Consider the following 81,162-nt stretch of genomic DNA (forward strand, 5'->3'; position numbering starts at 1 on the left):
GGCTGGGGGTGGGGCTGGGGGTGTTGCTCATGGCAGGTGTGATCCTTAATGGTCGACGCCGTCCCGAACCGGGACGTAGAGTACCCCTAGGGGTATTTTTCGAGGAGTGGTCGTGGAACTGGAGCTCGAGGGTGCGGACCTGAAGGCCGTACTGAACCGCCTGCGCCGCGCGCAGGGTCAGATCTCCGGCGTGATCCGGATGATCGAGGAGGGCCGGGACTGCGAGGATGTCGTCACCCAGCTCGCCGCCGCCTCCCGCGCGCTCGACCGGGCCGGTTTCGCGATCATCGCGACCGGCTTGCAGCAGTGCATCGCGGACGTCGAGTCCGGCCGCCGGAACGGCGAGGACACCGAGCAGATGCGCGCCCGACTGGAGAAGCTGTTCCTGTCCCTGGCGTAGGGCTCGCCCGGGCCTGCGGGTTCCGGTGCATCACACCACCGAGTCGATCAGCATGAAGGCACCCACGGCCAGCAGCATCAGAGCGAAGATCCGCTGAAGCGTGCGTCCGGAGACCTTCCCGGCCAGCCGCTTGCCGTCCCATGCACCGAGGATGGCCGCCCCGACGAACGGGCCGACGACCGACCAGTCCAGACCGTCGACCGTTCCGGCGCGCGCCGCCAGCGCGGCCAGGGAGTTGACGGTGATGACCAGCAGGCTGGTACCCACCGCGTTCCGCATCCGCATGCCGAGGACGTTCACCAGGGCCGGTACGGCGAGGAAGCCGCCGCCGACACCCAGGACGCCGGTGACCGCGCCGAGTCCGGCACCGGCCCCCGCCGCCCGCACCGGCCGCACCGTCACGGCGCCCTCCGCACCCGGCCGGAACCGCAGCATGCGCAGGGCGGCCGCTCCCGCGACCACGGCGAAGGCCGCCGTCAGCACCGCCGCCGGAACACGGGCGGCGAGCGCGCCGCCCAGCATCGCGGGGCCGATTCCGGCCGCCGCGAACAGCAGCCCCGTACGCCACCGCACGTGTCCGTCGCGGGCATGCGCGGCCAGCGCGGTGGCCGAGGTGAGCGCGACGATGACCAGACTCGCGGTCGTCGCCCCGACCGGAGTGAAGTCGAGCAGGTAGATCAGGGCGGGGACGGCCAGCACACTGCCGCCGCCCCCGAGCGCGCCGAGCGCCAGGCCGATCACGGCCCCGGCGGCCAGGGCGAGTATGAGAGCGCTCACGCGACGGTGCCGTTCCCGCCGCGCGTGTCCACCACCGGCAGCCCCGCTCCCGCCCAGTCACTCATGCCGCCGATCACGTCCACGACCTCCGCTCCCCGGGCGGCCAGCAGCTCGGCGGCCCGCAGGGAGCGGTTGCCGGAACGGCAGATCACGACCAGGGGCCGTGCCTGGGCCTGCGCGGGCAGCCCGGCCCCGGAGGCCAGCGCCGACAGCGGCAGGTGTACGGCTCGGGGGGCGTGTCCGGCCTGCCATTCGTGGGTTTCGCGGACATCCAGCAGCACGGCATCGCCGCCGCTCTCGGCGTTCCCTCGGCCGGTGAGCGCGGCCGCCTCCTGGACGGTCACGCGGCCCGGGCCGCTCCGGCCTCGTCGGAAGATGCTCATCACGGTTTCCCGCTCCTGTTTCGCATGTCGGTACGGAAGGTCGGCCGGGCCTCTGGCGGCACCCGGCACCGTCAGGGGTTCCGGACGGTGAGTCCGGCCTTCTCGGCCGCCTCGAAGGAGTCGTCCACCGCGATGACGTCGCGGCCGGCGGCGTCGAGCAGGGAAGCGGCGATGGCGGCGCGCATGCCGCCCGCGCAGTGCACCCACACCTCGCCGTCGGGGATCTCGCTCAGGCGACGGTGCAGGGTGTGGACCGGGATGTGGACCGAGCCCTCGACGTACCCGCCCGCCCGCTCCGAGCCCCGCCGGACATCGAGGACGACGACGCCCTCCGCCCGCCGCCGACCCGCGAGGTCGGCGAACGTACTGCGGCGGAAGGAGACCGGCGCCTCGCCCTCGGGCACCCAGTCGGCCGGCTCACCGGTCGCCGCGGCGGCCGGACGGTCGATACCCACCCGGACCAACTCGCGCTGGGCGGCGCGGAGTTGCTCGGGCGACTCGGCGAGCAACGTGACCGGCTTGCCCCACGGAATCAGCCAGCCCAGATAGGTCGCGAGCTGCCCCTCGGCCTCGAAGTTGAACGAGCCGGACACGTGCCCGGCGGCGAACGCGACACGATTGCGCAGGTCCACCACCCACTCCCCCGCCGCCAGCCGGGCGGCGATCTCCTCGGCGTCGGCCACCGCGGGCGGGGTGAGGTCGATCGGAGCGGGTCCGGCGGCATTGGCCGGGCCCATGTGCGTGTAGTACGCGGGGATGTCGTCCAGGCCGGCCAGCAGGTCGGCGACGAAGGCGTCCACGTCCCGCGTGAGGGCCTCGTTGGAGGCCTTCTCCTTGCCGATGGTCGTGGCACTGCCCTCCGCCTGGGAGGACGAGCAGAAGCTGCCGAATCCGTGCGTCGGGAGCACCGCCGTCTCCTCGGGGAGCTCGGCGGCCAGCCGGTGTGCGGAGGCGTGCTGCGCCCGGGCGAGGTGCTCCGTCAGCCGCGGCTCGACAAGGTCCGGGCGGCCGACGGTGCCGATCAGGAGCGAGCCGCCGGTGAACACCGCGACCGCCGTGCCGTTCTCCTCCAGCACATAGGAGGTGTGGTGCGGAGTGTGGCCCGGTGTGGCCAGCGCTCGCAGGGCCAGGCCGGCGTGGGGGTCGATCTCCGTGCGGTCGCCGTCGTGCACCGGCACCCGCGCGAAGGAGACGCGGGCCCCGGCGGGAAGGAGGTAGGCGGCTCCGACGGTGCGGGCCAGCTCCAGGCCGCCGGTGACGTAGTCGTTGTGGACGTGCGTCTCGACGACATGCGAGATCCGCACCCCGCGCCGCACGGCCGCCGCGATCACCCGGTCGATGTCGCGCGGCGGGTCGACCGCCACCGCGGTCCGCTCACCGCCCGCGAGATAGCTGCGGTTGCCGAGCCCCGACACCTCGATCGTGTCGATGAAGAACACGAGGTACTCCCTTCAGTCAAGAATTACCCCGGGGGGTATGTCTCCGACGGTAGCATGAGTACCCCGGGGGGTATTCTCAAGGGCGAGGGAAGCCCCAGGGGAAGCACCTCACGAGACCTCGCACACGGCCGGACACCCGTCCCGCGCCACGCGAGCCGACGAGAAAGGCCCGTGCCATGCGCTACGCACACACAGTCCACGTCGATGCCGACTTCGCCACCACCGTCGCCCGCACCCGCGCCGCCCTCGCGGAGCAGGGGTTCGGCATCCTCACCGAGATCGACGTGACGGCCACCCTGAAGGCCAAACTCGACCAGGACATGGAGGACTACGTCATCCTGGGCGCCTGCAACCCGCCCCTGGCACACCGTGCCCTGGAGACCGACCGCACCATCGGCCTGCTGCTGCCCTGCAACGTCGTCGTCCGCCGCGACGGAGACCGCACCGCCGTGCAGGCCCTCGACCCGAACACGATGGTCACGCTCACCGAACTCGACCCACTGCGCCCGGTCGCCGAGGAGGCCACGCGCCGCCTCGACGCCGCCCTCGCCTCACTGACCACACCCGACCCCGCCGCCTGACACCGCAGGCCCGCCCCACCGAGGGGCCCACGCCCGAGTACGTGAGACGTGCGGTCGCCACGCGGGCCAGGCCACCGCCGCCATGACCGAACACGCCGGACTGCACCCCGAGCCAGTCCTCCTCGGCGCCGCCCACCTGGTCCCGGCCCTGGGCCTGTCGACCTGTGCCGTCCGCGAAACCCATGACCACGCCGGCCGCCAACATCTGATCCCGGACGGCATGCTGCTGCAGGAACCGAAGATGGGGTCACCCCGGTGGGATGACCCCGAACCGCGCGACGACCCGACTAGCCGAGCACTGCGCCGAGGGTCGTCGTCCGGGCGGTGTCGGTGACCGACCCCGCCGTGTCCAGCACGGCGCCCGGAAGGGTCTTCGCCTCCTCGACGGGCGCGACCGGCTCGGGAGCGCCGTCGGTGGTGTCGGTGCCGGCCTGAGCCATCCGCTTGTCGAACTGCGGCGGCGGGACCACCGGGTCGCTCTGCGGAGCCTCGGGAACCTTGTGCAGCGGATCCGCGTCGGGCGACGGCGAGGTGGCCGGCGAGCCCGCCGTGCCGGGACTGCCGTCCCGCGCCCCGCCCCGCTCCTCAGCACCGCCCGAGGCACCGCTCGCGGGTTCCAGCACCCACCGCTGCCCGGCCGATCCGTCCCGCTCGGCGACGACCACGGACTTCCCGGGGCCGGGCGCGACGAGCAGGCCCTCGCCCCGGCGCAGCAGCAGTTCGCCGCGGACCGTGAGGTCGTAGCGGACCTCACCGGCGTGCACCACGCAGTCGGCCAGGACGACCGAGCCCTCGTCGGCGTCGGCGTCGAGGCAGAGGGTGGGATCGACGGCGCTGCGCAGCAGACCGTCGCCCTGGTACGACCACACCTGGGATCCGGCCGCCGAGCACGCCGTCAGCACGGTCCCGGCGCCGCCCTCGGTCCTGCCTCCGCGCACGTCGAGGCAGAGTCCGGCGACGAGGTTGCGGAGGCGGCCGTGTCCCACCTCGACGGGGTTGCCCACGGAGGCGGCGGACGGGGACCCGCCGGACGACGCGTCGCCCACGGCGCCCGGGGAGACGGAGTTGCCGCTGGGTGCGCCCCAGGTGGCGCGGGGCGCGGGGACACCGCCCTCGTCCGACCAGCCCTTGGCGACGAGCACCGTCGCGAGCAGGGCGAGCGAGGTCAGGCCGGCGCCCACGAGCACCGCCTTCGTGTGCCTGCGGGGCGCGGCGAGGAGGCCGGCCGATGCGGGGCGGTGCCGGCCGCCGGGCCTCGGCCGTAGGGCGAGACGCGCGGCCGGCGCGGCCCGGGCGTCCCCTCGGCCGGGCCGGGAGTCGAGGTAGCGGCGGGCACCCCAGCCCAGGACGGTCTCGGAGAGCAGCTCTTCCAGTCCACCCTCGAAATGGCTGAGCTGCTCGGCCGCGTGCCGGCAGTACCGGCACGCCATCAGATGCTGTTGGACATCGGGCAGCAGGCCGCCTCCCCGGCGAATGGGGACGTCGAGGAGACGGTTGTAGAAGCGGCATTCCCTGGTCGGTGCGAGTTCCCGGTGGGCCCGTACACAGCCCGCCCGGAATTGCTCCCGCGCCTGCTCCAGACCGGCCGAGGCCCGGGCCGGGTCCACCCCCAGCAGTCCGGCCGGTACGGATATGGGCTCGGCTTCGACCTCGGTGTGCCACAGGAGGCATTGCGAGGCTCCCGGAAGAGCCTGGAATGCGCGCTCGGCGAGCTGTCGCCTTTCGGGGGTGACCGACCTCGCGGCGCGCAGTCCGCGACCGCCGGTCGGTTTGCGGACTTCCGGCAGTGCGGCGGAAATGCCGTCGTCCGCGGCCCACTCCTTGACGGTCTCCCGAACCGCCCGCAGGAGTTGCGGTCGTACGGCACCGCCACCCGCCCTTCCCAGCACCCGATGGAACGCTGCGGCGGCCGCCATCGACGCCGAACCCTCCGTGGAGACCAGGCAGATGACCGCGTAGTCGTAGGTCGCCCGCCAGTGCCGGGCCATCAGCAGCGCGACGGCGTGGGCGTCCGCGCCGGCCGCGTCGAGCCGGGCCATGAGATCCCGGTCGGATTCCCCGGCGCTGGATCCGGGCCGGGGCGGGTACGGGGGCCGTGGGGGGTATGGGGATTGCACTGGACCATTTCCTTCCAAGCCGCAGGACGGCAGGCCAAATGCGCGTCCGTAGGAAAGCAGGTGCCTGATTGGTGCATACCTATGCCACGTCAGGTACGAGTGGGTTTTGAGTTGGTCGATCAAGGGGCCGCTCACTTTCGCACAAGCGCCTCATACGAAACAAGAAGTTCGAGTGACCCACGTTCAAAAAGCGGCGAGTTCAGAAAAGTTACCGACGGTATCCGCACCCGCATTCGAAAATTGCCGGAAGGCGCCCGTCAAGTTGTGTGCGTGGAAGGCCGGTTGGCACACGGAATCTCCAAGTTCCCGCCCCGCCCCCACAGCGGGCTGAGAGGTTTCTCTCGGGGTTCTCTCATCCCCGTACGCCAGCATGAGCCGCATGATCGTCCCCCACACGACAGCCACCCCCGCCCCTGCCCGCCCCGTCCGCAAGGCGGTCGTCCCGGCGGCCGGCCTCGGCACACGGTTCCTGCCCGCGACCAAGGCGACACCGAAGGAGATGCTGCCGGTCGTCGACAAGCCGGCCATCCAGTACGTCGTCGAGGAGGCCGCCGCGGCCGGTCTCGACGACGTCCTGATGGTCACCGGTCGCCACAAGAGGGCCATCGAGGACCACTTCGACAACGCCTTCGAGCTGGAGCAGGCACTCGCCGCCAAGGGCGACGCGGTACGCCTGGACGCCGTGCGCGACCCGGCCCGCCTGGCCAGCATCCACCACATCCGCCAGGGCGAGCCCCTCGGCCTCGGCCACGCGGTGCTCTGCGCCCGCCGCCACGTCGGCGACCAGCCGTTCGCCGTCCTGCTCGGCGACGACCTCATCGACCCGCGCGAGACCCTCCTCAGCCGGATGCTCGACGTCCGTGACCAGTACGCCGGGAGCGTGGTCGCCCTCATGGAGGTGCCCCGCGAACAGATCCACCTCTACGGCTGCGCGGCCGTCGAGCCGACCGGCGAGAGGGACGTGGTCCGCGTCACCGGCCTGGTCGAGAAGCCGTCACCGCAGGACGCCCCCAGCGCCTACGCGGTCATCGGCCGCTACGTCCTCGACCCCGCCGTCTTCGACACCCTGGAGCGCACCCCGCCCGGGCGCGGCGGCGAGATTCAGTTGACCGACGCCCTCCAGGACCTCGCCTCGGGCGGCACCGTGCACGGGGTCGTCTTCGACGGACTGCGCTACGACACCGGCGACAAGGCCGACTATCTGCGCACGGTGGTCCGACTGGCCTGCGACCGGCCCGACCTCGGGCCCGAGTTCACGGCCTGGCTCAAGGAGTTCGTCGCGGGCCTGGAGGGCGCGGAAGCGACCGAACGCGAGCGGTTCGCGGCCTGATCGCGGGCCGAGGGCGGAGGGCGCCGACCGGGTCGTACGCGAAGGGTTCCGGTCGTTGCCTCGGACCGTGCGCCCTGGTCGGCGCCCCTCCTGCGCGCCGAAGCTCAGCCGTTGGGCCGGAGCGTCCAGACCACGGTCATCTCCGTCGTCACCGCTCCGTCCTCGCGCTGAATGGCGACGGTCACCGGGAACTCCGGGCGCTTGCCCTCGTCGAGTTCGGCGACGACGTCGGCGGCGGGGCGGCCGAGCGTCGCGGTGGCCGTGACCGGACCCAGGGCGATCTTCTTGAACGCGATCTCGGCGGTGACCGGAAGCGGCACGGCGCGCGAGAGCTGGTCCCCGAAGGCGGCAAGGACGATCGCACCGCTGGCCGACTCCCCCAGCGTGAACATCGCGCCGGCGTGCGGCCCGCCGACGTGGTTGCGGTACTCGCTCTGGTCCGGAAGGACCAGGACGGCCTTCTCCGGAGTGGTCTCCAGGTACTCCAGGTTCAGCGTGCGAACCATCGGCACCGTGGCGGCGAGCAACTCGCCGATGGACATCTGATCTGCGCTCATGCCGACATGTTACCCACGAGTAGCCCCGTGGGGCCAGAGCCGTGGTGTGATCGCCGTATCCTTACGGCCCATGTGGCCAGGAGAGCAGCCGCCGGGGGGCGGGCAGAACCCGCAGCAGAACCCGGCTGAGGGAAACCCGTACCAGCAGCCCGGATACCGGCAGCCGAATCCGTACGCCCGGCAGCAGCCACCGTGGGACGCGCCCCCCGCGCCCCCTGGGCCGCCGGACGGCGGGCGTCGTACGAAGGTGGTCGCGATCAGCGTGGCGGCGGCCGTGGTCGTGGCCTCCGCCGTGACCGGGGCGGTACTGCTCGGCGGCGGCACGGACGAGGAGGCCGGCCCCGGCCCGACCACGTCCTCGGCCTCGTCCTCCGCATCGGAGAACCCCCGCGGCACCGACGCCATGAAGCCCACCGTGGCCGGCTGGAAGGTCGTGGTGAACCCCGACCTGGGCGTCGCCTTCGACGTACCGTCCGACTGGGCGCTGCAGTCGACGAGTTGGGTCTCGTGGGTCTCGGAGAACGACGACCCGGCGGACAAACCCCTCGTCGCCATGAAGGCCCCCGCGGTCTTCAAGGAGAAGTGGTGCGGGTCGGACGACGACAAGGACGGCGCGACGGACTACACGCCGCTGGCCAGCGTGGGCAGCAGGGGCAACAACGGGGCCAAGAGCACCGAAGAGATCGCCCGTGCCGACTCCTCGACCTGGGTCTACGGCGGGTACACCCAGCCGGACCGGAAGAAGGTCACGACCGGTCCGGTCACCTCCTTCACCACCGCCTCCGGTCTCACCGGCAGTGTCGCCACCTCCCAGTCCTCAGGGGTCGCCAAGAAGGGCAAGTGCGACACCGAAGGCAAGGCGACGACCTTCGCCTTCAAGGACTCCGACGGCGACTTCGCGTCCTGGTCACTCTTCGGCGTCGCGGGTGTCGGTGACGAGGTTCCGGACGCCACGGTGAAGAAGATCATGGAGACCGTACGGCTCTACACGTCCGACGAAGAGCGCTGATTTGCTACGTCCCTGACAAGGGGCAGTGACCGAATCGTGTCCCTGGCAGGGCTAGGGTGGCTGCCCATGTGGCCAGGACAGCAGCCGCCCGGGGGCGAGCAGAACCCGCAGCAGCAGAACAACCCGTACCAGCAGCCGGGGTACCAGCAGCCGAATCCGTACCAGCAGCCCGGATTCCAGCAGCCCAACCCCTATGCGCAGCAACCGCAGTGGGACACTCCGGCGCCGGCGGGCCCGCCCGGGCCGCCGCCCGGTGGTGGCGGCAACCGGACGAAGGTCGTCGCGATCGTGGCGGCGCTGGCCGTGGTCGTGGCCGCCGGTGTGACCGGATTCCTGGTCCTGAGTGGCGACGACAAGGACGACGTGGCGGACGGCAAGGACGTGAAGCCGTCCGCGACCGCCTCCGAGCCGAGCGCCTCCGCCTCCGCCTCCGCCTCCGAGGACAACCCTCGCGGCGGTGACGCCGAGCAGGCGACCATCAAGGGCTGGAAGATCGTCGTCAACCCGAAGTGGGGCACGGCCTTCGACGTGCCGGCGGACTGGGAGGTGCAGTCCCCGACCTCGGCCGTCGCCTTCGAGGAGGACAACTCGGACGATCTGAAGCCGATCATCACGATGTCGGCGCCGGCGATCCTCAAGTCCAACTGGTGCGAGTCCGACGACGACAAGGACGGCCAGACCGACACCATGTCCCTGGCCGCGACGGGCACCAAGGGCGCCAACGGTGCCAAGGACACCGACGAGATCGCGATCAACACCCCGGCCTGGTGGGTCTACGGCGGCTACACCCAGCCGGACAAGAAGAGCATCACGCTCGACAAGAAGGCCACGCCCTACACCACCACGTCCGGGATCAAGGGCAGTTACGCCTGGGCGTCGTCGAAGGACACGCCCGCGACCGGCAAGTGCGTGACCGACGGCAAGGCCATCACCTTCGGCTTCAAGAACTCGACCGGTGACTTCGTGTCGTGGAACTTCTACGGGGCCAAGGGCGTCAAGGAAGAGGTTTCCAAGGAGACCATCATGAAGATCCTCAGCACGGTACGGCTGCACGGGGATCCGACGGGCTGAGAACTGCCTGTTCGTCCCGGCCCCGACCGGCGCCGGGACGAACAGGCCGGCCGGAACCGCTCGTTGGCAAGCCCTGACCCCGGCGGCGACGGTCGCCCGCCGACTCCCCCGCCGCGTTCGCGGTGCTCGACGCGGGCGGCGACAGCGGTGACGTGGGTCTGGTGGCCGCCTCCCGGACGCTGCCCCTGGTCGTGTTCTTGCTTCAATGACCCCAATTCGACCGGAAGCCGGGGCTGTTTCCTTGCCCAGACCTGTTGCGAGGCAGTGCACGAAGCGCGCCAACCCTCGTTCCTCAGCTGTGAACTCTGGGAACTCGACGGACCGTTGAAGCGTCGGTGTCTGAGTGACGACGCCTTCACTCAGCCCAGAACCACCAGTGTGGCCACACTGCGGGCACGGGGCTCAGCCTGTGACGGATCCCGTGGGCTGTCTCGGAATCCACGTGCCTGGCCACGCGGCGTGCCTGGCTCACCTGGGCGAGGACGATCGCGCTGCTTACCTGGCGGCTTTGTCCCCCGGCGCCGACATCGACCACCGCGGCACTCCCTTCACCGGGCCGCTCTTCTACTCACTTCTTCGCGCCCTTCATGACCCCGCCACCGGACAACCCCACTTCGGCGCCGCCTGGTTCGACAGGGCGCACTTCTCCGGTGACGCCTGGTTCGCTCAGGCACAGTTCTCTGGCGTTGCGGGGTTCACGCACGCGCACTTCTCCGGCGACGCGGGGTTCGACCACGCGCAGTTCTTGGATGCCGCGCGGTTCGAGGGAGCGCAGTTCTCCGGCATCGTGGGATTCACCCACGCGCAGTTCTCCGGCGACGCCCGATTCGACAGAGCGCAGTTCTGCGGCGATGCCCCGTTCTCACAGGCACTGTTCTCCAGCACCGCGGGGTTCGGTGGGGCTCAGTTCTTGGGCGACGCCCGATTCGACGGGGGGCAGTTCTCCGGTGATGCGTGGTTCACGCAAGCACAGTTTGCAGGTGCTTGGTTCGACAAGACGCAGTTCTCTGGTGAGACCTGGTTCATGCGGGCGCAGTTCTCTCGAACCGTGCGGTTCGTCAACGCCGAGTTCTCTGGCAACACTTGGTTCGATGGCGCTCAATTCGCCGGCATCACCCGGTTCACCGGGGCGAGGTTTGACGTGATGTCATGGTTCGGGCCCGTGGTGTGTGCGAAGGAAGTCGACCTCTCCGGTGTGCTGTTCAAGGTGCCGGTGACGCTGGAAATCGCGGCACGCGAGGTGCGTTGCCTGAGGACTCAATGGGAATCGACGGCGACACTGTTACTCCGGCATGCCAGAGCCGACCTCAGCCACACGGTCCTCTCCTTTCCCGTAGCGGTCGCTGCCCACCCCGCTCCATTTGTCAGTGGTGGCCGGGCTGTGGACGAGAGCCTGCTGGCAGACTGCGACAACAGGGTGCGGGTGGTCTCGGTGAGCGGCGCGGACGCTGCAAATCTGGTCCTGACCGACATCGACTTGAGCGATTGCATGTTCTCCGGGGCTTTCCACCTGGACCAGATCCGCCTGGAAGGACGCTGCATCTTCGCCCCCACGCCCACCGGCCTCCATCGCCGCCACGGAATATGGCGCGTCTGGTGGACGCGGCGGCGGACCCTGGCCGAAGAACACCACTGGCGCGCGCAGACCGCCGGCCAGCCCGCCTCGCACCATGGCGGGGGCGCGTCCTCCCGTCACTGGCGCACCGGGCCGCATCATCCCGACCCCGGCTTCACCCCCGACCCTGATGATGTGGCTGCGCTGTACCGCCAAATGCGCAAGGCCTTCGAGGACGGCAAGAACGAGCCCGGCGCGGCCGATTTCTACTACGGCGAGATGGAGATGCGCCGCCACAACCGCACTGGTACGCCGTTTGGGGAGCGCGCCCTGCTCACTGCGTACTGGCTGCTGTCCGGCTACGGAATGCGTGCCTCGCGAGCCCTCGGCTGGCTTGCCCTCGCGATGATGACCACCATCCTGCTGATGATGGGCTTCGGTCTGCCGAACGAGTCCCCCAAGCAGGAAGCGACCGGCATCGTCCCACCCGGTGGCGGCAAGATAACGCTCCAGATCGACAAGGACGACCCGAAGAATCCGACGGGGAACCGGTTCACCGGTGAGCGGTTCGAGAAGGCGCTGAACGTCACCCTCAACTCGGTCGTGTTCCGTTCCAGCGGCCATGACCTCACTACCGCAGGCACGTACGTCGAGATGGCGTCACGCTTCTCGGAGCCGGTGCTGCTCGGTCTCGGGGCGCTCGCCATCCGGGGCCGGGTGAAGCGGTGACGTGGCCGCCGCTGCCGGAAGGGAGGCGGAGGCGGCGTTCGGGCGGACGGAAACGCTGTGGGGTGCGCGGCACTGGTCGTCGTGGTCACGGCTGCCGTGCTGTGCGTGCCGGACGTACGGAATCTGCGCGTACCGGCAAGCGGGCATCGTGCAGGGCGCGCCGGAGGCCGGCAACGGGTCAGCCGATGCCGAACGCCCCGTCGGGGGGCACGGGTGACGGTACGGCGTCCGCGTCCCGCACCGGCTGCGCTCCGCCGATGAACTCCCGCAGGGCGGGCCCGTGTTCGACCCGGGCCGGGAAGGCGTCGGAGGCGGTGAGCCGGGCCAGGACGGCCGTGTCGATCGGGTGGTGCGCGGCGACGAGCACCGCGTTGCCGAAGCGGCGCCCGCGCAGCACGGCCGGCTCGGCGATCAGCACCAGCTCCTTGAACACCGTGGCGAAGGTGGCGAGTTGGGAACGCAGGAAGGCAAAGGGCGCGCCGTCGGCGAGGTTGGCCAGGTAGACGCCCTCGCCGCGCAGCACCCGCGCGGCCTCCTGGGCGTAGGCGACGGACGTCAGGTGCGCGGGCACCCTGGAGCCGCCGAAGACGTCGGCGACGAGGACGTCGGCGGATTCCGCAGGGGCTGATTCCAGCCAGGCGCGGGCATCGGCAGCGTGCAGCGCGATCCCCGCGTCCTCGTCCGGCGGAAGGTGCTCGACCACGAACTCCAGCAGAGCCCGGTCGGCCTCGACGACGTCCTGCCGCGAGCCCGGCCGGGTCACCGCCAGGTACCGGGGCAGGGTGAGAGCACCCCCGCCGAGGTGCAGGACGTCCAGCGGACGCCCTGCCTCCGAGGCGGTGTCCAGAACATGCCCGAGTCGGCGCGCGTACTCGAACTCCAGATACTCCGGCTCGTCCAGATCGACGTACGACTGGGGCGCCCCGTCGACGGTCAGCAGCCACGCCCGCTCCCGGTCCACGTCGGGCATCAGCTTGGCGACCCCGTGATCGACGGTCCGGGTGACGGGTATGGGCTCGTTCACCCCCTCATTGTGCCTGTGTGAAGCACCCCAAGGGGCGCGGGGCTGTGACCCCATGCGGCTCCGCCACGCGGGCGCGACCAGCCACAACGGCCCCACAGCCCCCCGGCCACGGCAACACTCCTCACACGACGGCTGTCACGGTCCCGGCGCCGACGGTCCGACCGCCCTCACGGATGGCGAACCCGAGCCCCGGCTCGAGCGGCACCTCCCGCCCCAGCTCGACGGCCATGGCAACCGTCTCACCGGGCCGCGCGACCGCCATCTCCCCGAGATCCACGGACCCGACCACATCCGCGGTACGGATGTAGAACTGCGGCCGATACCCGGTCACGACCGGCGTCGTACGACCGCCCTCCCGCGCCGAAAGGACGTACACCTGCGCCGTGAAACGCCTCCCTGGCACCACGCTCCCCGGCGCCGCGACCACCTGCCCCCGCCGCACCGCCTCCCGCGCAACACCCCGCAGCAGCAACGCCACGTTGTCCCCGGCCTGCGCCTCATCCATCGGCTTGCCGAAGGTCTCCACCCCCGTGACCACCGTCTCGACAAGAGCCCCGAGCACTTCGACCCGGTCCCCGACCCGCACAGTGCCCCGCTCGACGGCGCCCGTGACGACCGTCCCGCGGCCGGTGATCGTGAGCACGTTCTCCACGGGCATCAGGAACGGCGCGTCCAGATACCGCTCGGGCATCGGCACATACGTGTCCACCGCGTCGAGCAGCGCCTCGATCGAGGCCGTCCATCGCGGGTCCCCCTCAAGAGCCTTCAGCCCCGAGACCCGTACGACCGGCACCGAGTCGCCGCCGTAGCCGTGCGCGGTGAGCAGGTCGCGCACCTCCAGCTCGACCAGGTCGATGAGTTCCTCGTCGCCCGCGTCGGCCTTGTTCAGGGCGACGACGACGTGATTGACGCCCACCTGCCGGGCGAGCAGCACGTGCTCGGCGGTCTGCGGCATGATCCCGTCCAGCGCGGAGACGACGAGGATGGCCCCGTCCAGCTGCGCGGCGCCGGTGACCATGTTCTTGACGTAGTCGGCGTGGCCGGGCATGTCCACGTGCGCGTAGTGCCGGGTGTCGGTCTCGTACTCGACGTGCGCGATGTTGATGGTGATACCCCGCGCCGCCTCCTCCGGCGCCCGGTCGATGCGGTCGAACGGCACGAACGTGCCGGAACCGCGCTCGGCGAGCACCTTGGTGATGGCGGCCGTCAGGGTGGTCTTGCCGTGGTCGACGTGACCCATGGTGCCGATGTTGAGATGCGGTTTGGTGCGGACGTATGCCGTCTTGGACATGGCGATACCTCGAAGCCTCTTCGTAGGCAGATCTCTTCGCAGGAGATGGGGACCCCGAGGACTCGCCGACCCTCCCCCTGCGGGGTCCGCCGGACGATCCGGAGAGGGTCAGCTTCGGGCGCCGTCGGCAGCGGCCGGGAAGAAGAAGGGAACGGCAGCCTTCGGCGCATCCGCGACTGCGGATGCTGCGAGGAGGAAGGCGTACCGGAACATGACGCAGATCATTGCCGACGCGTTGTCCCACGTCGAATGGTTTTTCGCGGCGCCGGACCGCACAACGGACAGGATCCATACGCCGATCACACATGTCCGTCGGTTACCGTCACTGGATGCTCGATGCCACCACCCGCTCTGGGGGCACCGCCACGGCCACTCCCCGGGCCGCCGCCACGGAGCTCGCCGTCGCCGTCCCCGCTCCGGAGCTCGCCGTACCCGCTCCGGTGGGCCTCGCCGCGCGCTGCACGAGAGTGTTGCTCTCTCCCTGGTCGCGCCTGTCCCTGCTCATCGCCCTGCTCGCGGGCGCCGCCTCGGCCGTACTGCTCTTCGAACCGCAGAGACTGATGGCGGACGGGTGGCCGCCGCAGCTCGGCGGAGCCGCGGCGGCGCTGGTGTTCGCGGTGGCCTACGGGCTGTGCACGGTCGCCTTCGTACCGCGCCCGCTGCTGAACCTCGGGGCGGGCGCGCTCTTCGGCTCCCAACTCGGCGTCGGTTCGGCGATCGTGGGCACGGTGCTCGGCGCCGGACTCGCCTTCGGCCTCGGCCGGATCCTCGGGCAGGATGCGCTGCGCCCGCTGCTGCGCGGCCGGTGGCTGAAGGCCGCGGACGGTCAGCTCAGCCGGCACGGCTTCCGTTCGATGCTGGCGGCGAGGCTGTTCCCCGGGGTGCCGTTCTGGGCCGCGAACTACTGCGCGGCCGTCTCCCGCATGGGCTACGTCCCGTTCCTCGTGGCGACGGCCCTCGGCTCGATCCCGAACACCGCCGCGTACGTCGTCGCGGGCGCCCGAGCCTCCGCGCCGACCTCGCCGGCCTTTCTGATCGCGATGGCGGCCATCGCGCTGCCGGCGCTGGTGGGCGCGGTGCTGGCCTGGCGCAAGCGCCACCACCTGCGCGGCCGACAGCCCTGACTCACACGCTTGCCGAGCGCCCTCACACGCTTTCGAGAATCATCGCGTTGGCGAGTCCGCCCGCTTCGCACATCGTCTGCAGGGCGTAGCGGGCGCCGCGCTCGCGCATCGCGTGCACGAGGGTGGTCGTCAGCCGGGTGCCGCTCGCGCCGAGCGGGTGCCCGAGAGCGATCGCGCCTCCGTGCACGTTGACCTTGGCGAGGTCGGCGCCCGTCTCCTGCTGCCAGGCCAGGACCACGCTGGAGAACGCCTCGTTGACCTCGAACAGGTCGATGTCGTCGAGGGACAGCTGCGCCCTGCGCAACACCTTCTCCGTCGCCGGTATGACGCCGGTGAGCATCAGGACGGGGTCGGAGCCGGTGACGGCGAAGCTGTGCAGCCGGGCGAGCGGGCGCAGGCCGAGGCGGGCCGCGGTCTCGCCGGACATGATGAGAACGGCGGACGCCCCGTCGTTGACCGGGCTGGCGTTGCCCGCGGTGACGTTCCACTCGATCTGCGGGAAGCGCTCGGCGAAGGCCGGGTCGTGGTAGGCGGGCTTCAGGCCGGCCAGGATCTCGGTGGTGCTGCCCGGCCGTACGCACTCGTCGCGTGAGACGCCCTCCAGGGGCGCGACCTCGGCGTCGAACAGGCCCGCTTCCCAGGCCGTGGCGGCCTTGTGGTGCGAGGAGACCGCGAAGGCGTCCATCTGCTCACGCGTGATCGACCACTTGGCGGCGATCAGTTCGGCGCTGATGCCCTGCGGGACGAGGCCCTCCTGGTAGCGCTCGGCGACTCCGGGGCCGAAGGGGTCCTTGCCGGCCGGCACGTTGGACCACATCGGGACCCGGCTCATCGACTCGACACCGCAGGCGACGACGATGTCGTACGCGCCGGAGATGACGCCCTGCGCGGCGAAGTGCACGGCCTGCTGGGAGGAGCCGCACTGGCGGTCGACGGTGGTCGCGGGGACGGTCTCCGGGAAGCCCGCCGACAGGACGGCGTAGCGGGTGGTGTTCATGGCCTGCTCGCCGACCTGGTCGACGGTGCCGCCGATGACGTCGTCGACCAGCGCCGGGTCGACGCCGGAGCGCTCGACGAGGGTGCGCAGGGTGTGGGCGAGGAGTTCGACGGGGTGCACGTGCGCGAGGGCGCCGTTCGGCTTGCCCTTGCCCACGGGAGTGCGTACGGCTTCGACGATGACTGCGTCGCGCATGGTGCGGCCTCCACGGTGACTGCCGGCGACTACCGGCGAGTAGGAAATCCGAACTCACCATAGCCCTGGGGGTTGGAAATTCAAACCCTCTTTCGGTCAGGCAGGGTTGGACGATCAAACCCTCCCCTAGACTGAGCAGCATGGCCGCCACCAAGGACCCGCGCCCCTGCTCCATCGCCGACACCCTCGCACTCGTCGGCGAGAAGTACTCCCTGCTGGTCCTGCGCGAGGCGTGCCTCGGCAACGGCCGCTTCGACCAGCTGGTGCGCAACATCGGCGCCCCCCGCGACATCCTCGCCACCCGGCTGCGCCGGCTCGTGGACGCCGGGATCCTCACGAAGAAGGCGTACAGCGAGCGGCCGCAGCGCTTCGAGTACCGGCCGACGCAGGCCGGACTCGAACTGGAGCCGGTCCTCATGACCCTGATGGCGTGGGGCGACCGCCATCTGCACAAGGACGACGACCGCCCGATGGCGGTCGAGCACTCCTGCGGCAACGACCTCGACCCGGTCGTCACCTGCCGGGCCTGCGGCGACACGGTCCGGCACGAGGACCTGAAGGCCCACCCCCAGGCCGCGGGCTGGACAGTGGCGGGGCCGACGGCCGCCTAGCCCCGCGCCACCGCTTCGAAACCCCTGTGCAGGGCCCGTCACTTCAGGACGCTACGCTGCCCCTCGACACACCTGATCACCGCACCCGGCGGCTCGGTGTGCCCGTCGCTCCTCACCACGATCAGCGCTTGGACTCCGTAACTTCATGTCTTGGTTTGAATCCCTCATCCTCGGACTCGTCCAGGGGCTGACCGAGTTCCTCCCCGTCTCCTCCAGCGCGCACCTGCGTCTGACGGCGGCCTTCTCGGGCTGGGAGGACCCGGGCGCGGCCTTCACGGCGATCACTCAGATCGGCACCGAAGCGGCCGTCCTGATCTACTTCCGCAAGGACATCGGGCGGATCATCTCGGCCTGGACGCGTTCGCTCGCGAACAAGGAGATGCGCAGCGACCACGACGCACAGATGGGCTGGCTGGTCATCGTCGGCTCGATCCCGATCGGTGTGCTCGGCGTGACACTCAAGGACCAGATCGAGGGGCCGTTCCGCGATCTGCGGATCACCGCGACGATGCTGATCGTCGTCGGCGTGATCATCGGCATCGCCGACCGGCTGGCCGCACGCGACGAGAGCGGCGGCCGGCACCGCGCGGCCAAGCAGCGCAAGACCCTCGAGGACCTGAGCGTCAAGGACGGCCTGATCTACGGCCTCTGCCAGGCCTGCGCCCTCATCCCGGGCGTCTCCCGCTCCGGCGCCACCATCAGCGGCGGCCTCTTCATGGGCTACCAGCGCGAGTCGGCGGCCCGCTACTCCTTCCTCCTGGCCATCCCCGCGGTACTCGCCTCCGGCCTGTTCGAACTCAAGGACGCGATGGAGAGCGACCATGTCTCCTGGGGGCCGACGATCTTCGCGACGGTGATCGCCTTCGCGGTCGGATATGCCGTCATCGCCTGGTTCATGAAGTTCATCTCGACCAAGAGCTTCATGCCGTTCGTGTACTACCGCATCGCCCTCGGTGTACTGGTGATTGTGCTGGTCAGTGTGGGTGCGTTGAGTCCTCACGCGGCCGAATCGACGGGGTGAGGCGGGCTCCAAGCGCGCGTTTGTGAGTGCCTAATTGCGTGCCTTGTTGCGTAGTTACTTGCAGGAACGCGTCGCCAATTGCAGCGAATTGCAGCCCGATTCTCCCACCGTTCTCCCAGGGGGAGGGTAGAGAATCGAACACCGCCCTCCGGACCGCCCACTTGGGAGGTGGGCCTGGCGATCCGGAGGGCGGTTTCATCGCCCGCGGCTGAGCGTCGCCGCGGGCCGTTCAAGGGCGGGCACCACCGAGTGGGTAGCTCGTGCCGGATGGCTGCCGGTCCCCGCGCCTCAGGCCCTGCCTTCGGGCTGGCTGGACTGCCTCCTCTCGATGTGGCTGGAACTCCCCGATGCCCTTGATCCCCGGCGGGAAGCACTCGGTCGATCCCGTTCACTCGAAGGTGTGAACACATGTTCTAGTCCAGCGCAGCACTTCCGGCTCTGCGGCACTGCTCCCGTCGCAGAGCTTGGGGTGGGCCACTCGACGGCCGCGGCCACCTGAATGCCGCGGGCGCCGAATCCTCTGTTCAGTTGCTGGCGACGCCAGCTGGGGACTGGGCTGGATATATCCAGTCTCTCAGCCGCCTCATAGCGTCGGACTCCACGTCATGATCGTCGGCAGGGGTTTCGATGCCAGAGGGCGCGCGCTACAGGCGCATCGCTGCTGACATCCAGCGCCGCATCGCCGCCGGCGAGTGGCAGCCGGGCCAAGACCTGCCTTCGCGTGCCGAGCTAGCTGCCGAACTCGGCGTACACCCTCAGACGGTTCGCCTCGCCTATGTCCACCTGCGCCGCACGGGCGTTTTGGAGGGCGAGGAGCGCCGGGCCGTGTATGTGGCGCATCCTCCTGCTATGCGTACTCTCACGGACGCGGACGCTGACTGGCCGTATTCCTCCGAGACCACCGACACCCGCCCGCGCCCCGCCACGGTGGAGCTTGCGGAGCGGCTTGGTGTCCACGTGGGTGCGATGTTGCGGCACGAGACGGTGGAGTGCCTGGACCCGGGCGGCAGGTCGGCGATGCTCGTGTCGTCGTGGTGGCGCGGTCAGCGCCGGCCGCACGCGTCCTATGTGGCGGAGCTCGGTTGTGTGGAGCTGACGGAGGAGCAGGCGCATGCGCTGGGGCTGCTGGTGGACATGCCGGCTTTCCGTGTGGTGCGCACTCGTTTCGACGTTCACCGCCGCCCCCTGGAGACTGCTGATCTGATCCTGCCGATGGATCGCTGGCTGATTCGACTTGCGCCCATGCGGTAGCAGAAGGCGCTTTCTGTCCTGGCGTGTGGGGCGCCGGAGTCACGAGTAAAGCCGAGTTTCAGTCGTGGGGGAAGGTGTGCCCTGCGTATTCTTTGACTTTCAGTCGACAACCCATATCTGTCCGTAACCACAGGTGGGGCGTTGGCCAAACGTTCCTGCAGGTAACCCGAAGCCGCCGCGGCGGCGAGCCGTCGGCGGTGGCCGGGGGTCAGCGGGTGCTGTCGCCTATCTGGTCGCAGGCGTGGCCGCTCACGGTCCGGTAGTTGCGCCACAGTTCCTCGGCGACGCCGCAGGACCGGTCGATGTCCCGGCAGTCGTCACAGCGGAGGGAGTGGCGGGTGTAGGCGCTGTACGCCTGCTGCACAGGAGTGAGTTGACCGACGCCGGCGGCTAGGACTGCGGCAGCCGCGGCTGCCCGGACGGTTCCGTCGTCGGGGTTTGGGTCTCTACGCTCGTCCACGTCGACGTCGCTCCGTTCGTCGGCCATGCCCCCGGGCCGGTTGCGCGGTCGCGGGGGTCTCGACTACTCCATTGGACCTTACTACCCCATACCACCCCCGGGGGTAGCTATGGCGGGCCAGGGGTGGCGGGCTAGCGTCCGAACGTGATCATCGACCGGGAGGGGCCCGTACCTCCGTACCGCCAGATCGCCGACCATCTCCGGCGGCAGATCGAGGACGGCACGATCCCTCCAGGTCGGCGGATCCCCTCCACCGTCGAGATGGAGCAGGAATACGAGGTCGCCCGTGACACTCTCCGCAAAGCCACGCAGGTACTGAAGGACGAGGGCCTCATCGAGTCCGTCCGGGGCATGGGCCTGTACGTAGTTGACCGGAGCGCTGACGCATAGCCCGCTGTCCGACCCCGCCGATAGACTCGGGATCATGTCCCCCACCCTCCCGCCGGACGGCTGCGAGCTGTCTGCCGATGACCTGAACGAGCGGATCCGCGCGTTCTGGATTGATGGGCGCGGGCATCCTGCGGTGGCGCTGACGGATGTGCAGCGGGCCGAGTATCAGCGGCTGCTGGCCGCGCTCCGGGCTGTCGAGCGCGGGGACGTCGCCGAAGCGGCGTGACGAAGCCCCGCACGGTGGCGGGGCTTCCAGTGCGGCTCGGCTCTAGTCGAGGTTCTCGTTCGGGTCGTCCAGCTCGGCGCGGTCGCGGACGCTGACCCCATCGACCGGCAGCATCATCGTGATCGCGTCCAGGATTGAGTCCATCATCTCTGCCGCATTCGACCGGCCCCACGCTTTGGCGGTCACGAGCGAGTTCTCCGGCTCCGAGGCTTCCGCCTGCGCGTAGGCGTCACGTGCTTCCTGCTTCGGCAGGGCGTCCCGCATCTGGCCCAGCAGGGTTCGCAGCTCATGGATGGTGGAGGAGTACGCCTCGGCTTGGAAGGTGCGCTCTTCGAGGGGGTATTCGGCATTGAGGGCCCACTCTCGCCGACCAGCCAGATCCGCGTCCAGGTCGCCCATCGCCTCCTGCAGTTCCGGCTTGCGCTGGAGGGTCTGGTGCGGGAGGGCGGCAGCGGCGGCTTCGCGGAGCCACTGGGCGCGGCTCATGTGCTGACGGTTGGCGTCTGCGTCAACTTCGGCGAGGAGGCTTTCGGGGTAGGCCACGCTGATGGCGGGGCCGATCGCGGGTCGGCCGCCGGGGTTGGTGGGCTGGCTCATGAGGTTCCCCCTTCAAGGTTTTCGATATGGGAAACCCTAGTGGATCCATCGCAGGTTTTCAATATGGAGAACCATGCCGCGTGCAGTCACATAAGATCCCGCCCGTGGCAACCATCGACTTCCCCGAGGATCTGATCGCGCTGGAACGTTCCGCCTGGGAGGAGATCCAAGCCGGACGACTGACCGTGGCGACCGCGACCGCCGTACAGGCGCGGCTCACCCAGTTCGCGGCCGAAGCGGGCGTCGACCGGTACACGGTTGAGATGAGGCTCAAGCGGGCCGTCCGGCACGCGGAGACGGTCGAGGGCTAGGCGCGCAGGATCTCCGCCTCGGAGATCTGGAAGCCGTGACCGCACGGGCCGAAGTCGATGAACGTCGGCACATCGGGCCGACCGAACCTCAGCTCGGACTGGCGGGTGTCGATGCGCTCCGGTGCGATACCGCAGGCCGGACACTCCGGAAGCGGTGGATAGTCAGGCTGCTGGAGCACGCCCAGGACGATCGCGTTCTCGCGCTCCATCAACGCCTGCCGCGTGTCGCGCAACCAGTCACCTGTCAGCGAAGGACGGTCACCATTCACGGCTGCCTCCCCTGGTTGATGCGGTCGATGAGCTCCGGCGGGAAGCGGTCCTCGGCGCCCGGCGGAAGCTGTACCCGGCCCGGCGACAGGATGACCCGCTGCTCACCTGGGCGGGACCGGTACGACGGCATCGACCCGCCACGGCGGAAACGAGCGAGCAGGCGGCGCAGCATCAGTCCTCCCTAGAGCAGCGCCCCCGCCGGGGTTCTACGTCGGCGGGGGCGGCAGCAGCAAACCCGACTTGCTAGACAGCTGTCGGATGGTCCGATCAGCTTAAGCGCCGCCACTGACAACGCCAGGGCGCCGCATCGACAGGACGTAGATGCCCGCCCCGTAGCCCTGCTCGGCAGCCTGCTCCGTGCCCTCGCGCAGTCGGTCGAAGCTGTCCGCCATCGGCCGCAGACACTCCGGCATCTGGAGCACGGGCGGCCCCTGGTAGTCACGGTCGAGCTGGCGCAGAGCACGGTCAGCATTCGGGTACAGGCGGTGGTTCACAGCTGCCCCCTGTAGAGGATGTCCAGCTCGTCGTCGAGGTCCGTGAGTTCGGGGTGGCCACCGAAGACCATGATGTCCTGGATCTGTTGGGCAACCGCCACGATCTGCTGCTGCACGGCTTGCAGATCCCTCAGCCGCTCGGCCATCTCCGACATTCGCTGGCTCAGCTCGGAACGCTCCATGCCGCCAGGATGGCAGACGATCACGCCTCGCCCGGCCAGGTCGTCAACACGGTGCCGGTCTCCTCGTCGACGAGGGTGACGCGGGCGCCGGGCCCCTTACTGAGGCCGATCCACTCGGTGACCTTGCCGCGGGCTGTGGACTCGGAGTCCCACCAGCCGTGCATGGTCGGGCGGCCGACGGAGGTGAGGGTGACGTGGAAGCGGTCAGGGTTCACGTCAGCCGGATCCCGCGCGGCCGGCCCGGCGTCCGGCTGATCGCGCCTTTCGACTCCAGTTCCCGCAGCTGGTAGTGGACGGTGCTGGCGGCCAGGCCGACGTGGGCGGCGAGTTCGGCCACGGTTGGGGCGTCGCCGTCGTCGAGGATGGCCTGCCGGATGCGGGCGAGGATGCGTTCCTGGGTGGCGGTGAGGTAGTCGACGCGGTTCTGTGCCATACCTCAATAGAGCACGTGTTCGAATTTTGGTGCAAGCTGGAGGAGTGACCGACCTCCCGCCCGACCTGCCCAGACTCCGCACCCTGGAGACCTGGCTCGCCCTCACCCTCGACCAAGTGCGGGCAGCGATCGCGGCAGCCGAGCAGCGGGACGCCGAACGACAGCACGGCGAGCAAACCCGGCCGCCCGCACCCGACTGGCTCCTCGAACTCGGCCTCAACCGCGACAGCCCTCCCGTCCAGGTCCACGCCGGCGGCTGCTGGAACGCAGGCAAGCGATCGCGCGGCATAGCCCGGGAGGAGGCACTGCGGGCACTCGCCGACGGGGTGAAAGCCTGCGGAGCCTGCCGGCCAGACACGGAGCTCGGGTTCCTTGGCTGAGGGCATGCGCCGATCCTCCCGCGGGGAGGACCGGGAGGAGCGGCGGGCCCCGCCATCCTGAGGACGGCAGGGCCCAAACGGGGGCCTCACCTGGGGGTGGCGGATCCCGCGCGATCAACGATGCACCACAAACCAGCCATGGCGATAGAGGCGTGACCGGAAGTAGTTCACGGGCGATGTCAGTACCGGCAGCAATGATGAGCGCATGACGATCACGATGCAGAACTACGGGCTCACCTGGACCGACCCGGACGGGATACCGCGGGCCTCCGCCGTCGCCTACGACCAGGCGAGCGCCGAACGACAGAAGGCGAAGCTGGAGGGCGACGGCTGTACGGACATCGAGCTCGTCGAGGTCAAGCCCGGCCAGCTGCCCGACGCTAAGGGCTAGGGTCTGCCGTCATGACCGGAGCCCCGTTCCCCTTTGCTGCAGCCCCGAATGGGTGGCGAGTAGCGATCGAGTGTCCCGACGACCGTCTGATCATGGTGATGCCGATCGTCGGCTGGGCCACCCCCGTCGATGGGATGCGGCGAACCGACGACAACCTGGCCGTCGAGCCCGTCATCCTCTTCGACAACGTCGACGATCCGATCATCACACTCCTCTCGGACATTCTCCACGAGTGGACCGATGGCGAAACACTGCACCAGATCATGGCTCCAGGCTTCGAGGTCCGTGAGGTGCCAGACGGCTGGTCAGTGCGCGAATACGGCGACTGAACACGCGAACGCCCGCCCCAACTCGGGGCGGGCGCAAGGCGAACGCCGGCTAGTTAGACCAGCATCCGGCCGTCAGTGGAGTCCGCGACGGTGAGCCTCCCGGCGGATCCACGCCGCTTGATGGCCGGCGCGCTCCGCTCGCTCCCGTGCCTCGCCTGTCAGATACTCCGGGACCGGCCTCGGATCGCCGTCCGGCTCCAGCAGCAGATCGGCTTTGAGGGTCAGCGGCAGCATGTTCGCGCTGTCGTAGCAATCAGTCCAGCTGATGCGGTGGCCCGACGGCGGGCACACCCGGTCAGCGTGGACCGTGGCCATCAGGTGGTGGGCGGGCTCGCCGCCGAGATCCGTCTCGTGCGGTTCGGGCAGAAGGCGAGCGATGAACTTGGCGGCATTGACGCGGCCTATGGGCACGAGTCCTCCCAGACTCTTGCAGCGGTCGTACCCCGACCGCAACAGGCCCCGCGCCTAAGAGAAGTATGCGCCACGCCACTGACAGAGACCGATACGAGAGAGCACCCGACGTCCCAGAGGTGCGCGTCACCGCTCCCCTGCTACCCGGGCATGTGATCCCACGTGCCCGGAGTCGCATACCGGCCGTTGTCGATACGCAAGCCCGCCAAGATGCTTGCCTTGCTCAGGCTGTGGTTCGACACCATGTCCACGCCGCACGCTTCAGCGAACTCGCAGGGGTCAAAGTTCGGGTCCTCGTAGCCCAGTACCTGGGCTACCACCCACATCACGTTGGTCTGCACGTAGTCCGTCTGACGCGCACTCAGTGGCTCAGGCGGGGCTTTCGGGTCCCTACTGCGATTGTGACCTGCGCGGTCACGGCGGTACGGGGCGTCGGACCAGTCGTGGTTATTGATCTCGGCGGCGAACTCGCTCGCCAAACGGCTCAGCGCCATGGTGCCTCCACTCATGAGAACACCGCCGCGAGTCGGCGTCTCTCCACGCTACGACACCACCAGAAGGCCCGCCACGACGGGGGATGCGTGGCGGGCCAGCGGCCAGTGTGGCACGCGGTGCTGACAGGACGGGCGCCTTCCACCTACCGTGGTTGGGCGGCCACCTGAGTTCGCAGCCACCTTCGGGTGGAGTCCTTCGGGGCGCGCAGTGGCCGCACCTGCACGCAGGAGGCGCGATGAGCGACACCGCCTGGGGCTGAGCCCGACGGCAGAACGCCCCCGCAGCCGTGTGTGGCTGCGGGGGCGTTCATGCGTCGCCTAGTTGGCGGAGGTAGCCGTGACGGGCCTGGACGTCCCGCGTTGGGGTCGTGTGGACTTCACCGAAGCGGAACACCGGATCGCCGAGGGCGAGGACATTCACGCCCTCTACCTCACCACCACGGAAGCCAGCCGGGCCCTCCCCGCCCTCAAGGCGACCGACGGTCTCGCAGCGGCTGCCGCGCGGCTGAGAAAGCTCCTGGAAGGCCCGGCCTCCAGTGCCGAGCTACGCAGCTGAGGGCGCGAGGATCTCGAAGGAGACCGTGATCCTCGGCTGGCCCGCCCTGGGCTCCAACTCGGAGTACTGCCACCTGTACAGCGACTCGTGCTCCAGCCGGCCAGCACTCGTCACGAAGACAGGCTCAACCTGGCTCCTGACACTGCCATCCCGGTAGCGGCAGGCGACAACAGCCCACCCCACCACGGGAAACACGTCTTCCTCCTCCACCCAGCGCTCACTGGTTCCCGGCTTGTGAGCGTTGATCACAGCGCGGACTGTCCAGCCCGGCTGGGCGGTTGTCATGGAGAGGATCTCGTTCTCGAAGCGGTCGTCATCTGTCATCAGGGGCTACTTTCGTCGGCAGACGCCCAGGGCGGGTGCTCACGACCCGATGTCCTCTGAGGCGGCATCGGTCCACTTGTCGGCCTCCCGAATGTAGCCCCAGAAGGCGGGGCTACCGGGCGTGGGAAGTTCTACACGCCCAGGGCGAAAGGCTCGATGCCTGCTGGTAGCGGCCTCGTTCCCGCCATGGTGCCGATGCGGGCCAAGTCGAGCAGGAGGCAGATCTCCTTGTCCTCGTAGGCCCACCGCGCGACTGCACCTTCCGTAATTAGGTGCGCCATCGTCCGGCTGGGGAGTGTGTACCCGACCTCCAAAGGCACGTTCCACGGTCGGACCTCGAAGGGCGCGTGCAGGGAGCCGTAGAGGCCCGCCTGATGAAGCATGCGGACGCCGAGTGCCCGCCAAAGGTTGACCGGGCTTTCCCACGAGAGCGTCCCGTCGCAGTCTGCTCCGTTCTGCGCCATGTCCAGATGCGCGCGGAACGGGGCGTCGAGGTTTCGCAACCGCGCCGCGTTCCCCTCCCGGTCTGCGTCCGGGCCGGGCAACTCTCCCACGCGAACGCGTCGGCGAACGATGCGACCGTGGGCCAGGCCGTCGAGGACGTCGGTGAGAGCCGCAACCTGATGGGCCGGCCAGTAGGCGGGATCGCGTTGCGTTTGGCCCACCCACGCGATGAGTTGGCGGTTGTACGCGCCGTCGCGAAGCGAGGCGTGCATCTTGGCCAGCTTCGATGCGCTCTCGGGGTCGGCCTGGCACTCCTCCAGTAGCAGCTGGGCTGCATCCTCGTGAACGGTCACTTTTCCTCCAGGCGGAATCGGTCGGTGATCCCGGCGAAGAGCGCTTCGGCTGCGTCGACGTGGGCGGCGTTGCGCTGGCCCTTCTTCGTCGCCGTCAGCGCGAGGCCGTCCCAGGCTGAGCCGTACTGTTCTTCCATGCCGAGCATCACGGCTGGCGGCCGTTGCCGGTAGGCGACGAACGACGGCGCGCTCTGCAAGCCCTCAGCCGTGTTGCAGCTGGTACAAAGCAGGCCGCGCACGAGTCCGGTTCGGTGGCAGTGGTCGACCAGTAGACGTTCCGGGCGTGAGCTACACATCGCGCACGCCCCGGCCTGCCACCGACGGAGAGCCTCCGTGGCGGACAGATGGGGCGGCACCTCTCTCTCGGGGACTCGCCAGACGTGACAGGACGGGATGCCCTGTCGGTCGAGGAGTTCGGCCTCGGCGAAGGTCGGGCGCCCCTGCGTCGTAGCGCCCAGCCATTCCCGCTCGACAGCGTTTCGGCGTCGCACTTCCTTCGCGGCCCAATCCAGTGTGCGACGATCTCCGCCCTCCTCGGCGCCCGTCACGCGCGCTCCAGATGGCGGTAGATGGTGGGCCGGCTGACGCCGAACTCCTCGGCGATCTGCTGCACGGTGTACTTGCGCTTACCGTCCGAGCCAATCTCGTCGTACATTTCCTGAGCGAGTTTGATCTGACGGGTCTTGAGTTTCGGCTTCTGTCCGCCAGTCCGGCCGCGCGCTCGGGCTGCTTCGAGTCCTTGCTTGGTCCGCTCGACCATGAGGGAGTGCTCGAACTCGGCGACGGCGCCCAGGATGTGGAAGAACATCTGCCCAACGGGGGTCGAGGTGTCGATGCCCTGATCCAGGACGACGAGCTGGACGCCACGCCCTCGGAGGTCGTCGCCGATGTCCATGAGGTTGCGGAGTGAGCGGCCGAGCCGGTCGAGCTTGGTGATGACGAGGTGGTCGCCTTCGCGGACGGCGACGAGCGCCTTGTCGAGTTCGGGCCGCGAGGCGAGCTTGCCGCTGAGCTTGTCGACGAAGATCTGATCGCATCTGGCGTCAGTGAGGGCGTCCCGCTGAGCTTCGGGGTGTTGGTCGGAGGTGGACACGCGTCCGTAGCCGATTCGCATGACTCAGTGTATCGCGAACGGGGTAGCGCGTTACATAGATGCGGACACGGGTTATGCAACAACAACGGTGCAGGATAGCGGAGTTCGCCACACATGTCTCGCAGACGTTCGTTTGCGGACACGCGCTTCAACCGACGTTATGCGCTACCCGCCATCTCCTTGAGCACGTCGATGACGGCCCGGCAGTCGTCGGCCGCGCGGTGCCCGGCGCCAGGCAGGCGCTGCCATCGGTAGTCGCCCTGCGTGTGCAGCGGCTCGTTGTCGCGCGCCTCGTAATCCCACGTCCAGTCGCCGCACCACTCCGCATATGCCTGCATGGCGCAGTCCTCCCACGATTGGGCGGCCAACCAGGCGCGGGCGGCTGGGTGTATGCGGCGCCGGCCGTTGCGGGGCTTCTCCAGGTTGACCCAGCGGGTGCGGTAGTGGTGGTGGAGTTCGATGGCGAGGCGGCGTTTGTCGAAGTCCCGGTTGTAGATGACGACCTTGCGGTTGAGGAGTGCCCCGGTGAGCGGCACGAGGAGGTCGCTGAAGGTGGGCGCAGCCTTGACCATGTCGTCGGTGATGCGGTGGATGCGGGTCGCTTCGGCCGGGATGGGTGCGCCCGGGTTGACGAGGCTGTCGAGGATGACGCTGCCGTCGACACCGAGCACGGCAATCTCGACGATGCGCGCCCCGTCATGGAGGCCGGTGGTCTCGGTGTCCAAGACCACGCTGGCCGGGGCGTCGAGGATGCGGCGCGCCCACTCGGCGGCGGCCTCCCGGTCCTGCCGCAGCATCGCGAGCATCTCCTGATCGCACCACCCCTTATGGATCCCGTCGCAGTGCGGGCAGGCGCGCTGCTTCCACCAGGCCGCCCGGCCCGTGGCGAGCGCGGCGAGTTGGGCTTCCGTGGCCTTGGGTTGCGGGCTGGTCTGCTCGAGCGTGTAGAGCGGGGCGTGGTGGTGGCGGGGCATGCAGTACAGCCACGCCCGCGGCTGGTTCTTCTGCCCGGGGCGGAGTCGACGGCCGGCGTCGCGGAGTTGAGCGCGGGTCATGAGGTGGGCGGGTGCACTGCCGGTGCTGTAGACCGGCAGATTCTGGTAGGTGGCGCTCACGGGGCGAACTCCTCGGCAGCGGTGACGGGTTGGTCTGATGCTGCCCGGTCCCTCGCATTGCTCGCAATCCCCCGCAAACCATCCGGACGCACCCCTATAGGGACGCGTGTACGTGCGGGGATCTAGCGGCCTCCTGGAGCCTCAGTAACGGGTTGGCAAAGAGTGACCTCTGCGGCCGACACAGCAATCCGCCCCCGCTCCCCCGCCGCCGTGAGGCAGCAAGGGGAACGGGGGCGTTGTCACTCAGTCTCGTCGTCGGCGGGCCAGTCGGGTTCGCGGAACGGGCGGGGCGACAGCCGGAACGGCGGGTCGCTCGTGTCGTCGTCGGCCACAGGGCCTCCTACGCGCTTGGGGTGTCCTTCTCTTTCGCCTTGAGCCACTTCTTCACGGTCTCCACGGTGGCCGCATCGAGGGAGGCGAGCGCCCGGACAGCGGTCTTGTCGCTGTCAGTGGCGGCGATGCCCGCGTCGGCGAGGGCCACGGCGAGCTCCGCCGCTTCCTGCTCGTCAGCGGGAGCCGGCGCCGGTAGTTCCGGGAGTGCCGGAATCGGCTGAGGCTCGATGCGCCCCATCCGCTCCAGCGAGCGGGCGTCGGCGGCGGTGTCGTCGCGGCGCGGGGCTCGGGGTGCGGCTTCAGGCATTGCTCTCCTACATGTACTGGCGGCGTTGTGGGTCCAGGGCCAGGTTTGGGTTGCCGCCTCCGTTGCCTGGCTGCGGGTCGGGGGCGCCGTCCTGGCGGCATACCTTGGCGTAGGGGTCATAGCTCGGAGTCTGCAGCGAGTAGCCGTCGGGGCAGGTCTGCCCGTCGCTGCCGTCCTGGCCAGCAGGTCCTGGCTCGCCTTGGGGTCCGGCTGGTCCGGGTTCGCCTTGCGGGCCTTGGGGTCCGGCGGGTCCTGCCGGGCCGGTGGCGCCGACCGTTCCTGGTTCGCCAGCGGTGCCTTCGGTTCCGTCGCTGCCGTCGTCCCCGTCAGCGCCTGGCGATCCTGAGGGCCCGGGTGGTCCGGTCGGACCTGTGGCCCCGGGGTCGCCTTTGTCGCCTTTGGGGCCGGTGATGGACTGGCCGGGCTCGCCGCGACTGCCGGGCGGTCCCGCTATGGGTTTGGCGCCCAGGCGCTGTACCTGTGAGGCGAGCGCATCCCGGGCATCGTTGGCTGTACGCAGGTCGTGGGACAGCTGCTGCATGGTGATGACGACCCACGCCAGTACGGCGAGCGCGAACAGTGATGCGAGGACGAACCAGACGTCGGCTCGGCGGCGGGCTTTGGCCGGGGAGCTGTGAGCACTCACGCGCCCGCTCCCCTCGCCGAGAGGTACACCTGCAGCAGGACGAGCAGGACGGGCACGATCAGCCCGGTGAGGATGAGGCGCTTGTCGGAGCGCCGTTGATCCTCCTGCTTCCGTCGTTCTTGTTCGGCTTCCCGTTTCTCCTGCTGGCGCTCGGTTTCGATTGCGGCGATCCGCTCCATCATCTGGACGTGGACGTCGTCCCGGTTGCGCCGCTCGATCTCGTAGCGTTCGACGGAGACTTTGGCGTCGAGTCGTCCGACGAGCTCCCGGAAGTCGTCTTTGAGGTCTATGCGCATGGCCTCAATGCGGTGGGCGAGCTCTGCGTTCGACGGCTCGTCGGCCACGTCCGGCTCCGATCAGAGGACCGGCTTCGCGGGCTGCGAGGCGGGCGCGGTCGGGCTGGCCGGGGATACCTGGCCGCGGGTGATGAACATGATGATGGCGAGGACGAGGCCGTTGATCGCGGCGGTGGTCGTGGGCGCGACGTCGTAGCCGAACGCGGCGACTGCGGAGGCGACGGTGGCGACGAGAGTGGTGAACGCCTGGGGGGCAATCGGTCGGGTGAGGGCTGCGGCGACGGCGCCGAGGATGGCGGACATGCCAGCCACGATCCATCCGGCCTGGTTCTCGGTGAGGCCGACGTTGAACGTGACGACGAGGCCGAGGATGGCGGACAGGCTGTTCAGGAACAGCACCGGGTCTCTGCCGAAGATCTTCATGATGGTCTCGTTTCTGTTCAGGCGCCGTCGGCGTCTAGGTGGATGGTGATGTTTTCGATGGCCGCCTTGAGTTCGGTGACGATGGCGGCCGGGTCGAGGTCCCCGACTCCGGCGGCGAGTTGGGCGACGGCGTCGACGAGCTTTGCGTTCGCCTCGGTGAGCGCTGCGACCTTCGTCTCGACACGGCGGACCACGACCGCAGCATTGCGGGTAATCGTCGCGAGAGAGACGTAGGGATTGTCCGGGCTGTCGGTGTCGGACTTGATGACCCCGTCCAGCTTCAGTGTCTTCTCCGCCGCCGCAGCGGCGATCTTGTCGATGTCGGCGTCGGTGAGCGCCACGTCGTCCTCCTCGTCGGGGTTCCAGCTGGGTTCGTGGGCGAGCCGCTCGTCGACGGCCTTGCGGAAGGCGTCCATGCCGAACGAAGGGTCGATCTTGCGGCGGGTGCCTTCCTTGTGGCCGATCACACTGTCCGCGGACCAGCCGTGCGCCCGGCAGATCGCCGCAGCCCACCTGACGGCCTGGCCGTACTGCACATCCGGGTACGGGTCCTTGCCGTCACCCAAGTTCTCGATCTCGATGCCGTAGGTGCGGGCGTTCGCATCCACCGGCTCCGCGGCATCCGGCCGCGGATGGACGGATGCTTCGTCACGCATCGCGTTGAAGGCGTTCTGGGCAAACGTTCCAGCATGGTTGGTGCGGCCATAGCCGACCATCGTCGCCACACCCGACTTCGCCAGATGCGTATGGCACAGCGGCCCGGGCAGTGCGTCCGTGCCCGACCAGCACAGGGCGAGGCTGTCACGGCCCGCAGTGTGATGGATGACGATGCCGTTGAGATCCGACCAGGACCCCTTGCTGTTGCGGTTGTGCGTGCGCCAACCGGAGCGCTCGGACACCTTGACGCCTTCGGCGCGGAGAGTAGCGAGGAGCCGGTCGGCACTGAGGGGTGCAGCCATGCATCCCCCTTTCTGGGCATGAAAAAGGCCCCAGTTCCGGGGCGCGGGCTGGAGTGGTGCGGCAGGTCAGGGTGCGGGTTCGACGAGGAGGGCGCCGCCGATGGTTTCGGCGGTGGAGGAGGTGCCGGAGCTGATGTTCCACTGCGGGATGATCGTGATGGTCTCGCCTGGGGTCATGCCGGTGAGCATCAGCCTGCGGGACCCGACGACTCGCACGGCCTGCGCGGACAGGCCGGTCTTGTTGAGGTCGCTGAACGTGTAGCCCATGCTGCCGGTGGCCCGCCAGGCCGCCCAGATCGTGCTGGAGTCCGTGTTGTAGTTGGAGATCCCGGCGGAGATGGTGACGTAGGCGCGGCCAGAGGGCGGCACCACGAACTGCGGTCGCGGCCACGCCCCCGACGAGTAGTCGACGGTGGTCTGCACCTGGTTGTACGGGGCGTCACTGACCTGGAAGGTCTGCACGGGAATCGGCGGCCACGCCAGCCAGCTGCCGTTGTGGTAGATCTCCAGGCGGCCCTCGGCGATCAGCCACGTCATCATGCCGTCGACGGGCGTATCGATGGCGGCGCCGCGGGCGGACGCGGAGGCGTACCGCAGCACGCTGCGCGGGATGACGCCGTCGGCGAGCGCCTTAATGGCGGCCGGGATGTCAGGTGCATCCGTCATCTGCCACAGGTCGATGCCCTGCCCGTACTCGTCGTCTGCCGGCACCAAGGCCTCCTAGATCGTGTAGCTGATGCCGTCGAGGCCCACCCATGTCGGCAGGTTCGACGACTGGAAGGTCTGGACGATTCCGGTGAGGCTGATCTCCAGGCGGCACACGGCGGGCACCACCGACGCATCCCTTACGACAGCCCACGCGCACACGGCCGCGGGCTGGATTGCTGCCGGAAGGGTGAGGAGGGTGGCGTTGTTGGCGATCGTTCCTGAGGTGGGGCCGATTCGTCCGCGCAGGTAGATGCGGCGGCCCTCGCGCAGGTAGGAGGCGGTGTAGCCGTGGCCGGGGTTTTGGAATCCGGCGGCGAGGGTGAGCGGCGTCCAGTCCGGGTCGACCGTGGTGGTGCGTCCCAGGGCGAGCCAGTTGCCGCTGCTGGACTGGGTGATGACGATGAGATCGCCGGCGCGGGGTTGGGTGTAGGTCTCCATGCAGCGGATGCCGGTGATGTCGTCGGCGGTGACGGTGCCGTCGTTGTTCTCGGCGGTGACGGTGGCGAGCCGCCAGTCGGAGCCGCGCACCGAGGGTGTCTGCTCCCCGGTGCGTTTGGCCTGGCCTTTCAGTGCTGCGGCCAGCTGCCGGTTCGCGGCGTGGGAGGAGGTTGTCACGCGTCCTCCTTGGCGCTGATAGTGGCGATGGGGAAGTCGCCGCCGAGGTCGAGGGGGACGCTGAAGCTGGCCACTTGGTGGAGTTCGCGGCTGCCGTCCTCGTGCTGCACTCGCAGCACGTCGCCCGGTTCCAGAGCGGGGTTCGGCAGGGAGCTGATGTCGCCGGTCGCGTTGGGTGCTTTGGCCTGCGCGAGTTTCAGGGTGGCCGCGTTCTGGCAGGCCGCGGTCGTTGTGAGGGTGCTGGAGCTGTAGAACATCGGCCGTCGCCCGAACGGGCCGGACCAGTAGGTCGGGCTGTTGGGGTCGGCATCGGTCGCCAAGTACTTGACCGGGGCCACGTTCTCGGCGGTGTTCTCGCCACGGGCCAGCACGCCGTTGTAGACGCCGCTGCTCGACATGCCGCGGTTGGCCTTCACGTACACGCCACCTTCGACGGCTTTGATCTCCCATACGGGGGTGGCGGTAGCGAGGTCGGGCAGGGTGGCGATGACGAACACCCCGTCTGGATTGCAGTACACCTCGGCGCCGGCCCCGGCGGCGATCTCCTGGCAGGCCGCCCACGGGTCCGCCTCGACATCGAACGTTCTCTTCCCGATGCCCTGGTCGGTGATGGTGCTGACGACGGCCGCGGTGGGGATGGAGCGCTGGATGAGGGCGGTGACGGCGCTGACGACGGTGCCTGTCGCCGTGTGGGGGGCGGTGAGCTTGTCGTCGGCGACGATCGCCGACACATCCTTGCCGATCAGGGTGACGGGTCCTTCGTTGACGTCTCCGTCGACGTCGTCGAGGCGGAATACCCCGATCGGCACTAGTTCGATGTCGTTGGCGTTGCCGTACTCGACACCGCGGGAGATCCGCAACTGCGCCCCGTAGGTGGCGAGCTGGTCGGCCGGTGTGCGCGGGATCAGGGAAGGGTCGGCGACGGTGACGGAGCAGGTGCGGCGGATCGCCTGCCCGCGGTCCACCGACACGCTGCCGCCCGTGTGCTCGAGGTCGACGGTGCGGCCATTCGTGAGGAGCAGCTGCACCGTCGTGATCGGGGTGTGGCTCTCGGCGAGACGGGCTAGGAACCGGTCGGAAACGGCGTACACGCCTCACCGCCTTCGGTCGAGCAGCAGATCCTCGCTGGTCGCGTACACGGGCAGCAGGGAGGCGCAGGTCGCGAATTCGGTGACGACGTCCTGGCAGGTGCGGCCTGCCGGCCCGCCGACGCCGACGGTGACCGGCATGTCCTGCTCGGTCAGCGGGAGTGTCCACGCCCGCATCTGTTCCTGCGCCAGGCCGCCCGTCCGGGCCTCCGGGACCTGGCCGACGGCGACGTACATGTCGTCGACGCCCATCCCGGGAACGGCCTGCCACAGCAGGGTGTTGCCGTCATCGAGGAGAAGGTGCAGGGATGTGCGCTGCTGGTCGGACAGGGTCCAGATCGGCAGGTCTCCCTCGAGGCCCTGGCGCTTACCGCTGTGTGTGATCTTGTTGCGGCGGCCCCGCACGACGAACGACGCCTGCTCGATGGGCCGGTTCCAGTCCGGGGGTCGCTGCACCGTCACTTTGAGGTTGCGCTGCGGGTTGCCGGGGTCCTTCAGCCAGATCTGGTTGATGTCGGTGAGGGTGACGGTGGCGTAGTCGGTGGTGCGGGTGGATGCGGTGAGCGAGCCGGGAGCCCGCTGTTCGATGTAGTACCTGACCGGCGTGTTCAGGGGCGCCTCATGATCCTCAATGATCATCAGGTCGGAGGCGATGACCTGGTCGTCGATCAGCCCATACGGGCCGCGGACCAGCGTGCGGGAACCATCCTGAAGCTCCCTGTACACCGACAGTTCGTAGTCAAGGATCAGCTCCCTCAGCGTCAGTTTGATATAGCCCTCGTCGGAGAACTCCTCCACCGCGGTCAGCGGCAGAACCTCCCACAGAACGGCCTGATCGACGTGCAGGACGCTCGATGTCGCCGACGCGGTCGCGACCAGTTCGATGGCACCCTGCGTGGCCCCCGCGGGTGCGACCGCATCCGACGGAATCACATACCAGGAGGTTCCGGGAAGGGCGTAACCCGTTCCCGTGCTCGCACCTAGGTCAGTGTTCGCGGCGTTGTACCAGCGGATCCGGATCAGAGCCGTAGCCCAGGTGCCAGCCGCCGGATGCGCGAGCACTTGCGCCCGCCAGTTCGTTCCCTCGGAGACCGGGAACTTCGCCGAGCGGAGTGTGGATGCTGTCGCCGTCGACGACGAGACGGCCAGAGAGTAGGCGCCGTCGAACGCGGACAGCCCCCATGGTGTCGTGCGGGCGATCGTCGCCACACCAGATGTGACCGTCCACCCGGCGATGCCCTGCTCGAACGACGAGTCGGCATACGGAAGCACCGACCCGGCCTGCAGTTTCGGCGCCACCGCAACGACGACCGTCTCCAGCCGCATCACCTGCCCGGCGCTCGCCGAATCCAGTCCTGCCGCAACGGAACACGCGGCGGCATTCGCCGGGGCAACCATGGAGGCCCGCTGCCGGTACATGCCCGTCGCCGGCGTCGGCGGCGCCAGCGTGCTGCGTTGCGCGCCGACCTGGTTGCCGTTGCTGTCGTAGAAGCGCAGTTCGATCCACACCGTTGAGGCGATCGTCGGGGGCTGCAGGTAGGCGTAAGCCAGGTACTCGACACCCGGAGTCACGCTCGGGCGTTCCACTGCCAGGATCGACGCGTTGCCGGCGGCGACCGCGGTCATCGCCAGGGTGTGGCCGCCCGCGTAGTAGTTGTCGACGGCCCACGACATCACCGGGACCTGCCGGGAGATCGTCGCGTTGACGATGGGAGTCCACCCGGACGCGTCGACCTCAGACGATTCCGTGTTGAAGGGGAGGAGGTTGCCCAGGATACGGATCGGCAGGCCCAGGTAGACGTTCTCCCAGAAATGGTTGACATTCGCGCCGGCCTCAGTCGAGCCGAGAAGTACCTGCGCGTTCGTCGCCCCCCATGGCGCCGCACCGGCCACGCTGACCCGGTGCCAGCCCGATGACGAGCCGGTCGTCAGCGCCGACCATGTGATGCCCACTTCAGCGCCGGCCCGGTTGAGCCAGCGGATCCCGATGCGCTCCGACGACACTCCGGCCGCGTCCGAGAACGTGTAGTAGACCGTGCCCGGAGTGACCGGATACGAGGTAACGGTGCGGGCCTGCATTTCGCCCGCCGCAACTGACCTGACGACGAGGCAGCCGTCCCCGTTCTGACCGCCCGTCCCCTTGCTGAGTGTGCAGTTGAGTTTGCTCGTCCACCCTGAGGTGTTCGGGTCGATGGACTCGGTGGTCGGGCTGAGGAGGTTTCCGGGGATCGCCAAGATTCCTCCTCAGCCTGCGTTGAGTACCTGAATGAGTTCGCCCTGTGCGGTGCGTACTTCGGTTCGGGCAATGTCGGTGATCTGCTCGTTCCCGACGAACACCGACACGGACAGGTCGCCGAGCTGCTGCGACGCCGACCGTGCGGCCAGCGACGTGAGCGCATTCGCCTGCGCCGTCGTGAACACCGGCTCCGGCCTGCCCGTGCCGTTGAACGCAAGGTTCATGCCGGGCTGCAGGTAGCCGCCGGAGTCGTAGGACCCCGGCTTGAACCCATACCAGCTGGTGAACAGGCTGTCGTTGTAGCCGCGAGCCCGCGAGCCCACGACGACGCCGTCGCCGCCTCTCGATTCGACCTTCGTCTTGCCGAGGGTGCCCGCCGTGTGGCCGACACCAGCAGCCGTGATGCCGACCTTGAATGCGCTGTTGCCGTTCTTGACCCATCCAGGGGGCGCCGCGTTGCCGCTGAACGCGTGCGTGCTCCACCTGCGGTGTGGCTTCTGCCCGCGAATGACGGACTCAATGGCGCTCATGAAGCCCGAGCAGTCCCACGAGGGGTTTCCGTTGCCGCCCCACTGGTACGGCAGCCCGTTCTGGGTTTTCGCCCACTTCAGCGCGGCCTGGATCTTCGGGCCGCCCACACCACCGGCGCCCTTCTTGTCGGCGTCCTTGCTGTAGCCGAACAGGGCGTCGAGGATTTTGTTGGGGATGCGGCGGATCATCGCCCCGAATCCGGTGTCCATGCCCGGGAATGACTTGAGGAGCGGGTTCACGGCCGCTTTCACGCCTGCCCGTGCCGACCCTTCCAGGGTGTCCTTCAGCCAGGACGCGCCCTTTTTGACTGCGTTCCACGCCGACGAGCCCGCGCCGGCTACGGCGTTGGCGGCCTTGCCGATCCAGCCGAAGATGCCGCCGTCCGCGAACGACTGCACGATGCCGCCGCCTGCGTAGCGCAGCGACCTGTCGGTCGGTGTGTTCGGGTCGCCGCCGAACACCGGGGCCAGGGCAGCCTTCACGCCCTGTGCGCCGCGGGACTTGGCGATCGAGTTCATCGCGCCGACGAAGCCGGAGCCGACGGCCCGGGTGAACTCGGGCCGCATGATGGCCTCGCCGCCCGACAGTTCGAGCGCCCCGCCTGTCGGGGAGACGAACCGGTGTACGTCACGGCCTGGCGTGTAGCCGGGCATGATGCCGCCGGACGCGAACTTGAACGTCTTCAGCTTCGGCGCCCCGAAGGCGTCGGCGACCTTGTTCCAGACGCCGACGATGCCCTTGTTGTAGACGGTGTCGACGACGAACTGGACGGGCGCACGTGCGACGGTCTTCAGGCGGTCCCACTGCTTCTTGATCGCGGCAACGGCGTCGGAGAACAGTCCCCCGAGCCCGCGGATGATGTTCCGCCAGCCGTCGAAGACCGGCTTGATGCCCCGGTCCCATGCCGTCCGCCCGATCGAGACGATCTGGTCGAAGGACGGCTTGATGGCCTCCTTCCACAGCCAGGTGGCCCACTTCCCGATCGTTTGCAGGCCGCCCCAAATGTTCTTGAACACGGGCCGCAGGTGTGTTTCCCACAGGGCTTTGCCTGCGGCCTTGATGTTGTCCCATGCGGGCTTGATGGCGTTGGTGTACAGCCACTTCGCCTTGTCCCCGATCCACGTGAACACCGGGGAGAAGACGCTGTTCCACAGCCACATGGCGTGTGCGGCGATCAGGTCGAAGGCTGGTTTGATCGCGTGGGTCCACAGCCACATCGCGATCGCGCCCACGATCTTGATCGTGGCGATGATCGGCAGCAGAACGAGCACGACGATCGCCGTGAGCAGGATCTTCGCCGCCGCGGCGATCAGGTCGAAGGACGGCTTGATGGCGTTCGTCCACAGCCACATCGCCCACCGGCCGACCGTCTGCAGTGCCTCCCAGATGAACGTGAACGTCGGCTTGAGGACGTTGTTCCACGCCCACAGAACCGCGGTCTGGATCGCCGACCAAACGGCCTGCACCAGATCGCGGAACCAGCCGAACTTGTTGTACGCGTAGATGACCAGTGCGATCAGGGCAAGGATCGCCAGCCCGATCAGAACCAGCGGGTTCGCCGCCAGAGCGGCGTTGAACGCCCACACGGCGATGGTCCAGATCTTCGTCGCCAGAATGATCCCGTAGATCAGCAGGATGAACCACGGCGCCTTGTCCGCGATGATGCCGATCGCTTCAGCCACGCCGCCCAGCAGCGTGAGCAGCGGGCCGGAAAGCGGCGACAGGGCTGCGCCGATACTCAGGAACGCGCCCGCGATCTTGCCGAGCGTGTCCGCCAGCAGCGGCCCGTGTTCCGACGAGTAGGCCAGGAATCGCTCGAACTCCGGCGACCCCTTCAGGCTCGTACCCCAGGTCGCGAACCGGCCCGTGATCGACTGCATCCGAGACGAGATGGAGTCCATGTGCGGCAGGAAGGCATCGATCACGCCTGCCATGCCCTTGATGACGTTACCGAAGGCGACACCCAGCCCGACGATGGCGGGCGTCACGTTCGCCTGCAGATCCCGCTTGAAGCCCTGCCAGAACGGCGACTTCACCGAAGCCGACGCCCGGTCCTGCAGCGTCCTGATGGCCGCAGCAGCGCCGAGCACAAACGGCGTCAACGTCGGCAGCGTGTTCCGCAACGACACCAGCGCCCGCGTGAAAATCGGCATCACCGCAGGCTGCAACGCCTTCGACCACTCCGAGAACGCCGACCGCAGATCAAGGAACGCGTTGAACGTCTCCCGCGCCGCCGGCGTCAGCTTCGCCAACTCAGCCCGGTACTTGGCCTGCGCAATCGCAGCCTGATCCACCCCGGCGGCCGCCGAAACCGACGCCGACTCGATCTGCCGCTGAGCCGACGCAACCGACTCCGCGCCAGCCTCCTGGGCCTGAACCACACGCTCCTGCGCCCGGGCGATCGTCTCGGCGCCCTGCCGCTGCGTCTCCGCGACGTTCCGCTGGGCGTCCGCAAGCTTCGACTGCGCCTCGGCGATCGACCGCGAGTTCTGGATCTGGGTTTTCGTGACGTTCTGCTGCGCCGACGCCAGTGCTGCCGTCTTGTCAGTGACGTCCTGCTGGGCGTTCGCCAGCTGCTCTTGCGCCGACTTGACCGTGTCGGAGCCCTCAACGCCCGCCTTGTTCGCGGCGGCCGTCTCCGTCTTGAGGCGCTTCGTCTCGGTCGTCTGCTCCTTCAGGCGCTGCACGGCCTGGTCGTACTGCAGCAGCGCCTTCTGCTTGTCGAGTTCGGTCGCTGTCTCCGACTGCAGCACCCGGTCGCGTTCGATCGTCGCTTCCTTCAGCGCGATCTCGGCGTCCCGCTGCGAGAGCTTGCTGTCCGTCAGCCGGTTATCGAGATCCTCCAGTTGCTGTGTGGCCTCCCTGCGGGCCGCCACCAAATCGAGCTGGGCCTGCCGTGCACTCTTCTGCGACTGTGCGAGATCCCGCTCGGCGCGCGACACGTCCGCGTTCGCTTGCTGCATCCGGTCCGCGGCCTGCGCGTAAGCGTCCGCGAGGGACTGGCGGGCAGACTTCACCTGCTCCGCGGCGCGCGCATTGTTCTGCGCGGCCTGCCGGACAGCATCCGACACACCCCGCTCCGCCTCGGCGACCTGCCGGGCCGCATTACGCTGCGCAGACGCCAACGCCTGCTGCGCCCCCGCCAGTTGCCGAGCCTTCGAAGCGCCCTGCCCCGCCGCCTGGCCGCCCTGATAGGTGGCGTTCGTCGCCGCATCCTGGGCCGCCTTCTGCGCCTGCAACGCCCCCGCGATCCCCTTGAATGCCGGGGCCGCCACTAGCGCGATACCGCCGATACCAGCCGCAGCGGCAACACCGGCAGCCGCGATCGCACCCAGACCAGCCGCGACCACCGGCAGAGCCGGGATGATCGCCGGGCCGAACGCGATCGCCGCCGTCGTCAGCAGGTTGAGGTTGGCTGCGGCCGACCGGGTGTCGACGTCGACGTTCGCCGTCTGCCCGTCGAGCCGGTTCACCATCACCTGAAAGGCGGTCAACTGGGCCGATGCGGCAGCAACATCTGCGCGCACCTGCACGTCCGCATCCGAAGCCGACAGGCGTTGCAGACGCTCCTGCAGTCGGGCGATCCGGGCCGTGGCCTCCGCCGCGTCGATGTCGACACCGACCTGCATGTCGCGCATCGCCAACAGCTGGGTACGGATCCGTGCGATCTCCCGCTGGGCGTCGGTACTGTCCGCGTCGATCTCAACGTCAGGGAGGTCCCTCAGAGCGGCCTCAACGCGGGTGCGGAACGCCCGCCCGAACGCCCCACCCGTATCCGAGCCGGACCGGGTCGCCGCCGGGGTCGCAGTCCGGCCGCCCGTCGTGATGCCGCTACGGACCGCCGACGCGATCTGGGTGGAGACGTGGCGGCCGATGACCCGCCCGATCTCCTCGCCCACCTCATCGGCCGCAGGGACCAGCTGCTGCTGCATCCGCCGGCGAATGCCCTGAGCGTTGGGCAGAACATCAACTTCGACGCTGCCGACAGAGATTGCGGGCACTGAGGGCCTCCCCCCAGCGCTATGCGGCGCTCCCGTTGATGATCCGGAACAGGGTGTTCGCCTGGTCGTCCGTGAGCTTCTGCTTCGCCCGCGCAGGCTTCGCGCCCGGGCGGCGAATCGGCTCCGGAGCCTGCGGCCGCTTCGACTTGTGCTCGGTGTTCACACAGATCAGCACGTACTCAAGGCGTGCCACACGGTCAGCGACGGTGGCCAGCAGCTGCTCAACCTGCGACCAGCGGCCCTTCTCCGGCTCACCCTTCTCCGCCTGCTCCGCCACCTCTTCGTCTGACATGGCATTCCGCAGCGCCGTCCACGTCGCCGACTCTGGAGGCAGGCGCTGGATCAGGACCCGAAGGCGCCGAGCCGTCATCTCGCCGCGGTGGTAGGCGTCGATCTGGTCGGCATCCCGCGGATAGTAGAAGGCGAGATCTCCCTCTACCGCCTCCGCGTGCGCCTCGACGACGGAGCGGGTCCACTGGATTTCCCCAGGCTCTCACCCGCGCGGGTCGCCGCATCATTGATCAGCTCGCCGACCTCGTCGTTCGTCGGGTCAAGATCCAGGAAGACTTCGTAGTCGTCGGGGTGGAGGACGATCTCCATGAACGCACCGACCTGCCCGTTGTTCAGCAGGTTCTGCCACGACTGCCGCCATGCCCCCGGCGGAATGATGCGAACTTCCTCACCGCACAGCATCCCGGTGACGTGCTTGTTGACGGCCTCGGACTCCTGCGCTTCCGCCTCCGTCACGTCCGGCTCGACGAAGTCGTCCTCCGGCTCCTCGATGCGGCGCTGCGCCGCCGGACGGGAAGTCGATCGAGCTGGCGTGCGCGGCTTGCGATTCGTGGCACTGGCCATGGCGCGGGCCTCCTATGTTCTGGCGCGGGACAGGAATAGTGAGGTGGGCGGGCCGGGCCCGCGCCGGCTGGCTCATCCAGCCCGCCCACCAGCTCAGGAGCCCGAGTAGGCGGGCGTCGCGGGAATCTTGTCGACGTGGTAGACCGTGTTCCCGGACGCGTCCGGGTAGGTGGTGATCGTCCACTCGTAGCCGGACATCTCGTCCTGCTTGAACGTGACGTCGGACCGGTCGTTGATCTCGCCCTCGGGGACGTAGAAGCCCTTGTAGGCGTCACCGTCGATGACGAGGAACCAGAACGCGCGACGGTCCGGAACCGGGCTGGCCGTCTCCGCGTACTTGGTGAGGCCGTCGCCGTCCGGCTCCAGATCCGCCGTGTCCAGCCGGTACTGCAGCGACTGCACCGCCACCCGGGAGGTCTCCCAGACGGTCAGGCCGAACGTGCGCACCGACTTGGTGATCTGCGTGCGGAACGGCGACGTCAGACCCCACGGAGTGAACTCCTGCGAGTCCTCATCGAACCCGTAGGTCAGACCGTCGTCCGAGATCGCACCCAGCGGCTCCCACGGAGAAGCTGGCTGAACCAGCGGCGACGCGGGCGCCGCCGTACCCACCGGCGCGACAAAGCCGCCGCCGTTCGCGCCCACCAGGGCGAGATCCGCGGCGCGGGTGATGTTGACCATGAGATGTCTCCAGACATGGAAGAGCCCGCGCACGGGCGGGAAAACGGGTCCGGCGCGGGCCCAGCCGACGGTCAGGAGACCGGATGGCAGAAGATTTCGAATGTGGCGCCGAAGCGGCGCAGGTTGGGGTTTTCATACGGACGCCATGTCGGCGCCGCGATGGTGCGGGCCGATGTGAAGACCGCCGCGGCTGTGACCGCTCCCCGCAGTTGCGTGAGGAGCAGTGAGCGTGTCTGGCTCATGAGTTGCGACGCCGCTTGCCGGGATGCCGCGTACACGTCGATGTCGACGAAGGCGCGGTCAAGGCGGAGCCCGTCATCGCCGCCGCCAGTCCTTTGGATCTGGATGACAGGCAAGACCTCGCCCAGGTCGGCCGGAAGGTCTGTCAGGACTCGCACGTCGAGTCCAGACGCCAGCCAGGCGACGAGTTCCGCCTCGATATCGACGCTGCCGACGTCCGCCATCAGTTCCGCCCGCCCAGCTGTGCGGCACGCAGCAAGACGTGGTGCGCGGTGACCCGTTCGGTGCCGTACTCCACCCAGCGGGCGTAGTGGGCGGTGTTGCGGACGTAGCCGACGGCTCGGTCTCGGCGGCGTCCGCCGCGCGGCGTGCTGTCCGTCTCCCAGGAATCTCGGTAGTGGCCCGGGTGCGGGCCTCCGGCATCGACGGGTGACAGGCCGACCGCGACGCCCTTGATGACCTCGGCGCGGCGCAGCATCTCCGCCTGCATGCCGGGCATGCGCAGCATCTGGCCGATGCCTTTACGGTTCGCCTTGAACCGTGCTGCCATAGCCCCTCCAGAAACTCGCGCAACCCAGGGGGCAGCATGGACATCCAGGTGAAAGGCGTGCTCGGCACGATCAGTTACGACGGGGAATGGGTCACCATTACGAAGGCGCCCGTTGGGCCCAAGCCCGCGCCGGTACGCATCCGTGCCGCCGACATCACCGGCACCCGCTTCAAGGCAGGCAGCCTGCTCATGCACGGCTACGTGCAGTTCGTACTCCCCGGCAGCCTCGCGGCCGGCGAGAAGTCCGGGCTCACGCACGGCGGACGGCCCCCGTATGAGGACCCGCACAGCCTGTCCATCCCAAGGAAAAGCAACGACGCCGCCGAGAAGCTGATCGCCGCCGTCGAGCAGGCCCGCAGCTAGCCAGTCACGAGTTCGAGGGCTGCCACGACCGGTCCCGTCGAGCCCGTGAACGGGGAGCGAAAACTGCCGGGCAGTCCATCCACCTCGTACAGGTCGCCGCCGACGCGGATCCGATCCGTGGCGCGGATGTCGGTGCCGTAGGGGGCGTACAGGGTGAGGCCGGTGATGACGGTGTCGCGGGCGTCGACGATCTCGTTGGCGCCCGCCCCCGTGCCGTCCCGCGGAGCGATACCGCAGCCGGGTACCGGGATCTCGGTCGGAGGTCCGGGGACGTCGTTTCCGTACACGTCACGGGACGGCGCGCCAGGCCTCAGGATCGTGACCGTGTCGCCGGCGGGGAGCTCACGCATTGGCGGCCTCCTCTACGGCTGCGCACCACGCCGCAAGGTCTTCCGAGGGATCCAGTTCCGCGCTGCGAGCCTTCGCTCGCTTGGACGCCAGGCGGTAGTCCCCGGGCGTCAGCAGCTGCCTCAGCGTGGCCTCGTAGCCGTCCACGTCGTTGCGGTCGACGTACACACCGGCGTCGGCCAGGGACTCGCACAGCCCTGGCGTGGGATGGGCCAGTACGGGGATGCCGCTGGCCATCGCCTCCACGCCGACACGCCCCCACGACTCGTAGGAGCTGGGCATGAGCAGCACCTTCGTGCGCGCGTACACCTGCGTCCGCATGTCCTCGCCCCGGACGTGCTCGAGGACTTCGACGTTCGGGAGATCCGGCAGGATCTGCTCGCCGTATGCGCCGGTCACGGCAAGGAACTGCTGCTCCGGCATACGCCGGGCCAGAGCTGCGAGAACCTCGCCACCCTTCTCCTTGCTGCAGTTGACGAGCGTCACCGCACCGCCGGGCTTCGTCGCGTACTCGGTGGCCACGACCGGCGGGCGCACGATCAGCGACTGCCTCGGGCGCACGCCCTTCGGGTACTCGGCGAAGAACAGTTCCGCCTCGTGCGCCATCCATCGGCTGTTGTAGACCGCCAGCGTCGTACCGCCGGCGGCCATGTCTCGGAAGCTGGGTCGATGCGTGTTGTGGCAGATCACGATCATCGGCTTGCCGAAGCCCCGGGCCAGCGACGCTGTCGACGGAACGGACTCCAGATGCGACAGGACGAGGTCAGCCTTGCGTACTGCACTCCCGAAATCCAGACGGGAAGCCAGAGGGATCACAGAGATCCCCTGGTACACGTAAGGCTCATGGGCGCCACCATGCTGAGACAGCCACACCTGCACGTCATGTCCGTGCTCGACGAGTGGACGCATCATTCCGACCAGCATGTGCTCGGCGCCCGCATTGTGCTCGGGAGGCATCGCATGGACGCGGACAACGACCCTCAGCGGCCGGCTCATCGGCGCCTCACCATCGACATGCCGACCTTCGGCCGATACCCGGCATCATCGAGCTCCCGGCGATCCTCGTCGGTCATTGCGACCGCGGTGCCCACGCCTGACCCGTCGGTTCGGTACGAGTAGGGGCCGATCGTCTCCCCCGTCACGCCGCCGGCGACCGTGGGCGATGTCAGAGTACGGAGAGCCATGCGGGCCACGACCGCCACCACGTCGGCGGGCACTTCAGCAGCGCCGTGGCTGTACATCACCCGGTAAGTGCCCGGGTAGGCGTCGGCATCCTCGTCGTACCAGAGCTCCGGCATGTTGATCGACGGGGTGTCGGCGGCCGTTCGGATGATGTCGAGCCCGTCCCATTGCCATCCCACCGCCGGGAGGTCTGGTGCACCGCCAGCGCCGACGGCCACCACTTCTGCGACCGCTATGACGGGCTTCTGCGGCAGCCGGATCTCGCCCTGCTGGGCGCGAAGCACCACGGTCTCGTTGTCGGTGCGCGTAAACGCCTGCTTGGTGTACGCGCGGACCTTCGCTGAGGCGTCCGACAGCAGAGACTGCGCGCGCGCTTCCTCAACTGGAGTCAGCGGCCTCCCGAGGCGGTCTGAAAGGTCCGTCACGCTAGCGAGGGGATCCACGTTTCGCCACCCCCTCCATCGCTGCCGCCCATACATCAAGTTCGGCAGCAGGGTCGAGTCCTGCAGCGCGGGCCGCGGCAGCCTTCGACGCCTGCGGGTAGACCTTCGGTGAGAACAGACGCTTCACCGCCGCCTCCCAGGCGTCCAAGTCGTCACGGTCGGCGAAAATGCCCGCCTCGCCCAGCGACTCCATGAGCCCCGCGGTCGGGTGAGCGACGACCGGGATCCCGGAGCACATCGCTTCGACCGCGACTCGCCCGTAGGACTCGTAGGAGGACGGCGCCAGGAGAACTCTGGTGCGGGCGTACACGTCCTTCGCCATGCGGTCGCCCGGCGTGTGCGGCACGATCTCCACGTTCGGAAGATCATCGCGGATGATCTGCTGCCCGTAGCCGCCGATCACTCCGAGGAACTTGCGGCGCGGCATGCGTTCCGCGAGGGCGTAGAAGACCTTCGCGCCTTTCTCCACCGTGAGGTTGATCAGGGTGATGCGGTCGCCCGGCGTGGCCTGATAGTCCTCGACGGCTACCGGCGGGTGCACGGTGATGCCCCACGGCATCGGCCGATCCCCGCGATGAACGCGCCACCACGCCTCCGCGTCCGCCTTCATCCAGGCCGTGTTGTAGACGACCAGCGATGGGGAGCCCTTCACCAGCCACGACTTCGACTTCTCGAAGGTGTTGTGCAGCAAGTGCACCACCGGTATGCGGTTCAGCTCCCCCAGTACCGACGCCCTGGCCGTGTTCTCCAGGTGCGTCACAATCGCCTGCGCTCGGCCGTCACCACGCATCCACCGCGACGGATCCGCCTTGCCCCGGTACGGGTATACGCTCACGCCGTCGATTTCGTAGGCGTCGGTCGCGGCATCCTGCTGCGACAAGAGGACGTCCACGTTGTGCCCGCGGGCCGCCAACTCCCGCAGGAGGCTGTGCGCCGCCCACTCGGCCCCCGCATTGTGGGCTGGAGGGTAGGCGTGAAGCATCGCCAAGACCCGCAACTGGAACTCCGATCCCCAGACGGCCGGCAACCCGTCGAGGCTGCCGGCCGCTCACGGTCAGGACGCGGCCGTGGTCGCCTGGACGACGGCGAACGGGCTGCGGGTCGCCGAGTTGGTGTTCAGGCGGGTCGCCGGGTTGGCCGTGGCGAACGCGACGCGCATGACGACGCGCATGGCCACCGAGTCCTGCTGCATCAGGTTGAGGATGACCTTGCCGTCGTCGTCGGAGATGACGCCCTCGGTGAACAGCTTGAAGCTGATGTCCTGCCGGACACCCACGATGGCCTTCGCCCAGTCGCCCATAAGCAGTTCGGCCTCGGACATGTCCCAGGCGCCGTTGGTGAGTTCCGACATCGGGTAGCCGTACAGCGTTCCGCCCGGCGTGCCCTGCAGGTTGGGCTGGTAGATCGGCACGCCCTGCTCGGTGCGCATCGTGTTGAGCTTCCACGTCAGGCCCGGCCGGCTGATGAAGCCGTTGACGGCGAACCCGTCCTCGGCCACCTTCCCGGCGGCCGTGGCGACGTCGACTGCGAAGTCGCCGCCGGTCCCGGAGATGACCGCGTTTCCTGCGGCGACCGCGGACTGGTAGACCGCGGTGGGCCACGTGGACGGCTTGTCGAGCCCGAAGAGGCCGGCCGCGTCCAGCTTGGCGCCGATGGCCTCCACCAGGCGGGGGCGCACCTCGTTCCAGATCGGCATCTGGGCGTCGTCCAGGTAGGCCTCGGGGATCGGAACGATCGCCGCGATCTCCTCGGCAACCAGGTCGACGTTCTTCCAGTCCTGCGCCGACGTCTGCTTCAGGCCGGTGTCGCCGCCCACGAAGTAGGCAAGCGGCAGGACGTCGAGAACCGGCTGGCGCTGAGTCTTGGACGACATCGGGACCCGGCGGGCCCGCTGCAGGAGCGCGGACGCCGCTGGCAGCTCCTCGATGATCTCCGCTGAGACGGGAGTCGGGACGAGCGGATCGTTGCTGGCGTCCCGGCTGATGAGGGAGTTGTACGTAGCCACGGGGTCTCCTTTCGGAAATGCAGCGGGCCCGGCCCCGTGGACATGGGAGATTCCGGTGCTGCGTCGAAATGCCTAGTCAGGGGGTACGGCCCGCGAGGCCGCGGATCCACTGGTCGGGGGTCACCTCCGTGCCACCCGAAGCCGTGGCGGCACCCGGCGTGAGCGACTCGACCGGCCGCTGCTGGGCCGGCGGCGCGGCAGGGGCGGACGCCTTCAGTCGCTCGGCGAGCATCTCTGCACGCGCATTGATCTCGTCTTCGCTGCCCGAACCGAGGAGGTCGATCAGGTCCGGCGGGATGTTGTGCGTCGCCGCTGCCATGAGGCGGGTGTTCGTAGCGCGCAGATCGGCGAGCTGCTGCTCGACGCCCTGTGCGCGTTCGGTCGCCCGCTGGAGTTCGGTCTTCTGGGTGTCCTCGAACTCCTGGTACTTCTGCGCGGCCTGGCGGAGCTGCTCGATCTCGTCCTTCGACTTGAAGCCGAGCGCAGCCAGGTGCTTGTTCTCGTGCTGCCGGGACAGCGCCTTCCACTTCGTCGCCTCGGACTCCCAGTCCGTGACCTCCTGCTTCGAGGCGCCCGCGCTTTGCTGAGCGGGGGCGGCCTGCCGGCCAGGCGGGTTCTGGGCCTGTGCGGGAATCTGTCCTGCGGCGACGGCTTCGGCGGGGGTGGGGACTGCCGGCGTGCCGCTGGCGGTCTCCGAGGTGTTCTCGGCCATTGATTGGGCTCCCTGTCGGGTGCGCTGCCGTGTCGGCGAACGCGGAGGTGGTTATGCAAAAGGCGCCCAGCCGTGTCGGCGGGCGCCATGGACGGCACCAGTGGTGCCGTGATCGGGAGTCAGGGGCGTGGTGCCGCGTATGCGGCGCGTCCTTCGGACTCCCACCAGCGGCGGAACGCATTGACGGCGTGCTTGCCGCCGCGGCCTCGCGTTTCCCGCAGCCAGTCGTCGTAGAGCTTCTCGGCAATGCCGATGAACGGCTCGTCATGTGTGAACGCGGGCCAGGCCTGGCACGCGCAGTGGTCGTGGTAGCGGTCACCGCCCTGCCGCGGATCACCCGCGGTCTGCGCCGACTTGTACACGGGCCCGCGGGAGGCGAGCATCGCGCACCAGGCGCACGGATCAGCGTCTGTGACCCGCGACCAGCCGGTGGCGTGGTCGTCCGCGGCGATCGACCGCTGCATGACCTGCCGACCGCCTTCCAGGGCCAGATACTGGGTTGTGCCGACCATGCGGACTGCCGCGGCGTCCATGGCCTGCTGCGGCGTCTTCCCTGCCGCGATGGCCTTCTTGAACTCGACGGGCCCCGTCACATCGAGCGAGTCCTCAAGGCGCTGCACCAGCAGCGGCAGCGGCCCCTCCGGGGCGAAGTCGTCATCGAGAATGTCGGCGTCGCTTCTGGCATCGAGGTAGCTCGAGCCGGCCAACGCGGCGGACTGCTCACGCGCCTGCCGCACGATCGGCATCAACGCGGCACGAACGGCGGGCCAGGACGCGTCGACCTTGGCGGGGTTCATCAGCTCTCGCCATACCTGCAGCACCTGCTGTGCGAGGCGGGCCGCCATCAGAGCCTGAATGGCTCGGTACTTCTGCGGCGCCTCCTGGCCGGCCATCAGAGCACCAAGTCCGCTACGGGCGCAGGTGCCGAAGGCGGCTTGAGCTGGTCCATCTGCTTCTCGATGATCCCGTTGAGGCGGTTCATCGAGTCGCCCTGCTCGGCAGTCGTCTTCCACCGCTCGACGTCAGTCTGCGTGACCCCGGGGATCTTCTCCCACAGTTCCTGTGGAGGAACGCCAAGCATGGTCACCAGCTTGCCGAGAGCGTCCACCGTCTGCGCGAGCGAGCGAGCCGACGTGTCCCGCCACACCACCTGCGCCGCCGTGTCCTCCCACGCCCTGGCGTCCCCTGCTGCGAGGCCGGCCAGCCGCAGTGTCTGCTCGTGGCCTTCCCCGCACAGCGATTCGCGTTCATCCGTCTTGCGGTCGAGGCCGTCACGGGCAGCCGCCAGGGCCTCGGCAGACAGGTTCACCATCTGCCCGAGCAAGTGGTAGGGCGGCACCTGCGACAGCGTGGCCATGTGCCGGATCGTCGACTCCCGCGAGTCGAGGTAGCCCTTCAGGTCCGTCTGGCCGAACTCGCCGAACTTGGTGTCCGCATCCTCCGCGACGAACAGGCCGTCGACACGCGACCTGAACGGCTCGATCGGGTTCCCGTCGCCGTCCAGAGGCGGCGCCATGCCGGTCACCCACCGCTGACGAAACGCCGCGTACTGCTGAGCCATCAGCAGGTTGAACGTCGTCATGTTCAGCTGGTCCTGCGAGTCGATCAGAGGCTCAACCTCGCCCACAACGCCGTCACCGTCGAGATCCTCGGTGTTGATGTAGCGGACCACCGGGCAGACCCCGAGATCGTGCCGCATCAGCCACTGATCACCATCGGGCGCCAGCTGTGAGCCGTCCTCTTGGCCAGCCAGCGTGTAGCGGGCCTGGTCGTCGTAGATGCGGACCACCCGGCGTTTACCCTTCGCCGTGTTCTCCAGGCGGTCTTCCACCGCAAAGATCGGCCACTCGTCGTTCACCGGGTCCGCGTACAGGGCGGTCATGCGCCGCGGCGAGAACGGCGTGATCACCGGAACCGGCTTGCCCGGCATCACCACCGCGTAGGCGGCCCCGTAACTGAGTACCGAGCGGTGAATGCCGTGCTGGCGGGCATCCATCCGGTTCGCCTGCCAGATTTCCCACGGCGCCGCGTTCGTATCCGAACCCGCCGGCCGGTAGCCGTCGACGTACATGTTCTGCGCGACCACTGTGACCACAAGCGGCAGGATGTTGACCTTCGCCCGCTCGATCAGCCACCGATATTCGGCCCGCGCCCCGGCCGGGACGTACACCGAGTCGTGGCGGCCACACAGATACCGCTGGATCCTGTCCAGCCGCATCTGCTCACCGTCGCGGATCTTCAGCAGACGACGCGCCGTCGACACTGCACTGTCCTTGTCCATGACCGCCACGCGTCGCTCACCTCCCCGCCATCACGCGAATCCGTGCACGCGCCCTGTGCGCTGCTTCTTCTTCTGCCGCTTCGCCCAATCCGGCGAGGCCAGCAACGCCCTGCGGGCCATATCTGCCAGCTGCATCCCGGCAAAGCCGTCGACCTTCTTCGGGGACTCACGCGACTCCTTGCCGAACGACACACCCCACTTGTTGGGGCGGCGGCGGGCGTTGCCCACATGCCGCTTCAGCATCTGGTCGCCGGTCTGCAGGATCTTCCGGTCGACGATGGCCTGCACCAGCGCCTCGGTAGCTTTCGTCAACTCCTGCTGGTGGCCGCGCATGTCGTAGCCGATCACAGACCGGGCAGACGCCTTCACCAGCAACTCATCGCGGTACGTTTCGCCCCACTCGTCGATGTACGACTCCCACAGCTTGACGTCCGCGAAGAACGCCCGGACCTGGAACCGGCCGAACGCGTTCGCCACCAGATCCGACACCTGCTTACGGTCGACCTCCCAGCCCTTTGCCAGCGGACCATCCGGGCGCTCCCACATCCCAAGCGGCTGCACGAGCCGATCAGAGATGCGCATCGCAATCAACACGGTTGCGTCGTCCGACTTGCCACCGTCAAAGCCGAGCGTGATCTCGTCGCCGTCCTGGAGCCGCTCGTCCGTCAGGCACTTCGCCCACTCCCCTGGGTCCAAGAGAGCGTCCTCGGCGGCGACCGGCTGGTTAAGCCAGTACCGGCGTGAATCCGACGGAGACGACTGGGGATCCCAGATCTCGGCAATGATGCCGTCCAGATCCATCCAGGCAGCCGCCGGCCCGTAAGCCTCCTTGAGGCCAGCCAGCAGGGCGTCACGGTCGGCAAGGTCGACGCCGTCCGTGGCCTGCCGGTGGTCGAAGAGCAGGCCCGCGGCGTCCGCGTCCCGCACCCGGCCTTCCCTGATGGCCTTGAAGTAGGTGTGTGTCGCCTCCGCCACCGAGTCCTGTCCGGGCTCGTACATCGTCGACGTCTCGAGGCACCACGGTTCGGCTTCCTTACGCTTCCGCAGGTTGCGTCGCACCGTGCCATGCATACGCCGCAGTTCGGGCAGCACATACAGGTGAGTCTCGTCGAAGACCGCAAAGGTCTCCTTGCCGCCGTCCTTCGCAGCTGACGACGCCGTCGACGGAGTGATCTCGCCCCGCTGGTGGTGCAGGATGATCCGGCTCGACGACTGCGCCGACTTGCCGATATCGATACCCGGAAAGTCGTCGCCGTGATGCTCGATCAGGTACTCGAGCATCGTTGACACGTTGTCGTAGGTGTTGCCGGACTGCCCTTCCTCCGTGGCCAGGCAGCGAATGAACGGCGACTTCACCGGCCGCCCGACCGGTTCACCGTCCGCGTCCCAGCCGTCGAAACGGACCGGGAAGAGGGCCTCCGAGCACACCAGCATCCCGGCGATCTCAGACTTGGCGCGCCCTTTCGCCCGCGACAGGAACGCCCGCCGGTACATGCGTCGACCAGTTTCCGGGTCGATCCGGTAGGCCTTGACGATGAACGCGTAGAACTCGTCGTCCAACTCGATCGGCTCGCCCACCACGTCGCCAGGACCATGGCAGAGGAACTCTTCGATGTGCTCCACGATGTGGTGACCGAGAGAAGGGAACTCGCCGTCGTACTGGGGTCCGCGCCACGGCATGGCACCCCCTACACGGCATCCTCCGACACGATCCGCAGGTTCTTCCGCCGGTCCGACGTCGACCGTGGCGTTTCAGGCTGCCCCTGCTTGTCGGCGGGAGTCTCGATCTTCAGCTTCAGGCGCATCCGGTCTTCCGGTGTCGCCCCGTATTTCGCAGCCCTCAGCCGGACTTCGGACGCAAATTCCCAACGCCCCTTGGTCCACATGACGTGGTGCAGAAGCGCCGTGTCCAAGAGGAAATCCCAGTCGGTGTCGATGAAGACCTGCGCCTGTGCCGAGCGCCGCCACGTCTCCCACCACTGCACTGTCCGCGGATGCCACGACTCCTGATCCGGCAGAACCCCCTCGGGGAGCTCCGGGCCACGGACCTCGTCATCGCCCTCCACCCGATGAAGCTCGGCATCCCGAGCCTTCGAATCCCGGGCGCGTGAACGCGTCGCCTTCGGCGCCATCCCACGACCAGCCATCAGGGGCACCCCCTCACAGCAAGTCGTCGATCACCCGCGTCAGATCGGCCAGCTTCGACGGAGCGTCCTCGAACGGCTGCCTCGTCACGGTGATGTAGCGGCCACGGTCGTACACCTCGACCGACGAGTCCCCGCGGCGGATCCGGCGCCCCCGGCCCACCGATCCGAAGCCCCAAATGTGCAGGCCCGTCCCGGACGGCGAAACCTCGATGTACGTCTCCGGCAGCCCGTCCACGATGCGCCGGGCCCACGGGCGCAACTCGCCGTCAAGCAGCGCATGGTCAAGGTCGATGCACACGAGCCGATCCGCCCAGCTGAGCACGAAACCCACGCCAACACCCGCCGATGAACGGCAGACCTTGCTGTAGCTGCTCCACGTCTCCGGATCCGTCGACGACGCAGGCCGGACCTTCGGGCCCACAACCGAGAGCGGCACCTTGCGATCGGTGTGCCGCACCCATTGCTTGCGCCGCGTCATCGCAGACGGAAGGGGATCAGCCTTGCGCCGGCCTGCACGATGGGCAGCCATGCGACAGCGGCCGGAGCAGAAACGCGCGTTGTGCGCATGCCTGGCAGCAAGGTGCTCCCGGCAGTGCTCGCAGCGCTTCGTCTTCATGCCCCCATCATAGCGGAGTGCGTGACGGCAATACCTATTCTGAGCTGCGCTGATGCAGTCTCGTGACGGTCAGACGAGCTGGCCGGCCCGCACGGCCGCCGCGCACGCCCCGCACATCGCCGCAGGTCAGAGCTTGATCATCAGATCCCCAGAGTCACGCGCACCGCGGCAAGCTAACGTGCCCGATCGCCAGGATTTAGATGATCTTGGGGGTGCCCCCAGGGTGATCTTGCCGTCGTGATCTTCGAGTCGCCCCGGTCAGTTGATCAACCCAGGGTGCGGCTCGGCCGGCCGAGCCCTGGCGGGCTTGGCGTGGGCCGCGGCCGACGCCTCGCGCCCCGTCTTCTGGTCGTGGTGCCACTGACACAGGGACCACAGGTTCTCGTCGCTGTGGTCGTCCACGCCCTGAGCGGCGCCGACCTTGTGGTCCACCTGGTTGGCTGGCTCCCCGCACGGGCCACCGGTCGAGAGCGGCCACCGGCAGCGCCACCCGTCGCGCTTCAGGATCCGGGTACGGATGCGGGCCCAGCCCTTGGGGAGCGGGGCTGCACGCCGGCCCTGGCTGGCCATCAGTTGCCCTTGGCGTGGCGCATGGCTTCCTCTCCTGGCGCGTGGCCAGGACGCGCGCCAGTCGCACGTTGGTGGAGGTTGGAGCAAAGCCCCTTCACGATTCCCGGGCCGACGTGCTTGCTCAGCTCGGTAACGCACCGGTCGAAGTCGCCCGGAACGCCCCATTGGATCTTGGCCGCCCCTGCGCCCTCGGCCCAGTAGCGCATCAGGCGCTCAGTGGCAGAGGCATCCTTGGGGCTGGCTTCTCGTCCTGCGACCATGCGGCTTCATCTCGCTTCCATTCAGCTACGAGCTTGGCGCCCTTCGCGAGGTTGCATCCCTGGCAGGCGGGGAGGACGTTGCCAATGGCGTGCCGGCCGCCGCGGGACAAGGGGACGACGTGGTCCATGTGGAGGCCGCCCTGGTTCCCGCCGCAGTAGGCGCAGCGGTGGCGGTAGTGGCGGACGAGCTTGCGCCATTCACGGCTGTCGACGCCGACGCTGTCGGGGTTGAGCTTCTCCCATGCACGCCGCGCCGCCTTGTACTGGGCGGCGATCGCTCGCCGTAGTTCCGGGTTGGCGCGGCCCCACGCAACGGCTGCGGCGACTCGCTGCGGCCGGTAGCGGGCGTAGGAGACGCGCCTGCTGCAGAGGCGGGAGCAAAACACGGAGGTGGACTGCTTGGGCGTGAAGACGGTGCCGCAGCGTTCGCATGGGCGCGGCGTGAGATCGGCGTACACGATGGCCCGCCGTGCGCGATGCCGATTGCCGCAGTCTGGGGTGCAGTACTTCTGGTCGGTGCGCCAGGCTTTGAAGGTGGCGTCGCAGCCGAAGCAGGCGCGCTCGGGTTCGGCTTCCTTCTGCCTGGCTGCGTAGAGCCTGTTGTAGCGGAGTCCGTTGCAGGAGCGTGAGCAGCAGAGGGAGTCGCGGCGCTTCGGCGTGTAGATGGTCCCGCAGATGTCGCATGGCCGTTCGGGCAAGACGCCGAGGGGCTCGCGCTTGGGGCAGGTCTTGCAGCGCCGGGCGTTGCGGTGGAGAGCGGAGATGTCGGCGCCGCAGCGGTCGCAGGCGCGTGTAGCGTTGGTCATGTCGGTCCTGTCGCTTCAGGGTCGGCCACGCCCCGGGGATGTTCGTAGCATCCGCCGGGGTCCTACTTGTTCAACGCTCCAGTCTGGTCTGCCAGTTCCTCTGGCGGGTCGATGCGTTGGATGCTCGCCCCTTGTCCGGACGGGATGGCGAGGCAGACGCCTTCGGTGTCGGCGAGGACGGCCCAGCTGCCTTGAATGGTGAGGGTGATGTCGTCGCCTTCGATGAGGACGTCGTCGCGCTTCTGTCCGCGCGGGTGGATGACGAGGTAAGCCGGCATCAGTCTCGCCTCAGCGTTTCACGGAGGACATCGCCGATTTCCAGGAGCGCCTGTACTGCGGCGATGGTGGCGGTTGCCTGCACCTTGGCAGCGTTGGCCATGACGATGTCGGTGGGGATACGGCCGGTCGGCAGTCCGTTGAGTTCGGCGGCGGCCTGGCCGAGGGTCTTCTCGGCGAGCTGCCGGTAGCTGGGTACGCCGGTCATCAGCCTTCCACCACCTTGCGGAAGGGCACGACGGGCGCGAGGAAGATGCCGTGCTCATCCCAGTAGTGGATCTCGCTGACCTCAGGCTGCCCGTCCTCGCGCCGCACCACGACTTCCATGGTCGCGGCCTGCTTTGGCGCGCCGTCCATCTGCATGTCGAGGATGGTCACGCCGTCGACTGGGCTGGGTCGACGTCCGGTCTCGCGGCCGTTGAGCTTGGGGCGGATCGCTTCGAAGTCGTCGAGGAGTTCGTTAGCGACGTGCAGTTCGACGGTAGCCATGGCGCGGGCTCCTGGGTCTAGCCGATGAGGACGTGTTCGTGGGCTGCGATCGCAGCGAGGAGGTCGGCGACGGTCGGTGTGGCGTTCTCGTCGTACTTGGGGTCCCAGTTGCCGAGTTCGTAGCCGTGGCAGCTCGGGCAGCGCAGGGAGAGGATGGCGCTGCTGCCGTCGGTGTAGGGCTCGGCGTGGAGGGTGAAGTCCTTGGGGTCCGCCGGGTGGTTCATGGCGCGGGCTCCGTGAGGTCAGGTGATGCGGTGTCCGGCGGCGTCGTAGTAGTCGATGCCACCGAGTTCGATGCGGTCGCCTGTGAGCGTGAAATAGGGGCTCATGGTGGTGGCTTCGGGCGGCGCGTCCGGTGCCAGCCAGGTGAGGATGACGTGTTCGCCGTCGCGCCGTCGGGATAGCTCGCGGCCGGGCAGTAGGTGCTGGTGCTTGTTGAAGTCGGCTTCCAGTTCTGAGTTGACCGCCAGCTCGACGCGCGTTTCGACCAGGGCCGCCTTGAACTTGTCGCTGACGGGTTCCATGGGTGCGGGCCTTCCGTGGAGATCAGGTGTCGAGTCGCTCGACGGTCGCCCCGCACATCGGATGCTCGGGCAGCCGGTCGGCGAGGAGTCCGTCGATGCTGACGGCGATGGTGCAGATGTTGATTTCGTCGGGGTGGTGGACACAGACGAAGCCGTCGGCGAACTCGGCACCGTGCCAGATGCGGCCGTCGGTGAGACGTAGGCGGAACGGGCGCGACCAGTCGTCGGGGTCAGCCACGGTTCCACCACCAGACGCCGAGCGTCGATCCGCGAAGGCTGTCGACCTGCCCGCCGAGTCCGCCAAGCACGGCGTCCATGCCGTCGGCGTCCCATTGATGCACGTGCTCTTCGTGCGGGTTGCCGTCGACTTCGCCCTGCACGCTCTCGACGATGGGCACGGAGACGAGGATGTTCCACGCTCCGGCGGCGACGATGCGTTCGAGGAGGGCGACGGCGTCCTCGCGCGGCATGTGCTCGAGAACGTCGCCCGCGATGACGAGGTCCCGGTAGAAGAGATGGTCGGCGCTCTCGCGGACGTCTTCGACGTGGATCTCGTCGTACATCGTCCGCGTCTTCGTGGACTTGAGCTTGTACTTGGTGATGTACGGCTTGTGGATCTCTACCGCTGTCCACCACACGCCCTCGTGTACGGGCCGGAAGAGTTTGGCGTAGGTGCCTTCGCCGGGCCCGACATCGGTGACCGTGTTCGGCAGGTGGCGCTTGAACCACTCGAGGGACCAGTCCTTGCCCTCGGTGTCACTGGTGGGCATGAGGTCACCTCGCGTTTTCGATGGTGTGGGGCCGGCCGCGGGTAGGGATGATGACGAGCAGGTCGTCGGCCATGGCGCGGGCCCTTCTAGTAGACGGTGAGTGTTCCGGCCCGGTAGACGGGCGCTTCGGTTCCGGCGGCCCAGGCCAGCCACACCCGGTACTCGCCTGCCTCCAGGGTGGTGGCGCCGCCGGATGGGCCGATGAGGATGCGGGCGTGCGGTGACGCCCACTCCCCTGTCATCCAGTCCGCCACCTCCGGGTTGCCGGTCACGCTGGCGGGCAGGAACGCGAACTTGGGCGGAGCTGCGGCGTTCACGGTGCTGCCGGCCGCCCGCGACGTCGCGGTGACCCGGATGTATTCGGTGCTTGAGGCGGCTATCTCCATGGCGTGCTCACCGCCCAACCGGCCGTCGGGCGGCCGACCCGGAAGTCAACGTCGGAGTGGTCCGCGCCCGCGGTGTCGGCGGTCAGGTCGGCGTCTGCGGTGAGGGCGGCGTCTGCGTGGGCCGTGAGTGTGACTGTGGCGGTGAGGCTGTTCTGCGCGGTCAGGTCTGCGGCGGTGACGGTGATTGCTGCCGCTGCTGCGGTGAGCGTGCTGTCGGAGGTGAGCGTCGCAGCCCCGTTGTAGACGGCGCCGTCGGACAGCGTGTTGACGTTGTCGTATTCGGCGTAGTCCGTGACTCCGGCGTCGCGGTAGCAGAACAGGTCGACGGCGCAGGTGTCGACGTTGGCCGCAACCCAGGCGGGTGTGGCGAGGGTGCGCCGGTTCGTCCACGTTGAGCCGTCTGGGGATGTGTCCCAGTAGATGTTGGTGCCGTCTTCGCGGATTCGCAGCCACAGGTGTTGTACGGCGTCGTAGGTGATCTCGACGGCTGCTGCGTCGTAGTAGGAGACGTTGGATTGCATGCGCAGTTTGGCGGTGACCGCGTTGTATTTGAAGCCGAGTCCAGTGCCCGCCGTCGCCGATGTGATCATGAAGTTGGCGCCGACGTCCGTGCCCGTGCTCGCCGCGGGCCGAGTGACCAGTTTCAGGTAGATGGTGGCCCCGGCCAGGGTCCACGCCCGACCCGTCTGGAAGCCGGCGTACTGCCCGGCTACCAGCGGCACCCGTGCCCGGCCGCCGGTCTCGGTGACCCCTCCGTAGGAGTCGCCCCAGTTGCCGGAGATCGTGTTGTCGTTGAAATTGTCGACCAGCGTGCTGAGGATCGGCATGCGGGCCTCCGGTCACGCCAGGGAGAACGACAGCGATCCTGCGACGATCTTCAGTTCGTCCCCTGCTGCGACGGTGCGCGGTGTTGTCAGCGCCCCGTACCAGAGCCGCACCGGGGTTCCGGCGTTGTCCCACACCTCCACGCCGACGACGGTCGCGGCGGGCATGCCCGTCCACGACAGGTCGGCGCTGTTGCTGGTGGCGCCGTTGGTGGCGGCTGCGACGGTCATGTTCTTCCGGGCGTAGGAGCCGCCCGTCACTTCGGTGCCCGCTGTCGTGTCGCTGCCGTTCGCGGTCACGAGGGCCACTTTGAGGGGCGTGGTGGGCGCCGTGGTGGCGTTGCCCATCAGCCAGTCCAGGGCCCGATTTTCGGCGGTATTCGAAAGGTTGTCCGCGATCGGACTCACCTCCTAGGCGGGCATGAGGGCCCGGATTGCTGCGGTGATCCGGCGGGACAGGTAGACGTGCCCGGCGTCGTTGGGGTGGATCGCGTCGGCGCCGATGTACGCGGCAGCGTTCGCCGTCGTGATGAACGCGCCGTGCGTGGCCACGAGCGCGCCGGACGCGTCGTAGCAGGAGCCGGTGACGGGTGAGATGAACGGGAACCCGGCCGCCGCGGCTGCGGTGCGCAGCGTCGTGTCCGTGTTGGTGATGGACGCGCCCGGTGACCCGGTCGGGGACCAGCAGCCGATGACGTACACCTCGCAGGCCGGTAGCCCGGCCTTGATGGCCGCGTACAGGGAGGCCGCTGCGGTGGCGATCGTCGTCTGGTTGCCGGTGTTGTCGTTGTAGCCCGCCCACACGATCAGCCTGGACGGCGTCCAGCCGATGACGTCCGTGTTGACCCGGTCGGCGAGCGTGGCGTAGGACCCGGCGGTGATGTAGCCGGTGCCGCCTCGGGCCTCGTCCCACACGTCGGTGGAGCCGAGGAGGCGGGCGGCACGCTGAACCCAGGTGCCGGCGCCGCCGCCGGCGTTCTGGTTGCTGCCGTCGGAGAGGCTGTCGCCGAACACCGCCAGCCGCCCGCCCTGAGCGGGGACGCCCCACAGGGTGGCGGTGGGCGGGATGTAGATCCCGCCGAACGGCACGGTGTAGAAGTCGAACCTGATGCGGCGCGGTGCCGACGTGCCAAGGTCGACGGTCATCAGGTGCGTGCTGCCCGCCGTGGTGCCGCCGACGGCCTGCATCAGATCGGTGACTTTGCGGCCGTCGATCGACAGCCGGTAGGTGCCCGCCGTCTGGTAGTTGAAGCGCAGCTGGAAGGTCTGCGCGTCGGTCCCGAACTCCAGCGACCACACAGCCTGGCTGCTGGTGAGGTTGCCGCGGGTGTTGGGGTAGCGGGAGGTCGGCAGTACATACCCGGAGTCGGGGGTGCCGGTGCCGACCTGGAAGCCGCCGGCGCCGAGGTAGGTGAACGGGCCGGTCACGTCCGTGCCGCTGAGAGCCACTCCGGCGGGCGAGTAGCGGATGTACCCGGACGTCGGCGTGCCGGTCTGCGCGACGCTGATCGTGGGCGCCGTGCCGGTGTACACGCTGTCGGCGGTGACCGGGTCCGGCAGGTCGCGGCGCCGCCACGGGTTCGCGATCCCGGGGACGCTGGTGTTGTCGATGAGGCCGACCGCATCCAGGGCGGCGAGCGCGTTCGCGAGGGCGGTTCCGTCGGCTCGGGAGCCTGGCACGGTCTGCTGGGCTACCGGCGCCGCGCCGTACAGGCCGACCGTGTTGGCGGCGCCATCCAGGACATGCCGGACCGTCCCGTACAGGGTGTCGACATGTTCGACCTTCCCTGCGATCTGCGTGTTCAGGGCGTCCGCGCTGAAGCGCAGGTAGCTCCGCTGCGTCCCGTCGAAGGCGGGGCCGGACCAGTTGGAGATCAGCAGGTCCGATCCGGTCGCCTCCAGATCGAGGGCGCCGCCGCCCCTCCGGAATCGGTAGCCCTTCCCCGTTCCCAGAACGGAGAGATCAGCTCCGTTGACCGTCACCGCACCGGTGAAGGTCGCCCCGGTCTTGTCCGCCTTGAGCGGCAGTGCGGTCTCGAGGCCGTCGATCCTCGTGTCGAGGTCGGTAACGTCCCCTTGGAGGGTGGTGACGGTTCCGGTCAGGGTGGTGACGACGGTGGTGGTCGCGAACTGGCCGTTCGCCCACGCCCGGTCGCCGTGCGGGTCCGTTGCTGTCGCGTGTGCCGTGACCTTGCCGGTGGCGTCGGAGCCGGCTGCTGCGACTGCGCCGGCTTGTGCGCTGTCGGCTTTCGCCTGGGCGCCGGACGTGGTTTCGAGTTGGGCGGTGTCCGGGATGCCGTGGACGTCTGCTGTGTCCGCCGAGTGGGCGGCGACTTTCGCGGTCGCGTCTGCGGCGGCGGTGGTCTGGGCGGTGGCGGCTGCTCCGGCGGGGTCGAATGCGTCGATCGTCGCCGGGGACAGCTGCGGGTTCGGGTAGGTGCCGGTGAGCGCACCGCCCGCGGCCCCGGTGGGGGGTGTGGAGGTGCCGCTGCCGTCGGGTTCGGAGACGGGCGCGAGTGTCGACAGGTCGACTGTGGCGCCGAGGGTGGACGGCAGGTCGATCCAGTAGATGGCGCGTGTACCGCCGGAGGGCTGCTCATCCACCCGCCACCGCCAGCCGGCGGGCTGGACGTCGGTGTCGTTGGTGCACAGCAGGGTGACGCTGAACTTGCCGTCGGCGTCGAGGGTGATGGAGCCGCCGCCGCTGTAGATCGCCTGCTGTGTGGAGTCGACGAGCCGCGCGGACGGGGTGAGGACGACACGGCCCGTGCGGGCGGTGCCTGCGACGGGGACGGGGAAGGTGCCGGTCAGCGTGATCGTGGAGGCGCCACTCGGGAAGGCCACGGCCACCTCCTCGGGGTGTCCCGCCGCCCGAGACGGGGGCGTTACGGGCGGCGGGACGTCGGGGCGTGGGACCGGGCGCCCCCCGGGGGGGGTGCGTCCGCCTGGCCCCCCACTAGGACCAGGCGGACGAGCGGGCCGAGCGCGTGGCGCTTCAAGGCCCGGCCTGCGCCTCGCCAGCGCAGGGGATCTAGGCGGCGTGGGGTGCCCGCTGAGGCATCGGCCGGTAGGAAGCGGCGCATGTCTGGACTTCAGGGAGGGCGTACATGGTCTTGTACTCGTGGCCCTGGCCGGAGTATTCGCCGGGTCGCCCCCTGAATCGGCGGATCTTCCCGCGCCGCGCCCATTGCCGGATGACAGGGCCGGGGACCCCGGTCGCAGCCACGGCCTCGTGCTCGAAAACCAGATCCTCGGGGTACAGCTCAGCGAGGTGCATCGCCCACCCCCAAGCAAGCAGAAAGCCCCCGGCGGAAGCTGGGGGCTTAAGAGGTCTGCGGACACACTTGTGTTCCGGCGAGGCCACTGTGACATACGAACGATCAACAGTGCAAGCGCTGACCCGAGCTTGGCCTACGCGGCTGCTCTCTCGGCGAGCGGCAGGTCGAGAACTTCCGTGCGCGCGTACTGAGTCGAGCAGCCGCGACACCTTGCACCGGGGGTAGAAACGGTGACCCGCAATACGGTGCCGCACGGGCAGGCGACAGCGATCGGACGCTCGGGGCGTTCACCCGTGATCTGGCGCTCGCATTGCCGGACCAGGGCGGCGACTTCCTGCGCGAACTCACCGAATGCCGGGTGCGTGCTCGCGGCTCCTTCAAGGTTGACGCGCAACGCGTGGACGGCCTCGTCGAGTTGCTGCTGCAGGCCGCCGTTCCATCGCGGGTGACGCCAGCCGAAGTGCTCGTGCCAGTCGACCTGCCAGGTTTGCAGGATGGTGACGACGCCACCGCGGGCCATGAGGCTGAGCGGTTCGAGGCGCAGCGGCAAGGGCGGGGTGCGCGATACGGACACGACCTGGCCGTCGCCGCCTCGCCCGGGGACGAGCCGGTCGGCGAGTTGGGCATACAGACCGTCGGGGCCCGGGAGTTGCCGGAGGGCGAGATCGATGCGGTCCTGGCAGAGCCGACAGGCGGTGCGCCCGAGTTCGTCATGGCGGAGTTGGCGTCCACAGGGATCGCAGGTCGGCCATTCATAGTCGAACTCTGCGGCGGGGGTGGGGTGGTCGTACACGGCAGGCTCCTCGTGCGGTGCGGGAAGCAGGTGACGCAATAGGCCAATGGTGCACCACGAGGTTGACAACGCTGGGCCATTGGCTCAGTGGTGCCGCGCACACGCCTGCGGCCCTGTCCCGGTCGGCGGGGGCAGGGCCACGGTGTTCATGCGGCTTTCTGGTTGTTGCTGGCGATGGCTTGCGCGCAGCCCCTGCAGTCGCGGATGGTTCCGAAGGTGTAGGCGTCGGTCTTGTAGCCGGTTTTCCCGCAGGCGGCGTGTAGGAGGTCCCACCAGCGGTTGTTGTCGGGCCTTCGGGTGCGGTGTCGGGTGCGGCCGTTGACGAAACGGACGCCTCGGATCGGGTACTGCTCGGCGACCGTCGGGGCGGGCGGGGCAGTCATTAGTCCTCGTCTCCGTGCGCGTGGGCCAGGAGGCGGTGCAGCGTCCAGGCAGGGTCGTTGCCGGTCTTGGCGACGGCGCCGAGGACGTCGCGGAGGGCGTGCGCCTCGACGTCGGTCAGTTCCACGGTCGTCGTGCCGTCGTTCTTTACGGTGACCATTCGCATGGCTAGTCCTCGTCTCGGTCGGTCCAGTACGCCCGGTCGTATCGGGCTGCGGTGCGGGGGTCGTCGTCCCAGTCGTGCAGCCGGGGCTCGGTCGGCAGCGGCGGGGCGGGCTCGGGCTCGGGTGGTGCGGTCATGCGGGTCCCTGTCGTACATCGCCCATCCAGATGTGACGGCCCTCTTCGTCGAGGCGGCGAGCGGTCTGACGGGCGTCAACCTCGGCGCGTTCGAAGGTGCGCCAGAACTCGGGGCCGTGCGAGGTGCCGCCGGGGCGGGTGGCATGCGTGAGTTCGTGGGTGAGAACGTGGCGGACCAGGGGCGGGTCGAGCTGGAGGGTCTGCCAGGCGATGGTGACGTCGTCGCGCCCAGGTCGACCGTCGTGCTTGCCCCACCGGGTGCGGCCGATGTTCCCGACCTTCACCGTGGGCATGGGGCGGCGGGGTGCCATGCGGGACCAGATCTGTTCAGCCTCGACCTGAATCCAGGCGGTTCCCTCGCGGATGTACCAGTCGATGAACGTCGTCGCCGCGTTCGGCACGGCGGTGGAGTCGAGTTCGAACCAGTAGCCGGTGCCGTAGCCGGAGGCGTGGCGCAGCTTCACGTCCGGGTTGTCGACCAGGCGCAGGCGAGCGGAGCGACCCAGCCACAGGAAGCCTTCACCGCCGATGAAGGTTTTAACGGGGTGGCCGGGCACGCATTTCTTGGCCTTGTTCAGCATGACGCCGATCCGGTCCCGGTTCTTTGACAAGAGCCGGAGCACTTCGCCGGGTGTGGCGTCGGCGGGGACTTGCAGGGTGATGCCGTCGTCTCCCGGGCTCATGGCCATGCCGAGGGTCTTACGCCGAGCGCTGATCTGGATATGAGTAACGTGCTTGGCGAGGCGGGGGTCGGTGGCGAGGGCTTCACGGATTGCCTCGGCCGTTACGGCGGCGGGAGCGGTCATCGTTCCCCCTTCCTGAGTCCGGGCAAGTCGGCCCATCCGATGATGAGTCCGGGATTGCACGCGGCCAGCTGCTTGTTCGCCCCGGCGATCCGCCCGTACAGCGTCTGCGCGGCTTCGTACCGGATGGCCGGGTGGCAGACGGCGTGGGTGCGGCTGGTGAGCAGCCTCCCGCACAGGGCCGCCTCCCCGACCGCCTCACGCACGTGGGGCGGGAGTTGGCGGCCGGCGAGCAGGGCCACCGCGTCCGGGACCGGGACGGTACGCGGCGGGCGGGCGATCACGACGGGTCCTCGGCGGTAACTTCCGCATGCGCGATGTCGCGGATCTGGTCCGGCGTGTAGAGGCCACCGTTGCGCCAGTCGCCGGGAAGCTGATCAACCAGGGCGTCGCGTATGGCATCCCGCAGCGCGTTGTAGTGCCCGCGGGTGCCGTCGCGGCGGGTTTGCCTCCATTCGGCCTGCCACATCGCCAGACCTTCCCTGTTCTCGGGCAGGAAGTAGGTGGCGGGATCGAGGTCGAACATGCCGTACAGCACAGCTCGTTCGCTGATGCGGGCCCGCCCGTCGCGGTAGATGCCGTACCGCTCGACCATTCCTTGGGTGATGTCGGCGAGTCGAAGGAGGGCCTTCGCCAGTTCTGAGGCATCGATCTGGTTGGCGGTCACGGCGGGTTCCTTACGCGTAGGTGGCGGTGTCAGTCGAGGTCGGCGATGAGGACGGTGGCGTTGTCGGCGTACTGGCCGGCGTGGTCGATGGCGGCCTGGGTGAAGTCGCGGGCCGCTTCGGTGGGGGTGCCGATCAGGTAGTCGGACAGGGTGCGGCAGGAGTCTTCGAGGGGCTCGTAGGCGCCATCGGACGCCAACAGCAGGCGGCAGCCGTCGGCATGCCGGGTGACCGTTTCGATGGCCGGGTGGCCGGAGTGGTCGATCGTCTCCGTGTCGGTGTCGGTGCCGCCGAGGCAGGAGGTGATGAGGTTGCGGTTGCCGCCCCGGACGCGGCGCAGGTTGTGGTCTTCGGTGAGGCGGGTCAGGGTTCCGGTGGGGGTGAGGAGGTAGGCGCGGGAGTCGCCGCACCAGGCGACGGTGAGGGGCTTGCCGGGGGCAGCGACTGCGACGACGGCGCACGCGGCGGGCATCCGGTCGCGGGTCCACGGGTCTCGCTGGGCGCGCTGGCGGGCGATGTTGGTGTAGACGGTGCGCAAGCCGGCCTCGGCGTCGCCATGGCGGGCGGCCACCACTGCGAGGCGGCGGGTGGTGGCGAGGGTCCATCGGCGTACCGCGGGGGTGGAGCCGATGCCGTCGCAGAGGACGTAGGCACGCGCGCCGTTGTGGGTGTACGTCGCGGTAGCGTCGCACTGGTGGGAGCGGTCGCCGATCAGCTGGGCGGTGGCGTGGTTTCCCATGGCGTTCTCCGGGTCGGCGAGCGGGAGGCGAGCGGCGAAGTTGGTTTAGGCGGCCTCCGCGAAGTTGGCGCGGTCAGCGAGGTGCCGGGTGGCCTTGTAGCTGCGGAGGCCGACAAGCAACGCCGGGTCGGCGGGGGCGTATACGTGAACGTGGATCCAGCGGCCGGTGGTGCGGTGCCGGGCCCACACGCGGATGGCGTCGCCGCCGTGCGTCTTGCGGTACGCCTTGGCGACGTGCCGCCCGTACCAGGACTGCTGACCGTCGGGGAGGTCGCCACCGCCGAAACGGTCGAGAGCATCGCCGGTGCGGATGAGCTGCCCGCCGTCGACGAGGACGGCGACGATGCCGGAGATGCAGCAGTACCGGAGGGCCTTGACGGCGGTGCGGGCGGCCGTCTTGGTGCGACTGCGGAGCTTGGCGGTGGCGAGCATCTGCGGGTCCCCCTTGGTGCGGGTGTGCGGTGGATCGGCGGGCCCGGCCGGTGAAGGCCGGGCCGCGTGGGGCGTCTCACGGGTTCAGGTGAGCAGGGTGAGGGCTGGGGCGAGTTCGTTGTCGCCGTAGGCGTGCCTGCGTCCGGACGGCTCGCCATCGAGGACGACGCCGTAGTCACCCCACTCGTCGGGGAGATTGGCGACGGTGCCGAACGTTCCGGCCGGGAAAGGGGTGGCGGGCGAGAGGCCGAGGGTGTCCACGGTGGTGCGGACGCGCTGCCCAATTCGGAACCGTCCAGCGTGAACCTCGACGTCAGGGCGTTCGCCCTGCCTGGCAGCAAGGAATCCAGAGACCAGCTGATTGCAGGTGCGCCCCTCCCCGGTGTCCTGCTCGGCGAGTTCGAGGATGGCCTTCCAGGTTTTGCGAGTGGTCTGCATTTCCGTCTCCCCTGCTGGTCTCCCTGGCGATAACTCCACTCTAGAGGCCAACATGTTGGCCATGCAAGAGGCCACCACGTTGGCCTCCATGATTCTTTAGGTCCCCCAACACAAGTGGCCTTCCCGTTGGCCAACGCGTTGTGCGAACATGAGCCCATGGCCACCGACCACACACCCGACGACGAAAACCAGCGGATCTACGCCCGCCACAAGCGCCACCACGAAGCCGCCAAAGCCGAACTCGAAGAAGTCCGCAAGCGGGCGGCAGACGACCTGCTCGCCGGGTCCACACCCGCCGAACTCGCCAAACTGACCGGGCTATCCGACGAGTTCTTCCGACGCATCGCCCGCAACGTCGGCGCCGAACGGAAGCGGGAACCCACCGTCGGCCGCGAGATCGAAGCCAAGCGCGCCCAAGCTGCGGAACCGAGCAAATGACCCCGGAGCAGGCCGCCATGGTCGACTTCCTGCGCCAGCAGTACGCCGACAAGCTCGACATCGCCCAGTCGATGGCCAGAGCCTTCACGATGAGCGCAGGTGCCGACCTCGGGCTGCAGCCGGCCGACGCGGCACAGCAGGCCCGCAGCAGAGTCCACGCCGCCGAAACCCGCACCCGGTTCCTCGACGAGACCGTCGTCCCCTACCTGGGTACGGCTGGCCCGACGGGCAGGATCGCCGACATCCAGCTGCGGCTCCTCGCTGACGAGCACCGCGGAGCGCGCGGCTACGACGAGACGTGGCGCCCGTAGCCGCTTCCCGGATTCGGCCCCCGCTCCCCCACCCGCCGCGCCACACTGCGGGTATGGACGATGTGGTGTTCATGGTGCGGGCGAAGAGCCGGGCGGTCTGTCAGCGGGAGTTGGATCGGATCTGCCTGCTGCTGGACGCCCGGCCGGCGACGCTGCCTACCGACGCGGCCGGTACAGGCTGGGTGGCGCGAGCAGTCCCCGCACCCACGACGAAGGCCCCGACCCGCGATGACAGCGGACGGGGCCTTTCTGCTGGCTGATCAGGCTCAGCCGTTGGTGTTCTTGACCCAGATGCCGGTGTTCTTGTTCTTCACCTCGCGCTGGTCCTGGTGGACGGGCCCGTTGTAGTGATTGTTGATCACGTCGGGTGCGGCCTGCTTGACCTTCTTCACGAGGGCGCCGAGGGAGAAGAACGTGACGGGCGGGGCCGCGCACAGGGCGATGACGACGGTCTCGTTGGCGCCGTGCGAGAAGTACAAGACGGCCGAGACTGCGGCGCCGAGGCAGAGGCTGAGCCACCCGGCCGCGATCATCATCACGCTGGCGCCGGTCGCCTGCGGCGTCATCGACGGCCGCCCAGGCTGCTCGACGGGCGGGGCGGTGCCGATGCGAGATCCGTCGGCCCATGACGGCACGGCCGGGTCGTCGATGCGAATCGCGGTGGGCTTGTCGGCGGCAATCTCCTCGACGGCGGCGAACAGGCGCCGGATCCGCTCACGGTCGGCGTCGGTCGGGGTGGCCTGCCCGGCCACGGGGGCGGCAGGCGGCTCGGGCAGGTCGTACATGGCGGGTGGGGTTCCTCTCTCAACTGGCGGTGGCTACGGCGGGCTTGCCGCTGCCTTTGCATTCGGGGCAGACGACGAGGATTTGTTCGTCGCCGAAGACGGCGTGGAGCTTGCCGTCGCCGGAGCACTTCCAGCACTTGCCGGCGGCGATGGCTTTGCCGACGGGCATGCCTTTGTTCTTCTTGATCCACTGCTGGTCGGTCATGCCGGAGTCGGCGACGACCTTCGACGGCATCGGTTCTCGCTGTGGGTCTGCGGCCTGCTTGGCTTCTTCGCTGACCTGCGCGTACCAGGCCCCGCCGACGCTGCTGCCGCCGTGCTTCTGCCGCTCATGGGCGCGCAGTCCTGCGGTGGCGGCTTTGGCGTCCCTGTAGCGGGGTTTCTCCTTCTTCCCGCACGGGCAGGCCCAGCCGAGTAGGCCGGTGCTCTTGTCGGGCCCGAACCGACTGGCCTTGTACACGGCCCACTTGGAGACGTGCTGCTTGGTCGGTTTGGCGGGGCAGCGCTTGGCGCCGGTGAACGCGCCGGTCTTCTTGTCCTTGGTGTAGATCTGCCCGAGACCCTTACAGGTGGGGCAGCCCTCGTGTGTCAGCTTGAGGATGGCCGCGTTCTTGCGGGAGAGGACGGTGTCGTCGCGCCGGTCGAGGTGCGAGACGGCGAAGAGGACCATCTTGGCGCCGATCCGGGCGTGGATCGGCCCACCTTTCGGGATCCTGACCCGGCGAGCGGGGTGCTTACGTGCGGAGGTCCGGGCGGTGGACTTACGGCCGCGCGCAGGGGCGGTTCGGCGGGCCGGCTTGCGCTTCGCGGGCATGGTCAGACTCCTCAAGCGAGTGATCTTTTTATGGTGGTTTGAGAGGTGCTCGCGTGCTGCTCGCTGGTGCTCCGTTGCAGGTCACAGCCGCTCGGGGTGCTGCTCGCGGGGTGCTCGCGGTTTCGGCGAGCAGTTGTCCGAGCACCTGGTCGAGCAGCTGTGACCTGCGGTCGAGCAGTGCCGAGCACCCCGCGAGCAGTGCGCATATCAGGTCAGAACGGTCAACGCTTCGAGCTTGTAGCCGCGCGGGTTGATCAGGCCGTCGATGTCGCCGATAGGGACCGGAGCGCCGACCCCGACGTCCTTGAGGAGCTTCCTCAGCTCGGCCACGGTGAGGTCCTCGTACAGGTCCGGGTTGAACTCGGCGAGCGCTTCGGCGAGCGGCTCGGGGCGGATCCGCTCGACGCCGGCCTCGGCCATGACCTCGATGGCGTCGAACACGATCTGTCGGTCGCCCGGGATGCGCTTCTCCCCCGATCCGCCGTCGGCGAGGTGGAGCAGACCGGCGGCGGCGAGCGTGTCCCGGTCGAACCACGGTCGGCCCGCGGCCTTGCGGTCGGCGACGGACTGCTGGATGCCGCTGCGGCTGTGCTCGTTCCACCCGTACAGCAGCGGCCGGTCGAGCCCCGGGCCCTTGATGTAGGACTGTCCGGCGTCGTTCTTGATGTCCTTGTTCTGCGCCGGGACGAGCCGGTCGGGGCGGAAGCCCTTCGCGGCGGCGCCCTGGCCGAGGACGATGCGGATGTCGTCCCACCGGGAGGCGAGCATGATCTTCGTGGTGAAGGTGTCGGCGATCGCGTCACCCATGGCGTCCGAGGTGGCGTCCTGGCCGGCGGCCACCACGTAAATGCCAGACTGCTTGCCGATCCGCAGCAGCTCGATGAACCGCTCCTTGGCCAACGGGCTCATATAGATGAACTCGTCGAAGAACCCGATGATCGCCGGGTGCTCCCGGGTGGCCACCCACGTGTCGCCCATGCCGAGCCGGTTTCGCACGACGTTGCGGCCCTTGGCCATCTTCACCAGGTGCTCCAGCCACTCCTCGCAGGCCCTGTTGCCGCGGATCGGCGGGGCGGCCATGACGCCTTCGAACTCGCGCAGACCATCCTTGACGGGGTCGAAGTCGAGGGCGATCGCGTTGTGGCAGGCGGTGATGACTTCGGCCAGGTCGCGCAGCACGCCGGTGGACTTGGCGGCGCCGGAGACGCCGATGACGAGGATCCGCTGGCCTTCGATGACGAGGGTGAGGTCGCTGCTGTCCATGCAGCGGCCGAAGTGGTGGGCGTCGGCGATGTCGAGGCTGTTCGGGGCGTGCACCCGGGGCTTCGGCATATCCTCGAACGGGTTGCCGGTGACGAGGCGCAGCACGATGTGCGCGGACTCGGCCGGGTCGGGGTCGATGAGCGTGCCGCCAGCCTTGATGTTGAAGTGGGCGTCCAACTGCTCGGCGACGGCGTTGACCTTGCCGGGGGTGGAGCCCTTGAGGACAACGTCGATCTCCCAGAACTTGCCGCGGAAGCCGAGCGCCCGGATGGCACGGGTGCCGATTCCTTCCCACGCGAAGGCGCGGGACACGCAGTCCTCGACCATGCCGGGCGAGGTGCACAGGGCAAGCGGGAACGGCTCGTCGGACTCGGGGTTGTCCTGGTCGGCGATCATCTGCATGGGGCCGATCTCGGGCCGGTTGACCCGGTACCGCCCGTACATGGTGACCAGGGTGGCGGCGATCGCTGCGGTCGTCGTGGGCGGAATCACCCACGACCAGTCGAGGGCGGTCATCTCACCGAAGCGGACCAGCGCCCACCAGCCGGCCAGGTTGAGGCCGGTGGTGATGCCCGCCGTCCAGCCGAGGAGCCGCCACCGCTTCCGGCGCACGATGTCGACCTTGTTCCAGTCGGAGCTCTTCGACATGCCGCCGAGAGTCTCCTGGAGGTCGTGGGCGCGCACGTACCGCCAGCCAAGGAAGCCGACCGCACCCGCGCCGGCAAAGAACCAGCGGGCCGACAGACCACACGCCCGCCCGGTCTTCGCCGCGACGACCATCGCCGCGGAACCGGCCTGCCGGAGGACGGGCGGCCGGGACTCGTAGGGGACGACGATGCCGGGCGCGATGTCCTCACCGGACAGGTCGTCGGGCACGTGCAGCTCGCCGGGGATCACCTTGGACAGGTCCCAGTCCGGGGGGAGGTCGGGGTGCTGGTCGAGGCTCATGACGGGTCCTTCTCGACGGTCTTCTTGGCGGCGGCATCGCGGGCTGCGATGGACGCCTGACGGCTCGCTACGGGGCTGTACTTCACGTCGCCTTTGGTGCGCCGGCCGGGGCGCGCAGGCGGGTTGTAGACGCGGGGCTTCTTCGGACCGAGCACTTGCGAAGCGACCTGCGGTGATGATCCGTTTACGGAGCGCTTTTCGCGGGCCGCGTCGACGCGCGCTTCGGCGGCGTTGCGCATGCGGAAGACCTCCGCGGATTCGCCCGGCTTGGCGCCCTCGACGTCGAGCTTGGCGCGCGCCCAAACCGCGTTCGGATCGGTCTCGCCGAGGTCCGCTGCGAGCTTCTCCGCGTGCTCCCACACCTTCGGGAAGAGCCGCATGCGCCGCTCGGTGAGTTCCGTGCGCGCATCCTCGGCCGCCTTCTCCGCAGCTGCCTTCTCGGCGGCGCGACGCTTCTCCTCGGCGGTCCTCTGCGCGGCCTCCGCCTTGGCCGCCTTGTCGCGCGCCCTCCGCTCCCGGCGGGTCAGCGCGCCGTCGCGGCGGCGGATGCGGCCGTGCTCGTGAAGGTCCCACACGCCGGGGCCGGCGATCGACGCGAACGCCGTACCAAGTGCAGTGGCGGGGTCGAAGGCGTTGAGGCCGTGCCACAGGTTGATGCCAGCAGCGATGAAGGCGAGCAGCCAGGCGATGAGCCGGTAGTGCCACGACGGGCGGCCGTTGGCGACGGCAGACGCCGCACCCTTCTGCACGACCCAGGCGCCACCTTCGAGCATCAGCGGTGCGGCCATCAACCACAGCGCATCCCGGTCGTAGAAGGCGTTGAGCTGCACGGGCAGCGCGACGACAGCGCACACGCGGTAGAACCAGAGCGCGTAGGACCGCCACTTGTCATCTGCGGCAGCGATCTCTTCGGCAGCTGCTGCTGCCTGCTCCTGCTCCTCTTCGGCCTGCCGCCGGGCGTTCTCGGTAGCCCGCTCGGCTTCCTCACGCTTCCGGTTGGCCTCGGCGATCCGGGCCTCGTGCTCGGCAGACTTCTGTTCCAGCTGCATGCGCTGGCGCTCGTTGGCGAGGCGCTGCTTCTCCGCCTCGGCTGCCGCTTTGAGCTCGATGGCCTTGGCTTCGGCTTCGGCCTTGATGCGGCGCTCTTCGCTCTCGGCCCAGGCGCGGGCTCGGATCGCTTCAGCTTCGGCCTGGGCGATCGTGTCCGACTTCGCCGTCTCGACTGCCGGCTCGGGCTGGGGGTCGCGCTGTTCCTTGACGGGCTCGGGCTCGGGTGTGGCGGGCCGCCAGTCCCCGAGTACGGGCATGGCCGGCCTCTGGTGGCCGTTCAGGGGCGGGCTGGCGGTCATGGCGGATCGGGTCCTTTCAGGTTCAGCCGCGGCGGGCGGCGCGGTAGGCGATGAACGTTGCGGTGGCGTTGGCCAGGCCGTAGGCGGTCGCGTAGAACACGCCGACGGCCGCGGCAACCGTCGCCGGGCCGGGTGCTCCGAGCTCTTCGATGGCGGACGAGACGGCGACGGCCAGCAGGGCGGAGACGACGCCGATGGCGATCAGGACGGGACGGCTCAGGCGCATGTCAGCGGCCTCCTCGGCTACGTCGGGTGGTGGTGCGCCGGTAGCCGAAGCCGCCCGGCAGGTTCTGGGAAACGGTGTTGCGGCCGGTCGAACTCCGCGTCCACCGCGGCCCGTTGCCGCCGCCCAGCGTCACCGACCAGGAGCGCCGGTTGATGTTCAGGCGGACCCCGGGCAGGATCCGGAACGACTTGCGGAATGTGAGCGGCATCAGACGGCCGCCGATCCGTGACGACTGTGATCGGTGGCCATCTCCCGCAGGACGGCAAGCCGCTCGGGCGCATGGTTGCGGGTGGCGCGGATCTCGACCGTGCAGCCCTGCGCCGAGCACCGGTACGCCTCGGTGGTCGCAGCCTTCGTGATCTGCCCGGTGAGGGTCAGGCCGGTCGACAGCATGGACAGGGCGACGGCCAGGATGGTCAGCAAGCCGACATCGTGGCCAGCGAGGTTTACGGCCGTGGTTCCGGTGAGCACGGCGGTCGCGGCACCGCCGATCGCCTCGATGATGTGGGGCTTCTTCATGACTTCCTCTCAGGCGGGCGCGCTGGTACGCGCCTTGTGGAATTCGCGGACGAACTCGTCGGTCAGCCCGGAGCCGACAGCCGCGCCGACTGGGCCGATCCCGGTCACCGAGGCGGCCCACAGCTCCAACCACGCGGCCCGGATGGCCAGGTAGTTGATGACCGGGCGGGCGCAGCGGACCGTGAACACGACCGCCCCGAGCGCGCACATGACGGTCAGGGCGAGGGCCCGCAGCGCCCACCGGCCCGCCCACACGGCCGCACGATGCAGCCGGCCAGGCTTCGCGGTGATCAGATAGGCGTGCACTACGGGCTCCTCTCAAGGGGTTGGGCGGATCGGGCAACCGGTCAGCCGCGCCTGCTGGGGTGCCAGACAGGCAGGTCCTTCTGCGCGGCGACGACGCGGTCGTTGGCGGCGACGAACTTGTCGGAGTCGGGATCGGTGTGGGTGGCCAGTTCGGCCTTCGCGTCGCGGTACTCGGCACGCTCGGCAGACGACTTGCTGAAGCGGCCCATCAGGGCTCCTCTCGTTGGGTGGTGGAACGCTGGCGCGGTTCCCCTCACCGCCGGTACGAGACCGGCGGATCGGGCAGCTGGTCAGCGGTTGGTGTTGTTGATGGCGTCCAGGTAGCCGTCCGTCAGCTGGCTGGCGGCCTGCGCGGTGTCGGGATCCCCGGCCGCGAGCATTCGGGTCTGGAATTCGCGGGCCTGCGCGGCACCCTGCTCGTAAGCGGCGATCTGCTGCTTGGCGTCGTCAGCCATGGGCTTCCTCTCGTGTGCTGGATGGATGGGTGGTGCGTGCCGCCCGCCCGCGTTCGAGGCGTAGACCCGGGTTCGGTCCGGCGGGGGCTGGAGGCTCAGACCTTCGGGTAGTCGTGGCCCTTGGGCGGGTAGTCGGCGCCGCCCTGCCCGTGCAGGCCCTGCGTGACGACCCTGGCGAAGTCGCTGAGACCCTCGGTGTCACGGATTTCACGGACGCTGTCCATCAGCCGGTGGCCGCGCTCCACGTCGGAGTTCCGCTCGACGTCGTTGTTCTTGCGTCCCATCTGGTTCCTCCTGGATGTCATTCGGTTTGGGTTGGTGGTGCGTGCCCTCGGCTGCTGTCGAGGCGCAGGCCCGAACTCGGCCTGCCGAAGGCTTGATGCGGTGGGCTATCGGCTGCCGACGTGCACGTGCTGGGCTCCTATGCCGGTGTGGAAGACACCCGACGAGGCCGTAATCTCTACGGTGTTGACGGCCGGCTCGGACCACGGCAGCAGCAGCCCGTCGCCTGCACGCCGGGGAACCAGGTGCAGGTGCAGGTGGAACACGGACTGGGTGGCCGCCCGGCCCTTGCTGGTGATCAGGTTGGCGCTCACCAAGTCGTGTGCCTGGGCGAGTTCGGCGGCACGCTTGGCCGTCGCACCGGTGACATCCGGATCGGTGGTGAAATCCGCGACGTGGATGCGGGGAACGACGAGGACGTGCCCATCGGTCGCCGGGTTCAGCGGCGTGAACGCCACCGCATCCGGCCAGTCGCGGACCACCTCGGCCGGGGCATCCCCGGCCACGATCCGGCAGAACACACAGCCGCCCATCACGCCGCTGCCGGGTAGTCGAAGCCGTCGAGCTCAGCCAGCAGCTCCGGGTCGAGGGCGGCGGCGTTGCGGCGGAGGAGCCGCATCTGCTCGCGGTCACCATCAGACCGGGCCGACTGGTACGAGGCGACGATCTGCGCCTCAACAGGCATCGCGGCGCGACGCTTCCGGCCGAGTTCCGACGCGGCGAGATCGGCGTCAAACAGCAGGGACGTAGACATGGGGGTGCCTTTCGAGTGGTCAACAAGGTGGGGTGGTTCGGGATTGGGAGCCGCGGTGGCGGGACGGGGGGATTGTCGGACCGCCACCGCGGCCGTCTTGGGGGGTTAGGCCTTCGGCCGGGACTCGGAGCGGCGGTTGACCTCTGCGAGCTTGCGACGCAGCTCCGCCCACTGGTCGGCCGTCATCGCGACTCCTCGACGGGCACGACCACGAAGCGGTCACGGTCCAAGTCCATGCGGACAGTCGCCGGAGTTCCGGACCGGGTCAGCTCGGCCGCCTTCTCCTCCGCCGGCCAGGAACCGCGCGGGCTACCGGCCGCAAACTCGGCGTACACCTCGCGGGCCATCAGACGCCACCGCCGATCAGGTGCAGCATCCCGGCGGTCTTGAGCTCCGCACGAGCGCCGGCCATCGCGTCGACGACGCACAGCATCCGGTCGTACTCGCCAGGCGCCATCCATGCCGTCGACTTCGCCAGCATCCGGTACGTCACCTCGGCATCCGTGTACCGGGCCAGCGCGCCGAGGGCCGCCTCCAACAGCCGGATCTGATGCCGCAGAGAAGCGATCTCCCTCATCGTGGAGTGGAAGGATCCCTCCGCGGCGGCCCGGTCCAGCTCCGGCAGCGACAGATCCCGCATCGTCGCGAGATCCGCGCGGATGCCCTCCGACTGGATCCACAGCGACTCTTCCAGGCGGCCGATCTGTGCACGCAGCAGATCCGCGGGAGACGCCAGCTTCACATCCAGGCCGCAGGCCAGCGACTCGACGCCAGCCGGAAGCGGGGCGGTGGGGCGGTGGTGATCGGCGCGCGTCGGCGCACCGGTAAGCTGCTTCGTAGCCATGAGGGGACCCTTCAGAGATTCCTCGTGGTGAGGGCCGGCCTGCGATGTAGGAGTCGCGGTGTCCGGCCCGTCTTCTTTTGTGGGGTGCCGTCCGCGGACTGGGTCCGGTAGGAGTGGACGACGAAGTTGCCGTCTTCTAGGTGTCGCCTTGAAGACTTGGTACGACCGTAGAGGGCTCGCGGCGGCGAGTCAAGCGCCCAACTCAACTCTTCTAGTTGCGTCTTGAGTGGGCGTCGGATGGCCCGTACTCTCGCGTCATGGCCGACTCCCCCGACGCTCCCTTCACCCGCTACGACGAGCAGCTGCGCGCGATCACTGACCTGAATGAGCGCTGGGCCGCCTACCTCAGCCTCGCCGAGTTCCTCGAGGACGAGCTGGAGCTGTGGCGGAGGCGGCAGCGTCAGGAGATCGCTCTGGGCTTCCGCGACGAGGGGAAGACATGGAAGGAGATCGGGGAGGCCATGGGAGACGTCTCGCTCCAACGCGCCTTCCAGTACGGCAAGGGAGAGTGACCGGGAATCCATGGGATCGAGTCTTCGCGTGCGTGCGCGCCCAGGCCATGAAGACCCCGTGCAGCAACATGCAGTGATCATGCAGCGGACATGCAGACACCATGCAGTCCCGTTGCGAGAAGGCCCACGACAGCGGCTCGGGAGCCGATAGTGGACGTCGTACAGCAGTGGAACGGGCAGCAAGCGGCCTGGCTCCAGGAAGCATTCGACATGACCCAGGAAGAGTTCGCGGGTCGCCTCGGAGTATCGGTGCGCAGCGTCGCCAATTGGCACGCCTCGCCGAACATGATTCCGCAGCGCGAAACGCAGCGAATCCTGGACACGGCTTACGAGAAGGCAGGTGATGCGGTGCGCAGGCGGTTTATCCATTTGTCGCGGATAGCGGCGCCACAGCCGGAGGCGCAGGCGTTGCGGGTGGCGATCGCCGTGGTCCGCCGGGGCGGTGACGTGCTGCTTGTGTGCAGGCAGGACGGCGATGACATCACCTGGCAGTTCCCGGCGGGCATCGTGAAGCCGGGCGGCTCGGCGGCGAAAGTCGCGGTCCGGGAAACCCTGGACGAGACCGGCATTCACTGCATGGTCCGCGAGCACTTGGGTGAACGGCTCCATCCGATCACGCGCGCGCTCTGCTCATACTTCATTTGCGATTACGTGCACGGCGAGGCGATCAATGGGGATTCCTCCGAGAACGTCGCCGTGGCGTGGGCCCCGATAGACGGGCTCGCGCGCTACATCCCCAACGACCGCATCTACCCGCCGATCCTCGAGGCACTGGAGGCCACCGTATGACCACCGAGACGAAGAAGCCCGACGTGTCCGCCGCGATCATCACCGACGGTGAGCGTGTCCTGATGGTGCGCCGCCGCGTGAAGGAGGGCGAACTGTCCTGGCAGTTCCCGGCCGGCGGCGTCGAGGACGGGGAGACGGCGGAGCAGGCTGCCGTGCGGGAGACGCTCGAGGAGACGGGCCTGACGGTGAAGGTCGTGAAGTACATCGGCGACCGGGTGCACCCGAAGTCCGGCAAGTTCATGGCGTACACGGCATGCAAGACGGTGTCCGGCGAGGCGTATGTCGCCGACGCTGACGAGCTCGACAAGGTGGCCTGGGTGCGACACGAGGAGATCCCCGGCCTGGTGCCCTACGGCCTGTTCGAGCCGGTTCAGGAGTACCTCGACGAGGCGTTGTCGCAGTAGGAGCCCCGTCAGGCGGGCCGCAAATGTGACGCCGAACACAGCAATCACAGTGTGAGCAGGCGCGACAATTGATCCGTCCTCAAAAGCGAGCGGCCCGGTGCGCGAACACCGGGCCGGATCGAACCGGCGAGCGCGAACTCGCCGATCCACAACCACTCCCCGCTAGAGAAGAGGCCAGATGCACACCTTACTGCGCAAGGCTGCCCACGCGCCTGCGTCATACGCCACACCCGCCCTGTCGCCGGACCGCATCCTCGACGCCCCGCTCGCCGACCTGCTCTCCGAGGCCGGCGCGGAGATCGTGCCGAGTTCGATCGCCGACCGCACCTTCTTCGGGGCGGTCGTGCAGCGGAAGAACGGCGAGCTGTACCTGTCGATGCCGACGGGGCGCTCCGAGCTGGAGCACGACACAGTGGCCCGCTACTTGCTGGCGCAGGTCTTCGACGTCGGCCTGCCGGGGCTGCCGGAGCCGTTCGTCACGAGTCGGATCTGACGGCGAATTGCCGGGCGGAATGGCCGACTTGGGCCACATCCGCCACCTAGAATTGCAGCAAAAAGAAGCGGCCGGACGGGGCTCATTCCGTCCGGCCGCTTTGCCTATCCAAAGCGGGTCGCCACCCGCTTCGTTCGCCCTCACCGCCAAGCGAGGTATACGCATGACGATACCGATGACGCCGCAATGTCGCCACCAGGCGGTGGCCAGTTGAGGACGTTCCGCTCCAAGCCGAAGAGCGGCTGGACGCCGACCAGTAACCAGCATGTCGCCCGGAACTACGTCCTGAGTCTGAAGGCGAAGGGCCTGCTCGTCACCTTCCTGTCTCAGCCCGACGGTAGCGGGATGACTGTCGAGCGGCTCGCCTACCTCCACAAGGCCGCAGGCGGCAAAGGCGAGGGCGAGCACGCGATCCGCGAGGCCCTGAAGGAGCTGCGGGCCGCCGGCTTGGTGACGCATGCGAAGGAGAAGGGCAAGGGCGGGCGGTGGCAGACGACGACGCTCGTGAGCGACACCCCGGAGGGCCTGTTGCTGCTGCTGAAGCAGATCTCACCGGACCCCTAATTTTCCGGGAGCCGGACGCTCCGGGTGCCGGACTGTCCGGAGTCCCGCGATTGGGGGGTCAACTACGTAAGACCACTACCTGGAAGAAGGCTGGCTGGAATATCCCGCTCCTCGAAGAGGAGACGCCTTCCTCGCTTCCCGCCAGCTGTTCGCGCGGGCGCACGCGAGGGCAAGCAGGCGCAGCAGCTCGCCTTCTTCCCGCTGCGGTCGGTGTCCTGACGGTCACCCGAACGTCTCGTCTGCGTCGGGCGGGACCCCTGGTGTCGCCCGCCTGTGGCCCCGCTCACAGACGCCGTCGACGGCTTGGCGGAGCGTCTCCTTCCGCTGGACGCTGCTGGCCTCAACTCCCTGCGCCACAGCCGAGGTTGCCGTGAACTGTCCAAGCCCGAAATGCGGTTCGTCGAACGTCCAACTCCTGTCGCACTACGTGGACGGTCTGCCTACCGGGTCACCGCACAGGTCCACCTACGCGGAGCCGGCCGGGGCCGACGGTTCGTATCTGCTGGCGGCGGGGCTGGCTCTGGTGGGGTTGTACGCGCTGGTGTCGGGCGAGATCCTCGCGGGACTGGTGGCGCTCGCCGCTGGGGGTGGCTGGGGTTTCGTGATCCACAAGAAGGCGGAGGCGAGCGACCACGCCCGGGCCGCGTGGGCGAACCGCAGGATCTGCCTGGCGTGCACGGAGCAGTGGGTGCCGTAGGCGGCCGAGCAAGGCCCGGGCCACTTCGAACGCGGTGGCGCTTGGATGCGTACAAGAGGGCTAGTCGGATGGGTGCAGGTCATCCCCAAGGGGGAAGAATTCGACAGATGAGCCGTCTGGCTGGACAGCGGCTAGTGACGGCGGTCACAGTGTCAGACCCTGATGGGACACTACTGTCATCGAGAAAGCTACCGGGGGGTAGGGGCGATTCAGATGACCATCCAAGAGCAGCGGGCTTCGGATCACGACGACGACGTCATCACCGAACTGTCCGAGGAAGAGTTCCGTGAGGCCGCCTACGCGGCCCTGGACCGGATCGGTCTGACCTACGCAGAGCTGCGGGACATGGCGCGCCGGCGCGACTTCAGCTCAGCGCAGGCACAGTCGCTGTGGGTATCTATCGGCGGCGCACTTGATCTCTGACAAGCTTCGCAACCAGACGAACAGATTCGCCAAGGAGATCCAGAATCTCCTGAACTGCACCATCGCTAATCACGTCCAGATAAAGGCGGTCGCGCTCTCCAAGGGCGACGACCGCCTTTTCGCGCTCGGGCACCTGATCGACAAGACCACGATGACGGCGCAGCGTTTCCGGCTGAAACCGCGGGCACCGAAGGTCGAGCTGTGGATGGACGTCAGCTTCCAGCTGCGCCTCGACGCCGAGCGCGAGCACCTGATGGTCCACAAGTCGTTCTTCGGCGTGTTCGGCTCACAGGATGCAAAGCACGGGCTGTTCCACTACGACTACGAGCGAGACAAGGCGGACGGCTACCCGGACGCTCACCTGCAGGTGTACGGGGCGTCGGAGCTGTTCGGCACGCTGAATGATCCGAAGACGGATACAGGCCGGTCGTTCGCGCAGCTGCACTTCCCGGTAGGCGGGAAACGCTTCCGTCCCTGCCTGGAGGACATCATCGAGTTCTTGGCAGTGGAACGCCTGGTCGAGGCACGCGACGGCTACGAGAAGGTCCTGGAGGTCGGCCGCGAAGGCTTCCGCCGGAACCAGTTGTGGGCCGCAATGCGCCGCGACCCGGATGCCGTGGCGACGTTCGTGGACCGGTACGGCGTGCCGAAGTCGTAGCGAGGCGCACGAAAAGAGGCCCGCACCCATCTGGGTGCGGGCCTTCGCCGTGTTCATCCTTTCCGTCGCCGGAGCCATCGCCGGAGTCGGTCGAGGGGTGTGGGCCGGGGTGTGGCTGGCGGGTTGCCGCGGCGGATGAGGTCGAAGTACTCCTTGCTGCTGAGGTGGCCGTCCATCCAGGCCCGGCCTGGTTCCTGCATGTCGACGGGGTCGTGATCGGAGTCGGTCACGCGTCGATCCCTTCGGGGCAGCCGATGGTGCGGCAGCCGTCATGGAGGTAGCAGCCGTGCGCGCAGCGCGGCCGGTTGTAGTCCGGCTCCTTGTCGCGGTGTGGGGCGCGGCGGACGGGCATGGTGGGCCGTTTGTGCCAGCCGGCGGGCTCGTCTTGGATGTCGGGATCCCAGGCGGCGACGGCGGCCCGTACCGCGGCCGGGTCGCGGGGGTAGCACCAGCCGTGGTCGTAGCCGAGATCATCGTCGTGGGGGACGGCGATGAGGCGGATGTTGAAGCCCTGCCAGATCCACAGGTAGCGGTGGGTGTCGTCGGCGGCGAGTTCCTCGCCCTGCCAGTGCTCATCCAGCAGTGGCTCGGGGTGGTGCGTGACGGTCATGCGGCGTGCTCCTGGTGCTGGTCGAGTTCGATTTCGTCGAAGTGGATGACGTGCCGCCGCAGGGCGATGACGACGGCGTGTGTGCGGGACCGGGCACCGAGGCGGGCGGCGGCTTCCTTCAGGCGGAGGTGGACGCCCTGCTCGGTCGTGTCGAGGCGGGCCGCGATCTGGCGGCTCGTGTAGCCGGACGCGGCCAGGCGGAGCGCGGCGAGCTGGCCGGGGCTGAGCGGCTTGCCCTCGTAGGCAGGGCTTCTCACGCCTGCCTCCCGGGCTTTGTCCGTGGCGCCCGGAGTCGCCCTTCGCGGATGGCCATCTGCCGGAGTGCTTCCTCGATGACGTGGGCGGGGACGAGGCCGGCGAAGCAGTCGCGGAGGAGCTGCTCGGTGCCGGCGCTGATGTAGCGGCGGCGGGCCGGTTTCTTCGGGAGGTGCGCGGCGGGTTTGGGTGGAATCACTGGTACTCCCTGGGGGTCTCCGTGTTGTGCCATCCGTTGCAGTGGTCGCATGCGGCCGGTGTGTGGTGGTGGGTGTGGGTGATGGTGGGGAGGAGTGCGGCCAACGCGTGGTCGCGGGTGGTGTAGCGGGGTTGGCGGGTGGGGCAGGCGGGTGGGCGGGTCGTTTTGGGGGGGTGGGGGAGGCAGGGGGGGGGGGGGATGACGGGGTGCCGGTGGTGGGGGGGGCGATGGCGGGGGGGGGGGGGGGGG

118 protein-coding genes and 2 pseudogenes are annotated in these 81,162 nt (G+C 68.8%); 31 read left to right on the forward strand and 89 right to left on the reverse strand.

The features are described 5' to 3' along the window. Positions 1–112: 112 nt before the first annotated feature. Positions 113–400, forward strand: a complete 288-nt coding sequence (locus ADK57_RS25440; RefSeq protein ID WP_053751880.1) for a metal-sensitive transcriptional regulator — start codon at positions 113–115, stop codon at positions 398–400. A gap of 30 nt (positions 401–430) precedes the next feature. Here the strand turns inward: ADK57_RS25440 and ADK57_RS25445 are convergent, their stop codons facing one another. The 3 genes from ADK57_RS25445 to ADK57_RS25455 form a co-directional block, all read right to left on the reverse strand. Next, the gene (locus ADK57_RS25445; RefSeq protein WP_053751881.1) at positions 431–1,177 is read right to left on the reverse strand and encodes a sulfite exporter TauE/SafE family protein; all 747 of its coding nucleotides are present in this window, start codon (positions 1,175–1,177) and stop codon (positions 431–433) included. Next, positions 1,174–1,560 (reverse strand): rhodanese-like domain-containing protein, encoded by a 387-nt coding sequence (locus ADK57_RS25450; protein ID WP_199830684.1) that lies wholly within the window; start codon positions 1,558–1,560, stop codon positions 1,174–1,176. Before ADK57_RS25450 ends, ADK57_RS25445 begins: the two co-directional genes overlap by 4 nt. Positions 1,561–1,631: 71 nt before the next feature. Next, a complete protein-coding gene (locus ADK57_RS25455; RefSeq protein ID WP_053751883.1) occupies positions 1,632–2,999 on the reverse strand; it encodes an MBL fold metallo-hydrolase in 1,368 nt (455 codons plus the stop codon). 176 nt (positions 3,000–3,175) lie between these two features. Here ADK57_RS25455 and ADK57_RS25460 point away from each other — a divergent pair, with 176 nt between their 5' ends. Next, positions 3,176–3,580 carry a DUF302 domain-containing protein gene (locus ADK57_RS25460; RefSeq protein WP_053751884.1) on the forward strand — a complete coding sequence of 135 codons (405 nt, stop codon included), beginning with the start codon at positions 3,176–3,178 and terminating at the stop codon, positions 3,578–3,580. A 287-nt stretch (positions 3,581–3,867) separates the two neighbouring features. Here ADK57_RS25460 and ADK57_RS25465 read toward each other — a convergent pair whose 3' ends face one another. After that, positions 3,868–5,619 (reverse strand): ricin-type beta-trefoil lectin domain protein, encoded by a 1,752-nt coding sequence (locus ADK57_RS25465; protein ID WP_053751885.1) that lies wholly within the window; start codon positions 5,617–5,619, stop codon positions 3,868–3,870. Between the two features lie 457 nt (positions 5,620–6,076). Here ADK57_RS25465 and galU point away from each other — a divergent pair, with 457 nt between their 5' ends. Beyond that, positions 6,077–7,027: a UTP--glucose-1-phosphate uridylyltransferase GalU gene (galU, locus tag ADK57_RS25470; RefSeq protein WP_053751886.1), complete on the forward strand. Its 951-nt coding sequence runs from the start codon at positions 6,077–6,079 to the stop codon at positions 7,025–7,027. A 104-nt stretch (positions 7,028–7,131) separates the two neighbouring features. Here galU and ADK57_RS25475 read toward each other — a convergent pair whose 3' ends face one another. Continuing rightward, a complete protein-coding gene (locus tag ADK57_RS25475) occupies positions 7,132–7,569 on the reverse strand; it encodes a DUF4442 domain-containing protein (RefSeq protein WP_053751887.1) in 438 nt (145 codons plus the stop codon). A gap of 85 nt (positions 7,570–7,654) precedes the next feature. On the opposite strand from ADK57_RS25475, the gene ADK57_RS25480 reads away from it, so the two are divergent. The 5 genes and pseudogenes from ADK57_RS25480 to ADK57_RS51405 form a co-directional block, all read left to right on the forward strand. Then, on the forward strand, positions 7,655–8,593 hold the full coding sequence (locus ADK57_RS25480) for a hypothetical protein (protein ID WP_053751888.1): 939 nt from the start codon (positions 7,655–7,657) through the stop codon (positions 8,591–8,593). Positions 8,594–8,659: 66 nt separating this feature from the next. After that, positions 8,660–9,664, forward strand: coding sequence for a hypothetical protein (locus ADK57_RS25485; RefSeq protein WP_053751889.1), 1,005 nt, complete (start codon positions 8,660–8,662; stop codon positions 9,662–9,664). 73 nt (positions 9,665–9,737) lie between these two features. Continuing rightward, positions 9,738–9,867: pseudogene (locus ADK57_RS52550) on the forward strand (MFS transporter); the annotation flags it as partial. Positions 9,868–10,073: 206 nt separating this feature from the next. Next, on the forward strand, positions 10,074–11,948 hold the full coding sequence (locus tag ADK57_RS25490) for a pentapeptide repeat-containing protein (protein WP_234390417.1): 1,875 nt from the start codon (positions 10,074–10,076) through the stop codon (positions 11,946–11,948). A gap of 1 nt (position 11,949) precedes the next feature. Next, a pseudogene (locus ADK57_RS51405) lies at positions 11,950–12,165 on the forward strand (MFS transporter); the annotation flags it as partial. Here the strand turns inward: ADK57_RS51405 and ADK57_RS25495 are convergent. Further along, entirely contained in the window at positions 12,127–12,972 is an 846-nt protein-coding gene (locus ADK57_RS25495; protein WP_053751891.1) for a spermidine synthase, read from the reverse strand. The pseudogene ADK57_RS51405 and the gene ADK57_RS25495 sit on opposite strands and share 39 nt — an antisense overlap. 121 nt (positions 12,973–13,093) lie before the next feature. Next, the gene (tuf, locus tag ADK57_RS25500) at positions 13,094–14,263 is read right to left on the reverse strand and encodes an elongation factor Tu (RefSeq protein ID WP_053751892.1); all 1,170 of its coding nucleotides are present in this window, start codon (positions 14,261–14,263) and stop codon (positions 13,094–13,096) included. A 329-nt stretch (positions 14,264–14,592) separates the two neighbouring features. Here tuf and ADK57_RS25510 point away from each other — a divergent pair, with 329 nt between their 5' ends. Further along, positions 14,593–15,387, forward strand: coding sequence for a TVP38/TMEM64 family protein (locus tag ADK57_RS25510; protein ID WP_053751988.1), 795 nt, complete (start codon positions 14,593–14,595; stop codon positions 15,385–15,387). A gap of 22 nt (positions 15,388–15,409) precedes the next feature. Here the strand turns inward: ADK57_RS25510 and ADK57_RS25515 are convergent, their stop codons facing one another. Next, positions 15,410–16,579: a thiolase family protein gene (locus tag ADK57_RS25515; protein WP_053751894.1), complete on the reverse strand. Its 1,170-nt coding sequence runs from the start codon at positions 16,577–16,579 to the stop codon at positions 15,410–15,412. A 140-nt stretch (positions 16,580–16,719) separates the two neighbouring features. Here ADK57_RS25515 and ADK57_RS25520 point away from each other — a divergent pair, with 140 nt between their 5' ends. From ADK57_RS25520 to ADK57_RS47840, 3 genes are all read left to right on the forward strand, one after another. Continuing rightward, entirely contained in the window at positions 16,720–17,190 is a 471-nt protein-coding gene (locus ADK57_RS25520) for a winged helix-turn-helix transcriptional regulator (protein ID WP_053751895.1), read from the forward strand. A gap of 145 nt (positions 17,191–17,335) precedes the next feature. Further along, positions 17,336–18,211, forward strand: a complete 876-nt coding sequence (locus ADK57_RS25525) for an undecaprenyl-diphosphate phosphatase (RefSeq protein ID WP_053751896.1) — start codon at positions 17,336–17,338, stop codon at positions 18,209–18,211. A gap of 627 nt (positions 18,212–18,838) precedes the next feature. Beyond that, positions 18,839–19,462 carry a GntR family transcriptional regulator gene (locus ADK57_RS47840; RefSeq protein WP_078973331.1) on the forward strand — a complete coding sequence of 208 codons (624 nt, stop codon included), beginning with the start codon at positions 18,839–18,841 and terminating at the stop codon, positions 19,460–19,462. Between the two features lie 208 nt (positions 19,463–19,670). Here ADK57_RS47840 and ADK57_RS25535 read toward each other — a convergent pair whose 3' ends face one another. Then, positions 19,671–19,922 carry a hypothetical protein gene (locus tag ADK57_RS25535; protein WP_159050141.1) on the reverse strand — a complete coding sequence of 84 codons (252 nt, stop codon included), beginning with the start codon at positions 19,920–19,922 and terminating at the stop codon, positions 19,671–19,673. A gap of 144 nt (positions 19,923–20,066) precedes the next feature. Here ADK57_RS25535 and ADK57_RS25540 point away from each other — a divergent pair, with 144 nt between their 5' ends. Together ADK57_RS25540 and ADK57_RS25545 are read left to right on the forward strand one after the other, a co-directional pair. Then, positions 20,067–20,312: a GntR family transcriptional regulator gene (locus ADK57_RS25540; RefSeq protein WP_234390418.1), complete on the forward strand. Its 246-nt coding sequence runs from the start codon at positions 20,067–20,069 to the stop codon at positions 20,310–20,312. Between the two features lie 34 nt (positions 20,313–20,346). After that, complete coding sequence (locus ADK57_RS25545; protein ID WP_053751899.1) at positions 20,347–20,538, forward strand: hypothetical protein; 192 nt, start codon at positions 20,347–20,349, stop codon at positions 20,536–20,538. 42 nt (positions 20,539–20,580) lie between these two features. Here ADK57_RS25545 and ADK57_RS25550 read toward each other — a convergent pair whose 3' ends face one another. Further along, the gene (locus tag ADK57_RS25550) at positions 20,581–21,135 is read right to left on the reverse strand and encodes a ribbon-helix-helix protein, CopG family (protein ID WP_053751900.1); all 555 of its coding nucleotides are present in this window, start codon (positions 21,133–21,135) and stop codon (positions 20,581–20,583) included. A gap of 104 nt (positions 21,136–21,239) precedes the next feature. Here ADK57_RS25550 and ADK57_RS25555 point away from each other — a divergent pair, with 104 nt between their 5' ends. Continuing rightward, the gene (locus ADK57_RS25555; protein WP_159050142.1) at positions 21,240–21,446 is read left to right on the forward strand and encodes a hypothetical protein; all 207 of its coding nucleotides are present in this window, start codon (positions 21,240–21,242) and stop codon (positions 21,444–21,446) included. Here the strand turns inward: ADK57_RS25555 and ADK57_RS25560 are convergent. The 6 genes from ADK57_RS25560 to ADK57_RS25575 form a co-directional block, all read right to left on the reverse strand. Further along, entirely contained in the window at positions 21,443–21,679 is a 237-nt protein-coding gene (locus ADK57_RS25560; RefSeq protein ID WP_053751902.1) for a hypothetical protein, read from the reverse strand. The genes ADK57_RS25555 and ADK57_RS25560 overlap by 4 nt on opposite strands. Positions 21,680–21,711: 32 nt before the next feature. Continuing rightward, positions 21,712–21,888: a hypothetical protein gene (locus ADK57_RS50040; protein ID WP_159050143.1), complete on the reverse strand. Its 177-nt coding sequence runs from the start codon at positions 21,886–21,888 to the stop codon at positions 21,712–21,714. 100 nt (positions 21,889–21,988) lie between these two features. After that, on the reverse strand, positions 21,989–22,210 hold the full coding sequence (locus ADK57_RS25565) for a hypothetical protein (protein WP_053751903.1): 222 nt from the start codon (positions 22,208–22,210) through the stop codon (positions 21,989–21,991). Beyond that, positions 22,207–22,392, reverse strand: a complete 186-nt coding sequence (locus ADK57_RS50045) for a hypothetical protein (RefSeq protein WP_159050144.1) — start codon at positions 22,390–22,392, stop codon at positions 22,207–22,209. Before ADK57_RS50045 ends, ADK57_RS25565 begins: the two co-directional genes overlap by 4 nt. Before the next feature lie 20 nt (positions 22,393–22,412). Further along, a complete protein-coding gene (locus ADK57_RS25570) occupies positions 22,413–22,607 on the reverse strand; it encodes a hypothetical protein (RefSeq protein WP_053751904.1) in 195 nt (64 codons plus the stop codon). After that, a complete protein-coding gene (locus tag ADK57_RS25575) occupies positions 22,604–22,825 on the reverse strand; it encodes a LexA family protein (protein ID WP_053751905.1) in 222 nt (73 codons plus the stop codon). The genes ADK57_RS25570 and ADK57_RS25575 overlap by 4 nt, the downstream gene beginning before the upstream one ends. 44 nt (positions 22,826–22,869) lie before the next feature. On the opposite strand from ADK57_RS25575, the gene ADK57_RS25580 reads away from it, so the two are divergent. The 3 genes from ADK57_RS25580 to ADK57_RS25590 all read left to right on the forward strand — a co-directional run bounded on the left by ADK57_RS25580 (position 22,870) and on the right by ADK57_RS25590 (position 23,925). Next, a complete protein-coding gene (locus ADK57_RS25580; RefSeq protein ID WP_053751906.1) occupies positions 22,870–23,205 on the forward strand; it encodes a DUF6233 domain-containing protein in 336 nt (111 codons plus the stop codon). 205 nt (positions 23,206–23,410) lie between these two features. Beyond that, on the forward strand, positions 23,411–23,596 hold the full coding sequence (locus ADK57_RS25585; RefSeq protein WP_053751907.1) for a hypothetical protein: 186 nt from the start codon (positions 23,411–23,413) through the stop codon (positions 23,594–23,596). Between the two features lie 92 nt (positions 23,597–23,688). After that, entirely contained in the window at positions 23,689–23,925 is a 237-nt protein-coding gene (locus tag ADK57_RS25590; protein ID WP_053751908.1) for a hypothetical protein, read from the forward strand. 72 nt (positions 23,926–23,997) lie between these two features. Here the strand turns inward: ADK57_RS25590 and ADK57_RS25595 are convergent, their stop codons facing one another. Continuing rightward, complete coding sequence (locus tag ADK57_RS25595; protein ID WP_053751909.1) at positions 23,998–24,336, reverse strand: hypothetical protein; 339 nt, start codon at positions 24,334–24,336, stop codon at positions 23,998–24,000. Positions 24,337–24,476: 140 nt separating this feature from the next. Beyond that, positions 24,477–24,830 (reverse strand): hypothetical protein, encoded by a 354-nt coding sequence (locus ADK57_RS25600; protein WP_053751910.1) that lies wholly within the window; start codon positions 24,828–24,830, stop codon positions 24,477–24,479. Between the two features lie 337 nt (positions 24,831–25,167). On the opposite strand from ADK57_RS25600, the gene ADK57_RS25605 reads away from it, so the two are divergent. Then, positions 25,168–25,386, forward strand: coding sequence for a hypothetical protein (locus ADK57_RS25605; RefSeq protein ID WP_053751911.1), 219 nt, complete (start codon positions 25,168–25,170; stop codon positions 25,384–25,386). Here the strand turns inward: ADK57_RS25605 and ADK57_RS25610 are convergent. The 19 genes from ADK57_RS25610 to ADK57_RS25700 form a co-directional block, all read right to left on the reverse strand. Next, positions 25,375–25,710: a hypothetical protein gene (locus ADK57_RS25610; RefSeq protein WP_053751912.1), complete on the reverse strand. Its 336-nt coding sequence runs from the start codon at positions 25,708–25,710 to the stop codon at positions 25,375–25,377. The two genes, ADK57_RS25605 and ADK57_RS25610, sit on opposite strands and share 12 nt — an antisense overlap. 131 nt (positions 25,711–25,841) lie before the next feature. Then, the gene (locus ADK57_RS25615) at positions 25,842–26,507 is read right to left on the reverse strand and encodes a hypothetical protein (RefSeq protein WP_053751913.1); all 666 of its coding nucleotides are present in this window, start codon (positions 26,505–26,507) and stop codon (positions 25,842–25,844) included. Further along, positions 26,504–27,055, reverse strand: coding sequence for an endonuclease domain-containing protein (locus ADK57_RS51410; RefSeq protein ID WP_234390419.1), 552 nt, complete (start codon positions 27,053–27,055; stop codon positions 26,504–26,506). The genes ADK57_RS25615 and ADK57_RS51410 overlap by 4 nt, the downstream gene beginning before the upstream one ends. Next, positions 27,052–27,621, reverse strand: a complete 570-nt coding sequence (locus ADK57_RS25625; RefSeq protein WP_053751915.1) for a recombinase family protein — start codon at positions 27,619–27,621, stop codon at positions 27,052–27,054. Before ADK57_RS25625 ends, ADK57_RS51410 begins: the two co-directional genes overlap by 4 nt. A gap of 137 nt (positions 27,622–27,758) precedes the next feature. Further along, entirely contained in the window at positions 27,759–28,715 is a 957-nt protein-coding gene (locus tag ADK57_RS25630; RefSeq protein ID WP_053751916.1) for a 3'-5' exonuclease, read from the reverse strand. 340 nt (positions 28,716–29,055) lie between these two features. Continuing rightward, positions 29,056–29,355 carry a hypothetical protein gene (locus ADK57_RS25635; protein WP_053751917.1) on the reverse strand — a complete coding sequence of 100 codons (300 nt, stop codon included), beginning with the start codon at positions 29,353–29,355 and terminating at the stop codon, positions 29,056–29,058. Between the two features lie 642 nt (positions 29,356–29,997). Then, positions 29,998–30,345, reverse strand: coding sequence for a hypothetical protein (locus ADK57_RS25640; RefSeq protein ID WP_053751918.1), 348 nt, complete (start codon positions 30,343–30,345; stop codon positions 29,998–30,000). A 12-nt stretch (positions 30,346–30,357) separates the two neighbouring features. Further along, entirely contained in the window at positions 30,358–30,720 is a 363-nt protein-coding gene (locus tag ADK57_RS25645; RefSeq protein ID WP_053751919.1) for a hypothetical protein, read from the reverse strand. Between the two features lie 17 nt (positions 30,721–30,737). Then, on the reverse strand, positions 30,738–31,679 hold the full coding sequence (locus ADK57_RS46575) for an N-acetylmuramoyl-L-alanine amidase (RefSeq protein ID WP_063786005.1): 942 nt from the start codon (positions 31,677–31,679) through the stop codon (positions 30,738–30,740). A 66-nt stretch (positions 31,680–31,745) separates the two neighbouring features. Further along, on the reverse strand, positions 31,746–32,390 hold the full coding sequence (locus tag ADK57_RS25655; protein WP_053751920.1) for a hypothetical protein: 645 nt from the start codon (positions 32,388–32,390) through the stop codon (positions 31,746–31,748). A gap of 9 nt (positions 32,391–32,399) precedes the next feature. Then, complete coding sequence (locus ADK57_RS25660; RefSeq protein ID WP_053751921.1) at positions 32,400–33,002, reverse strand: hypothetical protein; 603 nt, start codon at positions 33,000–33,002, stop codon at positions 32,400–32,402. After that, on the reverse strand, positions 32,999–34,093 hold the full coding sequence (locus tag ADK57_RS25665; RefSeq protein ID WP_053751922.1) for a DUF5047 domain-containing protein: 1,095 nt from the start codon (positions 34,091–34,093) through the stop codon (positions 32,999–33,001). The genes ADK57_RS25660 and ADK57_RS25665 overlap by 4 nt, the downstream gene beginning before the upstream one ends. Positions 34,094–34,096: 3 nt before the next feature. Then, positions 34,097–36,169, reverse strand: coding sequence for a hypothetical protein (locus ADK57_RS25670; RefSeq protein ID WP_234390420.1), 2,073 nt, complete (start codon positions 36,167–36,169; stop codon positions 34,097–34,099). Positions 36,170–36,334: 165 nt separating this feature from the next. Beyond that, positions 36,335–40,858, reverse strand: coding sequence for a hypothetical protein (locus ADK57_RS25675; protein ID WP_053751924.1), 4,524 nt, complete (start codon positions 40,856–40,858; stop codon positions 36,335–36,337). Positions 40,859–40,877: 19 nt separating this feature from the next. Next, positions 40,878–41,150: a hypothetical protein gene (locus ADK57_RS25680; RefSeq protein ID WP_234390421.1), complete on the reverse strand. Its 273-nt coding sequence runs from the start codon at positions 41,148–41,150 to the stop codon at positions 40,878–40,880. Positions 41,151–41,293: 143 nt separating this feature from the next. Then, the gene (locus tag ADK57_RS25685) at positions 41,294–41,713 is read right to left on the reverse strand and encodes a hypothetical protein (RefSeq protein ID WP_053751926.1); all 420 of its coding nucleotides are present in this window, start codon (positions 41,711–41,713) and stop codon (positions 41,294–41,296) included. A 93-nt stretch (positions 41,714–41,806) separates the two neighbouring features. Continuing rightward, positions 41,807–42,394 (reverse strand): hypothetical protein, encoded by a 588-nt coding sequence (locus tag ADK57_RS25690; protein ID WP_053751927.1) that lies wholly within the window; start codon positions 42,392–42,394, stop codon positions 41,807–41,809. A 71-nt stretch (positions 42,395–42,465) separates the two neighbouring features. Further along, positions 42,466–42,858, reverse strand: coding sequence for a hypothetical protein (locus ADK57_RS25695; RefSeq protein ID WP_053751928.1), 393 nt, complete (start codon positions 42,856–42,858; stop codon positions 42,466–42,468). After that, positions 42,858–43,184 (reverse strand): HK97 gp10 family phage protein, encoded by a 327-nt coding sequence (locus ADK57_RS25700; protein ID WP_053751929.1) that lies wholly within the window; start codon positions 43,182–43,184, stop codon positions 42,858–42,860. The genes ADK57_RS25695 and ADK57_RS25700 overlap by 1 nt, the downstream gene beginning before the upstream one ends. 36 nt (positions 43,185–43,220) lie before the next feature. Here ADK57_RS25700 and ADK57_RS25705 point away from each other — a divergent pair, with 36 nt between their 5' ends. Beyond that, positions 43,221–43,547, forward strand: a complete 327-nt coding sequence (locus ADK57_RS25705; protein ID WP_053751930.1) for a DUF4429 domain-containing protein — start codon at positions 43,221–43,223, stop codon at positions 43,545–43,547. Here ADK57_RS25705 and ADK57_RS25710 read toward each other — a convergent pair. The 34 genes from ADK57_RS25710 to ADK57_RS25870 form a co-directional block, all read right to left on the reverse strand. Continuing rightward, positions 43,544–43,897, reverse strand: coding sequence for a hypothetical protein (locus tag ADK57_RS25710; RefSeq protein ID WP_053751931.1), 354 nt, complete (start codon positions 43,895–43,897; stop codon positions 43,544–43,546). The genes ADK57_RS25705 and ADK57_RS25710 overlap by 4 nt on opposite strands. Continuing rightward, a complete protein-coding gene (locus ADK57_RS25715; RefSeq protein WP_053751932.1) occupies positions 43,890–44,891 on the reverse strand; it encodes a glycosyltransferase family 4 protein in 1,002 nt (333 codons plus the stop codon). The genes ADK57_RS25710 and ADK57_RS25715 overlap by 8 nt, the downstream gene beginning before the upstream one ends. Continuing rightward, positions 44,888–45,502, reverse strand: coding sequence for a hypothetical protein (locus ADK57_RS25720; RefSeq protein WP_053751933.1), 615 nt, complete (start codon positions 45,500–45,502; stop codon positions 44,888–44,890). The genes ADK57_RS25715 and ADK57_RS25720 overlap by 4 nt, the downstream gene beginning before the upstream one ends. Before the next feature lies 1 nt (position 45,503). Then, complete coding sequence (locus ADK57_RS25725; protein WP_063786008.1) at positions 45,504–46,502, reverse strand: glycosyltransferase family 4 protein; 999 nt, start codon at positions 46,500–46,502, stop codon at positions 45,504–45,506. 72 nt (positions 46,503–46,574) lie between these two features. Next, positions 46,575–47,525: a phage major capsid protein gene (locus ADK57_RS25730; RefSeq protein ID WP_053751935.1), complete on the reverse strand. Its 951-nt coding sequence runs from the start codon at positions 47,523–47,525 to the stop codon at positions 46,575–46,577. 76 nt (positions 47,526–47,601) lie between these two features. Next, the gene (locus tag ADK57_RS25735) at positions 47,602–48,237 is read right to left on the reverse strand and encodes a hypothetical protein (RefSeq protein ID WP_053751936.1); all 636 of its coding nucleotides are present in this window, start codon (positions 48,235–48,237) and stop codon (positions 47,602–47,604) included. A 119-nt stretch (positions 48,238–48,356) separates the two neighbouring features. Next, positions 48,357–49,130 carry a hypothetical protein gene (locus ADK57_RS25740; protein ID WP_053751937.1) on the reverse strand — a complete coding sequence of 258 codons (774 nt, stop codon included), beginning with the start codon at positions 49,128–49,130 and terminating at the stop codon, positions 48,357–48,359. Continuing rightward, positions 49,130–50,518: a phage portal protein gene (locus tag ADK57_RS25745; protein ID WP_063786009.1), complete on the reverse strand. Its 1,389-nt coding sequence runs from the start codon at positions 50,516–50,518 to the stop codon at positions 49,130–49,132. The genes ADK57_RS25740 and ADK57_RS25745 overlap by 1 nt, the downstream gene beginning before the upstream one ends. Before the next feature lie 30 nt (positions 50,519–50,548). Continuing rightward, positions 50,549–52,141, reverse strand: a complete 1,593-nt coding sequence (locus ADK57_RS25750; protein WP_234390422.1) for a Terminase — start codon at positions 52,139–52,141, stop codon at positions 50,549–50,551. Between the two features lie 65 nt (positions 52,142–52,206). Beyond that, positions 52,207–52,650 (reverse strand): hypothetical protein, encoded by a 444-nt coding sequence (locus ADK57_RS25755; protein WP_234390423.1) that lies wholly within the window; start codon positions 52,648–52,650, stop codon positions 52,207–52,209. A gap of 28 nt (positions 52,651–52,678) precedes the next feature. Further along, the gene (locus ADK57_RS25760; protein ID WP_053751941.1) at positions 52,679–53,281 is read right to left on the reverse strand and encodes a DNA primase; all 603 of its coding nucleotides are present in this window, start codon (positions 53,279–53,281) and stop codon (positions 52,679–52,681) included. Positions 53,282–53,539: 258 nt separating this feature from the next. Continuing rightward, positions 53,540–53,851 carry an HNH endonuclease gene (locus tag ADK57_RS25765; protein WP_053751942.1) on the reverse strand — a complete coding sequence of 104 codons (312 nt, stop codon included), beginning with the start codon at positions 53,849–53,851 and terminating at the stop codon, positions 53,540–53,542. Between the two features lie 205 nt (positions 53,852–54,056). Continuing rightward, positions 54,057–54,917, reverse strand: coding sequence for an HNH endonuclease (locus ADK57_RS25770; protein ID WP_053751943.1), 861 nt, complete (start codon positions 54,915–54,917; stop codon positions 54,057–54,059). 62 nt (positions 54,918–54,979) lie between these two features. Continuing rightward, the gene (locus tag ADK57_RS25775; protein WP_053751944.1) at positions 54,980–55,195 is read right to left on the reverse strand and encodes a hypothetical protein; all 216 of its coding nucleotides are present in this window, start codon (positions 55,193–55,195) and stop codon (positions 54,980–54,982) included. After that, entirely contained in the window at positions 55,195–55,401 is a 207-nt protein-coding gene (locus ADK57_RS25780) for a hypothetical protein (protein WP_053751945.1), read from the reverse strand. The genes ADK57_RS25775 and ADK57_RS25780 overlap by 1 nt, the downstream gene beginning before the upstream one ends. Beyond that, complete coding sequence (locus ADK57_RS25785; protein ID WP_053751946.1) at positions 55,401–55,682, reverse strand: hypothetical protein; 282 nt, start codon at positions 55,680–55,682, stop codon at positions 55,401–55,403. Before ADK57_RS25785 ends, ADK57_RS25780 begins: the two co-directional genes overlap by 1 nt. 17 nt (positions 55,683–55,699) lie before the next feature. Further along, positions 55,700–55,906 carry a hypothetical protein gene (locus ADK57_RS25790; RefSeq protein ID WP_053751947.1) on the reverse strand — a complete coding sequence of 69 codons (207 nt, stop codon included), beginning with the start codon at positions 55,904–55,906 and terminating at the stop codon, positions 55,700–55,702. An 18-nt stretch (positions 55,907–55,924) separates the two neighbouring features. Continuing rightward, the gene (locus tag ADK57_RS25795) at positions 55,925–56,206 is read right to left on the reverse strand and encodes a hypothetical protein (RefSeq protein ID WP_053751948.1); all 282 of its coding nucleotides are present in this window, start codon (positions 56,204–56,206) and stop codon (positions 55,925–55,927) included. Between the two features lie 22 nt (positions 56,207–56,228). Beyond that, positions 56,229–56,444 carry a hypothetical protein gene (locus ADK57_RS25800; RefSeq protein WP_053751949.1) on the reverse strand — a complete coding sequence of 72 codons (216 nt, stop codon included), beginning with the start codon at positions 56,442–56,444 and terminating at the stop codon, positions 56,229–56,231. Continuing rightward, complete coding sequence (locus tag ADK57_RS25805) at positions 56,437–56,976, reverse strand: class I SAM-dependent methyltransferase (RefSeq protein ID WP_053751950.1); 540 nt, start codon at positions 56,974–56,976, stop codon at positions 56,437–56,439. The genes ADK57_RS25800 and ADK57_RS25805 overlap by 8 nt, the downstream gene beginning before the upstream one ends. A gap of 86 nt (positions 56,977–57,062) precedes the next feature. Then, on the reverse strand, positions 57,063–57,362 hold the full coding sequence (locus ADK57_RS25810; protein WP_053751951.1) for a hypothetical protein: 300 nt from the start codon (positions 57,360–57,362) through the stop codon (positions 57,063–57,065). Continuing rightward, a complete protein-coding gene (locus ADK57_RS25815; protein ID WP_053751952.1) occupies positions 57,353–58,189 on the reverse strand; it encodes a hypothetical protein in 837 nt (278 codons plus the stop codon). The genes ADK57_RS25810 and ADK57_RS25815 overlap by 10 nt, the downstream gene beginning before the upstream one ends. A gap of 12 nt (positions 58,190–58,201) precedes the next feature. After that, on the reverse strand, positions 58,202–58,594 hold the full coding sequence (locus ADK57_RS25820; protein WP_159050145.1) for a phage tail fiber protein: 393 nt from the start codon (positions 58,592–58,594) through the stop codon (positions 58,202–58,204). 3 nt (positions 58,595–58,597) lie between these two features. After that, complete coding sequence (locus ADK57_RS25825; protein ID WP_053751954.1) at positions 58,598–61,030, reverse strand: SGNH/GDSL hydrolase family protein; 2,433 nt, start codon at positions 61,028–61,030, stop codon at positions 58,598–58,600. A 567-nt stretch (positions 61,031–61,597) separates the two neighbouring features. Then, the gene (locus ADK57_RS47855) at positions 61,598–62,257 is read right to left on the reverse strand and encodes a hypothetical protein (RefSeq protein ID WP_078973334.1); all 660 of its coding nucleotides are present in this window, start codon (positions 62,255–62,257) and stop codon (positions 61,598–61,600) included. Between the two features lie 146 nt (positions 62,258–62,403). Continuing rightward, positions 62,404–62,640, reverse strand: coding sequence for a hypothetical protein (locus ADK57_RS25840; protein WP_053751957.1), 237 nt, complete (start codon positions 62,638–62,640; stop codon positions 62,404–62,406). Then, complete coding sequence (locus tag ADK57_RS50050; RefSeq protein WP_159050146.1) at positions 62,640–62,798, reverse strand: hypothetical protein; 159 nt, start codon at positions 62,796–62,798, stop codon at positions 62,640–62,642. The genes ADK57_RS25840 and ADK57_RS50050 overlap by 1 nt, the downstream gene beginning before the upstream one ends. A gap of 8 nt (positions 62,799–62,806) precedes the next feature. Then, positions 62,807–62,938 carry a hypothetical protein gene (locus ADK57_RS52035; RefSeq protein WP_267890781.1) on the reverse strand — a complete coding sequence of 44 codons (132 nt, stop codon included), beginning with the start codon at positions 62,936–62,938 and terminating at the stop codon, positions 62,807–62,809. Then, positions 62,935–63,744, reverse strand: coding sequence for a YgjP-like metallopeptidase domain-containing protein (locus ADK57_RS25845; RefSeq protein WP_053751958.1), 810 nt, complete (start codon positions 63,742–63,744; stop codon positions 62,935–62,937). Before ADK57_RS25845 ends, ADK57_RS52035 begins: the two co-directional genes overlap by 4 nt. After that, positions 63,741–64,025 carry a hypothetical protein gene (locus tag ADK57_RS25850; RefSeq protein ID WP_053751959.1) on the reverse strand — a complete coding sequence of 95 codons (285 nt, stop codon included), beginning with the start codon at positions 64,023–64,025 and terminating at the stop codon, positions 63,741–63,743. The genes ADK57_RS25845 and ADK57_RS25850 overlap by 4 nt, the downstream gene beginning before the upstream one ends. Next, complete coding sequence (locus ADK57_RS25855; RefSeq protein WP_053751960.1) at positions 64,022–64,408, reverse strand: hypothetical protein; 387 nt, start codon at positions 64,406–64,408, stop codon at positions 64,022–64,024. The genes ADK57_RS25850 and ADK57_RS25855 overlap by 4 nt, the downstream gene beginning before the upstream one ends. A gap of 29 nt (positions 64,409–64,437) precedes the next feature. Next, the gene (locus ADK57_RS25860; protein WP_053751961.1) at positions 64,438–65,145 is read right to left on the reverse strand and encodes a PP2C family protein-serine/threonine phosphatase; all 708 of its coding nucleotides are present in this window, start codon (positions 65,143–65,145) and stop codon (positions 64,438–64,440) included. Between the two features lie 45 nt (positions 65,146–65,190). After that, on the reverse strand, positions 65,191–65,577 hold the full coding sequence (locus ADK57_RS25865) for a hypothetical protein (RefSeq protein WP_053751962.1): 387 nt from the start codon (positions 65,575–65,577) through the stop codon (positions 65,191–65,193). An 84-nt stretch (positions 65,578–65,661) separates the two neighbouring features. Beyond that, positions 65,662–66,015: a hypothetical protein gene (locus tag ADK57_RS25870; protein ID WP_053751963.1), complete on the reverse strand. Its 354-nt coding sequence runs from the start codon at positions 66,013–66,015 to the stop codon at positions 65,662–65,664. A 156-nt stretch (positions 66,016–66,171) separates the two neighbouring features. Here ADK57_RS25870 and ADK57_RS25875 point away from each other — a divergent pair, with 156 nt between their 5' ends. The 3 genes from ADK57_RS25875 to ADK57_RS50055 are packed head-to-tail and all read left to right on the forward strand — an operon-like array spanning position 66,172 to position 67,024. Then, complete coding sequence (locus tag ADK57_RS25875; protein WP_053751964.1) at positions 66,172–66,453, forward strand: hypothetical protein; 282 nt, start codon at positions 66,172–66,174, stop codon at positions 66,451–66,453. Beyond that, positions 66,450–66,764 (forward strand): hypothetical protein, encoded by a 315-nt coding sequence (locus ADK57_RS25880; RefSeq protein ID WP_053751965.1) that lies wholly within the window; start codon positions 66,450–66,452, stop codon positions 66,762–66,764. Before ADK57_RS25875 ends, ADK57_RS25880 begins: the two co-directional genes overlap by 4 nt. Positions 66,765–66,817: 53 nt before the next feature. Then, entirely contained in the window at positions 66,818–67,024 is a 207-nt protein-coding gene (locus tag ADK57_RS50055; RefSeq protein WP_159050147.1) for a hypothetical protein, read from the forward strand. A 6-nt stretch (positions 67,025–67,030) separates the two neighbouring features. Here ADK57_RS50055 and ADK57_RS25885 read toward each other — a convergent pair whose 3' ends face one another. From ADK57_RS25885 to ADK57_RS25940, 15 genes are all read right to left on the reverse strand, one after another. Further along, positions 67,031–67,549, reverse strand: a complete 519-nt coding sequence (locus tag ADK57_RS25885; protein ID WP_053751966.1) for a hypothetical protein — start codon at positions 67,547–67,549, stop codon at positions 67,031–67,033. Positions 67,550–67,568: 19 nt separating this feature from the next. Continuing rightward, positions 67,569–68,363, reverse strand: coding sequence for a hypothetical protein (locus ADK57_RS25890; RefSeq protein ID WP_053751967.1), 795 nt, complete (start codon positions 68,361–68,363; stop codon positions 67,569–67,571). 207 nt (positions 68,364–68,570) lie between these two features. Next, positions 68,571–70,574 (reverse strand): hypothetical protein, encoded by a 2,004-nt coding sequence (locus ADK57_RS25895; RefSeq protein WP_053751968.1) that lies wholly within the window; start codon positions 70,572–70,574, stop codon positions 68,571–68,573. Further along, positions 70,571–71,923 carry a hypothetical protein gene (locus ADK57_RS25900; protein ID WP_053751969.1) on the reverse strand — a complete coding sequence of 451 codons (1,353 nt, stop codon included), beginning with the start codon at positions 71,921–71,923 and terminating at the stop codon, positions 70,571–70,573. Before ADK57_RS25900 ends, ADK57_RS25895 begins: the two co-directional genes overlap by 4 nt. Before the next feature lie 22 nt (positions 71,924–71,945). Next, on the reverse strand, positions 71,946–72,149 hold the full coding sequence (locus ADK57_RS25905; protein ID WP_053751970.1) for a hypothetical protein: 204 nt from the start codon (positions 72,147–72,149) through the stop codon (positions 71,946–71,948). A gap of 1 nt (position 72,150) precedes the next feature. Further along, entirely contained in the window at positions 72,151–72,357 is a 207-nt protein-coding gene (locus ADK57_RS25910) for a DUF4236 domain-containing protein (RefSeq protein WP_053751971.1), read from the reverse strand. Continuing rightward, positions 72,357–72,668, reverse strand: a complete 312-nt coding sequence (locus tag ADK57_RS25915; RefSeq protein ID WP_053751972.1) for a hypothetical protein — start codon at positions 72,666–72,668, stop codon at positions 72,357–72,359. Before ADK57_RS25915 ends, ADK57_RS25910 begins: the two co-directional genes overlap by 1 nt. Positions 72,669–72,677: 9 nt before the next feature. Then, the gene (locus tag ADK57_RS25920; protein WP_053751973.1) at positions 72,678–72,974 is read right to left on the reverse strand and encodes a hypothetical protein; all 297 of its coding nucleotides are present in this window, start codon (positions 72,972–72,974) and stop codon (positions 72,678–72,680) included. Between the two features lie 41 nt (positions 72,975–73,015). After that, complete coding sequence (locus tag ADK57_RS50060) at positions 73,016–73,183, reverse strand: hypothetical protein (RefSeq protein ID WP_159050148.1); 168 nt, start codon at positions 73,181–73,183, stop codon at positions 73,016–73,018. Between the two features lie 81 nt (positions 73,184–73,264). Then, positions 73,265–73,429: a hypothetical protein gene (locus ADK57_RS50065; RefSeq protein WP_159050149.1), complete on the reverse strand. Its 165-nt coding sequence runs from the start codon at positions 73,427–73,429 to the stop codon at positions 73,265–73,267. A 95-nt stretch (positions 73,430–73,524) separates the two neighbouring features. Continuing rightward, positions 73,525–73,713 carry a hypothetical protein gene (locus ADK57_RS25925; protein WP_053751974.1) on the reverse strand — a complete coding sequence of 63 codons (189 nt, stop codon included), beginning with the start codon at positions 73,711–73,713 and terminating at the stop codon, positions 73,525–73,527. Positions 73,714–73,818: 105 nt separating this feature from the next. Continuing rightward, positions 73,819–74,244 carry an HIT family protein gene (locus ADK57_RS25930; protein ID WP_078973336.1) on the reverse strand — a complete coding sequence of 142 codons (426 nt, stop codon included), beginning with the start codon at positions 74,242–74,244 and terminating at the stop codon, positions 73,819–73,821. Next, entirely contained in the window at positions 74,244–74,465 is a 222-nt protein-coding gene (locus tag ADK57_RS25935; RefSeq protein WP_053751975.1) for a hypothetical protein, read from the reverse strand. The genes ADK57_RS25930 and ADK57_RS25935 overlap by 1 nt, the downstream gene beginning before the upstream one ends. A gap of 182 nt (positions 74,466–74,647) precedes the next feature. Beyond that, positions 74,648–74,812 carry a hypothetical protein gene (locus tag ADK57_RS50595; protein WP_199830685.1) on the reverse strand — a complete coding sequence of 55 codons (165 nt, stop codon included), beginning with the start codon at positions 74,810–74,812 and terminating at the stop codon, positions 74,648–74,650. Then, positions 74,812–75,309, reverse strand: a complete 498-nt coding sequence (locus tag ADK57_RS25940) for a hypothetical protein (RefSeq protein WP_053751976.1) — start codon at positions 75,307–75,309, stop codon at positions 74,812–74,814. Before ADK57_RS25940 ends, ADK57_RS50595 begins: the two co-directional genes overlap by 1 nt. Positions 75,310–75,566: 257 nt before the next feature. Here ADK57_RS25940 and ADK57_RS25945 point away from each other — a divergent pair, with 257 nt between their 5' ends. The 8 genes from ADK57_RS25945 to ADK57_RS25980 all read left to right on the forward strand — a co-directional run bounded on the left by ADK57_RS25945 (position 75,567) and on the right by ADK57_RS25980 (position 79,849). Further along, positions 75,567–75,821: a hypothetical protein gene (locus ADK57_RS25945; RefSeq protein WP_053751977.1), complete on the forward strand. Its 255-nt coding sequence runs from the start codon at positions 75,567–75,569 to the stop codon at positions 75,819–75,821. Between the two features lie 150 nt (positions 75,822–75,971). Next, the gene (locus ADK57_RS25950; RefSeq protein ID WP_053751978.1) at positions 75,972–76,610 is read left to right on the forward strand and encodes an NUDIX domain-containing protein; all 639 of its coding nucleotides are present in this window, start codon (positions 75,972–75,974) and stop codon (positions 76,608–76,610) included. Then, positions 76,607–77,014, forward strand: a complete 408-nt coding sequence (locus ADK57_RS25955; protein WP_053751979.1) for an NUDIX hydrolase — start codon at positions 76,607–76,609, stop codon at positions 77,012–77,014. Before ADK57_RS25950 ends, ADK57_RS25955 begins: the two co-directional genes overlap by 4 nt. 178 nt (positions 77,015–77,192) lie before the next feature. Beyond that, positions 77,193–77,507 (forward strand): hypothetical protein, encoded by a 315-nt coding sequence (locus ADK57_RS25960; protein WP_053751980.1) that lies wholly within the window; start codon positions 77,193–77,195, stop codon positions 77,505–77,507. A 186-nt stretch (positions 77,508–77,693) separates the two neighbouring features. Further along, positions 77,694–78,071, forward strand: coding sequence for a hypothetical protein (locus ADK57_RS25965; RefSeq protein WP_159050150.1), 378 nt, complete (start codon positions 77,694–77,696; stop codon positions 78,069–78,071). Positions 78,072–78,498: 427 nt separating this feature from the next. Beyond that, positions 78,499–78,768 carry a hypothetical protein gene (locus tag ADK57_RS25970; protein ID WP_053751982.1) on the forward strand — a complete coding sequence of 90 codons (270 nt, stop codon included), beginning with the start codon at positions 78,499–78,501 and terminating at the stop codon, positions 78,766–78,768. A 213-nt stretch (positions 78,769–78,981) separates the two neighbouring features. Next, positions 78,982–79,191: a hypothetical protein gene (locus ADK57_RS25975; protein WP_053751983.1), complete on the forward strand. Its 210-nt coding sequence runs from the start codon at positions 78,982–78,984 to the stop codon at positions 79,189–79,191. Further along, the gene (locus tag ADK57_RS25980) at positions 79,181–79,849 is read left to right on the forward strand and encodes a hypothetical protein (protein WP_053751984.1); all 669 of its coding nucleotides are present in this window, start codon (positions 79,181–79,183) and stop codon (positions 79,847–79,849) included. Before ADK57_RS25975 ends, ADK57_RS25980 begins: the two co-directional genes overlap by 11 nt. Positions 79,850–80,075: 226 nt before the next feature. On the opposite strand, the gene ADK57_RS25985 is transcribed toward ADK57_RS25980, so the two are convergent. The 3 genes from ADK57_RS25985 to ADK57_RS50070 are packed head-to-tail and all read right to left on the reverse strand — an operon-like array spanning position 80,076 to position 80,913. Then, entirely contained in the window at positions 80,076–80,459 is a 384-nt protein-coding gene (locus tag ADK57_RS25985; protein ID WP_053751985.1) for a hypothetical protein, read from the reverse strand. Further along, positions 80,456–80,716 (reverse strand): helix-turn-helix domain-containing protein, encoded by a 261-nt coding sequence (locus ADK57_RS25990; protein ID WP_053751986.1) that lies wholly within the window; start codon positions 80,714–80,716, stop codon positions 80,456–80,458. Before ADK57_RS25990 ends, ADK57_RS25985 begins: the two co-directional genes overlap by 4 nt. After that, positions 80,713–80,913 (reverse strand): hypothetical protein, encoded by a 201-nt coding sequence (locus tag ADK57_RS50070; protein ID WP_159050151.1) that lies wholly within the window; start codon positions 80,911–80,913, stop codon positions 80,713–80,715. The genes ADK57_RS25990 and ADK57_RS50070 overlap by 4 nt, the downstream gene beginning before the upstream one ends. Positions 80,914–81,162: the final 249 nt, after the last annotated feature.

This window comes from Streptomyces sp. MMG1533 (assembly GCF_001279775.1).
Lineage (GTDB): Bacteria > Actinomycetota > Actinomycetes > Streptomycetales > Streptomycetaceae > Streptomyces.

What these genes read in the sequence shown, in the direction of transcription:
- ADK57_RS25450 (WP_199830684.1), bottom strand. Translation starts at nt 1,560, where the DNA reads ATGAGCATCTTCCGACGAGGCCGGAGCGGCCCGGGCCGCGTGACCGTC.
- ADK57_RS25460 (WP_053751884.1), top strand. Translation starts at nt 3,176, where the DNA reads ATGCGCTACGCACACACAGTCCACGTCGATGCCGACTTCGCCACCACC.
- ADK57_RS25465 (WP_053751885.1), bottom strand. Translation starts at nt 5,619, where the DNA reads ATGGCCCGGCTCGACGCGGCCGGCGCGGACGCCCACGCCGTCGCGCTG.
- galU (WP_053751886.1), top strand. Translation starts at nt 6,077, where the DNA reads ATGATCGTCCCCCACACGACAGCCACCCCCGCCCCTGCCCGCCCCGTC.
- ADK57_RS25475 (WP_053751887.1), bottom strand. Translation starts at nt 7,569, where the DNA reads ATGTCCATCGGCGAGTTGCTCGCCGCCACGGTGCCGATGGTTCGCACG.
- ADK57_RS25480 (WP_053751888.1), top strand. Translation starts at nt 7,655, where the DNA reads ATGTGGCCAGGAGAGCAGCCGCCGGGGGGCGGGCAGAACCCGCAGCAG.
- ADK57_RS25485 (WP_053751889.1), top strand. Translation starts at nt 8,660, where the DNA reads ATGTGGCCAGGACAGCAGCCGCCCGGGGGCGAGCAGAACCCGCAGCAG.
- tuf (WP_053751892.1), bottom strand. Translation starts at nt 14,263, where the DNA reads ATGTCCAAGACGGCATACGTCCGCACCAAACCGCATCTCAACATCGGC.
- ADK57_RS25510 (WP_053751988.1), top strand. Translation starts at nt 14,593, where the DNA reads ATGCTCGATGCCACCACCCGCTCTGGGGGCACCGCCACGGCCACTCCC.
- ADK57_RS25515 (WP_053751894.1), bottom strand. Translation starts at nt 16,579, where the DNA reads ATGCGCGACGCAGTCATCGTCGAAGCCGTACGCACTCCCGTGGGCAAG.
- ADK57_RS25520 (WP_053751895.1), top strand. Translation starts at nt 16,720, where the DNA reads ATGGCCGCCACCAAGGACCCGCGCCCCTGCTCCATCGCCGACACCCTC.
- ADK57_RS25525 (WP_053751896.1), top strand. Translation starts at nt 17,336, where the DNA reads ATGTCTTGGTTTGAATCCCTCATCCTCGGACTCGTCCAGGGGCTGACC.
- ADK57_RS47840 (WP_078973331.1), top strand. Translation starts at nt 18,839, where the DNA reads ATGCCAGAGGGCGCGCGCTACAGGCGCATCGCTGCTGACATCCAGCGC.
- ADK57_RS25545 (WP_053751899.1), top strand. Translation starts at nt 20,347, where the DNA reads ATGTCCCCCACCCTCCCGCCGGACGGCTGCGAGCTGTCTGCCGATGAC.
- ADK57_RS25550 (WP_053751900.1), bottom strand. Translation starts at nt 21,135, where the DNA reads ATGAGCCAGCCCACCAACCCCGGCGGCCGACCCGCGATCGGCCCCGCC.
- ADK57_RS50040 (WP_159050143.1), bottom strand. Translation starts at nt 21,888, where the DNA reads ATGCTGCGCCGCCTGCTCGCTCGTTTCCGCCGTGGCGGGTCGATGCCG.
- ADK57_RS50045 (WP_159050144.1), bottom strand. Translation starts at nt 22,392, where the DNA reads ATGGAGCGTTCCGAGCTGAGCCAGCGAATGTCGGAGATGGCCGAGCGG.
- ADK57_RS25575 (WP_053751905.1), bottom strand. Translation starts at nt 22,825, where the DNA reads ATGGCACAGAACCGCGTCGACTACCTCACCGCCACCCAGGAACGCATC.
- ADK57_RS25585 (WP_053751907.1), top strand. Translation starts at nt 23,411, where the DNA reads ATGACGATCACGATGCAGAACTACGGGCTCACCTGGACCGACCCGGAC.
- ADK57_RS25590 (WP_053751908.1), top strand. Translation starts at nt 23,689, where the DNA reads ATGGTGATGCCGATCGTCGGCTGGGCCACCCCCGTCGATGGGATGCGG.
- ADK57_RS25600 (WP_053751910.1), bottom strand. Translation starts at nt 24,830, where the DNA reads ATGGCGCTGAGCCGTTTGGCGAGCGAGTTCGCCGCCGAGATCAATAAC.
- ADK57_RS25610 (WP_053751912.1), bottom strand. Translation starts at nt 25,710, where the DNA reads ATGACAGATGACGACCGCTTCGAGAACGAGATCCTCTCCATGACAACC.
- ADK57_RS25625 (WP_053751915.1), bottom strand. Translation starts at nt 27,621, where the DNA reads ATGCGAATCGGCTACGGACGCGTGTCCACCTCCGACCAACACCCCGAA.
- ADK57_RS25635 (WP_053751917.1), bottom strand. Translation starts at nt 29,355, where the DNA reads ATGCCTGAAGCCGCACCCCGAGCCCCGCGCCGCGACGACACCGCCGCC.
- ADK57_RS25645 (WP_053751919.1), bottom strand. Translation starts at nt 30,720, where the DNA reads ATGAAGATCTTCGGCAGAGACCCGGTGCTGTTCCTGAACAGCCTGTCC.
- ADK57_RS46575 (WP_063786005.1), bottom strand. Translation starts at nt 31,679, where the DNA reads ATGGCTGCACCCCTCAGTGCCGACCGGCTCCTCGCTACTCTCCGCGCC.
- ADK57_RS25670 (WP_234390420.1), bottom strand. Translation starts at nt 36,169, where the DNA reads ATGCAGGCCCGCACCGTTACCTCGTATCCGGTCACTCCGGGCACGGTC.
- ADK57_RS25680 (WP_234390421.1), bottom strand. Translation starts at nt 41,150, where the DNA reads ATGTCAGACGAAGAGGTGGCGGAGCAGGCGGAGAAGGGTGAGCCGGAG.
- ADK57_RS25685 (WP_053751926.1), bottom strand. Translation starts at nt 41,713, where the DNA reads ATGGCCAGTGCCACGAATCGCAAGCCGCGCACGCCAGCTCGATCGACT.
- ADK57_RS25690 (WP_053751927.1), bottom strand. Translation starts at nt 42,394, where the DNA reads ATGGTCAACATCACCCGCGCCGCGGATCTCGCCCTGGTGGGCGCGAAC.
- ADK57_RS25695 (WP_053751928.1), bottom strand. Translation starts at nt 42,858, where the DNA reads ATGGCGGACGTCGGCAGCGTCGATATCGAGGCGGAACTCGTCGCCTGG.
- ADK57_RS25700 (WP_053751929.1), bottom strand. Translation starts at nt 43,184, where the DNA reads ATGGCAGCACGGTTCAAGGCGAACCGTAAAGGCATCGGCCAGATGCTG.
- ADK57_RS25705 (WP_053751930.1), top strand. Translation starts at nt 43,221, where the DNA reads ATGGACATCCAGGTGAAAGGCGTGCTCGGCACGATCAGTTACGACGGG.
- ADK57_RS25710 (WP_053751931.1), bottom strand. Translation starts at nt 43,897, where the DNA reads ATGCGTGAGCTCCCCGCCGGCGACACGGTCACGATCCTGAGGCCTGGC.
- ADK57_RS25715 (WP_053751932.1), bottom strand. Translation starts at nt 44,891, where the DNA reads ATGAGCCGGCCGCTGAGGGTCGTTGTCCGCGTCCATGCGATGCCTCCC.
- ADK57_RS25725 (WP_063786008.1), bottom strand. Translation starts at nt 46,502, where the DNA reads ATGCTTCACGCCTACCCTCCAGCCCACAATGCGGGGGCCGAGTGGGCG.
- ADK57_RS25735 (WP_053751936.1), bottom strand. Translation starts at nt 48,237, where the DNA reads ATGGCCGAGAACACCTCGGAGACCGCCAGCGGCACGCCGGCAGTCCCC.
- ADK57_RS25740 (WP_053751937.1), bottom strand. Translation starts at nt 49,130, where the DNA reads ATGGCCGGCCAGGAGGCGCCGCAGAAGTACCGAGCCATTCAGGCTCTG.
- ADK57_RS25745 (WP_063786009.1), bottom strand. Translation starts at nt 50,518, where the DNA reads ATGGACAAGGACAGTGCAGTGTCGACGGCGCGTCGTCTGCTGAAGATC.
- ADK57_RS25755 (WP_234390423.1), bottom strand. Translation starts at nt 52,650, where the DNA reads ATGGCGCCGAAGGCGACGCGTTCACGCGCCCGGGATTCGAAGGCTCGG.
- ADK57_RS25760 (WP_053751941.1), bottom strand. Translation starts at nt 53,281, where the DNA reads ATGAAGACGAAGCGCTGCGAGCACTGCCGGGAGCACCTTGCTGCCAGG.
- ADK57_RS25765 (WP_053751942.1), bottom strand. Translation starts at nt 53,851, where the DNA reads ATGGCCAGCCAGGGCCGGCGTGCAGCCCCGCTCCCCAAGGGCTGGGCC.
- ADK57_RS25770 (WP_053751943.1), bottom strand. Translation starts at nt 54,917, where the DNA reads ATGACCAACGCTACACGCGCCTGCGACCGCTGCGGCGCCGACATCTCC.
- ADK57_RS25775 (WP_053751944.1), bottom strand. Translation starts at nt 55,195, where the DNA reads ATGCCGGCTTACCTCGTCATCCACCCGCGCGGACAGAAGCGCGACGAC.
- ADK57_RS25780 (WP_053751945.1), bottom strand. Translation starts at nt 55,401, where the DNA reads ATGACCGGCGTACCCAGCTACCGGCAGCTCGCCGAGAAGACCCTCGGC.
- ADK57_RS25785 (WP_053751946.1), bottom strand. Translation starts at nt 55,682, where the DNA reads ATGGCTACCGTCGAACTGCACGTCGCTAACGAACTCCTCGACGACTTC.
- ADK57_RS25790 (WP_053751947.1), bottom strand. Translation starts at nt 55,906, where the DNA reads ATGAACCACCCGGCGGACCCCAAGGACTTCACCCTCCACGCCGAGCCC.
- ADK57_RS25795 (WP_053751948.1), bottom strand. Translation starts at nt 56,206, where the DNA reads ATGGAACCCGTCAGCGACAAGTTCAAGGCGGCCCTGGTCGAAACGCGC.
- ADK57_RS25805 (WP_053751950.1), bottom strand. Translation starts at nt 56,976, where the DNA reads ATGCCCACCAGTGACACCGAGGGCAAGGACTGGTCCCTCGAGTGGTTC.
- ADK57_RS25810 (WP_053751951.1), bottom strand. Translation starts at nt 57,362, where the DNA reads ATGGAGATAGCCGCCTCAAGCACCGAATACATCCGGGTCACCGCGACG.
- ADK57_RS25815 (WP_053751952.1), bottom strand. Translation starts at nt 58,189, where the DNA reads ATGCCGATCCTCAGCACGCTGGTCGACAATTTCAACGACAACACGATC.
- ADK57_RS25840 (WP_053751957.1), bottom strand. Translation starts at nt 62,640, where the DNA reads ATGACTGCCCCGCCCGCCCCGACGGTCGCCGAGCAGTACCCGATCCGA.
- ADK57_RS50050 (WP_159050146.1), bottom strand. Translation starts at nt 62,798, where the DNA reads ATGGTCACCGTAAAGAACGACGGCACGACGACCGTGGAACTGACCGAC.
- ADK57_RS52035 (WP_267890781.1), bottom strand. Translation starts at nt 62,938, where the DNA reads ATGACCGCACCACCCGAGCCCGAGCCCGCCCCGCCGCTGCCGACCGAG.
- ADK57_RS25845 (WP_053751958.1), bottom strand. Translation starts at nt 63,744, where the DNA reads ATGACCGCTCCCGCCGCCGTAACGGCCGAGGCAATCCGTGAAGCCCTC.
- ADK57_RS25860 (WP_053751961.1), bottom strand. Translation starts at nt 65,145, where the DNA reads ATGGGAAACCACGCCACCGCCCAGCTGATCGGCGACCGCTCCCACCAG.
- ADK57_RS25865 (WP_053751962.1), bottom strand. Translation starts at nt 65,577, where the DNA reads ATGCTCGCCACCGCCAAGCTCCGCAGTCGCACCAAGACGGCCGCCCGC.
- ADK57_RS25870 (WP_053751963.1), bottom strand. Translation starts at nt 66,015, where the DNA reads ATGCAGACCACTCGCAAAACCTGGAAGGCCATCCTCGAACTCGCCGAG.
- ADK57_RS25875 (WP_053751964.1), top strand. Translation starts at nt 66,172, where the DNA reads ATGGCCACCGACCACACACCCGACGACGAAAACCAGCGGATCTACGCC.
- ADK57_RS25880 (WP_053751965.1), top strand. Translation starts at nt 66,450, where the DNA reads ATGACCCCGGAGCAGGCCGCCATGGTCGACTTCCTGCGCCAGCAGTAC.
- ADK57_RS50055 (WP_159050147.1), top strand. Translation starts at nt 66,818, where the DNA reads ATGGACGATGTGGTGTTCATGGTGCGGGCGAAGAGCCGGGCGGTCTGT.
- ADK57_RS25885 (WP_053751966.1), bottom strand. Translation starts at nt 67,549, where the DNA reads ATGTACGACCTGCCCGAGCCGCCTGCCGCCCCCGTGGCCGGGCAGGCC.
- ADK57_RS25890 (WP_053751967.1), bottom strand. Translation starts at nt 68,363, where the DNA reads ATGCCCGCGAAGCGCAAGCCGGCCCGCCGAACCGCCCCTGCGCGCGGC.
- ADK57_RS25895 (WP_053751968.1), bottom strand. Translation starts at nt 70,574, where the DNA reads ATGAGCCTCGACCAGCACCCCGACCTCCCCCCGGACTGGGACCTGTCC.
- ADK57_RS25900 (WP_053751969.1), bottom strand. Translation starts at nt 71,923, where the DNA reads ATGACCGCCAGCCCGCCCCTGAACGGCCACCAGAGGCCGGCCATGCCC.
- ADK57_RS25905 (WP_053751970.1), bottom strand. Translation starts at nt 72,149, where the DNA reads ATGCGCCTGAGCCGTCCCGTCCTGATCGCCATCGGCGTCGTCTCCGCC.
- ADK57_RS25910 (WP_053751971.1), bottom strand. Translation starts at nt 72,357, where the DNA reads ATGCCGCTCACATTCCGCAAGTCGTTCCGGATCCTGCCCGGGGTCCGC.
- ADK57_RS25915 (WP_053751972.1), bottom strand. Translation starts at nt 72,668, where the DNA reads ATGAAGAAGCCCCACATCATCGAGGCGATCGGCGGTGCCGCGACCGCC.
- ADK57_RS50060 (WP_159050148.1), bottom strand. Translation starts at nt 73,183, where the DNA reads ATGGGCCGCTTCAGCAAGTCGTCTGCCGAGCGTGCCGAGTACCGCGAC.
- ADK57_RS50065 (WP_159050149.1), bottom strand. Translation starts at nt 73,429, where the DNA reads ATGGCTGACGACGCCAAGCAGCAGATCGCCGCTTACGAGCAGGGTGCC.
- ADK57_RS25925 (WP_053751974.1), bottom strand. Translation starts at nt 73,713, where the DNA reads ATGGGACGCAAGAACAACGACGTCGAGCGGAACTCCGACGTGGAGCGC.
- ADK57_RS25930 (WP_078973336.1), bottom strand. Translation starts at nt 74,244, where the DNA reads ATGGGCGGCTGTGTGTTCTGCCGGATCGTGGCCGGGGATGCCCCGGCC.
- ADK57_RS25935 (WP_053751975.1), bottom strand. Translation starts at nt 74,465, where the DNA reads ATGTCTACGTCCCTGCTGTTTGACGCCGATCTCGCCGCGTCGGAACTC.
- ADK57_RS50595 (WP_199830685.1), bottom strand. Translation starts at nt 74,812, where the DNA reads ATGGCCCGCGAGGTGTACGCCGAGTTTGCGGCCGGTAGCCCGCGCGGT.
- ADK57_RS25940 (WP_053751976.1), bottom strand. Translation starts at nt 75,309, where the DNA reads ATGGCTACGAAGCAGCTTACCGGTGCGCCGACGCGCGCCGATCACCAC.
- ADK57_RS25945 (WP_053751977.1), top strand. Translation starts at nt 75,567, where the DNA reads ATGGCCGACTCCCCCGACGCTCCCTTCACCCGCTACGACGAGCAGCTG.
- ADK57_RS25955 (WP_053751979.1), top strand. Translation starts at nt 76,607, where the DNA reads ATGACCACCGAGACGAAGAAGCCCGACGTGTCCGCCGCGATCATCACC.
- ADK57_RS25960 (WP_053751980.1), top strand. Translation starts at nt 77,193, where the DNA reads ATGCACACCTTACTGCGCAAGGCTGCCCACGCGCCTGCGTCATACGCC.
- ADK57_RS25965 (WP_159050150.1), top strand. Translation starts at nt 77,694, where the DNA reads ATGTCGCCACCAGGCGGTGGCCAGTTGAGGACGTTCCGCTCCAAGCCG.
- ADK57_RS25975 (WP_053751983.1), top strand. Translation starts at nt 78,982, where the DNA reads ATGACCATCCAAGAGCAGCGGGCTTCGGATCACGACGACGACGTCATC.
- ADK57_RS25985 (WP_053751985.1), bottom strand. Translation starts at nt 80,459, where the DNA reads ATGACCGTCACGCACCACCCCGAGCCACTGCTGGATGAGCACTGGCAG.